102 protein-coding genes (1 of these 102 only partly in view) are annotated in these 112,502 nt (G+C 70.3%); 58 read left to right on the top strand and 44 right to left on the bottom strand.

Features of this window, described 5'->3' with window-relative positions:
• Together ACIBI9_RS12305 and ACIBI9_RS12310 are read right to left on the bottom strand one after the other, a co-directional pair.
• On the bottom strand, positions 1-856 hold the 5' portion of the coding sequence (locus ACIBI9_RS12305; RefSeq protein WP_397222040.1) for a helix-turn-helix domain-containing protein. The gene continues 335 nt to the left of window position 1, outside the view; only the first 856 of its 1,191 coding nucleotides appear in the window; its start codon is at positions 854-856; its stop codon lies beyond the left edge, outside the window.
• 71 nt (positions 857-927) lie between these two features.
• Entirely contained in the window at positions 928-1,401 is a 474-nt protein-coding gene (locus tag ACIBI9_RS12310) for a MarR family winged helix-turn-helix transcriptional regulator (RefSeq protein WP_397222041.1), read from the bottom strand.
• Positions 1,402-1,486: 85 nt separating this feature from the next.
• On the opposite strand from ACIBI9_RS12310, the gene ACIBI9_RS12315 reads away from it, so the two are divergent.
• A complete protein-coding gene (locus ACIBI9_RS12315) occupies positions 1,487-2,365 on the top strand; it encodes a haloalkane dehalogenase (RefSeq protein ID WP_397222042.1) in 879 nt (292 codons plus the stop codon).
• A 7-nt stretch (positions 2,366-2,372) separates the two neighbouring features.
• On the opposite strand, the gene ACIBI9_RS12320 is transcribed toward ACIBI9_RS12315, so the two are convergent.
• The gene (locus ACIBI9_RS12320) at positions 2,373-2,876 is read right to left on the bottom strand and encodes a MarR family winged helix-turn-helix transcriptional regulator (protein WP_397222043.1); all 504 of its coding nucleotides are present in this window, start codon (positions 2,874-2,876) and stop codon (positions 2,373-2,375) included.
• A 61-nt stretch (positions 2,877-2,937) separates the two neighbouring features.
• Between ACIBI9_RS12320 and ACIBI9_RS12325 the strand changes: the two genes are divergently transcribed.
• Together ACIBI9_RS12325 and ACIBI9_RS12330 are read left to right on the top strand one after the other, a co-directional pair.
• Positions 2,938-4,218 carry an amidohydrolase family protein gene (locus ACIBI9_RS12325; protein WP_397222044.1) on the top strand — a complete coding sequence of 427 codons (1,281 nt, stop codon included), beginning with the start codon at positions 2,938-2,940 and terminating at the stop codon, positions 4,216-4,218.
• A gap of 44 nt (positions 4,219-4,262) precedes the next feature.
• Positions 4,263-5,225: a YihY/virulence factor BrkB family protein gene (locus tag ACIBI9_RS12330; RefSeq protein WP_397222045.1), complete on the top strand. Its 963-nt coding sequence runs from the start codon at positions 4,263-4,265 to the stop codon at positions 5,223-5,225.
• On the opposite strand, the gene ACIBI9_RS12335 is transcribed toward ACIBI9_RS12330, so the two are convergent.
• On the bottom strand, positions 5,214-6,326 hold the full coding sequence (locus ACIBI9_RS12335) for a D-alanyl-D-alanine carboxypeptidase family protein (RefSeq protein WP_397222046.1): 1,113 nt from the start codon (positions 6,324-6,326) through the stop codon (positions 5,214-5,216). The genes ACIBI9_RS12330 and ACIBI9_RS12335 overlap by 12 nt on opposite strands.
• An 83-nt stretch (positions 6,327-6,409) precedes the next feature.
• Here ACIBI9_RS12335 and ACIBI9_RS12340 point away from each other — a divergent pair, with 83 nt between their 5' ends.
• The gene (locus ACIBI9_RS12340) at positions 6,410-6,643 is read left to right on the top strand and encodes an SCO4848 family membrane protein (protein WP_397222047.1); all 234 of its coding nucleotides are present in this window, start codon (positions 6,410-6,412) and stop codon (positions 6,641-6,643) included.
• On the opposite strand, the gene ACIBI9_RS12345 is transcribed toward ACIBI9_RS12340, so the two are convergent.
• Positions 6,615-8,006 (bottom strand): peptide ligase PGM1-related protein, encoded by a 1,392-nt coding sequence (locus tag ACIBI9_RS12345; RefSeq protein ID WP_397222048.1) that lies wholly within the window; start codon positions 8,004-8,006, stop codon positions 6,615-6,617. The two genes, ACIBI9_RS12340 and ACIBI9_RS12345, sit on opposite strands and share 29 nt — an antisense overlap.
• Before the next feature lie 493 nt (positions 8,007-8,499).
• Here ACIBI9_RS12345 and ACIBI9_RS12350 point away from each other — a divergent pair, with 493 nt between their 5' ends.
• Positions 8,500-9,726: a M20 family metallopeptidase gene (locus tag ACIBI9_RS12350; protein ID WP_397222049.1), complete on the top strand. Its 1,227-nt coding sequence runs from the start codon at positions 8,500-8,502 to the stop codon at positions 9,724-9,726.
• Positions 9,727-9,729: 3 nt separating this feature from the next.
• On the opposite strand, the gene ACIBI9_RS12355 is transcribed toward ACIBI9_RS12350, so the two are convergent.
• Complete coding sequence (locus tag ACIBI9_RS12355; protein ID WP_397222050.1) at positions 9,730-11,610, bottom strand: Xaa-Pro dipeptidyl-peptidase; 1,881 nt, start codon at positions 11,608-11,610, stop codon at positions 9,730-9,732.
• Positions 11,611-11,901: 291 nt separating this feature from the next.
• Here ACIBI9_RS12355 and ACIBI9_RS12360 point away from each other — a divergent pair, with 291 nt between their 5' ends.
• The 6 genes from ACIBI9_RS12360 to ACIBI9_RS12385 all read left to right on the top strand — a co-directional run bounded on the left by ACIBI9_RS12360 (position 11,902) and on the right by ACIBI9_RS12385 (position 18,738).
• The gene (locus tag ACIBI9_RS12360; protein ID WP_397222051.1) at positions 11,902-12,972 is read left to right on the top strand and encodes a BMP family protein; all 1,071 of its coding nucleotides are present in this window, start codon (positions 11,902-11,904) and stop codon (positions 12,970-12,972) included.
• Positions 12,973-13,056: 84 nt separating this feature from the next.
• Positions 13,057-14,643, top strand: coding sequence for an ABC transporter ATP-binding protein (locus ACIBI9_RS12365; protein ID WP_397222052.1), 1,587 nt, complete (start codon positions 13,057-13,059; stop codon positions 14,641-14,643).
• Positions 14,643-15,785 carry an ABC transporter permease gene (locus tag ACIBI9_RS12370; RefSeq protein WP_397222053.1) on the top strand — a complete coding sequence of 381 codons (1,143 nt, stop codon included), beginning with the start codon at positions 14,643-14,645 and terminating at the stop codon, positions 15,783-15,785. The genes ACIBI9_RS12365 and ACIBI9_RS12370 overlap by 1 nt, the downstream gene beginning before the upstream one ends.
• Positions 15,782-17,062 (top strand): ABC transporter permease, encoded by a 1,281-nt coding sequence (locus tag ACIBI9_RS12375; RefSeq protein WP_397222054.1) that lies wholly within the window; start codon positions 15,782-15,784, stop codon positions 17,060-17,062. The genes ACIBI9_RS12370 and ACIBI9_RS12375 overlap by 4 nt, the downstream gene beginning before the upstream one ends.
• A complete protein-coding gene (locus tag ACIBI9_RS12380; protein WP_397222055.1) occupies positions 17,059-17,457 on the top strand; it encodes a cytidine deaminase in 399 nt (132 codons plus the stop codon). The genes ACIBI9_RS12375 and ACIBI9_RS12380 overlap by 4 nt, the downstream gene beginning before the upstream one ends.
• Entirely contained in the window at positions 17,458-18,738 is a 1,281-nt protein-coding gene (locus tag ACIBI9_RS12385; protein WP_397222056.1) for a thymidine phosphorylase, read from the top strand.
• 260 nt (positions 18,739-18,998) lie between these two features.
• Here the strand turns inward: ACIBI9_RS12385 and ACIBI9_RS12390 are convergent, their stop codons facing one another.
• Positions 18,999-19,385, bottom strand: a complete 387-nt coding sequence (locus ACIBI9_RS12390; protein ID WP_394493117.1) for a MarR family winged helix-turn-helix transcriptional regulator — start codon at positions 19,383-19,385, stop codon at positions 18,999-19,001.
• Between the two features lie 135 nt (positions 19,386-19,520).
• Here ACIBI9_RS12390 and ACIBI9_RS12395 point away from each other — a divergent pair, with 135 nt between their 5' ends.
• Positions 19,521-20,879 carry an MFS transporter gene (locus ACIBI9_RS12395; RefSeq protein WP_397222058.1) on the top strand — a complete coding sequence of 453 codons (1,359 nt, stop codon included), beginning with the start codon at positions 19,521-19,523 and terminating at the stop codon, positions 20,877-20,879.
• 45 nt (positions 20,880-20,924) lie between these two features.
• Here ACIBI9_RS12395 and ACIBI9_RS12400 read toward each other — a convergent pair whose 3' ends face one another.
• Positions 20,925-22,568 (bottom strand): hypothetical protein, encoded by a 1,644-nt coding sequence (locus ACIBI9_RS12400; RefSeq protein ID WP_397222059.1) that lies wholly within the window; start codon positions 22,566-22,568, stop codon positions 20,925-20,927.
• A gap of 89 nt (positions 22,569-22,657) precedes the next feature.
• On the opposite strand from ACIBI9_RS12400, the gene ACIBI9_RS12405 reads away from it, so the two are divergent.
• Genes ACIBI9_RS12405 through ACIBI9_RS12420 form a run of 4 tightly spaced genes read left to right on the top strand, consistent with a single transcriptional unit; the run spans position 22,658 to position 25,290 of the window.
• Positions 22,658-23,221 (top strand): hypothetical protein, encoded by a 564-nt coding sequence (locus tag ACIBI9_RS12405; protein WP_397222060.1) that lies wholly within the window; start codon positions 22,658-22,660, stop codon positions 23,219-23,221.
• Positions 23,222-23,225: 4 nt separating this feature from the next.
• The gene (locus ACIBI9_RS12410; RefSeq protein WP_394493113.1) at positions 23,226-23,576 is read left to right on the top strand and encodes a cupin domain-containing protein; all 351 of its coding nucleotides are present in this window, start codon (positions 23,226-23,228) and stop codon (positions 23,574-23,576) included.
• 32 nt (positions 23,577-23,608) lie between these two features.
• Positions 23,609-24,682 carry an adenosine deaminase gene (locus tag ACIBI9_RS12415; protein WP_387571245.1) on the top strand — a complete coding sequence of 358 codons (1,074 nt, stop codon included), beginning with the start codon at positions 23,609-23,611 and terminating at the stop codon, positions 24,680-24,682.
• A complete protein-coding gene (locus tag ACIBI9_RS12420) occupies positions 24,679-25,290 on the top strand; it encodes a PH domain-containing protein (RefSeq protein WP_397222061.1) in 612 nt (203 codons plus the stop codon). The genes ACIBI9_RS12415 and ACIBI9_RS12420 overlap by 4 nt, the downstream gene beginning before the upstream one ends.
• Here ACIBI9_RS12420 and ACIBI9_RS12425 read toward each other — a convergent pair.
• From ACIBI9_RS12425 to ACIBI9_RS12435, 3 genes are read right to left on the bottom strand one after another with little or no spacing between them, the layout of a single operon-like run.
• Entirely contained in the window at positions 25,280-26,008 is a 729-nt protein-coding gene (locus ACIBI9_RS12425) for an enoyl-CoA hydratase/isomerase family protein (RefSeq protein WP_397222062.1), read from the bottom strand. The genes ACIBI9_RS12420 and ACIBI9_RS12425 overlap by 11 nt on opposite strands.
• A gap of 53 nt (positions 26,009-26,061) precedes the next feature.
• Positions 26,062-27,495: an AMP-binding protein gene (locus ACIBI9_RS12430; protein WP_397222063.1), complete on the bottom strand. Its 1,434-nt coding sequence runs from the start codon at positions 27,493-27,495 to the stop codon at positions 26,062-26,064.
• The gene (locus ACIBI9_RS12435) at positions 27,479-28,177 is read right to left on the bottom strand and encodes a TetR/AcrR family transcriptional regulator (protein WP_397222065.1); all 699 of its coding nucleotides are present in this window, start codon (positions 28,175-28,177) and stop codon (positions 27,479-27,481) included. Before ACIBI9_RS12435 ends, ACIBI9_RS12430 begins: the two co-directional genes overlap by 17 nt.
• 81 nt (positions 28,178-28,258) lie before the next feature.
• Here ACIBI9_RS12435 and ACIBI9_RS12440 point away from each other — a divergent pair, with 81 nt between their 5' ends.
• The 4 genes from ACIBI9_RS12440 to ACIBI9_RS12455 all read left to right on the top strand — a co-directional run bounded on the left by ACIBI9_RS12440 (position 28,259) and on the right by ACIBI9_RS12455 (position 31,171).
• The gene (locus ACIBI9_RS12440; protein WP_397222066.1) at positions 28,259-29,074 is read left to right on the top strand and encodes a MerR family transcriptional regulator; all 816 of its coding nucleotides are present in this window, start codon (positions 28,259-28,261) and stop codon (positions 29,072-29,074) included.
• Positions 29,074-29,988: a sigma-70 family RNA polymerase sigma factor gene (locus ACIBI9_RS12445; protein WP_397222067.1), complete on the top strand. Its 915-nt coding sequence runs from the start codon at positions 29,074-29,076 to the stop codon at positions 29,986-29,988. The genes ACIBI9_RS12440 and ACIBI9_RS12445 overlap by 1 nt, the downstream gene beginning before the upstream one ends.
• A gap of 17 nt (positions 29,989-30,005) precedes the next feature.
• Positions 30,006-30,491, top strand: a complete 486-nt coding sequence (locus ACIBI9_RS12450; RefSeq protein WP_397222069.1) for a GyrI-like domain-containing protein — start codon at positions 30,006-30,008, stop codon at positions 30,489-30,491.
• A gap of 155 nt (positions 30,492-30,646) precedes the next feature.
• Positions 30,647-31,171, top strand: coding sequence for a DUF234 domain-containing protein (locus ACIBI9_RS12455; RefSeq protein ID WP_397222070.1), 525 nt, complete (start codon positions 30,647-30,649; stop codon positions 31,169-31,171).
• A 2-nt stretch (positions 31,172-31,173) separates the two neighbouring features.
• Here ACIBI9_RS12455 and ACIBI9_RS12460 read toward each other — a convergent pair whose 3' ends face one another.
• From ACIBI9_RS12460 to ACIBI9_RS12475, 4 genes are read right to left on the bottom strand one after another with little or no spacing between them, the layout of a single operon-like run.
• Positions 31,174-32,808: a phospho-sugar mutase gene (locus tag ACIBI9_RS12460; RefSeq protein WP_397222071.1), complete on the bottom strand. Its 1,635-nt coding sequence runs from the start codon at positions 32,806-32,808 to the stop codon at positions 31,174-31,176.
• Complete coding sequence (locus tag ACIBI9_RS12465; protein ID WP_397222072.1) at positions 32,805-33,608, bottom strand: purine-nucleoside phosphorylase; 804 nt, start codon at positions 33,606-33,608, stop codon at positions 32,805-32,807. Before ACIBI9_RS12465 ends, ACIBI9_RS12460 begins: the two co-directional genes overlap by 4 nt.
• Positions 33,609-33,611: 3 nt before the next feature.
• A complete protein-coding gene (locus tag ACIBI9_RS12470; RefSeq protein ID WP_397222073.1) occupies positions 33,612-34,916 on the bottom strand; it encodes a M20/M25/M40 family metallo-hydrolase in 1,305 nt (434 codons plus the stop codon).
• Positions 34,913-35,905 (bottom strand): Lrp/AsnC family transcriptional regulator, encoded by a 993-nt coding sequence (locus ACIBI9_RS12475; RefSeq protein WP_397222074.1) that lies wholly within the window; start codon positions 35,903-35,905, stop codon positions 34,913-34,915. The genes ACIBI9_RS12470 and ACIBI9_RS12475 overlap by 4 nt, the downstream gene beginning before the upstream one ends.
• A 111-nt stretch (positions 35,906-36,016) precedes the next feature.
• Between ACIBI9_RS12475 and ACIBI9_RS12480 the strand changes: the two genes are divergently transcribed.
• Complete coding sequence (locus tag ACIBI9_RS12480; protein WP_397222075.1) at positions 36,017-37,318, top strand: MFS transporter; 1,302 nt, start codon at positions 36,017-36,019, stop codon at positions 37,316-37,318.
• Here ACIBI9_RS12480 and ACIBI9_RS12485 read toward each other — a convergent pair.
• On the bottom strand, positions 37,315-37,806 hold the full coding sequence (locus tag ACIBI9_RS12485; protein WP_313044612.1) for a gamma-glutamylcyclotransferase: 492 nt from the start codon (positions 37,804-37,806) through the stop codon (positions 37,315-37,317). The genes ACIBI9_RS12480 and ACIBI9_RS12485 overlap by 4 nt on opposite strands.
• A gap of 238 nt (positions 37,807-38,044) precedes the next feature.
• On the opposite strand from ACIBI9_RS12485, the gene ACIBI9_RS12490 reads away from it, so the two are divergent.
• Positions 38,045-39,433: an NAD(P)H-quinone dehydrogenase gene (locus ACIBI9_RS12490; RefSeq protein ID WP_397222076.1), complete on the top strand. Its 1,389-nt coding sequence runs from the start codon at positions 38,045-38,047 to the stop codon at positions 39,431-39,433.
• Positions 39,434-39,438: 5 nt separating this feature from the next.
• On the opposite strand, the gene ACIBI9_RS12495 is transcribed toward ACIBI9_RS12490, so the two are convergent.
• Positions 39,439-39,903: a MarR family winged helix-turn-helix transcriptional regulator gene (locus ACIBI9_RS12495; protein WP_397222077.1), complete on the bottom strand. Its 465-nt coding sequence runs from the start codon at positions 39,901-39,903 to the stop codon at positions 39,439-39,441.
• A 93-nt stretch (positions 39,904-39,996) separates the two neighbouring features.
• Here ACIBI9_RS12495 and ACIBI9_RS12500 point away from each other — a divergent pair, with 93 nt between their 5' ends.
• On the top strand, positions 39,997-40,818 hold the full coding sequence (locus ACIBI9_RS12500; protein WP_397222078.1) for an NmrA family NAD(P)-binding protein: 822 nt from the start codon (positions 39,997-39,999) through the stop codon (positions 40,816-40,818).
• A 15-nt stretch (positions 40,819-40,833) separates the two neighbouring features.
• Here ACIBI9_RS12500 and ACIBI9_RS12505 read toward each other — a convergent pair whose 3' ends face one another.
• From ACIBI9_RS12505 to ACIBI9_RS12515, 3 genes are read right to left on the bottom strand one after another with little or no spacing between them, the layout of a single operon-like run.
• Positions 40,834-42,048 (bottom strand): cytochrome P450, encoded by a 1,215-nt coding sequence (locus tag ACIBI9_RS12505; protein WP_397222079.1) that lies wholly within the window; start codon positions 42,046-42,048, stop codon positions 40,834-40,836.
• Positions 42,049-42,074: 26 nt separating this feature from the next.
• Complete coding sequence (locus tag ACIBI9_RS12510) at positions 42,075-42,971, bottom strand: RNA polymerase sigma-70 factor (RefSeq protein WP_397222080.1); 897 nt, start codon at positions 42,969-42,971, stop codon at positions 42,075-42,077.
• A 3-nt stretch (positions 42,972-42,974) separates the two neighbouring features.
• Entirely contained in the window at positions 42,975-43,850 is an 876-nt protein-coding gene (locus tag ACIBI9_RS12515) for an SDR family NAD(P)-dependent oxidoreductase (protein WP_397222081.1), read from the bottom strand.
• A gap of 192 nt (positions 43,851-44,042) precedes the next feature.
• Between ACIBI9_RS12515 and ACIBI9_RS12520 the strand changes: the two genes are divergently transcribed.
• The 6 genes from ACIBI9_RS12520 (at position 44,043) to ACIBI9_RS12545 (ending at position 52,815) form a co-directional block, all read left to right on the top strand.
• Complete coding sequence (locus tag ACIBI9_RS12520; RefSeq protein WP_397222082.1) at positions 44,043-46,331, top strand: TIM-barrel domain-containing protein; 2,289 nt, start codon at positions 44,043-44,045, stop codon at positions 46,329-46,331.
• Between the two features lie 17 nt (positions 46,332-46,348).
• A complete protein-coding gene (locus ACIBI9_RS12525) occupies positions 46,349-47,656 on the top strand; it encodes an ABC transporter substrate-binding protein (protein ID WP_397222083.1) in 1,308 nt (435 codons plus the stop codon).
• On the top strand, positions 47,657-48,520 hold the full coding sequence (locus tag ACIBI9_RS12530) for a carbohydrate ABC transporter permease (RefSeq protein ID WP_397222084.1): 864 nt from the start codon (positions 47,657-47,659) through the stop codon (positions 48,518-48,520). It begins immediately after the preceding gene.
• Positions 48,517-49,338: a carbohydrate ABC transporter permease gene (locus ACIBI9_RS12535; RefSeq protein WP_397222085.1), complete on the top strand. Its 822-nt coding sequence runs from the start codon at positions 48,517-48,519 to the stop codon at positions 49,336-49,338. Before ACIBI9_RS12530 ends, ACIBI9_RS12535 begins: the two co-directional genes overlap by 4 nt.
• A gap of 13 nt (positions 49,339-49,351) precedes the next feature.
• Positions 49,352-52,231, top strand: a complete 2,880-nt coding sequence (locus ACIBI9_RS12540) for a glycoside hydrolase family 3 C-terminal domain-containing protein (RefSeq protein ID WP_397222086.1) — start codon at positions 49,352-49,354, stop codon at positions 52,229-52,231.
• Between the two features lie 116 nt (positions 52,232-52,347).
• Positions 52,348-52,815, top strand: coding sequence for a hypothetical protein (locus ACIBI9_RS12545; protein ID WP_397222087.1), 468 nt, complete (start codon positions 52,348-52,350; stop codon positions 52,813-52,815).
• Here the strand turns inward: ACIBI9_RS12545 and ACIBI9_RS12550 are convergent.
• Both ACIBI9_RS12550 and ACIBI9_RS12555 read right to left on the bottom strand, forming a co-directional pair.
• Positions 52,784-52,948, bottom strand: coding sequence for a hypothetical protein (locus ACIBI9_RS12550; RefSeq protein WP_397222088.1), 165 nt, complete (start codon positions 52,946-52,948; stop codon positions 52,784-52,786). The two genes, ACIBI9_RS12545 and ACIBI9_RS12550, sit on opposite strands and share 32 nt — an antisense overlap.
• Positions 52,945-53,712, bottom strand: coding sequence for an SDR family NAD(P)-dependent oxidoreductase (locus tag ACIBI9_RS12555; RefSeq protein ID WP_397222089.1), 768 nt, complete (start codon positions 53,710-53,712; stop codon positions 52,945-52,947). Before ACIBI9_RS12555 ends, ACIBI9_RS12550 begins: the two co-directional genes overlap by 4 nt.
• Before the next feature lie 187 nt (positions 53,713-53,899).
• On the opposite strand from ACIBI9_RS12555, the gene ACIBI9_RS12560 reads away from it, so the two are divergent.
• From ACIBI9_RS12560 to ACIBI9_RS12585, 6 genes are all read left to right on the top strand, one after another.
• Positions 53,900-56,581 (top strand): cellulose binding domain-containing protein, encoded by a 2,682-nt coding sequence (locus ACIBI9_RS12560; RefSeq protein WP_397222090.1) that lies wholly within the window; start codon positions 53,900-53,902, stop codon positions 56,579-56,581.
• 445 nt (positions 56,582-57,026) lie between these two features.
• On the top strand, positions 57,027-57,476 hold the full coding sequence (locus tag ACIBI9_RS12565) for a VOC family protein (protein ID WP_397222092.1): 450 nt from the start codon (positions 57,027-57,029) through the stop codon (positions 57,474-57,476).
• Positions 57,477-57,715: 239 nt separating this feature from the next.
• Complete coding sequence (locus tag ACIBI9_RS12570) at positions 57,716-58,300, top strand: dihydrofolate reductase family protein (protein ID WP_397222093.1); 585 nt, start codon at positions 57,716-57,718, stop codon at positions 58,298-58,300.
• Between the two features lie 227 nt (positions 58,301-58,527).
• Positions 58,528-61,191 carry an AAA family ATPase gene (locus ACIBI9_RS12575; RefSeq protein WP_397222094.1) on the top strand — a complete coding sequence of 888 codons (2,664 nt, stop codon included), beginning with the start codon at positions 58,528-58,530 and terminating at the stop codon, positions 61,189-61,191.
• A gap of 86 nt (positions 61,192-61,277) precedes the next feature.
• Entirely contained in the window at positions 61,278-62,174 is an 897-nt protein-coding gene (locus ACIBI9_RS12580) for an ATP-binding cassette domain-containing protein (RefSeq protein ID WP_397222095.1), read from the top strand.
• Positions 62,171-63,733, top strand: a complete 1,563-nt coding sequence (locus ACIBI9_RS12585; protein WP_397222097.1) for an ABC transporter permease — start codon at positions 62,171-62,173, stop codon at positions 63,731-63,733. Before ACIBI9_RS12580 ends, ACIBI9_RS12585 begins: the two co-directional genes overlap by 4 nt.
• 132 nt (positions 63,734-63,865) lie before the next feature.
• Here ACIBI9_RS12585 and ACIBI9_RS12590 read toward each other — a convergent pair whose 3' ends face one another.
• Together ACIBI9_RS12590 and ACIBI9_RS12595 are read right to left on the bottom strand one after the other, a co-directional pair.
• Positions 63,866-66,814, bottom strand: a complete 2,949-nt coding sequence (locus ACIBI9_RS12590) for an AfsR/SARP family transcriptional regulator (protein WP_397222098.1) — start codon at positions 66,812-66,814, stop codon at positions 63,866-63,868.
• Between the two features lie 464 nt (positions 66,815-67,278).
• Positions 67,279-67,962, bottom strand: a complete 684-nt coding sequence (locus ACIBI9_RS12595) for a TetR/AcrR family transcriptional regulator C-terminal domain-containing protein (protein WP_397222099.1) — start codon at positions 67,960-67,962, stop codon at positions 67,279-67,281.
• 113 nt (positions 67,963-68,075) lie between these two features.
• On the opposite strand from ACIBI9_RS12595, the gene ACIBI9_RS12600 reads away from it, so the two are divergent.
• The 5 genes from ACIBI9_RS12600 (at position 68,076) to ACIBI9_RS12620 (ending at position 72,361) form a co-directional block, all read left to right on the top strand.
• Positions 68,076-69,254: an FAD-dependent oxidoreductase gene (locus tag ACIBI9_RS12600; protein WP_397222101.1), complete on the top strand. Its 1,179-nt coding sequence runs from the start codon at positions 68,076-68,078 to the stop codon at positions 69,252-69,254.
• Positions 69,255-69,291: 37 nt separating this feature from the next.
• A complete protein-coding gene (locus ACIBI9_RS12605) occupies positions 69,292-70,002 on the top strand; it encodes a helix-turn-helix domain-containing protein (protein WP_397222102.1) in 711 nt (236 codons plus the stop codon).
• 70 nt (positions 70,003-70,072) lie between these two features.
• Positions 70,073-70,414, top strand: a complete 342-nt coding sequence (locus ACIBI9_RS12610) for a YciI family protein (protein ID WP_397222104.1) — start codon at positions 70,073-70,075, stop codon at positions 70,412-70,414.
• Between the two features lie 109 nt (positions 70,415-70,523).
• Positions 70,524-71,354, top strand: coding sequence for a helix-turn-helix transcriptional regulator (locus tag ACIBI9_RS12615; protein ID WP_397222105.1), 831 nt, complete (start codon positions 70,524-70,526; stop codon positions 71,352-71,354).
• A gap of 44 nt (positions 71,355-71,398) precedes the next feature.
• Positions 71,399-72,361 carry a zinc-binding alcohol dehydrogenase family protein gene (locus ACIBI9_RS12620; protein WP_397222106.1) on the top strand — a complete coding sequence of 321 codons (963 nt, stop codon included), beginning with the start codon at positions 71,399-71,401 and terminating at the stop codon, positions 72,359-72,361.
• A gap of 126 nt (positions 72,362-72,487) precedes the next feature.
• Here ACIBI9_RS12620 and ACIBI9_RS12625 read toward each other — a convergent pair whose 3' ends face one another.
• Genes ACIBI9_RS12625 through ACIBI9_RS12635 form a run of 3 tightly spaced genes read right to left on the bottom strand, consistent with a single transcriptional unit; the run spans position 72,488 to position 76,050 of the window.
• Positions 72,488-73,399, bottom strand: a complete 912-nt coding sequence (locus tag ACIBI9_RS12625) for a carbohydrate ABC transporter permease (protein WP_397222107.1) — start codon at positions 73,397-73,399, stop codon at positions 72,488-72,490.
• A complete protein-coding gene (locus tag ACIBI9_RS12630; RefSeq protein WP_397222108.1) occupies positions 73,396-74,373 on the bottom strand; it encodes an ABC transporter permease in 978 nt (325 codons plus the stop codon). The genes ACIBI9_RS12625 and ACIBI9_RS12630 overlap by 4 nt, the downstream gene beginning before the upstream one ends.
• A gap of 36 nt (positions 74,374-74,409) precedes the next feature.
• Positions 74,410-76,050, bottom strand: coding sequence for an extracellular solute-binding protein (locus ACIBI9_RS12635; RefSeq protein WP_397222109.1), 1,641 nt, complete (start codon positions 76,048-76,050; stop codon positions 74,410-74,412).
• 210 nt (positions 76,051-76,260) lie between these two features.
• Here ACIBI9_RS12635 and ACIBI9_RS12640 point away from each other — a divergent pair, with 210 nt between their 5' ends.
• The 6 genes from ACIBI9_RS12640 to ACIBI9_RS12665 all read left to right on the top strand — a co-directional run bounded on the left by ACIBI9_RS12640 (position 76,261) and on the right by ACIBI9_RS12665 (position 83,831).
• On the top strand, positions 76,261-77,460 hold the full coding sequence (locus tag ACIBI9_RS12640) for an ROK family protein (protein ID WP_397222110.1): 1,200 nt from the start codon (positions 76,261-76,263) through the stop codon (positions 77,458-77,460).
• Between the two features lie 104 nt (positions 77,461-77,564).
• Positions 77,565-80,324: a glycoside hydrolase family 3 C-terminal domain-containing protein gene (locus ACIBI9_RS12645; RefSeq protein ID WP_397222590.1), complete on the top strand. Its 2,760-nt coding sequence runs from the start codon at positions 77,565-77,567 to the stop codon at positions 80,322-80,324.
• Positions 80,321-81,325 carry a LacI family DNA-binding transcriptional regulator gene (locus tag ACIBI9_RS12650; RefSeq protein ID WP_397222111.1) on the top strand — a complete coding sequence of 335 codons (1,005 nt, stop codon included), beginning with the start codon at positions 80,321-80,323 and terminating at the stop codon, positions 81,323-81,325. The genes ACIBI9_RS12645 and ACIBI9_RS12650 overlap by 4 nt, the downstream gene beginning before the upstream one ends.
• Positions 81,326-81,418: 93 nt before the next feature.
• On the top strand, positions 81,419-81,733 hold the full coding sequence (gvpO, locus tag ACIBI9_RS12655; RefSeq protein ID WP_397222112.1) for a gas vesicle protein GvpO: 315 nt from the start codon (positions 81,419-81,421) through the stop codon (positions 81,731-81,733).
• Positions 81,734-81,761: 28 nt separating this feature from the next.
• Positions 81,762-82,646: an RNA polymerase sigma factor SigJ gene (sigJ, locus tag ACIBI9_RS12660; RefSeq protein WP_397222113.1), complete on the top strand. Its 885-nt coding sequence runs from the start codon at positions 81,762-81,764 to the stop codon at positions 82,644-82,646.
• A gap of 66 nt (positions 82,647-82,712) precedes the next feature.
• The gene (locus tag ACIBI9_RS12665; protein WP_397222114.1) at positions 82,713-83,831 is read left to right on the top strand and encodes an NAD(P)/FAD-dependent oxidoreductase; all 1,119 of its coding nucleotides are present in this window, start codon (positions 82,713-82,715) and stop codon (positions 83,829-83,831) included.
• Here the strand turns inward: ACIBI9_RS12665 and ACIBI9_RS12670 are convergent.
• From ACIBI9_RS12670 to ACIBI9_RS12680, 3 genes are read right to left on the bottom strand one after another with little or no spacing between them, the layout of a single operon-like run.
• Positions 83,800-84,342, bottom strand: a complete 543-nt coding sequence (locus ACIBI9_RS12670; RefSeq protein WP_397222115.1) for a GNAT family N-acetyltransferase — start codon at positions 84,340-84,342, stop codon at positions 83,800-83,802. The two genes, ACIBI9_RS12665 and ACIBI9_RS12670, sit on opposite strands and share 32 nt — an antisense overlap.
• Positions 84,343-85,062: a histidine phosphatase family protein gene (locus ACIBI9_RS12675; protein ID WP_397222116.1), complete on the bottom strand. Its 720-nt coding sequence runs from the start codon at positions 85,060-85,062 to the stop codon at positions 84,343-84,345.
• Positions 85,063-85,072: 10 nt separating this feature from the next.
• Positions 85,073-85,591 carry an AAA family ATPase gene (locus ACIBI9_RS12680; RefSeq protein WP_397222117.1) on the bottom strand — a complete coding sequence of 173 codons (519 nt, stop codon included), beginning with the start codon at positions 85,589-85,591 and terminating at the stop codon, positions 85,073-85,075.
• Positions 85,592-85,687: 96 nt separating this feature from the next.
• On the opposite strand from ACIBI9_RS12680, the gene ACIBI9_RS12685 reads away from it, so the two are divergent.
• On the top strand, positions 85,688-86,245 hold the full coding sequence (locus ACIBI9_RS12685) for a DUF6939 family protein (protein ID WP_397222118.1): 558 nt from the start codon (positions 85,688-85,690) through the stop codon (positions 86,243-86,245).
• A gap of 351 nt (positions 86,246-86,596) precedes the next feature.
• Positions 86,597-87,004, top strand: a complete 408-nt coding sequence (locus ACIBI9_RS12690) for a RidA family protein (RefSeq protein WP_397222119.1) — start codon at positions 86,597-86,599, stop codon at positions 87,002-87,004.
• 47 nt (positions 87,005-87,051) lie between these two features.
• Here ACIBI9_RS12690 and ACIBI9_RS12695 read toward each other — a convergent pair whose 3' ends face one another.
• Positions 87,052-87,459, bottom strand: a complete 408-nt coding sequence (locus ACIBI9_RS12695) for a S1 RNA-binding domain-containing protein (RefSeq protein WP_397222120.1) — start codon at positions 87,457-87,459, stop codon at positions 87,052-87,054.
• On the opposite strand from ACIBI9_RS12695, the gene ACIBI9_RS12700 reads away from it, so the two are divergent.
• A complete protein-coding gene (locus tag ACIBI9_RS12700) occupies positions 87,382-87,948 on the top strand; it encodes a TOPRIM nucleotidyl transferase/hydrolase domain-containing protein (protein WP_397222121.1) in 567 nt (188 codons plus the stop codon). The two genes, ACIBI9_RS12695 and ACIBI9_RS12700, sit on opposite strands and share 78 nt — an antisense overlap.
• Before the next feature lie 328 nt (positions 87,949-88,276).
• On the opposite strand, the gene ACIBI9_RS12705 is transcribed toward ACIBI9_RS12700, so the two are convergent.
• The 3 genes from ACIBI9_RS12705 to ACIBI9_RS12715 form a co-directional block, all read right to left on the bottom strand.
• The gene (locus ACIBI9_RS12705; RefSeq protein ID WP_397222122.1) at positions 88,277-89,548 is read right to left on the bottom strand and encodes a hypothetical protein; all 1,272 of its coding nucleotides are present in this window, start codon (positions 89,546-89,548) and stop codon (positions 88,277-88,279) included.
• 237 nt (positions 89,549-89,785) lie between these two features.
• Positions 89,786-91,537, bottom strand: coding sequence for an acetyl/propionyl/methylcrotonyl-CoA carboxylase subunit alpha (locus ACIBI9_RS12710; RefSeq protein ID WP_397222124.1), 1,752 nt, complete (start codon positions 91,535-91,537; stop codon positions 89,786-89,788).
• A gap of 24 nt (positions 91,538-91,561) precedes the next feature.
• Positions 91,562-92,281 (bottom strand): SDR family NAD(P)-dependent oxidoreductase, encoded by a 720-nt coding sequence (locus ACIBI9_RS12715; RefSeq protein WP_397222125.1) that lies wholly within the window; start codon positions 92,279-92,281, stop codon positions 91,562-91,564.
• Between the two features lie 131 nt (positions 92,282-92,412).
• On the opposite strand from ACIBI9_RS12715, the gene ACIBI9_RS12720 reads away from it, so the two are divergent.
• From ACIBI9_RS12720 to ACIBI9_RS12730, 3 genes are all read left to right on the top strand, one after another.
• Positions 92,413-92,685: a WXG100 family type VII secretion target gene (locus tag ACIBI9_RS12720; RefSeq protein ID WP_397222126.1), complete on the top strand. Its 273-nt coding sequence runs from the start codon at positions 92,413-92,415 to the stop codon at positions 92,683-92,685.
• 110 nt (positions 92,686-92,795) lie between these two features.
• The gene (locus ACIBI9_RS12725; RefSeq protein ID WP_397222127.1) at positions 92,796-93,935 is read left to right on the top strand and encodes a S8 family serine peptidase; all 1,140 of its coding nucleotides are present in this window, start codon (positions 92,796-92,798) and stop codon (positions 93,933-93,935) included.
• A gap of 118 nt (positions 93,936-94,053) precedes the next feature.
• A complete protein-coding gene (locus ACIBI9_RS12730; protein ID WP_397222128.1) occupies positions 94,054-96,192 on the top strand; it encodes a protein kinase in 2,139 nt (712 codons plus the stop codon).
• A gap of 53 nt (positions 96,193-96,245) precedes the next feature.
• On the opposite strand, the gene ACIBI9_RS12735 is transcribed toward ACIBI9_RS12730, so the two are convergent.
• From ACIBI9_RS12735 to eccCa, 3 genes are read right to left on the bottom strand one after another with little or no spacing between them, the layout of a single operon-like run.
• Entirely contained in the window at positions 96,246-97,346 is a 1,101-nt protein-coding gene (locus ACIBI9_RS12735; protein WP_397222129.1) for a transglycosylase SLT domain-containing protein, read from the bottom strand.
• A complete protein-coding gene (locus tag ACIBI9_RS12740; RefSeq protein ID WP_397222130.1) occupies positions 97,343-97,678 on the bottom strand; it encodes a hypothetical protein in 336 nt (111 codons plus the stop codon). Before ACIBI9_RS12740 ends, ACIBI9_RS12735 begins: the two co-directional genes overlap by 4 nt.
• Positions 97,675-101,664, bottom strand: coding sequence for a type VII secretion protein EccCa (gene eccCa / locus ACIBI9_RS12745; protein ID WP_397222132.1), 3,990 nt, complete (start codon positions 101,662-101,664; stop codon positions 97,675-97,677). Before eccCa ends, ACIBI9_RS12740 begins: the two co-directional genes overlap by 4 nt.
• 101 nt (positions 101,665-101,765) lie before the next feature.
• On the opposite strand from eccCa, the gene eccD reads away from it, so the two are divergent.
• Positions 101,766-103,247: a type VII secretion integral membrane protein EccD gene (gene eccD, locus ACIBI9_RS12750; RefSeq protein ID WP_397222133.1), complete on the top strand. Its 1,482-nt coding sequence runs from the start codon at positions 101,766-101,768 to the stop codon at positions 103,245-103,247.
• A 52-nt stretch (positions 103,248-103,299) separates the two neighbouring features.
• Here eccD and ACIBI9_RS12755 read toward each other — a convergent pair whose 3' ends face one another.
• Positions 103,300-103,734: a YbaB/EbfC family nucleoid-associated protein gene (locus tag ACIBI9_RS12755; protein ID WP_397222134.1), complete on the bottom strand. Its 435-nt coding sequence runs from the start codon at positions 103,732-103,734 to the stop codon at positions 103,300-103,302.
• 210 nt (positions 103,735-103,944) lie between these two features.
• Between ACIBI9_RS12755 and ACIBI9_RS12760 the strand changes: the two genes are divergently transcribed.
• Genes ACIBI9_RS12760 through ACIBI9_RS12770 form a run of 3 tightly spaced genes read left to right on the top strand, consistent with a single transcriptional unit; the run spans position 103,945 to position 105,868 of the window.
• Entirely contained in the window at positions 103,945-104,172 is a 228-nt protein-coding gene (locus ACIBI9_RS12760) for a hypothetical protein (RefSeq protein WP_397222135.1), read from the top strand.
• Complete coding sequence (locus ACIBI9_RS12765; RefSeq protein ID WP_397222136.1) at positions 104,172-105,377, top strand: hypothetical protein; 1,206 nt, start codon at positions 104,172-104,174, stop codon at positions 105,375-105,377. Before ACIBI9_RS12760 ends, ACIBI9_RS12765 begins: the two co-directional genes overlap by 1 nt.
• 50 nt (positions 105,378-105,427) lie before the next feature.
• Positions 105,428-105,868 carry a YbaB/EbfC family nucleoid-associated protein gene (locus tag ACIBI9_RS12770; protein ID WP_397222137.1) on the top strand — a complete coding sequence of 147 codons (441 nt, stop codon included), beginning with the start codon at positions 105,428-105,430 and terminating at the stop codon, positions 105,866-105,868.
• A 45-nt stretch (positions 105,869-105,913) separates the two neighbouring features.
• Here ACIBI9_RS12770 and ACIBI9_RS12775 read toward each other — a convergent pair whose 3' ends face one another.
• The 6 genes from ACIBI9_RS12775 to ACIBI9_RS12800 are packed head-to-tail and all read right to left on the bottom strand — an operon-like array spanning position 105,914 to position 110,213.
• Complete coding sequence (locus tag ACIBI9_RS12775; RefSeq protein ID WP_397222138.1) at positions 105,914-107,248, bottom strand: WXG100 family type VII secretion target; 1,335 nt, start codon at positions 107,246-107,248, stop codon at positions 105,914-105,916.
• 22 nt (positions 107,249-107,270) lie between these two features.
• Positions 107,271-107,687: a hypothetical protein gene (locus ACIBI9_RS12780; RefSeq protein WP_397222139.1), complete on the bottom strand. Its 417-nt coding sequence runs from the start codon at positions 107,685-107,687 to the stop codon at positions 107,271-107,273.
• Positions 107,684-109,108, bottom strand: coding sequence for a hypothetical protein (locus tag ACIBI9_RS12785; protein WP_397222140.1), 1,425 nt, complete (start codon positions 109,106-109,108; stop codon positions 107,684-107,686). Before ACIBI9_RS12785 ends, ACIBI9_RS12780 begins: the two co-directional genes overlap by 4 nt.
• Positions 109,108-109,485: a hypothetical protein gene (locus ACIBI9_RS12790; RefSeq protein WP_397222141.1), complete on the bottom strand. Its 378-nt coding sequence runs from the start codon at positions 109,483-109,485 to the stop codon at positions 109,108-109,110. Before ACIBI9_RS12790 ends, ACIBI9_RS12785 begins: the two co-directional genes overlap by 1 nt.
• A gap of 34 nt (positions 109,486-109,519) precedes the next feature.
• Positions 109,520-109,831 carry a WXG100 family type VII secretion target gene (locus ACIBI9_RS12795; protein ID WP_394493042.1) on the bottom strand — a complete coding sequence of 104 codons (312 nt, stop codon included), beginning with the start codon at positions 109,829-109,831 and terminating at the stop codon, positions 109,520-109,522.
• Between the two features lie 46 nt (positions 109,832-109,877).
• Positions 109,878-110,213: a WXG100 family type VII secretion target gene (locus tag ACIBI9_RS12800; RefSeq protein ID WP_397222142.1), complete on the bottom strand. Its 336-nt coding sequence runs from the start codon at positions 110,211-110,213 to the stop codon at positions 109,878-109,880.
• Between the two features lie 256 nt (positions 110,214-110,469).
• Here ACIBI9_RS12800 and ACIBI9_RS12805 point away from each other — a divergent pair, with 256 nt between their 5' ends.
• Together ACIBI9_RS12805 and ACIBI9_RS12810 are read left to right on the top strand one after the other, a co-directional pair.
• A complete protein-coding gene (locus ACIBI9_RS12805) occupies positions 110,470-111,534 on the top strand; it encodes a hypothetical protein (protein ID WP_397222143.1) in 1,065 nt (354 codons plus the stop codon).
• A 32-nt stretch (positions 111,535-111,566) separates the two neighbouring features.
• Positions 111,567-112,391: a hypothetical protein gene (locus ACIBI9_RS12810; RefSeq protein ID WP_397222144.1), complete on the top strand. Its 825-nt coding sequence runs from the start codon at positions 111,567-111,569 to the stop codon at positions 112,389-112,391.
• Positions 112,392-112,502: the final 111 nt, after the last annotated feature.

Here is a 112,502-nt window from a genome sequence, read left to right on the forward strand (position 1 = left end):
CGAAGAAGGCCAGGTCGTAGACGTCGGCCCCGTCCTCGACGCGCTGCGCGAGCTGCGCCGCGGGCCCCCGTACGATCTCCCTGGCCTCGTCGTCGTCGCCCCCGCGCGCCGCGCCGATCGCGGTCAGCAGGTGCAGCGCGCCGAGCGCCTTGACGTGGCGGTCGTCGCCGTCCGCGACGTGGGGCTCCAGCATCTCGATGCCGCGCCGGCCGACGTCGTACGCGATCTGGTGCATGTCGTCCGACAGCATCGACTGCCCCAGACTCCAGTACGCCCACGCCCGGATCAGCGGATCTCCCGACTCCTCCGCGAACCGCATGGCCCGGTCCGCGGCCAGATGCGCGAGGTCCACCCGCCGCAGGTGCTTGAGCACGCCCCTGGCCAGCATGTACGCGTCGGACGCGACGCGGTGGGCCTGCGGCGTGTCCGCGAGCGCGAGGTTCTCGGCGTCGGAGATCAGGGACGGCAGGGACGCCATCAGGATCGAGTAGCGGTGCGCCGAGGTGAACCAGGCGTTGCGGGCCGAAGCCACCCGTTCGGAGAGCTGGTCGGCGTCGGGCGGCTCGATGTCGGGCTCCAGCGAGCGCCACGTGAACAACGCCCGCTCGATGTCACTGATCTGCGGCCGGCTGGGCTCGTGCGAGTCGCGCGGGGTCTCCCCTAAGAGCACGGCGGTGCGTACGCCCAGCACTTTGGCGATCTCCCGCAGCAGGGGGAGCGAGGGGGTTCGCTTGCCGTGCTCGATCAGCTCGATGTGCCTCGGGGTGCAGCCGGACTGGGTCGCCAGCGCGGTGGTGCTCATGCCCCTTCGTTCGCGCTGGAGCCTGATCATCTGCCCGGTGGCTATTTCGGACATGGACGTGAGGCCTCCTGGGTGGGTCCCGACATCCCACAGGCTAGGGCTCCAGGAGATCGCCTGTCCTGGATTCAGCCCTGCTCAGAGGAGCCGCCGGGGCGCGAGTGATGCTCCAGGAGACGGGCCAGCAGACCTGACAACTGCTCGCGTTCCGGTTGGCTCAAAGGGGCGAACAGCTCGTCCTGAAGGCTCGCGATGAGCGTGTGCAGCCGTCGTACCTGCTGGAGCCCCTCGGGAGTGAGGGTGATGACGTTGCGGCGGCGGTCGGCGGGGTCGGGGGCGCGCTCGACGAAGCCGCGCTCCGCGAGCTCGTTGATGACGGCGACCATGTCGCTGCGGTAGATGCCGGTGCGCCTGCTCAGCTCGGCCTGGCTCACCGGGCCCGACTCGCGCAGCGCGACGAGCGCCGCGTAGTGCCACTTGCGGGCGTCGACGGCGGCCAGGCCCTCGTTGACCAGCCGGTCGGCCTGCATCGCGACCAGCGACAGCGTCCGGCTGGGCAGGGCCCGCAGCGGTGCGGGGGTGGCCCTGAGGTCGTCCGTCATGCTCCCATCCTATCTCCTTGCGTTAGTGACACTAACGATGTAAGTTCGTTAGTGTCATAAACGTTAGTCGCACTTACGAAGTGAAATGAGAACCGTCATGCCGACGATCGACGTGCTCGACTCGACCATGTACTTCGAGGACTCCGGCGGCTCCGGCCTGCCCTTCGTGTTCCTGCACGGGAACCCCGCCTCGTCCCATCTGTGGCGGAAGGTGCTGCCTGGGCTGGACGGCCGGCTGCTCGCCCCCGACCTCATCGGCATGGGGCGCTCGGGGAAGCCGGACATCCCGTACCGGTTCGGCGACCACGCCCGCTACCTCGACGCGTGGTTCGACGCGCTCGGGCTGGACGAGGTGGTGCTCGTGGGGCACGACTGGGGTGGCGCGCTCGCGTTCGACTGGGCCGCCCGCCATCCGGAGCGGGTCCGGGGGGTGGCGTTCATGGAGACCATCGTCCGCACGATGAGCTGGGGCGACCTGGGAGAGGCCCCGCGTGCCCGCGCCGAGACCCTGCGGAGCGCCCAGGGGGAGGCGCTGGCGCTCGACCAGAACTTCCTCGTGGAGACGGCGTTCTCGGGCGGGGTGCTGACGACTCTGAGCGAGGAGGAGAAGGAGCCGTACCGGGCGCCGTACCCCACCAGGGAGAGCAGGCGGCCGCTGCTGGAGTGGGCGCGGTCCCTGCCGCTGGACGGCGAGCCCGCGGACGTGGCCGAGCGGGTCGAGGGTTACGGGAAGTGGCTCGCGGCCAGCTCTGACGTGCCCAAGCTGCTGCTGACCTTCGACTCCTCACCGACGCTGCTGATCGGGGAGGAGGTGGCCGCCTGGTGCGCCGCGAACATGGCCGCCCTGGAGGCCGAGCACTGCGGCCCGGCCGGCCACCACGCCCCCGAGGACCGCCCCGAGGCCATCGCCGCCGCGATCGCCGGCTGGGCGGCCCGCCACGGGCTGCGGGAGAGCGCCTCGTAGCCGGGGGTCAGCGGTAGCGGCGGCGGCCGACGCGGGAGAGGACCTCGCGGAGCGCGTCGGCCGCCTCGCGCACGACCTCGTCCGGGATCCCGCCCGCCAGCTCCTCGTACGCCCGCCCCGAGGCCACCAGCGCGGCCGTCGCCACGCGCTGTCCCTCTTCCGTGAGCTGGACCCAGCGGCTGCGCGCGTCGCCCGCGTCGGCCTCGCGCTCGACGTATCCCGCCGCCGTCAGCCGCTGTAGCACGTTGCTGATCCCGCCCGACGTGAGGAACAGCGACTTCGACAGCTCGCTCGGTTTCATCCGGTACGCCGGCGCCCGGCTCAGCGCGGCCAGCACGTCGAACTCGGCGTACGTCAGCCCCAGCTCGGCCAGCTCGGCCTTGACCACCTGGTCGAACATCAGATGGAGCCGCGCCATCCGCTTGCTGAGCTCCAGGGTGGCGATGAGCGACGGCGACAGGCCCGCTTCCTTCCAGCGGGGGACCATCGCGTCGACCTCATCAGGTTTCACGCCATCGAGGATACCTGTCACAATATTGCTTTCTAAAAAGCTTCTCGTTAAGCTTTCGACCATGACATCTACGATCTTGATCAGGAACGGCGTCGTCGTGGACACCGAGCCCGAGCCCGTAGTGCTGGGCGAGGTGGACGTGCGGATCGAGGACGGCCTCATCGCCGAAGTGGGCCCCGGCCTGCCGGACGTCCCGGGCGCGGAGGTGATCGACGCGACCGGGCGGATCGTGCTTCCCGGATTCGTCGACACCCACCGCCACACCTGGCAGGCGGGCATCAGGGCCGTCGCGCCCGACATCACGTTCGACACCTACCTGCGGCGGGTCCTCGGCGAGCTCGCCCCCCGCCACCGCCCCCAGGACATCTACGCGGGCAACCTCGCGGGCGCGCTGGAGTGCCTGGACGCGGGCATCACCACGCTGCTCGACTGGTCGCACGTCCAGTTCAGCCCGGACCACACCGACGCGGCCGTACGGGCGCTGGGCGAGTCGGGCATCAGGGCCGTGTTCGGCTACTGCTACGGCGGCGACTCCGGCGAGCTGACCAAGGAGACCCGGCGGGTCCACGATTCACTCTTCCGCACGTCCGGGCTGGTCACGATGGTGGTCGCGGCGCTCGGCCCGGAGATCGTGGGGGAGGAGCGCTCGCTGGAGGAGTGGCGGGTGGCGGCCGAGCTCGGCCTTCCCGTCACCGCGCACCTGGGCGGTCACGGCCCGGAGAGCGCCGAGCGCGGGCTCGCCTTCCTGGAGGCGAACGGCCTCCTGTCCACCCCCACGACGTTCGTGCACGCGCTGCACTACACCGACGAGGCGCTTCAGCGCATCGCCGCCGGCGGCGGCACCGCCTCGCTCGCTCCCGTGGACGAGATGAACCTGGGCCTCGGCTACCCCGCCACCGGCCGGCTGAGGGCGGCGGGGGTCCCGACGGGTCTCGGCGCGGACACCGTCGTCTGCGCGCCGGGAGACATGTTCAGCCTGATGCGTACGGTCCACCTGCTCGAACGCGGTCGCCCCGACGGCGCCGGGACAGGTTTCACCACCCGCGACGCGCTGCGCATGGCCACCTTCGAGGGCGCCCAGGTGCTGGGCCTCGCGGACGTCATCGGCTCGCTGCGGCCGGGCAAGCAGGCCGACCTGGTGCTGCTGCGTACGGACACGCTCGGCATGGCGGCGGCGCACGACCCGATCGGCGCCGTCGTGCTCAACGCCGACACCAGCGCCGTGGACACGGTGCTCGTCGGGGGCCGGGTGGTCAAGCGCGACGGGCGGTTGCTCCACCACGATCTGGCGGCGGTCCTCTCCACACTGATCGAATCGGCGGATATGGTGGCGAACCCCTGATCGTCGCCTTGGCGCCGGGGTAGTGGGTCCCCAGGAGGCGCGTGATGGCGAGCGTGATGAAGCGGATCGAGGCGATCAAGCCCTGGGGCCGCCGCAAGGTGAACCGCTGGCGGGAACGGCGGCCGGCGTTAGACCATGTGATCAGGGCGGTGCGGCGTTACCAGCACCAGTCCGGCGACACGCTGGCGGGCGCCGTCACCTACTACGCGTTCCTGTCGTTCTTCCCGCTCGTGGCGCTCTCGTACGCGGTGCTCGGGTTCGTGGTGGCGACCAGCGAGACCACCAGGGACGCGCTGGAGCAGGCGATCGTCGAGCGGCTGCCCGGCATCGCCACCCAGCTCAACCTCGACGCCATCGCCACGGCCAGGCAGACCGCCGGGATCATCGGTCTGCTCGGTCTGCTCTACGCCGGGCTCGGCGCGCTCGACGCGCTGCGCGGGGCCCTGCGCGAGATGTCGATGACCACCGCGCCGCCGCTCAACTTCCTCGTCGGCAAGCTGCGCGACCTGGCCTCGATCGTCCTGATCGGGACCACGATGATCGCGTCCGTGCTGGTCGCCGGGTTCGCCACCACGGCCACGGACAAGGTCATGGAGTTCGTCTTCGGGAGCGAGGCGGCACTGGCGACCTGGGGGCTGCGGTTCGCGGGCGTGGCGGCGAGCGTGGGGGCCGACTGGCTGCTGTTCCTGATCCTGCTCGGGTGGGTGGACCGGCCGACCCGGCCGTTCCGGCTGATCGCCAGGGGGGCGCTGCTGGGCGCGATCGGGTTCGGGGTGCTCAAGCAGGCGGCGACGCTGCTGCTCGGGCAGACGCTGAGCAACCCGATCTACGGGACGTTCGCCGTCATCGTCGGGCTGCTCGTCTGGATCAACTTCTCGGCCAGGCTCGTGCTCTACGTGGCCGCCTGGACGGCCACCGCCGGCCGCTGCCCGCCGCCTTCTCCGACCCCGATCCCGTCCTCGAACCCGGACTCCTGGGCCCTCCGCGAGGGCACGTCAGGTGCGTGAGCGGCCGCGCCGGCGGCGGATGCCGAACCCGAGCCAGATCAACCCGAACAGCAGCCCCCCGCCGATCACCACGGACCCGATCGTCTTCGTGGAGTCGGTCTGCTTGGAGGCGGCCGTGTCCAGCAGCGGCGGCTGGGCCGCGGGCGTGACCTTGGAGGCCGGAGCAGCCGAGGAGCGCGGGGCGGCCTGCACCTCGGGGAGCGGGTCGACGAGCCGGCCGACCGGCTGGGCCTTGCCCCTGACCGAGAAGCCCCAGTCGAGCAGCTTGGCCACTTCCTCCCAGAAGTAGCCCTCGTGCCGCATGATGCTCACGACGATCGTGTGCCCGCCGCGGGTGGCCGCGCCGACGAAGCTGCCCTGGGCCTTCGAGGTCCAGCCGTTCTTGACGCCGATCATGCCCTTGTAGCGCCAGAGCAGCTTGTTGTGGTTGCTGATCTCGTAGTAGCCCTTGGGCGCGGGGAACTTAGAAGTCTTCGTACTGATATATCCCCGGAAAGCGGGATTGGCGAGGCCGGCGCGGGCGATCAGCGCCAGGTCGTACGCCGAGCTGCTCTGCCCCGGCTTGTCCAGCCCGCTGGGCGTCTTGGCCACGGTGTCGTACGCCTGCAGCCGCTTGGCCATGGCGTTCATGTCGCTCATGGTCTTGGCGACGCCGCCGTTGGTCTCGGCCAGGGCCATGGCCGCGTCGTTCCCCGACGACATCATCAGCGCCCTGAACAGGTCGTCGATCTTGTACGTCGCCTTGACCGACAGGCCGACCGCCGTGCCCTCCTGGTTGCAGGCGTTCGCGCTGGGCCGGATCTTGCGGTCCTTGTCGAGCTTGGGAATGAGCGTGAGCGCGGTCAGCGTCTTGAGCGTGCTGGCCGGCAGGTAGCGCCCGTGAGCGTCCTTGGCCGCGAGCACCTCACCCGTTTCCACGTCCGCGATGACGTACGACGTAGCCTGAGTCTTGGGCGGTTCCTTGACGCCCTCGGGCGTCACCAGGCCGCGGCTGCCCAGCGCCTCACCCCCGACCGGTGTCGTCGGAGCGGCATATGCGGTCCCGCCGGTGAGCGAGACCGAGGCGATGAGTGCCGTGACCGGCACGAGTTTCGTCCACATGGCGATCTCAGCGTAGCTTCGAGTGAATGCCCATGTGGCGACACATCCCCCGTTGATCCACCTTCGATACTAGAGAGGCGCTGATGTCACGAAAGATCGCCGGATTCCTCATCATCCTGGGCGCATTCATGATCTTCGAGTGGGTGAACCTCGGGTTTAACTTGGCCGACGGGCATCCGACCAGCTTCTACGTGGTGCACGGAATCCTGATCGCGGTGAACATCATCCTCGCCATCGTGCTGGGGATCATCGGCTGGCGGGGATTGCGCGGGAGCCGCGGGAAGGGGGTCACGGGCCGCACAGGAGACGCCGGGTGAGGGCGTGCAGCTCGTCCGCCTCCTCCCGGGAGTCGCCGATCGAGGTGAAGCCCAGCTTCCCGTGCTCGGGGACGGCCCCGAGCAGGTGGAAGACGTTCCCGGTACGCCGTTCCGCGTCGAACCCGATCCCGAGCCGATCGGCCATGCGCACGACCTCGCCGGGACTGCGCCCGCGCAGGCAGGTCGAGGAGCAATTGTCGGTCGCGGTGTAGAACTTCGGCTGATTTCCGGACATGAGGAGGCCGGTGGCCGGATCGTACGTGGCCCCGGTCGTCAGCACGGCGGCGCCGAACGGATGCGTGGTGCCGCCGATCCGCAGATTGATCTCGCACAGCAGCGCCGCGTACCCGGCGTCGGCCTTCAGCGCGAAGAAGTCCATGCCGAATATCCCCACCACGCCCCGATCGGCCAGGACGCCGGCGATCCGCTCGGCGGACGAGCCCACCTCGGCCCGGTACTCCGGCGCCGCGGGGAACGTGCAGCCCTGGTAGACGTGGCCGTTGGGCCCGCCGAGCACCTGGTCGTGCGTGGCCAGCACCCGCGCGGTGCCGCCCGGCGTGACGCAGGCCAGGGCGCTCGGGTAGTACAGCGGCCGGTGCTCGATGAACTCCTCGACCACCGCCCCCCTGTCCCGGATCTTCGCGGTGAAGCTGGCCCAGGTCTCCCCGGAGGCCGAGAAGCTGGTCAGCGACCTGTCGGCCTTGGTGACGATCGCGTTGCCGAGCCCGGAGTAGCTGTCGTTCAGCTTGACGATCACCCGCTCGCCCGGCAGGGCCTCGATCGCCTCCTCGATCTCCAGCACGTGCCGGACGTCGCCGAAGCCCCGCGCCATCGGCACGCCCGCCTCGTGGCCGACCTCGCGCGCCCCGCTCTTGGAGCCGTAATAGGCCAGGGCGGTGGCCGGTCCGTAGAGGGGGACGTTGAGTAACGAGGCGAGCTCCTCCTCGAGCTCGCTCAGGACGAACGGCACCAGCCAGGCGTCGCCCTCGACGGCCGCGCGCACCTGCTCCAGCGCGTCCGGACGGGCGAGCAGGGCCTTGGTCAGCGGCTGAGACCAAGGGTCGTCGAGGCTGATCAGCGTGAGCCGTTTGGCCGCGTCATCCGGATCCGGCAGGAAGGCGAAGTAGTAGTCGATGATGTCGGGATCGATGGGGGCGGAGGAGAGGTAGACCACCTTGACCCCGGGTTCGCGGAGCGTGAGCAGCAGGAACAGCAGCCGCTCCTCGTAGGACCTGGCCCCCGTGATCCGGCGGAGCTCATCCTGTGGAAGGGAGAGCGAGGGCACGACCACCAGGGTCCCCTCGCTCGGCTCGAAGATGCTCAACCCAGCACTCTTCTCCCCGAACGGGATATTAGTGATCATATTGCGAGTGAAACACGCATTCTTCTCAAATGCAGCCAGCGCCGAAGTGTGATGACCATGACAGAAGGTGACAGGATTCGGAATCGCTGACCACGTTTGAACTGACAGCATTGGGTCATGATCTACTGATCCGTTGTGACCATTTCCGGATCACCTGAACGTTCACAGGCCGTGACCACCTGGGGTTACGGACATGCTCACGGGAACTTTTGGAGTATCTGTCACCGCGAACTTGCGCCGGGGCGATAAAGTCGAAGCATCGCCATCGGGCTCACGGCCGACCGCTGTGCTCCCGGGCTGCAGCGGCGCTCGCGACAGACGAACGCAAAGCCCATGCTGACGATCTCGCGCACCCCGACCAGTGGGTGTGTTTTTTGATCCGCCGAGTGTGCCGCTCGACCGGGAGGCCACGGCGGGATGACGAGCTTTCACAGCGGATGAGCCGCGGTGGTCAGACATATTGGTGCGCGCGGCATGGACGGGACGGTGACATATGCGGGGACGTGAGCTTCGGGGGGAACTCGACGCGTTCCTGGCGGAGACCGAGCAGGATCTCGTGGCGTTCCGCCGCGACCTGCACATGCACCCTGAGTTGGCTTTCGCGGAATATCGCACGACGCAGCGGATCGCCGAGCGGCTCACCGCCGCCGGGTTGACCCCCTCGGTGCTCCCGCGCGGCACCGGGCTGATCTGCGAGGTGGGCAGCGGCGACGGACCGACCGTCGCCCTGCGCGCCGACATCGACGCGCTGCCCCTGCAGGACGAGAAGGACGTGCCCTACCGCTCCACCGTGGCCGGTGTCTGCCACGCGTGCGGCCACGACGTGCACACCGCGGTCCTGCTCGGCACCTCGCTCTTCCTCGCCCAGCAGGCCGCCGCCGGCCTGCTGCCCGGCCGGGTGCGCCTGATCTTCCAGCCCGCCGAGGAGCTGCCCGGCGGCGCGCTCGAGGTCATGGCCCAGGGCGGCATCAGCGGCGTCGACCGCATCTTCGGCCTCCACTGCGACCCGCGCGTCGACGTCGGCCAGGTCGGGCTCAAGGCCGGCCCGATCACCTCGGCCTGCGACAAGCTGGTCGTCAGGGTGTCGGGCCCCGGCGGGCACACCGCCCGCCCCCACCTGACCGCCGACCTGGTCTTCGCGCTGGCCAAGATCCTCACCGAGCTGCCCGCCGCCCTGTCGCGCCGGGTCGACCCGCGCTCCTCGCTGAGCCTGGTCTGGGGCAAGGTCGAGGCCGGCACGGCGGCCAACGCGATCCCCGACGACGGCCTGGCCGCCGGGACGGTCCGCTGCCTCGACGAGGGTGCCTGGCACGCCGCGCCCGACCTGATCAAGTCGCTGCTGGAGTCGGTGGCCGGCGCCTACGGCGTGGAGGCCGAGATGGACTACACGCGCGGCGTGCCGCCGGTCGTCAACGACGAGGTCAGCGTCGAGATGCTGGCCGAGGCCGCCGAGCGCGTGCTGGGCGCGGGCGCGGTGGTCCCGACCCAGCAGTCGCTCGGCGGCGAGGACTTCGCGTGGTACCTCGAGTCGATCCCCGGCGCGTTCGCCCGCCTGGGCACGCGCTCGCCCGACGGCGTGACGTACGACATCCACCAGGGCACCTTCGACGTCGACGAGAAGGCGATCGCGATGGGCGTGCGCATCATGGCCGCCACGGCGCTGACCGCGCTGTGGGAGGTCGGCCCGCTCGACACGGTCACCACCACCGCGATGGCCTAGTCCCTACAGCAGCTTGCCGAGCACCACGGGCAGTCGCAGCGACGACTGTCCGGGCGAGACCGTGATCTTCGTGCCCGGCGGGTAGCGCAGGGTGTAGTCGAAGTCGGTCGAGATGATCACGAGGCCCAGCCGGTGGCCCTTCTTGAACAGGTAGTCCGTCGGCTGGAAGTCCCACGTGAACGTGTACTCCTTGCCCGGGCGCAGGGCCTCGGTCCGGTCCGGGCGGTGCCGGTTGCGGACGTCCAGCCAGCCCCTGGTGACGATCTTGTACGGGGTCGTCGAGGTGCCGAGCGTCCTGAGCGTCGTGCAGCCCGTGTCACCCGGGACGCCCTCGCCGTAGCAGTAGGACTGGCCGGTCGAGACCAGCGAGCCGTTCGCGCGGACATCCGTGCCGTAGTCCACCAGCAGCGCCGTCAGGTACGGCGACGCGCCGTCCTTGAACGAGGCCCGTACCGACACCGTCGGGGTGCCGGAGATCCGCACGTCGGCGGGCAGGTCGCCGGTCAGGTACGCCAGCCGGTTCGGATCGGACCCCGTGGCCTCCACCAGCTGCTCGGCCGTCCTGGCCTTCTGGTCCACGAACGACTCCCTGGCCGCGTGCGGGCTGGGCAGCAGGCCCAGCTTCGAGCCCGAGCCCAGCCGGAGCGGCACCGTGGCCGCGCCGGGCAGCGGCCATGAGGCGTGCTGGGCCCACCGGCCGGGCGCGATCTCCACGTCGGCCTGCGGCTCGCGCATGATGCCCGAGTCGATCCCGTACAGCCAGTAGTCGAACCAGCCGTGCAGCTGGCGCAGCCACTCGACCGTGCGCAGGCTGAAGGGGTTCATGTGGGTGCCCTGGTGCAGCCAGATCTTGCGCGGCACGTGCCGCTTGGCCAGGGCGTACCACCACTGGGCGAACTGCTTGGTCTTGACGTTCCAGTCGTTGAGCCCGTGCACGAGGAAGACGCTGGCCTTGACCTTGCCGACGTCGTTCAGGTAGTTGCGGGCGTCCCACATCGCGCTGTAGTCGCCGGTGATCCGGTCCTGGGCCGTGGTGATCCCGTCGATCAGCGCGCCGCAGGCCGCCTGGCCGTCCTGCCTGGTCAGCACGTACTTGGCCAGCACGTCCAGGTCCTCGCCCTGGAAGCCGCCGGGCGCCAGGACGCCGCCGTTGGCGCGGTAGTAGTCGTACCAGCTGGAGATCGAGGCGATCGGCACGATCGTCTTCAGGCCCTCGACGCCGGTCGTGGCGACCGCGTTGGGCAGCGTGCCGTTGTACGAGACGCCGATCATGCCGACCTTGCCCGTCGACCAGGTGGCCTCGACCGGGTTGCCGCCGGCGTCGAAGCCCTTGGCGCGGCCGTTCAGCCAGTCGATCGCGGCCTTCGGGCCGGCCGTCTCGTTGCGGTCGCCGGAGGTGGGGCAGCCGGTGGCGCGGCCGCTGCCGAGGTTCTCCACCAGCGCGATGGCGTACCCGCGGGGCAGGAAGTAGTTGTCGTAGTAGCCGTCGAAGGGCTCGGTGGCCAGCTTGTTCCTGGCCGCGGCGAGGGCGGGCAGCGGGTTGCCGTTCGCGTCCACGTCCACGGGGTGGTTGGCGACGTCGTTGCCGCCGGCGTAGTACGGGCTGGCCTCCATGATGACCGGGACCTTCAGGCCCTGGTCGGTCTCCTTTGGGCGCAGGATGTCGACGGCGACCCGGTCGGGCTTGCCGTCGTTGTCGCTGTCGGTGCCCTCGACCTCGACGAACACTGTCTGCTTGACGGCGTCCGCGCGGGAGAAGACGGGCTGGGTGGCGTTGTTCTCGATCTTGATGGCCGGGGTGCCGGCCGTGGCGGGCGTGGTTCCACTCAGGGCCACGACGAGCAGCGTGGCCAGCGGCACGGTCAATGCCTTCCAAGGATGCATACGGGGCTCCGAGATCAGGTTTCCACCGTCTGTCGGAATCTCCGTCATGATCCGCGCCGGCACAAGGGGTCAAAGTTGGGCAAATCTTTCCAAGTCTCTGGGATTGCGCCCGATTCGTCCTTCAGGTCACGGACGCGAGTGATGTCGATAACGGAGCGGTTGCGACCCTGTGTGCTGGTTTGGTTCGCCCTGGTCAAGCAACTATCTTCCGTGCAGGTGCCGTACGTGCTTCGCGCGTGCGATGAAGTATCGACAGCGGCGAAGACGACGGGGAAAGGGAAGGGAGTCGCCTTGCTCGGCAAGCGATTCAACAGGATGGCGATCGGCTCGGTAGCCGGGGTCATGCTCATGGCAGTTGCCGCCTGTGGCGGCGGTGGCGGGGGCACCACGGCCAGCGAGGCGCCGAGCAGCGCCGGCGCGAGCAGTGAGGCGGCGAAGGGCGCGCTCAAGGTGGGTCTGGCGTTCGACGTCGGCGGCCGGGGTGACAAGTCCTTCAACGACGCGGCCTACGCCGGTCTGGAGAAGGCCAAGACGGACCTCCAGGCGGACATCAAGGAGCTGAGCCCGGCGGCCGACGGCTCCAACCGCGGTGACCTGCTGCGCCAGCTCGCCGACGCGGGTTACAACCCGATCATCGGCGTCGGCTTCGCGTACGGCGACGACATCAAGAAGACGGCGGCCGAGTACCCCGACATCCAGTTCGCGGTGGTCGACTCCGCCTCCAACGGGCCCAACGTGACCGGCCTGCTGTTCGCCGAGGAGCAGGGCTCCTACCTGGCGGGCGTCGCGGCGGCCACCAAGTCCAAGTCCAACCACGTGGGCTTCGTCGGCGGCGTCGAGAACGACCTGATCAAGAAGTTCGAGGCGGGCTTCGTGGCCGGCGTGAAGTCGGTCAAGCCGGACGCCAAGATCGATATCAAGTACCTCACCCCCGACGGTGACTTCACCGGCTTCAAGGCCCCCGACAAGGGCAAGGTCGCGGCCGAGAAGATGTACCAGGACGGCGCCGACATCGTCTACCACGCCTCCGGCGACTCGGGCCTGGGCGTGTTCCAGGCGGCGGCCGCGGCCAAGAAGAAGGCCATCGGCGTCGACTCCGACCAGCGCCAGACGGTCAAGGAGACCGACCTGCAGAGCGTCATCATGACCTCGATGCTCAAGCGCGTCGACGTCGGCGTGTTCGAGTTCATCAAGGCCTTCCAGGGCGGTGCCAAGGGCGGCACCAACGTCACGTACGACCTCAAGGTCGACGGCGTGGGCCTGTCCACCACCGGCGGCGAGATCGACGACATCAAGGACAAGCTCGACGCGGCCAAGAAGGACATCGTCGACGGCAAAATCACGGTTCCGTCGAAGCCGTAATCGGGGTAGGAGTGACAGCTGAGGGCCCGGAGTCCCCACTTCGGGCCTTCTGTCTATCCCCCGCCCCCCGCTAGGAGAGGCGAAATGAGTGCTGACACCCTGGCCACGGCGAAACCCGCTGTAGAGCTGGAGGGCATCACCAAGCGTTTCCCCGGTGTCGTCGCGAACCATGACATCCGCATCACCGTCGAACCAGGGACGGTGCACGCCATCGTCGGGGAGAACGGCGCGGGCAAGTCAACGCTGATGAAGATCCTGTACGGCATGCAGAAGCCGGACGAGGGCACCATCAGGATCAACGGCGCCGAGGTCAGTTTCCGTACACCGAGCGACGCCATCGACGTCGGCATCGGCATGGTCCACCAGCACTTCATGCTGGCCGACAATCTCACCGTGCTGGAGAACGTCATCCTCGGCGCCGAGCCGAAGAAGACCGGCATGCTCGACACGGCCTCCGCGCGCAGGCGCATCACCGAGCTGGCCGAGAGCCACGGCCTGCGGGTCGACCCCGACAAGCTCGTGGAGGACCTCGGCGTCGGCGACCGCCAGCGCGTCGAGATCCTCAAGGTCCTCTACCGGGGCGCGCGCATCCTCATCCTCGACGAGCCGACGGCCGTGCTCGTGCCGCAGGAGGTCGAGGAGCTCTTCCAGAACCTGCGCGAGCTCAAGGCCGACGGCCTGACCGTCATCTTCATCTCCCACAAGCTCGACGAGGTGCTCGGCATCGCCGACGCGATCACCGTGATCCGGCGCGGCACCACGGTCGCGAGCGTGAACCCGGGTGACGTCACCGCACGCCAGCTCGCCGAGCTGATGGTCGGCAGCGAGCTGCCCACGCCCGAGACCCGCGAGTCCACGGTGACCGACGTCGTGACGCTGCGGGTCGCCCAGGTCACCATGGAGGCCGACGGCTACCACGCCTCCGCCGACCTCGCCAAGCTGCGCGAAGAAGGCAAGCGGCTGCTCCTTGACGATGTGTCGTTCGACATCCACCGGGGCGAGATTCTCGGCATCGCCGGCGTCGAGGGCAACGGCCAGTCCGAGCTGATCGAGGCGATCATGGGCATCCGGCCCGCGCACGGCAGCATCGAGCTGGGCGGCCAGGACATCAGCCAATGGTCGACGCTCAAGCGCAGAGAGTCCGGCATCGGCTACATCCCGGAGGACCGGCACCGGCAGGGCCTGCTGCTGGAGGCCTCGCTGTGGGAGAACCGCGTGCTCGGCCACCAGACCAGGCGGCCCGCGCGCAGTGGCATCTGGATCAACCGGCGGGCCTCGAAGGCCGACACCCAGCGCATCGTCAAGGACTACGACGTACGCACGCCCAGCGTCGACACGCTGGCCCTGGCCCTGTCGGGCGGCAACCAGCAGAAGCTGATCGTGGGCCGCGAGATGAGCGGCGAGCCGAGGTTCCTCATCGCCGCCCACCCCACCAGAGGGGTTGACGTCGGCGCGCAGGCCGCCATCTGGGACCACCTGCGCAACGCCAGGGCCGCCGGGCTGGCCGTGCTGCTCATCTCCGCCGACCTCGACGAGCTGATCGGCCTGTCCGACACGCTCCGGGTGATCTACCGCGGACGGCTCGTGGCCGCTCTCGACCCTTCCGACATCACGCCCGAGCGGCTGGGCGGCTACATGACCGGCGCCATCGCCGGCACTGAGGAGACGTGATGCCCGCCGGGCTCAACCGGGCGCTGCTCACCGTGGCGGGCGCCGTCGTCGCCATCGTCCTCGCGATCGCGATCTCCAGCGTGGCGATCATCGCGGCGGGTGCCAGCCCGCTCGACGCGTTCGCCGCCTTCTTCGACTTCGGCGCGACCCCGCGGGCCGTCTCCAACGGCATCGCGGCCTTCCTCAACCGGGCCGTGCCCCTGTTCATCGCCGGTCTCGCGGTGGCCGTCGGCTTCCGCATGAACCTCTTCAACATCGGCGTGGAGGGCCAGTACCGGCTCGCGGCCATCGTCGCCGCGTTCGTGGGCTCGACGTTCGAGGCGCCCGCCCCGATCCAGATCGCGGTGATCATCGTGGTCGCCGCGGCCGTCGGCGGCCTCTACGCGCTGATCCCCGCGGTCATGAAGGTGACCAGGGGCGTGAACGAGGTCATCGCCACGATCATGCTGAACTACGTCGCGATCAACCTGGCCGCCTACCTCGTACGCGGACCCTTCGCGGGCCAGCGCGCCGCGGGCCAGCTCACCACGACCACCCCGCAACTGCCCGAGTCGGCCATGTTCCCCAACCTGAACTTCCTGTTCGAAGGGTTCGGCCTGCTCCCGCCCACGCGCGGTGGCGGCCTGTGGGGCTTCCTGATCGTGGCGATCGTGCTCGGCGTGGTGATCTGGGTGGTGCTGGAGCGGACCAGGTTCGGCTTCAACGTCAAGGCCAGCGGCCTCAACGGCCCGGCCGCGCTCGCCTCCGGCGTGAACCCCAAGACGATGGTCATCGCGGCGATGGTGCTGTCCGGCGCGATCGCCGGGCTCATCGGCCTCCCGGAGATCCTCGGCGACAAGGGCGCGTTCAACTCCAACTTCACCCCCGGCCTGGGCTTCCTAGGCATCGCGGTGGCGCTGCTCGGCAGGAACAAGCCCGTCGGCATCGCGGTCGCCGCGCTGCTGTTCGCCTTCCTCGACCGGGCGCAGGGCCCGCTGCAGATCGCGAACGTCCCGCCGTCCGTCATCACGATCATCCAGGGCGTCACCGTCCTGCTGGTCGTCGTGGCCAACGAGGTGACGAACCGGCTCGCGCTCAGACTCGAGGAGCGCCGGGCCGCCCAGCAGCTCAGCAGCAAGACCCCGGTTGAGGTGGCAGCATGACCAGGCTAAGCAAGTACCACCTGGCGCTCGTCGGAGTCGCCGCGCTCATCCTGCTGATGTCCCTGGTACGCGTCGCGTCCGGCCAGAACGACATCACCTCGTCCGGCACGTTCGCCGCCGCCCTGCTGCTCGCGGTGCCGATCGGCCTGGCCGGTCTCGGCGGCCTGTGGGCCGAGCGGGCCGGCGTGGTCAACATCGGCCTCGAAGGCATGATGGTGCTCGGCACCTGGTTCGCCGGCTGGGCCGGATACCAGTGGGGCGCCTGGGCCGCGCTGCTGGCCGGGCTGCTCGGCGGCGCGCTCGGCGGTCTCCTCCACGCCGTCGCGACCGTGACGTTCGGCGTCGACCACATCGTCAGCGGCGTCGCGATCAACCTGCTCGGCCCCGGCGTCACCCGCTTCCTGTCCGAGGTGTTCTACAAGGACGGCACCGCCGCGGCGGACGCGGGCGCGGGCTTCACCGGCTCGCCCGCGATCACCTCGCCGGCGCCGTCGGTCAGCCTGCCACTGCTCTCCGACGGGCCGGACCTCCTGGGCAAGCTGGAAGCGACTCACTGGTTCCTCCTCTCGGACCTGGCGGGCATCCTGCGCGGGCTCACGCACGACGTGAACGTGCTGGTCGTCCTGGCGGTCCTGCTGCTGCCCGCGACGTTCTTCGTGCTCTGGCACACCGCGTTCGGGCTGCGCCTGCGCTCGGCGGGCGAGAACCCGTGGGCGGCCGAGTCGCTGGGCGTGAACGTCTACCGGATCAAGTACCTCGCGGTCGTCATGTCCGGCGCGTTCGCCGGGCTCGGCGGCGTGTTCCTGGTCTTCGTCTCCAACAAGTACGTCGAGGGCCAGACGCAAGGGCGGGGCTTCATCGGCCTGGCCGCCATGATCTTCGGTAACTGGCGTCCGGGCGGGCTCGCCATCGGCTCCTCGCTGTTCGGTTACGCCAGCGGGCTCCAGCTGCGCAGCACCGGGGCCATCACGTCCTTCTTCCTGTTCGCCGCCGTGCTGCTGCTCATCTACCTGATCATGAGGGTCCGCCGGATGTTGTCGCCCGGCCGGCCCGCCGAGCTCGCGGCCACGGGCGTCAGGGAATATACGCTGATGGCGGTCGCCGCCGCGGGCATGGTCGTGCTCTTCTGGCTCTGGCTGACCGTCGACCAGCTGCCGAACGAGTTCGTCTACATGACACCACACGTGCTCACGCTGCTCGTGCTCCTGGTGGCTTCGCAGCGGCTGCGAATGCCCAAGGCCGACGGCGTGCGCTACCGCCGGGGGGAACAACATTGAGCACCATCGACTGGGACGGCCTGCGTTTCGAGGCCGCGGAGGCCATGCGGAACGCGTACGCGCCGTACTCGAAGTTCCCCGTGGGGGCGGCGGCGCTGGTCGACGACGGGCGGGTCGTCACGGGCTGCAACGTCGAGAACGCCTCCTACGGCCTGGGCCTGTGCGCCGAGTGCGGCCTGGTGTCGGCGCTGCAGGCGTCGGGCGGCGGCCGGCTGGTGGCCTTCACCTGCGTGGACGGGCACGGTGAGCTGCTGATGCCGTGCGGGCGCTGCCGTCAGCTGCTGTACGAGTTCGGCGGCGAGGACCTGCTGGTCGAGACCGTGGACGGGCCGAAGCGGATGGCGGAGATCCTGCCGTACGCGTTCGGTCCCCAGGACCTCAGCCGGAGCGCCTGAATGGACGCGATCGAGGTCATCCGCGCCAAGCGTGACGGCGGCGAGCTGACCACGGCCCAGATCGACTGGGTGATCGACTCCTACACGCGCGGCGGCGTGGCCGACGAGCAGATGTCCGCGCTGGCCATGGCCATCCTCCTGAACGGCATGGACCGCCGCGAGATCGCCGACTGGACCCAGGCCATGATCCGCTCGGGCGAGCGCATGGACTGGTCCGCGCTCGACCGGCCCACCGCCGACAAGCACTCGACCGGCGGCGTCGGCGACAAGATCACGCTGCCGCTGGCTCCCCTGGTGGCGGCGTGCGGGGCGTACGTGCCGCAGCTGTCGGGCCGCGGGCTCGGGCACACCGGCGGCACGCTCGACAAGCTCGAGTCGATCCCCGGCTGGCGGGCCTCGCTCTCCAACGACGAGATGCTGCAGGTCCTGCGCTCGGCGGGCGCGGTCGTGTGCGCGGCCGGGTCGGGGCTGGCACCTGCCGACAAGAAGCTGTACGCGCTGCGCGACGTCACCGGCACCGTCGAGTCGATCCCGCTGATCGCCTCGTCGATCATGTCCAAGAAGATCGCCGAGGGCACCGGCTCGCTCGTCCTCGACGTGAAGGTGGGCTCCGGGGCGTTCATGAAGACCCCTTCGGCGGCTCGCGAACTGGCCGAGACCATGGTCGCCCTGGGGACGGACGCCGGAGTGCGCACGGTGGCGCTGCTGACCGCGATGGACCGGCCGCTGGGCCTGGCGGTGGGGAACGCGCTGGAGGTCGCGGAGTCGGTCGAGGTGCTCGCCGGCGGCGGGCCCGCGGACGTGGTCGAGCTGACGGTACGGCTGGCGCGCGAGATGCTGGAGGCGGCCGGGGTGTCGTCCGGCAAGGACCCCGCGAAGGCCCTCGCCGACGGGTCGGCCATGGACGCGTGGCGGCGGATGATCGTGGCGCAGGGCGGCGATCCGGACGCCCTCCTTCCCCGGGCGGCGGAGACCCTGACCGTGGAGGCGCCCTCGTCCGGGGTGCTGAACCGGCTGGACGCGTACGCGGTCGGCCTGGCCGCCTGGCGCCTGGGCGCCGGACGGGCACGCAAGGAGGACCCGGTGTCGTTCGGGGCGGGGATCACCCTGCACGCCAAGCCTGGGGACCTGGTGCGGGCGGGGCAGCCGCTGATGACGCTGCACGCGGACGAGACGGCTCGGTTCGAGCGCGCGCTGGAGGCGCTGGAGGGCGGCTACGCGGTGGGCTCGGCGAGCGAGGAACACCTGCCCCTGGTCATCGACCGCATCACCGCCTCCTGACACCTCCGCCGACGGGGCCGCCTCGCACCCTCTCACCCAAAAGGACACCTGCCACGGTCGGTGGGCTCGTCCCGCCGCAACGGGCCGCGCCGCCGCCGCGGGCTGGGGTCCTTCGGGAAGGGACGCTGCGGGGGCGCGCCGCGCCACAGCGGGGCCATGCCGACGTCGGGGCCTGGGTTCTTCGGGGAAAGGGCATAGGGGTGCTGCGATAGGCGCTTACGGCGTGCCGTACCTGCCCTCCGAAAGGACGCCGGCCACGGTCAGCGGGCGAGAGCGGGGGCGTCGGCGAAGATCTCCGAGAGGACGGCGCGCTGCGTCGGGAGGGCCTCGGCGTGGCGGGCGCGGCCCTCGTCCGTGATGCACACGAACACGCCCCGCCGGTCCGCGTCGCAGACCCCGCGCGACACGAGCGCGGCCTTCTCCAGGCGGGCCACCACCCGGGACAGGGCGCTCTGGCTCAGGTGGACCTCGTCGCAGAGCTCCTGGATGCGCAGCTTCCGATCATGATGGACGATCCGGTCGAGCACCTCGAACTCGCTGGGCCCCAGCCCATGCCGATCCCCCAGCTCGCGCTCCAGGGCGCACATGGCCTTGGCGTGCTTGGCCAGGACGTAATGCCAGGTGTCGACCACGAACTCCTCGTCCATGTCGCGGAGGTTACCACTTCGCTAAAACTTATGCAACGGCATTAAATGCGTTTGCATTAGATGCATCCGCATGTATCGTTCTGTCCCATGTCCTCTTCCTCATCCCGTTGGGGCGCGCTTGCCGTGCTCTGCGCAGTGATCTTCCTTGACGCCCTTGACGTCTCGATGGTCGGTGTCGCCCTGCCTGCCATTCAGCATGATCTGGGCCTGAGTACCTCATCTCTGCAGTGGGTGGTCAGCGGCTACGTGCTCGGCTACGGCGGTCTTCTGTTGCTCGGGGGCAGGACCGCCGACCTGCTCGGGCGGCGCAGGGTGTTCCTGGTCGCTTTGGGTGTCTTCGCCGTTGCGTCGTTGCTCGGTGGCATTGTGGACGACGGCGGGCTGCTGATCGCGGCCCGGTTCGTCAAGGGTGTGGCCGCCGCGTTCACCGCCCCCGCGGCCTTGTCGATCATCACGACGACTTTTCCGGAGGGGCCCGAGCGCAACAAGGCGTTGAGCATCTTCACCGCCTGCGGCGCCAGCGGCTACTCGCTCGGCCTCGTGCTGTCCGGCCTGCTCACCGAGATCGGCTGGCGCTGGACGCTGCTGATGCCGGTCCCCGTGGCGATCCTCGCCCTGCTGGTGGCGCCGAAGGTGCTGCGCGGCCGTGACGAGCGGGCCGAAGGCGGCCACGACCTGATCGGCGCCGTGCTGATCACCGCGTCCATGCTGCTGCTGGTGTTCACGGTCGTGCAGGCGCCCGAGGCCGGCTGGACCTCGCTGCAGACCATCGGCTCGCTGGTGGCGGTGGCCGTGCTGCTCGGCCTGTTCGTCTTCGCCGAGCTGCGGATGCGGCACCCGCTGGTGCGCCTCGGCATCCTGCGCTCCGGCCACATCGTCCGCGCCAACCTGGGGCTGCTCATCCTCATGGGCTCGTACGTGGCCTTCCAGTTCGTGGCGATGCAGTACTTCCAGAACCTCCTCGGCTGGTCGGCCCTGGGCACCGCCCTGGCGTTCCTGCCCGCCGGCCTGCTGGTCGCGCTCACCTCGACCAAGATGGGCGACTTCGCCGACAGGTTCGGCACCGGCAAGCTGATCGTCATCGGCTCCGCCGCGCTGGCCGGCGGGTACGCGATGTTCCTCGGCATCGACCGCACCCCCAGCCTGGGCGGCATGGTGATCCCGGGCATGCTCCTGATGGGCATCGCGTTCGCGCTGTCGTTCCCCTCGCTGAACATCCAGGCCACCACCGGCGTGGACGACGACGAGCAGGGGCTGGCCTCCGGGCTGCTCAACACCTCCGGCCAGGTGGGCGGCGCGATCGTGCTGGCCGTGGTCACCGCCGTGCTCACCTCGGGCGGCGGTGAGACGCTCTCGATCGGCTCGCTGCGCTCGGCGATCGTGGTCTCGCTGGTGCTGGCCCTGGTCGGGCTGGCGATCTCGGCGACCGGGCTGCGCGCCCGCAAGGCCGAGGCCGTCGAGAGCGAGAGCGCCAAGGTCTACGAGACCGTCTGACCAGCGTTGTCACAGAAGGGCCCCGTCCAGGCGGGGCCCTTCTCGTCATTCCAGCGCGCCGAGCGGGAAGTCGTAGCCGACCTCCTCCTCGTCCCCGTAGTCCGCGCTCTTTCCCGACCGGACGTCGACCCTGGTCAGGTAGGCGTCCTCGTCGTCCTCGTCCGGCTGGCGTACGAGGACCTCGTCGGCGCTGAGCCAGCGCTCGACCGCGATCACCCCGTAGTCGTCGAGCGCCGCGCGGGAGCGGGAGACGCGGCCGGTGCGGGCGTTCATGGTGACGAGCCGCTCGTCCGCCGACACCAGGGCCAGCGTGCGGCCGTCCGGGGAGAGCGCGGCGCCGTACCCGAGGAGGCCGGGGTCGACGCGGTAGCCGCGTGTGCGGCCCTTCGCGCCCTGGACCGTGAGGGTGGCGACCGACGCGTGGCCCGGTACGTCGTTCACGTCCACCTCGTCGCTGACCACCCGCGTGCCGTCGTTCCCCACGGCCAGAATCTTGATCTTGGTGCCGCTGACGTGCCGGGTCACGCCGGTGTCGAAGTCGAGCACCGCGCCGTCGGCGGCGCCGAAGTCAAGGGCGAAGTACCGGCCGTCGGGCGAGGACGTGAGGTGCGGGAGCGTCTCCTCGTGCTCGATGTCGATCTTCTTGACGACGCCCGTCGGCAGGTCGTGCACGACGTACGAGCCGTCGAGGTGCCGGTAGGCCAGGCGATGGCCGTCCTGGCTGATGGCGAGGGGCAGGGAGAGGAGCGTCTCCTCGTCGTAGCCGGCCCGCGCGGTGTGCAGCCGCCATTCCTTGCCCGTCAGGGTCGTCAGCCGCCACTGGCCGCAGGGTTGCGGGTTACCGGGGTCGGAGGAGACGCCCTCGCAGTAGTCCGTGTACGCGTACCGGATGGGGTCGCTCAGCTTGTCCGGCATCGCCATGGGGACCTCGTCCGATGGCGTGAGGGCGGTGCTGCTGTCACCGGCCGCCCTCTCCAGGTTGCCCGCCAGGGTGCTCGCCGCGATCACGACCAGGGCCGCGAACGCGCCGACGGCCCCCGCCGACGCGGCCGCCCACAGGGTGACGCGGAGCCTGCGCCGCCTGCCGATGCGGGCCAGGACGGGCTCGGAGAGGTCGGCGTGCGGCATGCCGGCCGCGATCTGGACCAGGGCGGCACGCAGGCCGGGCTCGTCGATGTCCGATCCCTGGGCCGGAGCCGCCTCGGCTTCGTCATCCGGCTCGGGGGCGGCCCACGGCGTCTCCTGCGCGTCATCACCCGGCTCCGGGGTTGTTTCGTCGCGGGTGAAGAGCTCGGGATGCGCGTCCCGGAGGCGGGCGAGGGCCTGGTGCGCCTCCTCGTCCAGGGCGGCGGTCCACAGGCCCGTCACCATGGCCACCTGCTCCGGCGGCAGCGCGTCGTGATAGCGCGCCACGAGCACGGCTCGTGACGTGGGCGTCAGCGTGGCCAGCGCGTGCTCTTCGGGTGAGGGCGGCGGCGTGGCGGCCAGGAAGTGCGCGTACAGCTCCCGCAGGACCGCCACGGCCGGCTGGCCCGAGCGGATGGTGGACCAGCGGAGGCACGCCGTGACCAGCGCCTCGACCGCCAGCTCGCGGGCCCGGTCCGCGTCACCCGTCAGCAGGTACGCGGTCCGCGCGAACGACGGCGAGTAGTTGGCCAGAAAGATCGATAAATCGCCAGACTTTTTCACGTATATAACTCCTCGTGGGGTGATCAGGGTACTCGGCAGGGCGGGAAGCCCGGCCGCATGCCCGACCGCAGGCCGGGCATCTTGGAGATATGCGCCCGTCTGGCTCCCGCGTTCTCGCTCCGCTCGCCTGCCTGGCCCTGCTCACCGCCTGCGGCCAGGTCACCCAGACCGCCCTGCCGGAGCAGCCGTCCGCCACCCGGACGGACCGGCCGGCGCCCGACACGCCGACGAGCACGGCCGAGGTGGACGTCCAGCGCGACGGGATCGAGCCCGCCATCGTCACGGCCGTCCGGTTCGCCGGCCATGACACGTACGACCGCCTCGTCATCGACCTCAAGGGCAAGGTCCCCGGCTACAGCGTCCAGTGGGTGGACGAATTCGTCGAGGACGGCTCGGGCAAGCCGATGGATGTGAGCGGCGGCGCGTACCTGCAGGTCACGCTCTTCCCGGCGAACGCCCACGACGCGAACGGCAAGCCCACCTGGAACGGCGGCCCCGTCTTCGCCACCGGCCTGCTCAACCTCACCGACGTCGTCAGGACCGGCGACTTCGAGGGCCGCGTCGGCATCGGCCTGGTGCTGGCCAGGAAGGCCGCGTTCCAGGTCAAGGAGCAGGGCGGTCCCAGCCGCCTGATCATCGACGTGGCACACTGACGTCGTGGTGAGAAAGATCGAGGGCCCGGCCCGCATACCCGTACCCGGCGGCAAGCTCATCGACGAGCACATCGGCCGCGTCAGCAGCGGCGACGACGGGATCTCCATAGCGCACATGACCGCCCCGCCCGGCTGGGAGGAGCCGCCTCAGCGGCCGCAGTTCACCGAGTACACGGTGGTGCTGCGCGGCCTGGTGATGGTGGAGCACGCCGAGGGAACGACGGAGGTCGCGGCCGGGCAGTCGGTGGTGACGTCGCCGGGGGAGAAGGTCCGTTACAGCGCAGGTCCCGAGGGCGCCGAGTACATCGCGGTGTGCCTGCCGGCCTTCTCCGCGGAGAGCGCAGGGCGCGACTGAACCGAACGCGAAGGACGCCCTATCATGGCCAGATGAGTCCCACGCTTGACGAGATCCGGCGGGCTCCCAAGGTGCTGCTGCACGATCACCTCGACGGCGGGCTCCGCGCCGAGACGATCGTCGAGCTGGCCAGGGAGACCGGCTACGATCGGCTGCCCACTGACGATCCCGACCGCCTGCGCCACTGGTTCGAGGAGGCGGCCGACTCCGGCTCGCTCGAGCGCTACCTGGAGACGTTCGCCCACACCGTGGGGGTCATGCAGACGCGCGAGTCGCTCGTCCGCGTGGCCGCCGAGTGCGCTCAGGACCTCGCGGACGACGGCGTGGTCTACGCCGAGGTGCGCTACGCGCCCGAGCAGCACACCACGCGCGGGCTGAGCCTCGACCAGGTGGTCGAGGCGGTGCTCGAAGGGTTCAGGCAGGGCTCGGAGGGGCGCGGCATCCGGGTCGGCACGCTTCTGACGGCCATGCGGCACCAGGCGCGGTCCATGGAGATCGCCGAGCTGGCCGTGCGCTACCGCGACGTGGGCGTGGTGGGGTTCGACATCGCGGGGGCCGAGGCGGGCTACCCGCCCACGCGGCATCTCGACGCGTTCGAATACCTCCAGCGGGAGAACGCCCACTTCACCATCCACGCGGGCGAGGCGTTCGGGCTGCCGTCGATCTGGCAGGCGATCCAGTGGTGCGGCGCCGACCGGCTCGGCCACGGCGTACGGATCATCGACGACATCTCCGTGGCCGAGGACGGCTCCGCCAAGCTGGGACGGCTGGCCGCGTACGTGCGTGACAAGCGCATCCCGCTGGAGATGTGCCCCACCTCCAACCTGCAGACCGGCGCCGCCCCGTCGATCGCCCAGCACCCCATCGGGCTGCTGCGGCGGCTGCACTTCAGGGTCACCGTCAACACCGACAACCGGCTGATGAGCTCGACGAGCGTGTCGCAGGAGTTCGCCAAGCTGGTGGAGGCGTTCGGCTACGGCTGGGACGACCTGCAGTGGTTCACGGTCAACGCGATGAAGTCGGCGTTCCTGCCGTTCGACGAGCGGCTGGCGCTGATCAACGGTGTGATCAAGCCGGGGTTCGCGCAGCTCAAGTGGCAGCCGTGAAACAGACCTACCGGTCCAAGACCGCGTTCGTGCTCGCCTGGGTGTGGCTGGCCTTCGTCGCGTTCAACGTCTGGGACCTGATCGCCCACTACACCGGCAAGTCGTCGTTGGTGGCGCTGGCCGTGCTCGGCGCGCTGACCGCGCTGGTCTACGTGATCGCGATGCGCCCCGCCACCGTGTTCACGGAGGCGGGGCTGATCGGGCGCAACCCGCTGCGCACGACGTTCCTGCCGTGGGCCTCGGTCGAAAGCGTGACGGTGTCCCACTCGATCAACGTCGAGTACGGTGACGAGCAGGTGCTGCGGCTGTGGACGCCGATGAGCAGCGCCCGGGAGCGGGCCAGGGCGCAGCGGCGCGGAGCGCCCAGGCAGCAGCGGGGGCGCTTCAGCACCGAGCCCACGCTGTCGAAGGCCGAGCAGGCGGCCGCGGAGGCGTTCGCGGGCAAGACGCACGCCGACTGGGTGGGCGACCAGATCCGCGACCGCGCCGAGTCGGCCAGGCGCCGCCAGGAAGAGGCGGCGCCGGCCCGGGTCACGTGGTCCTACGACTCCATCGCGGTGCTGGTGGCGGCCGTGGTCCTGCTGGTGGTGGCGATCGTCATCGCCTAGCCCGGTTGACGAAGCGGGACATGCCCTCCTGGGCGATGCCCGACTCCTCCACCTGCCTGGCGGCCTCCGTCTCCCTCGCGAAGGCGCGCTCGACCTCGTCCGGGGATGGCCGCAGGAGCGCCAGGTGGACCGCCGTGGCCGTGCCCGGCCGCGTCCAGTGGCGTACGCGTTCGATCGCCGCCTCCAGCAGCCGCTCCGCCGGGACGATCTCGTCCAGCAGGCCCGTGGCCAGGGCCTGCTCGGCGGTCATCCGGGTCGAGTCGAGCACCAGCTTCAGCGCCCTGGCGCCCACCAGGCGGGGGAGCAGGTAGCTGGAGGCGTTCGAGATGGACAGGCCGATGTGGTTCTCCGGCAGGAAGTACTCGGTCGCCGGGGTGCCGAGGCGGGTGTCGAAGCACAGCGTCCATTCGGCGGCCCCGCCCACGGCCAGGCCGTTGACCGCCGCCACGACCGGGACCCGCGTCTCCAGCACCGCCCTGGTCATGTCGTGGAAGAGCTCCACCTCCTCGACCAGCGACTTTCCGGCGGCCTCGTTGATGTCCTCACCGGCCGAGAACGCCCGTCCGGTGCCGGTGACCACGACGCCCCTGCCGTCCTTGCCGCACGCGCGGATCGCGGCCGCCAGGTCGCGGCGCATGCCCGCGGTGAGGGCGTTGAGCTTCTCCGGGCGCGCGAGCGTGATGACGGCCACCTCGTCGCGTTCGGTCACTTCGATCATGCTTTCTCCTTGATGCGAGGGAAGGCGGCGGCTCCCGGGCGACCGAGCCGGCCTCACGGAGTGAGGCCCGTGAACACGGCGGGGGCTGCGCGCTGGTCTCGTTCGGGGGAGAGGAGGTGGCGCTTCTCGATGCGGGACGACGGGGTGAGCGTGAACTCCGCCACGAACTCCACGTACTCCGGGATCTTGAAGCGGGCCAGCCGCTCCCTGGCGTGGCCGATGATGCTCCCGGCCGTCTCGGCGTCGGGGGCGTGCCCCGGCCGGAGCTGGATGAACGCCTTCGGCAGCTCGCCGAACAGGTCGTCGGGGATGGGCACCAGGGCGGCCTGGAGGACCGCGGGGTGCTGGGTGAGCACGCCCTCCACCTCGGCGCACGAGATGTTCTCGCCGCCCCTGCGCACCATGTCCTTCAATCGCCCGGAATGGTGGATGTATCCGTGCTCGTCGCGGAAGCCGAGGTCGCCCGTGTGGTACCAGCCGCCCCTGAACGCGTGGGCGGTGGCCTCCGGGTGGTTCCAGTAGCCGTTCATCATGGGCGTGCCTCTGACCAGGATCTCGCCGGTCTCCTCGTCCAGCGTGACCTCCTTGCCCGGGTAGGCGAGCCCCATGGCGCCGGTGCCGACCGTCTCCACGGCGTCGATGGGCACGCCCAGGTCGGGCCCGCTCTCCGTGGAGCCGTACAGCTCGCGCCACGGCGCGCCCCAGCGCTCCTCGAACGCCCGGTGCAGGTCCGGCCGGATGCCCGAGCAGAGCACGAGGCGCATCCGGTTGTCGCGGTCGTGGGGGTGGGGCGGTTGCTTGTGCAGGAGAAGGGGCATCGAGCCCAGTACGTACGTGAGCGTCGCCCCGTGTTCCCTGACCGAGGCCCAGAAGCCGGAGGCGGAGAAGCGGGGGAGCACGACGAGGGGGATGCCTCCGACGAGGCAGAAGAGGGTGGCCCACTGGGGGTCCATGTACGAGTACGGCTGGGCGATCAGCATGACGTCGTCGTCGCGCAGGCGGGCCTGGTCGGCGATCAGCCGGGCGGTCCTGAGCCAGTAGTCGTGGGTGAGCATGCAGGCCTTGGGGAAGCCGGTGGTCCCCGACGTGTACTGAAAATTCGCGATTTCGTGGGTCAAGGCCGGGCGCCTGCCATGGGGCTCCGCGTCGAGGACGTAGACCGTACCCGGGATGTGCGGGGCGTGTTGCTCGGTGGTCAGGGTGGCCACGGCGCCCGAGTCGCGCAGGACGTGCTCCAGGTCGGCGGCGCGGTAGCGGACGTTCACCGGCACGGTGACCGCGCCCGCCTTGAGCACGGCCAGCCAGCTCAGCGGCCAGTCGGGGAGGTTGTCCATCATGATCGCCACCCGGTCGCCCGGGCGGACGCCCTTGTCGATCAGTGCGGCGGCCAGGCCGTCCGACCGGGCGTCGGCGTCGGCGAAGGTGAGCGAGGTGTCGGGGAAGCGGAGGAACTCGCGCGTCCCGTACGTGCTAGCGGCGTGCCTCATCAGGTCGGGGATCGTTGCGTGCATCCGGCGGCTCCCACGGGAAGTCGGGCAGCAGGGAGAGGTCGAGGGTGGCCTCGGCCGGGGCGGGCGCGCGGACGGCGGCCAGGCCGATCGTGACGAACTCGGCGCACACCTGCTCCAGCGTGGAGTCCCCGTCGGGGCGGTACCACTCGCTGGTGCCGGTGCACATGGACATCAGGGCGAGACGGGTCAGCTTCTGGTCGGCGACGCGGAACACGCCCTGGGCGACGCCGTCCGCGAGGGCGTCCTTCCAGTGGGCCTCGTACGCGTCGCGCAGGGCGATGATCTCTTCGTGGGCGGCGGAGCCGGGGGTGAGGGAGCGCAGCTCGCCGTCCATGACGCGGCTGGTCATGGGGCTGAGCGCGTGGACGGAGGTGAGGGAGCTGATCAGCAGGGCGAGGCGGTCGGTGGGGCTCCGGACGTTCTCCAGCATGCGTTCCGCGGCGTCGATCAGCCCTTGCTGGGCGACGCGCATGAGGTCGGCGAGCAGGGACTCCTTGCTCGTCACGTGGTGATATATCCCGGCATTGGTCATGCTGACCGCTTTGGCCAGGTCGCGAATGCTCGTGGCCGCGTAGCCCTGCCGGGCGAACAGCAGCACCGCCGCCGTCCTGATCCGCTGGTTGGCATCCTCTGTCCTACCGAACGTTCGGTCGCCCATGGCAGGAAAAATACCCCATGCCTCCCGAAATCGCCATAGGTTGACCCTGACACCGTGTCAGGCCCTACACCTGGAGCCGTCATGTTCAGCATCGGAGATTTCGCCAGGCTCGGGCTCGTCTCGGTACGCATGCTGCGTCACTACGACGCCATCGGCCTGCTGCGCCCCGCGCACGTGGACCCCGCCACCGGCTACCGGTCCTACCAGGCCGCGCAGCTGTCCCGGCTCAACCGCATCGTCGCGATCAAGGACCTCGGCTTCACGCTGGAGCAGGTCAGCGCCATCCTCGACGAGAAGGTGAGCACAGAGGAACTGCACGGCATGGTACGGCTGCGCCGCGCCCAGCTCGAAGCCCAGATCAGCGCCGATCTGGCCAGGCTCCGAGGTGTCGAGGCGCGATTGCACACCATCGAGACGGAGGGGTACATGAGGACAGCCGAGGTCGTGCTCAAGAGGGTGGACCCGGTCCGGGTCGCCGAGCTCAGCGCCAGGGCGGCCAGCTACGAGGGGGAGGACATCGGTCCGGTCATCAAGCCGCTGTTCCAGGAGATCTGCCGCCGGGTGGAGGCCGCCGGGGTGAGTGTCGTGGCCCCCGGCCTGGCCTATTACGTGCCGGACGACGACGGCTCCGTCATGGTGCACACGTGCCTGCCGGTTTCCGCCCCGCCCGGCTCCTACGACTTCGAGATCGTCGACCTGCCTCCCATCGAGACCGCGGCCACGATCATCCACGAGGGGCCGATGGAGGCGGTGGGGCCGACGTTCCAGACGCTGGCCCACTGGATCGAGGAGCACGGCTATCGCTCCCTGGGCCTGGCCAGGGAGATCTCTCTGCACTGCCCGGAGAACCTCGACGAATGGGTCACCGAGCTCCAGATCGAGGTGACGCCGGCATAGTGGACACGACGGAGTTCGAACGGCATCGGGCCGAGCTGACGGGCTACTGCTACCGCATGCTCGGCTCGGGGTTCGAGGCTGAGGACGCGGTGCAGGAGACGTTCGTCAGAGCGTGGCGTACGTACGACTCCGCGCGTGGGCCGCTGCGCGCGTGGCTCTTCCACCTGGCCACGAACATCTGCCTCGACATGCTGCGAGGCCCGCAGCGCCGCGCCCGCGCCATGGACCTGACCCCGGCCGCGGCTCCGGGCGCCGACCTCGGCGCGCCGCTCCCTCCCGAGCGCTGGATCCACCCCATCCCGGACAGCCGGCTCAGCCCCGAGGAACTGGCGGTCGCGAGGGAGACCGTCCGGCTGGCCTTCGTGGCGGTCCTGCAGCAGCTCCCGCCCCGGCAGCGGGCAGTGCTCATCCTCCGCGACGTCCTGAAGTGGACCGCCGCCGAGACCGCCACCCTCCTGTCCACCACGGTCACGTCCGTCAACAGCACCTTGCAGCGGGCGCGCGCCAACCTCCCCGCCGTGGAGCCCGCCGACCCTCAGGTGGAGGACGAGAAACTGCTCGCCCGCTACGTCGAGGCCTTCGAGCGGTACGACGTGGACGCCCTGGTGTCGCTCCTGGCCGAGGACGCGACGATGTCGATGCCGCCGTTCACGTGGTGGTTGCGCGGGCGCGAGCACATCCGGGCGGTCCTGCTCGCCTCCGGAGCACCGTGCGCCGGCGCCCGCCTCCTGCCCACGCGCGCCAACGGCTCCCCGGCCTTCGGGCAGTACGTGGACGGCCGGGCCTTCGCCCTGGTCATCCTGGACGTCGCGGGCGGTCGCATAGCGGGCACGACCACGTACCTGGACCCCGGCCTGTTCCCTTTCTTCGACCTGCCGATGAGTTTCGACCCCGCGCTCCGTACTGAAGGGTGAAGAAGGAGGAACACGACATGCCACAGATCGTCGAATTTCCCGAGCGCCCCTACATCGGGATCCGCAAGACCATCACCATGACCAGCTTCGGCCTGGTCGGGGACCGCATCGGTGAGCTCATCGGCTGGCTCGCCGAGCGCGGGGTGTCCCCGGCCGACGCCCCGTTCTTCAGGTACGACAGCATCAACATGCCGGAGGACCGGCTGGTGGTGCAGGCGGGAGTGCCCGTTCCGGCGCCGGTGGCGGGCGAGGGCGAGATCTTCGCCGACGTCCTGCCCGCGGGCCGCTACGTCACCACCTCCCACCACGGCCACCCGGACCAGCTGATGGGCGTCGTCTCCGGGCTGCTGAAATGGGCCGAGGAACAGGGTCTGACCTGGGACATGACCGAAAAGGACGGGACGGAGCACTGGGGCTGCCGCCTGGAGTTCTACAAGACCAACCCGTTGGTCGAGCCCGACCTGAACAACTGGGACACCGACCTCCAGTTCCGCCTGGCCTGACCTTCGGGGCGCAAAGCATCGCCTTCGCCTGGGCGCGCCTCGCGCATCGGAGGCTTCAGACAGCGCCCGGTGGGGGCAAGCCCCCACACCCGACGAAGCGCAACGGGTGCGTGGCGGCGATGCAGCGTGGCCTGCAGATTCTCATGGAAAAGCGCATGGTCACGGCCGAAGTGCCGTTGTCCGTGCGTCCCTCCAAGGACCGCCGTTACCACGTCGCGGACACCCACCTGCGATTCTGGCTCTCCTTCATCGAACCGGGCATGCCGGAGATCGACCGTGGCCGCGGCGACCTCGTGCTGCGCCGTGTCGAGCGTTCCTGGACGGCCTGGCGTGGCGCCGCGATGGAGCCCGTCATTCGCGAGTCCCTCCGGCGGATGGACGGCTTGCCCGAGGAGACCGGAGCCGTCGGCGGCTATTGGACCAGGACCAACAACCCTGAGATCGACTTGGTCGGCGCCGACCAGGAGCCGGTCGCCAAAAAGATCACGATGGTCGGCTCCGTGAAGTGGCTCGAGACGCGGCCCTTCGATCGCCACGATCTCGGGGAGCTCATCGTCCACCGCTCCCAGATGCCGGGAGCCGACACCTCCACGCCGCTCTACGTGGTCTCACGCAGCGGGTGCGACGTGGAGGGGGTCAGGCACATCACCCCCGAGGAGCTCCTCGCGGTCTGGCGGTAGGGTCAGAGGGCCAGGCAGTCGGCCAGGTCGGCCTTCAGGGCGGCGAGGTCGCGGGCGGCCTGCGCACGGGCCTGCGCGACCTCCCCCGTCACCGGCACCACGACCTCCAGGTAGCACTTCAGCTTGGGCTCCGTGCCCGACGGGCGGACGATCACGCGGCCGTCCCCCGACAGCAGGTATCGCAGCCCGTCCGTGGGCGGCAGGCCGCCGTCGCCCTTCGACAGGTCGTCCGTACGCGTCACCGCCCGGCCGCCCAGCGCGGCCGGAGGGTGGGCGCGCAGGCGGGTCATGGCGTCGGCGATCAGCGACAGGTCGGACACCCGGAAGGAGAGCTGCGACGTCGCGTGCAGGCCGTAGCGGCGGGCCTGGTCGTCCAGGAGGTCCAGCAGCGTACGGCCGGAGCGCTTGGCCGCCGCGGCGACGGCCGCGACCGTGAGGGCCGCGCCGATCCCGTCCTTGTCCCGGACCGGCAGGCCCGCGTCTGAGCCGACGCTGTAGCCGATGGCCTCCTCGTAGCCGAAGACCAGCCCCGGACCCGCCTTGATGATCCACTTGAAGCCCGTCAGGGTCTCGCCGTAGCGGACCCCGTGTGCCCGGGCGATCTTGCTCAGCAAGGTCGAGGAGACGATGGTGGTGGCCACCATGCGGTCGCCGGTGGTCTGGGTGATCACGTGCTCGGCCAGCAGGCCGCCGACCTCGTCGCCGGTCAGCATGCGGCACGTCCCGTCCGGCAGCGGGACCCCCACCGCGCACCTGTCGGCGTCGGGGTCGTTGGCCAGGACCAGGTCGGCGTCCAGCTTGGCGGCCAGGGCGACGGCCAGGTCCATCGCCCCGGGCTCCTCCGGGTTGGGGAAGGAGACCGTGGGGAAGTCGGGGTCGGGGTCGCGCTGCTCCTCGACGGCCACCGGGGTCTCGAAGCCGGCGGCCAGGAAGGCGCCGGTGAGCGTGGCGGAGCCCACGCCGTGCAGGGGCGTGTACGCCACGCGCAGGTCGCGGGCCTCGCCCAGGGGCAGGGAGGTCACGGCGGCGAGGTAGTCGTCGACGATGCCCTCGCCGAGCTCCGTGAGAGTGCCGGGACCGTTCAGCGGGAGCCGGTCCACCCGGCCGACGGCGTCGATGGCCGCCGAGATCTCGCTGTCGACCGGGGGCACGATCTGGGAGCCGTCGCCCCAGTAGACCTTGTAGCCGTTGTCGCGCGGCGGGTTGTGGCTGGCGGTGACCGTGACCCCGGCGTCCGCGTCGAGGTGGCGTACGGCGAAGGCCAGCACGGGCGTCGGCAGCGGACCCGGCAGGAGGGACGCGTGCAGCCCGGCGCCCGTCAGGACGGCGGCCGTGTCACGGGCGAACACGTCGGACTTGTGGCGGGCGTCGTAGCCGATGACCACGTGCTTGCCCGGCCCGAGGACCTGGGCCAGGCCCGCGGCGGCGCGCATGACGGTGACGCGGTTCATCCGGTTGGGGCCCGCGCCCAGCTCGCCCCGCAGGCCCGCCGTGCCGAACTCCAGCTTGACCCCGAACCGGTCGCGCAGGGCCTCCAGGTCGCCGCTGTCCAGGAGCCGGGAGAGCTCGTCGCGGGTCTCCGGGTCGGGGTCCTGGGCCAGCCACTCCCGGGCCGCACCCACCAGGTCGGCGCTCACAGCCGGTCCACCAGCTTGGCCAGCAGGACGCCCATGCGGGCCGCCGTGGCCCGGCCGACCTCCAGGACCTCCTCGTGGTTGAGCGGCTCGCCCGCCAGCCCCGCGCCGGGGTTGGTGACCAGGGAGACGCCGAGCACCTCCAGGCCCGCCTCCCGGGCGGCGATGGCCTCCAGGACGGTGGACATGCCCACCATGTCGCCGCCCAGCGTGCGCAGCATGCGGATCTCGGCCGGCGTCTCGTACGTGGGCCCGCGGAAGGCCACGTACACCCCCTCGGAGAGGCTCGGGTCGACCTCGCGCACCAGCTCGCGCAGGCGGCGCGAGTAGACCTCGGTGAGGTCGATGAACGTGGTGCCGGTGATCGGGTTGGCCCCGGTCAGGTTGATGTGGTCGCTGATCAGGACCGGGTCGCCGACGTCCTGCGTCTCGGGGCGCAGGCCGCCGGCGGCGTTGGTGAGCACGAGCGTGCGTACGCCGGCCGCGGCCGCCGTACGCACTCCGTGGACGACCGCGTCCACCCCGAGCCCTTCGTAGAGGTGCGTGCGCCCGAGGAACACCAGCGCGTGCCGCCCCGCAGGGGTGCGCACGACACGGATCTTGCCGCCGTGCCCCGCCACGGCGGGCGCGCGGAAACCGGGCAAACCGGTGAACGGGACCTCGCTCACCGTCTCGCCGATGGCATCGGCGGCGGGCACCCACCCCGACCCCATGACGAGCGCCACGTCGAAGGTGCCGAGGCCGGTCGCGCTCTTGAGAGCCGCGGCGGCCTCATCTGCCAGGGTGTATGCGTCGTTGGTCACAACTCAGTAGTTTAGGAGGAGCCTGTCCAGGACCCGCACCCCGAACTGCAGGGCGTCCACCGGCACCCGCTCGTCCACGCCGTGGAACATCGAGGCGAAGTCCATGTCGGCGGGCAGCCGCAGCGGCACGAAGCCGAACCCGCGAACCCCCAGGTCCGCGAAGAACGTCTTGTTGTCGGTGCCGCCCGACATGCAGTACGGGATCGCCCGCGCCGCCGGGTCCTCGGCCTTGAGCGCCGCGATCATCGACTCGACCAGAGCCCCGTCGAACGTGGTCTCCAGCGCGATGTCGTGGTGCACGAACTCGCGCCGGATCCTCGGCCCGAGCAGCGAGTCGATGGTCTTGAAGAAGTCCTCCTCGAACCCGGGCAGGAACCGCCCGTCGACCACCGCCGTGGCCTGGCCGGGGATGACGTTCGACTTGTAACCGGCGTCGAGCTGGGTCGGGTTGGCGGTGTTGCGCAGCGTCGCGCCGACGAAGCGGACGAGCGGCCCGATCTTGTCCAGGATCGGCTGCGGGTCGTCCTCGTCGAACGGGATCCCGAACGCGTCCGCGACCTCGGTGAGGAACTGCCGCACGGTCGGCGTGTACGTGAGCGGCCAGTCGTGGTCGCCGATCCTGGCCACGGCCCTGGCGACCTCGGTGACGGCGTTGTCGGAGTTGAGCATCGAGCCGTGCCCGGCCGTGCCGTCGGCGATGAGCTTCATCCAGGCCAGGCCCTTCTGGGCCGTCTCGATCAGGTAGAGCCGCAGGGACGGGTCCACCTCCAGCGAGTAGCCGCCGACCTCGCTGATCGACTCGGTGACGCCCTCGAACAGCTCCGGATGGTTGGCGGTGAGGTACTTGGCGCCGTACACGCCGCCGGCCTCCTCGTCGGCCACCCACGCGAACACGAGGTCGCGGCGCGGCCGGCGCCCGTCGCGCTTGAGCTGGCGCAGGACGGCCAGCATCATCGCGTCCATGTCCTTCATGTCCACGGCGCCGCGGCCCCAGATGTAGCCGTCGCGCACCTCGCCGCCGAAGGGGTCGACGGACCAGTCGGCCGCGTTGGCGGGCACGACGTCGAGGTGCCCGTGCACGAGCAGGGCGGGCAGCGACGGGTCGGTGCCCTCGACACGGGTGATCACGTTGCCGCGGCCGGGCTCGCTCTCGATGTACGTCGAGTCGATCCCGACCTCGGCCAGCCTGGCCATGACGACCTCGGCCGCGGCCCGCTCGCCGGGGCCGGTGCCGTCCCCGTAGTTGCTGCTGTCCACGCGGATCAGCTCTGCGCAAAGGTCGGCGACTTCGTTCTCGGCGGGTGTCATGGCGTCTTCTCCCAACGGTGATCCAACGTGAGCAATCCGGACTTGTGGAGGTGGCCGCGCTTGTAGGCGCGGGTGATCAGGGTGAGGTCGCTGTCGGTGATCTCGTCGTACTGCCCGACGACGCCGGTCATGAAGCGGTAGAGGTCGGCCTCGTGCGCGGCCACGACCTGCACGATGAGGGAATGGGTGCCCGAGGTGGCGGCGCAGTAACGCACGCTCGGGTGTCCGGCCAGCCGCTGCCCGACCAGGTCCAGCCCGTACGGCCGGACCTTCAACCACAGCATGGCCTCGACCTCGAGCCCGAGCAGGGCGGGCTCCACCTCGGCCCGCGGCAGCAGCAGCCGCCGCTCGATCAGCGAGGTCACCCGCCTGCGAGCGGTCGGCACGGAGACGTCGAGGCGCTCGGCGACGGTGGTGAAGGCGATCCTGCCGTCGGCGGCGAGCAGCCGGGCGATCTCCTCTTCCAGGGGCGACAGGCCCTCCTCGTCGGGCAGGCACTCGGGTGGGGGTGCGGGCCGCAGTTCGAGCACCTCCTCCTCGCTGAGATACGGCGCGTGCCACTCGGCCACGGTCCTGAACGTGTGGAGCACGACCTGGGCCTGCGTCTGCCGCACGCCGTAGATTTCGGACATCTGCGTGGACAGTACGTGGTGCAGATCCTCGCGGGACGGGGAGACCAGCTCACAGCCGATGTCGGCGGCGCCGGTCAGCGCGTAGACCGAGCGCGTGTCGGGCCGGTCGGCCAGCGCCTCGGCCACCTTGCCCGCCGTGCCGGGGCGCACCTGGACGTGCAGGTGGACGGGCCGCCCGTGGCCGGTGCGCAGGTCATCGTAAATGGCCGTGACCCGGACGATCCCCTCGGAGATCAGGCGCTGGAGCCTCCTTGCGACCGTACGTTCGTGCTCGCCGACGACCCGGCCGATCTCGCCCCACGAGGCGCGCGGGCTGACCTGGAGCGCGGCGACGAGGCGCCGGTCGAGAACGTCCACCTGCAACCTGTTCTGTGTCGGGTTTGTAAATATCTGGCCAGAGATTTGACTGTTTCGGTCGTCCAACTGCACAGTAAGCCATCTCCGCACTTTGCAGCAAAGGAGCCCCCCGTGGCGACCTCCCCCGTGGCACAATCACCGGTCGGCATTCCGAAGAGTCGCGTCCGCCAGCTCATGGCGGCCAGCATCGGCAACGTCGTGGAATGGTACGACTGGTACGCATACACGTTCCTCGCGACATACTTCTCCGCCCAGGTCTTCCCCAAGAGCGAGGGCGGCCTCGTGGCACTGCTGAGCGCCTACGGGGTGTTCGCGGTGGGCTTCTTCATGCGCCCGCTGGGCGGCCTGCTGGTCGGCGCGTTCGCCGACCGGTTCGGACGCAAGGCCGCGATGACGTTCACCATCGTGCTGATGGGCGCGGGCTCGCTGCTGCTCGGCGTGACGCCGACGTACGAGGCCGTCGGCCTCCTGTCGCCGGTCATCCTGACCCTCGCCAGGCTCATCCAGGGCCTGTCCGTGGGCGGCGAGTTCGCCGCCGCCACGACGTTCCTGGTGGAGTCGGCCCCGCCCGGGCGGCGCGGCCTCTACTCGAGCTTCCAGTACGTCAGCACCACCATCGGCCAGCTGCTGGCCTCCGGCCTGGCCGCGCTGCTCGCCTCCAGCCTCGTCAAGGAGGACATGGCCTCCTACGGCTGGCGCATCCCGTTCATCGTGGGCGCCGTGATCAGCCTCGTGGGCCTGTGGATCCGCAAGGGCGCCGACGAGACCTCGGCCGTGGCCGAGGAGATCCAGCGTGGTGAGGCCAAGCGGCCGAAGCTGTTCGAGTTCCTGGTGGGCTACCCGAAGGCGGCCGCCACGATCGTCGGCATCACGATCGCGGGCACGGTGGCGTACTACACCTGGACCAGCTTCCTGCCGATCTACGCGCAGATCACGGTCAAGTTCGACGCGGCGCAGTCGCTCACGGTCGGCACGATCTCGCTGCTGTTCTTCATGGTGCTGCAGCCGCTGCTCGGCATGCTGTCGGACCGCATCGGGCGCAAGCCGATGCTGATCACCTTCGGCGTCGCCTTCGTGGTGTTGCCGGTGCCGCTGCTCAGCACGCTGGGCAACTCGTTCGGGAGCCTGCTGGCCGTGCAGCTGATCGGCATGCTGTTCCTGGGCTGCTTCACCTCGATCTCGGCCGCGGTGAACTCCGAGCTCTTCCCGACGAGGGTGCGCGCGGCCGGCGCGGGTTTCCCGTACTCGCTGACTGTGGCGATCTTCGGTGGCACCGCGCCGCTCATCGGCACCGCGCTCAAGGACGCCGGCAACGTCGGGGTGTTCCCCTACTACATGTCGGCGCTGGCGCTGATCTCGACGCTGGTCTACATCTTCGTGCTGAAGGAGACCAAGGACCAGCCGCTGCGTTAACCGCCGTAAGAGGTGCAGGGGCGCTCCCGCAACTCCTTGACGTAGTCGTCGGGGGCGCCCGCCCGCTCCGCCGCCTCGGCCAGGCTGCCGAGGTAGCGGGCCGACGGCAGGCCGCCCTCGTAGCCGTCGAGCACGTAGAACCAGGCCACGACCTCCCCGTCGAGGGTCTGCACCCGCAGCCGCACCTTGTGGTACGCCCCGCGCAGCGCGCCCTCCCACTGGTCGAGCGAGGTCTCCTCCCAGTCGGGCACGTCATAGAGCACCACGAACACGTGCTCGTCGGGATCCTCGACGATCGTGGCGATCGCGCCCTCCCAGGTGGGGTCGCTGCCGCCGAAGGTCAGCCGCCAGCCCGTCAGCCAGCCGACACCCCAGATGGGGGAGTGCGGAGCGCGCATGGCCATCTGCTCCGGGTCCATGTTCGAGCCGTACGCGGCATAAAGCCTGGGCTCATTCGGCTTTCCTGCAGGACCTGAAAGCCACGCCACGGTCCACCCCTCTCGGCGGGTGCTGCACGTCATCCAGCTACCGCGCCATCCTGCCACGCTGGGCGGCCGACTCGGTCCATCGCTTCGGATGTGGGGACGACGTGTCATCCCTCCGTCACCGAGCGGCATGATACCAGCCATCATGATCTTGAACCCGTTGTCCGCCCTGTATCGGGCGTGTGCGGGTGGCAACAGCCCAGTTGCAGCCTTACTGAGACCATGCGGGACAATGGGTTACGTGACGAGGATCGTGATCATCGGTGGCGGACCCGGCGGCTACGAAGCGGCGCTGGTGGCCGCGCAGCTAGGCGCGCAAGTCACGATGATCGAGCAGGACGGCCCGGGTGGCGCGTGCGTGCTGACCGACTGCGTGCCCTCCAAGACGTTGATCGCGACCTCGGTCCGCAAGCAGGCGCTGCTCGACGCGCCGTCGCTGGGCGTGGCGTTCTCCGGCGGGCCCGACGGCGACGCGGGCGTGGTCGGGGTCGACCTGCCGCTGGTCAACAAACGGGTGAAGGAGCTGGCCCAGGCCCAGTCCGCCGACATCGCCACCCGGGTCGAGGCCGAGGGTGTCGAGATCATCAGGGCCCGCGGGCGGCTGGTCGACCCTCAGGTGGTCCGGGCGGGCGACCGTACGATCAAGGCCGAGGTCGTGATCGTGGCCACCGGCGCGACGCCGCGCGTGCTGCCCGGCGCCGAGCCCGACGGCGAGCGCATCCTCACCTGGCGCCAGCTCTACGACCTGGAGGAGCTGCCCGAGCACCTGATCGTGGTCGGCTCGGGCGTGACGGGCGCGGAGTTCGCGGGCGCGTACCGCTCGCTCGGCTCGGAGGTCACGCTGGTCTCCAGCCGCGACAGGATGATGCCCAACGAGGACGCCGACGGCGCCGAGGTCCTCGAAGAGGTTTACCGCCGCCGCGGCATGAACGTCATGGGCCGCTCGCGCGCCGCCTCCGTCAAGCGCACGGACGACGGCGTGGTCGTGACCCTGGAGGACGGCCGCACGGCCGAGGGGTCCCACGCGCTGATGACGGTCGGCATGATCCCCAACACCGCCGGCATCGGTTTGGAGGAGGCCGGGGTCCAGCTCGACAAGAGCGGCTTCATCAAGGTCGACAAGGTCTCGCGCACGTCCGCGCCCGGCGTCTACGCGGCCGGCGACTGCACGGGCGTGCTCATGCTGGCCTCGGTGGCGGCCATGCAGGGGCGCATCGCGGTCTGGCACGCGCTCGGGGAGGCCGTCCAGCCGCTGCGGCTGGCCACGGTGGCCTCCAACATCTTCACCGACCCGGAGATCGCGGCCGTCGGGGTCGCCCAGCAGTCCATCGAGGCGGGCGAGATCGAGGCGAACGTGGTCAAGCTGCCCCTGGCCACCAATGCGCGGGCGAAGATGCAGGGGTTCAACGACGGCTTCGTCAAGCTGTTCTGCCGGCCGCACACCGGGATCGTGCTGGGCGGCGTGGTGGTGGCGCCGCGCGCTTCCGAGCTGATCCTGGCGGTGTCGGTGGCGGTGCAGCAGCGGCTGACCGTCGACCAGCTCGCGCACACGTTCGCCGTTTACCCGTCGCTCTCGGGCTCCATCACCGAGGCCGCCCGCCGCCTCATGCAGCCGGGCGTCGCCATCTGACCCCTTCAGCTCTCCCTGGCGAGGCGATCGGCCTGGGCGCGGCCCACTTCGGCGGCCCGGTGCAGGTAGTCGGCGATGACGGTCAGCTCCGTGTCGCTGTACTGCTCCAGCACCTCGCTGAACGCCTTGCCCGGTAGCTCCCAGGCCGCGCCGATCCTCTCCTGCGCCGAGGGTGCCAGAGCGACCAGGGTCCGCCTGCGATCGGCCGGGTCCGGGTGTCGCACCACCAGCCCCGCCTTCTCCAGCCGATCCACCAGGCGGGTGGCGGAGCCGGGCGTCAGGCCCGTCAGCCGCGCGATCTCGCCGGTGCTGACCGGCCCCGACTCCAGATCCAGCAGCGCCACGCACTGCAGGTCGGTGGAGTGAATCTGCAGATGGTCGGCCAGTGCCTGGTTGAACAGCACGTACGCCGCGTAGTGCCGCTGGCTCTCGTCCATGATCTGCTTCAGCGTTTCGGCTCGGTTTGACACCGGACAGTCCCATGCCTCACATTTATGTGCGTCACACAACATTTGTGTGGCGCAGTTTTTGCGTCACGCTCCCATATTAAGGCATGTTCCGATATGACCATCCTTGTCACCGGCGCTCGCGGCGCTGTCGCCACCGAGCTCATCGCCCTCCTGCGTCGGCGCGGCCTCCCCGTCCGCCCCGCCTCAAGCCGTCCGGGTGACCCGTCGATCGCCGCCTGCGACCTCACCGACCCGGCCACCTTCCCCGCCGCCCTCTCAGGTGTCAGCTCGATCTTCCTGTACGCCGAGCCCTCGCACATCGACGCCTTCGTGAAGGAGGCCGTCACCGCCGGAGTGGAGCACATCGTGCTGCTCTCGTCGTCCGCCGTGCTCGCCCGGGACGCCGAGACCCACCCGCTGGCCAAGCCCCACCTCGACGTCGAGCGGGCCCTGACCGCCGCCCCCGTCCGGAGCACGCTGCTGCGTCCTGGCGCTTTCGCCGGCAACGCCCTGGCCTGGGCCTGGCCCATCAAGGCCGGTGCCCCGGTGAGCCTGCCCTACCCGGGGTCCTACAACGATCCCATCCACGAGGCCGACCTCGCCGAAGCGGCCGCCGCCGTCCTGACCGATCCCACCCTGAGTGGAAGGACCTACCTGCTGACCGGCCCCGAGTCGATCACCTGCGCCGAGCAGATCGACATCCTCGGCCGCGTGACCGGCCAGGACATCGCCATCCGGAACGTCACCCGCGAGGAGTGGAAGGCGGAGGTGGCCGACCACGTGTCCGGCCCTCTCGCCGACGCGCTGCTGGACTGGCAGCGCACGAACGACGGCGTTCCGACCGAGATCACCGCGGACCTCGAGCGGCTGATCGGGCGGCCCGGCCGCACGTTCGCCACCTGGGCGCAGGAGCACGCGGCCGCCTTCACACCCTGACGACAGCAGGGCCGGTCACCAGGTGACCGGGAGTTCGTAGGCGCCGTAGATGACAGCGTCCGTCTTGAACGGCAGGTCCTCGACCGGTGCGGCGAGCCGCAGGGTGGGGATGCGGCGGAACAGCGTGTCGAAGACGATCTGCAGTTCCATCCGGGCCAGGTTCTGGCCGAGGCACTGGTGCGGGCCGAAGCCGAAGGCGAGGTGGTGACGGGCTCCGCGCTCGACATCCAGTTCGGCCGGATTCTTGAACACCGCCGGGTCCCAGTTGGCCGACAGGCCGGAGACGATGACGCCCTCGCCGGCCTTGATGCTCACCCCGCCGATCCGCACGTCCTCGGTGGCCACCCGGCCGGCGACCGTGTCGGCGATGGCGAAGTAGCGCAGCAGTTCCTCCACGGCCATGGGCGTTCTGCCGGGGTCGGCCGTGATCAGGGCCAGCTGCTCGGGGTGGGTGAGCAGCCCGATCACGCCGAGCGAGATCATGTTCGCCGTGGTCTCGTGCCCGGCGGTCAGCAGCAGGAAGGCCAGGCTCACCAGGCCCGCGTGGTCGAGGGTGCCCTCCTGGCGGTGCCGGGTGATCTGCCGGCCGAACAGGTCGTCGCCGGGCTCGGCCTCCTTGCGGGTGATCAGGTCGTCGATGTAGGCGCGCAGTTCGGCGAGGGCTCGCCGGCGGTCCTGCGGCGAGGAGGTCCGGCGCACCGCCACGGCGGTGCAGCTCTGGAAGAAGTCGTGGTCGGTGTAGGGCACGCCGAGCAGTTCGCTGATGACCAGTGAGGGCACCGGCAGGGACAGCGCCTGTACCAGGTCGACCGGCCGCTGGTCGGTGGCGAGCAGGTCGTCGATGAAGTGGTCGACGATGGCCTGGATCCGCGGGCGCAGCGCGGCCAGCCGCTTCACGGTGAACTCGCCGATCACCGGACGCCGGGCCGCGGCGTGTTCCGCGCCGTCCATGCCGACCATCAACGGCGGCTGGCTGCGGAGCTGGTGCAGGGTCTCCGCATCGACGTTGAAGAGCGGAAAGCCGTCCTTGCGCCGGTCGGAGGAGAAGCGGTTGTCGGCGAGGACGGCACGGCCCTCCTCGTGCCCGGACACCCACCACACCTCCGTGCCGCTCACCAGGCGGACCTTGCTGATCGGCGCCTGCTCGCGCAGCCGCTCGTACTCGGCCGGCGGGGCGAACGGGCAGCCGCGTTCGACCGGCAACCGCAGGCCGGTATCGCTCTTCGTCATCAACGACCTCCCAGTAATAGGTCTCTTCAGTGCAGGGTGAGCGGGGTCTCGGATGCGATGCGGGTCAGCTTGTGCGGGTTGCGGACGTAGTAGAGGCCGGTGATGCGGGCGTCCTCGACACGGGCCGCAATGACGCCGTCGATCTCGCCGTCCACGCACAGGAGGAGCGCCGGGTTGCCGTTGACCACGGTGGGCTCACCGGTGAGCACGACGCCGGCCTTGCCGATGCCACCGACGATGAAGCGGGCCACCTTGCCGGCGCTGACGACGGGCCGTGGCGCGGCCTGCTTGATGCCGCCGCCGTCGCTCACCAGGACGACCTCAGGGGCGAGCACGTCCAGCAGGCCCTGCAGATCCCCGCCTTCGAGCGCGCGCCGGAACGACTCCAGAGCCGCCCGGGTCTCGCTCGGGGACACCGCCTCGCGCGGGCGGCGGGCTTCGACGTGCTGGCGGGCGCGGTAGGCGATCTGGCGGACGGCTGCGGGGCTCTTGCCGACGGCGGCCGAGATCTCGTCGTAGCTCACATCGAAGACCTCGCGCAGCACGAAGACGGCACGCTCGGTCGGCGACAGCGTCTCCAGGACGAGCATGAGCGCCATCGACACGCTCTCGGCGAGCTCGACGTCCTCGGCCACGTCCGGTGCGGTGAGCAGCGGCTCGGGCAGCCAGGAACCGACGTACGCCTCCTTGCGGAGCTTCATGCTGCGCAGGCGGTTGAGCGCCTGCCGGGTGGTGATCCGGATCAGGTAGGCGCGCTGGTCGTGCACCTGCGCCAGGTCGGCCTTGACCCAGCGCAGCCAGGTTTCCTGCAGGACGTCCTCGGCGTCGGCCGCCGAGCCGAGCATCTCGTAGGCGACGGTGAAGAGCAGGTTGCGGTAGGAGAGGAAGGCCTCGGTCGCCTGGTTGGTGGCGTGCTCGCTCATCTGTCAGTCCTTCTCCTTCGCGGCCGGGCGCTGGGCGCCGACGGCCGGCGTGCCGTGTGCCTGTGCCGAAAGATCCTGCCAGTCGTCCCAGGTCTTGAGCCGGTCGGCGTAGGCCTGCTGGATCATCGGGTAGAAGCCCTGGCCGAAGAGCACCCGCAGGGGCGGGTTGTCGGAGTCGACGAGCGTGAGGAGTGCCTGGGCCGCGGCGGCGGGGTCGCCGGCGGGCTGCCTTCCGGCGATCGCGCCGAGGCGTCGGCGGAGACCGTCGTAGGCCGGGTCGGTCTCGGCCATGTGGCCGTTGGCGAGCGGGTCGGGGTTCTTGCCGGACCTGGTGGCGAAGCCGCCGGGCTCGATGATGGTCACCTTGACGCCGAAGTCGGCGACCTCGCCGGCGAGGGCTTCGTTCAAGCCCTCGAGGGCCCACTTGGAGGCGTGGTACGCGCCGCCGAGCGGCATGGCGATGAGCCCGGCCGCCGAGGACAGCTGGATGATGTGCCCTGCGCCCTGCTCGCGCAGATAGGGCAGCGCGGCCTGGATCACCCACACCGCGCCGAACAGGTTGGTCTCCATCTGGTCGCGCAGCTCCTGCTCGGTCAGCTCCTCGACCGCGCCGACCTGGGCGTAACCGGCGTTGTTCACGATGACATCCAGACGGCCGAATTGCTCCTTGGCCCGCTTCACGCTCTCGAAGACGGCGGCCTTGTCGGTCACGTCCATCTCGAGCGGGAGCACCGCGTCGCCGTAGGCGGCGACCAGCTCGTCAAAGCTTCCGGTGGTCCGCGCGGTCGCGGCCACCTTGTCGCCCCGGGACAGGGCGGCCTCGACGAAGTTGCGGCCGAGGCCGCGCGACGAACCGGTGACGAACCAGACCTTGCTCATGATGTCTTTCCGTTCTTCCTGTCTGCTGTTCCACTCCCCAAGACACGCGGCCCGGCAGAGATGTAACACCCATCGGATGTGACCTGCGTCTCTCCTGCACTTACGGACGCGGTGGGCCGGTACCGTTGACGTTTGTTGGTATGGACAGCAAACTAACTCACGAGTTGGCGCAGCCGTTCATAAGGAGCTTCCATGCCCTATCGACCCCCATTGGTCGCGCACGAGTACTTCGTCGCGGACCCGCCCGAGCTGCCGGTTCGCGGACGAGGCGAGGGTGGTCTGTCGGCGGTGACCGCCGCGGAGCTGGTCGCGGCCGACGGTGCCGAGGTGATGGTGAAAGCGGTCACCACGGCGGAGGAGACGCTGGTCGTCCAGGTGGGAGTGGCCGGTGAGGGAGTCATCCGGGTGCGGCTGTCGGAGGACGCGACCGCCAGGCCGCGCTCGGAAGGAGCCATCTCCCTGGTGACCCCCGGCACGTATCCAGGGGCACGTGCCAGGGTCGCGCCAGGCGAGCCGATCGTGATCGACGCGGGTTCGTTGCGCGCCGAGATCAGCTTGGCTCCGTGGCACCTGAGGTTCACGGACGCGACCGGCAGGACGCTGGTCGAGCAGGATCGGGGGCACACCGACATCAGCGGACGGCTGCGTACGCTGCCCTTCGGCCGCTCCAGCGTCAACGGCGCCCCCGTCGCCTACCACGAGAGCTTCGCCGCCGCGCCCGACGAGGCCTTCAGCGGGTTCGGGGAGTCGTTCACACGGTTGGACAAGCGCGGCCAGCGCCCGCTCATGTGGAACTTCGACGCGTTCGGCGCCGAGTCGCAGCGCGCGTACAAGAACATCCCCCTGTACGTCTCCAGCAAGGGCTACGGGGTCCTGGTCGACAGCGGGGCCCCGACGGAGTTCGACGTGTGCCAGTCCACGCACAGCGTCGTGCAGATCCTCGTGCCGGACGACGTGATGGACTACTACGTGATCGCCGGGCCGACGCCGTCGGAGGTCCTGGACCGTTACGACCTGCTGACCAGCCGCCCGTCGCTGCCGCCGAAGTGGGCGTTCGGGACCTGGATCTCGTCGGGGTTCTGCGTGGACAGCCAGGAGCGGGTGCTGGCCAGGGCGCGGACGATCAGGGAGCGCGGCATCCCGTGCGACGTGCTGCACCTGGACACGTACTGGCAGAGCGACGGGCACTGGTCGGACCTGCAGTGGGACCCCGTGAACTTCCCCGATCCGGACGCGATGCTGGCCGAGCTCAAGGGGATGGGATTTCGGGTCTGTCTGTGGATGAATCCGTATATTTCCCACCTGAGCCCCGCCTTCGCGCAAGCGTCTGATGCCGGATATTTCTTGAAGAATCGGGCGGGGGAGACCTACGTCGCCGACTGCTGGCACGGGTCCTTCCCGGCGTGCGGGATCGTGGACCTCACCAACCCGCAGGCCGTCGAATGGTTCCAGGGCCTGCTGCGCGACCTCCTGCGCCAGGGCGTGGACACGTTCAAGACCGACTTCGCCGAGGGCGTGCCCGCCGACTCCGTGGCCTTCAACGGCATGAGCGGCACCGACCTGCACAACGTCTACACCCTGCTGTTCAACGACGCCGTCGCCGCCGTGACCCGTGAGGTGCACGGCCACGACCTGGTCTGGGCCCGCTCCTCGTACCTCGGTGGCCAGCGCCACAGCGCCCAGTGGGGCGGCGACACCTACACCAGCTACGCCGCCATGGGCAGCACGATCAGGGGCGGCCTCGCGCACGGCCTGTCCGGCGTGCCGTTCTGGAGCCACGACGCCGGCGGCTTCACCGGCCGGCCCACCGACGACCTGTACGTGCGCTGGACCCAGTTCGGCGCGCTCTCCCCGCTGCTGCGCCTGCACGGCACGACCACCCGCGAGCCGTGGGAGTTCCCGGCCGTCGAGGAGCAGGCAGTCAGCGCGCTGAAGCTGCGCTACCGGCTGATGCCCTACATCTACACTGCGGCCGTCGAGGCGGCCCGCACCGGCGCGCCCATGATGCGGGCCCTGTGCGTGGACCACCCCGACGACCCGGTGGCCTGGCAGGCCGACCTGCAGTACCTGCTCGGCCGGGACCTGCTCGTCGCCCCCATGACCGCGCCCGAGGGCATCCGCCAGGTGTACCTGCCGCGCGGCACGTGGGTCGACTACTGGACGGGCGAGGTGCTGGAAGGCTCCCGCTACGTCACGGTCGGCAAGCCGCTCGACCAGATCCCCCTCTTCGTCCGGCACGGCGCGCTCATCCCGGTGGTCACCGACCCCGGGGACACGGTGGACGTGCCGGCCGAAATCACCCTCGTCGCCTTCGGGGGCGGCGACGCGACTGCGGAAATCCACGACGCGGACGGCGTGACGGTCGCCGTCGCCACCAGGGACGGCGATGTGCTGCGTGTCGCCGTCACCGGCCCGAAGCGCGTCACCGGGGTCGAGATCGCCCCGGTGGCCGGTGCTCCCGCGCGGGCCGAAATCTCGTAACACCCCCTGGAGGGATCATGGTGAAGTCAAGAGCCGCGGCGGCGCTGGCCGTCGCGGTCCTGGTTCTGTCGGCGTGCGGCTCGGGAGGCACGGAGACCCCGTCCGCCCAGAGCAGCAGCCAGCCGCGCACTCTCAAACTCTGGCACTACGAGTCGGCCGACAGCGCCATGGGCAAGGCGTGGACCGAGGCGATCAAGAAGTTCGAGGCGTCGCACCCGAACGTCAAGATCAAGTTCGAGGCCAAGGGCTTCGAGCAGATCCAGAAGACGGCGAGCATGGTGCTCAACTCCGATGAGGCGCCCGACATCATGGAGTACAACAAGGGCAACGCCACCGCCGGCCTGCTGTCCAAGCAGGGGCTGCTCACCGACCTGAGCGAGGAGGCCACCAAGCGCGGCTGGGACAAGTTGCTGCCCGGCGGCCTGCAGACCACCGCCAAGTACGACGACCGCGGCGTCATGGGCTCCGGCAAGTGGTACGGCGTGCCGAACTACGGCGAGTTCGTGATGGTCTATTACAACAAGGACCTGTTCGACAAGCACAAGGTCCAGGTGCCGACGACGTTCGAGCAGTTCACGGCCGCGATGGACACGTTCGTCAAGGCAGGGGTGACCCCCATCGGCACCGCCGGCGCCGAGTACCCGGCCCAGCAGATCTTCTACCAGCTCGCGCTGACCAAGGCGCAGAAGCCGTGGCTGGAGGCCTTCCAGTCCTACAAGGGCAAGGTCGACTTCCACGGCCCCGAGTTCACCTACGGCGCCGACACGTTCGCCGACTGGGTGAAGAAGGGCTACATCGCCAAGAACTCGTCCGGGCTGAAGGCCGAGGACATGGGCGTGGCGTTCATGAACGGCAAGTTCCCCATGATGATCAGCGGTAGCTGGTGGTACGGCCGCTTCGCCTCGGAGATCAAGAAGTTCGAGTGGGGCCACTTCCTCTTCCCCGGCGCCACGATGGCCCCGGGCTCGAGCGGCAACATCTGGGTCGTGCCCGAGAAGTCGGAGAACAAGGACCTGGCCTACGACTTCATCGACATCACGATGAGCAAGGACATCCAGAACCTCCTGGGCAACTCGGGCGGTGTCCCCGTGGCCGCCGACCCGGCCGCGATCACCGACGCGAAGAGCAAGGAGCTCATCGAGACGTTCAACAAGCTCACCAGTCAGGACGGCCTGGCCTTCTACCCCGACTGGCCCGCACCCGGGTACTACGACGTGCTGGTCGCCGGGATCCAGAACCTCATCAACGGCAGCAAGGCCCCGGCCGCGGTGCTGGACGAGATCGCCAAGCCGTACGAGGACAACCTCGCCGACATTGGCAACTAGATGAGGGTGCGCACGAGGGGGTACTGGCTCTACCTGGCCCCCAGCCTGCTGCTGTTCCTGGTCGTCATCGTCGTGCCGTTCCTCATGAACGTGGGCGCGAGCTTCACCCGCTGGTCGGGGATCGGCACGCCCAGGTGGATCGGGTTCGACAACTACACCAGGCTGCTGGAGGACGAGCGGTTCTGGCAGTCGTTCCAGCACAACGTGGGCCTGATCGTGGCCATGGCCATCGTGCCGACCGCGATCGGCCTCGTGCTGGCGGCCGCCCTGTTCGACTACATCGGCAAGAGGTTCGGGCCGCGCACGGCCTCGGCGCTGCGGGCCATGTACTACCTGCCGCAGGTGCTGCCGGTGGCGGTGGCCGGCGTGGTGTGGGGCTGGATGCTGCACCCGTCGTACGGCGCGATCAACCAGATCTTCGGCCTCGACCTCGACTGGCTCGGAGATCCCGACCTGGCGCTGGCCACGGTCATGGCGGTCATGGTCTGGTTCCAGCTCGGCTACCCGGTGGTGATCTTCATGGCGGGCCTGCAGCGCGTGGACCCGGCCTACTACGAGGCGGCCGAGATCGACGGGGCCTCGTGGTGGCGCAGGTTCTGGCACATCACGATCCCGCAGATCCGGCCGGAGATCTTCGTGGTGCTGCTGACGTGCACGATCGCCGCCCTCAAGGTGTTCGGGCCGATCTTCGTGCTGACCCGCGGAGGGCCCGGCAACGCGACGATGGTGCCGTCGTACTTCTCGTACCTGAACTTCTTCCAGAAGAGCAACGTCGGGTACGGCTCCGCGATCGCCACGGTGCTGGCACTGATCATCATCGTGGTGACGTTCCTGTTCCTGCGGGTCCAGGAGCGTGAGCAATGAGGGGCCCGGGGCGCTGGGCGGTGCTGTTCTCGCTGGTCGTGCTGGCGGTCGTGATGGTGTTCCCGTTCGCGATCGTGGCGATCAACGCGGTCAAGTCGCCGGCCGAGTACAGCTCCGACGGCCCGCTGAGCCTGCCCGACGGGCTCTACCTCCAGGGGCTCATCGACTTCTGGAACCGGGTGGAGTTCGGCACGAAACTCTGGAACAGCCTCCTGATCAGCGCGTCCGTGGCCGTGCTCGCCGTCGTGCTGTCGGTGCTCAACGCGTACGCGCTGGGCATCGGCAGGGTGAAGGGCCGGCTGTCGATCCTCGCGCTGTTCCTGGTGGCCAACACGCTGCCGCAGGAGGCGCTGGCCTACCCGCTGTACTACATGGCCAAGGCGGTCGGGCTGTACGACACCCGACTGTCGGTGATCATCGTCATGACGGTGATCCAGGCGGCGTTCGGCACATACTTGCTGAGCGCGGTCCTCGGCCAGTTCCCGAAGGAGATCCTGGAGGCGGCGGCGATCGACGGCGCGGGGCGGCTGCGGTCCCTGTGGCGGATCGTGGTGCCGATCAGCAGACCCACCCTCAACGTGCTGCTGATCTTCTTCTTCATCTGGACCTGGAACGAGTTCTTCCTTCCGTTGATCTTCCTGATCTCGAACGACACCCAGACGGTGCCCGTCGCGCTCGCCGTGCTGCAGGGCGAGAAGTACATGGACGCCACGATGTCCAGCGCCTCGGCGCTGCTCGGCCTCCTGCCGGCGGTCGCCTTCTTCCTGATCTTCCAGCGCACGCTGACCCGAGGTGTGACGGTCGGCGCCATCAAGTGATGGAGAACCATTGATGCGAAAGATCCCGCTATTAGCCACCCTCACGCTGGCGGCCTCGCTGCTGGCCGTACCTCCCGCGCAGGCCGCCGACTTCCCGTTCCAGAACCCGGCCCTGCCGGTGGAACAGCGGGTCGACGACCTGCTCGGCCGGCTCACGCTCCAGGAGAAGCTGGGCCTGCTGCACCAGTCGCAGGCGGCCATCCCGCGGCTGGGCATCGCGTACCACAAGAACGGCACCGAGGCGCTGCACGGCGTCGGCTGGTCCAACCACCTCAACGACAACTGGAGCCAGAAGTTCGCCAGCGGGACCGTGTTCCCGCAGGCCGTCGGGCTGGCCAGCACGTGGGACCCCGAGCTGATCAAGCGGGTCGGGTCGGCCGTCGGCGACGAGGTCCGCGGCTACAACGACGCGGACCCCGTCCTGTGGGGCCTGCAGGTGTGGGCGCCCGTCGTGGACCTGCTGCGGGACCCGCGGGCGGGCCGCAACGAGGAGGGCTACTCGGAGGACCCCCTGCTGACCGGGGCGGTCTCCACCGCCTACGGCAAGGGCCTGCAGGGTGACGACCCCGTCTACCTGAAGACGGCACCCGTGCTGAAGCACTACCTGGCCTACAACAACGAAACCAACCGCGGCACCAGCTCCTCCAACCTGACGCCGAAGCTCAAGCACGAGTACTACGAGCAGGCGTTCAAGGCGGCCATCTCGGCCAACGCCGCCACCGGGGTCATGGCGTCGTACAACCTGGTCAACGGGCGGCCCAACCACGTCAACCCCGACCTCGCCACCACGGTCAGGTCGTGGACGGACAAGACGCTCTACAACGTCAGCGACGCCTGGGGGCCGTACGCGCTCACCGAGCTGGAGAAGTACTACGACAACAAGCCCGAGGCGTTCGCCGCGGTGCTCAAGGCGGGGCTCGACAGCTACACCATCGACGACAGCAACGCCGCGCCGCTGGCCGAGCACCTGACGGCCGCGCTCGACCAGGGGCTCATCACCGTGGCCGACGTGGACAGGGCCGTGCGCAACGTCCTGACCATCCGGACGCGGCTGGGGCACTTCGACCCGGACGGCGGGCCGTACAAGAAGATCACCAAGGACGTGATCAACAGCCCGGCCAACCAGAAGCTCAACCGGGAGGCCGCTGGTAGAGCATCGGTGCTGCTGCGCAACTCCGGCGCCCTGCCGTTCAAGGAGCCGAAGTCGGCGGCCGTGGTCGGCCCGCTGGCCGGGACGCTCTACCGCGACTGGTACGGGGGCAAGGCGCCGTACCAGGTCACGCCCGTGGACGGGATCAAGGAACGCGTCGGCGACGTCAGCACCGGCGCGGGCCTGGAGCGGATCGCGCTCAAGCACCTCGACTCCGGCAAGTACCTCACCGCCACCGGCACCGGGGCCAATGACAATGCCGCCCTGATCGACACGGCGCCCACCGCGGCCTCCCAGTGGGACCTGACCGACTGGACCGGCGGCGTGTCCACGCTGCGCAACGCGGGCAACGGCAAGCTGCTCGGCGGCGACTGGCGCTCGCTCGACACCGACGACGCCGACCCCGACGGCTGGTACGTCCAGCAGCAGTTCGCCCTCGAAGCTCAGTCCGACGGCAGCTACCTGATCAGGTACGCCGGCTACGAGACCGTCGAGGGCTGGTACGGCCTGCCCGACCCGTACGTGACCGTCGCCGCCGACGGAACGCTCGGCCTGGCGCCCAAGGCGCAGGCGGCCAAGTTCGGCAAGGAGATCGTCTCGGACGGCGTCGCCGCGGCCGCCGCGCAGGCCGCCAAGGCCGAGGTCGCGGTCGTGGTGGTGGGCAGCCACCCGTTCGTGGCCGGGCGCGAGTTCCACGACCGTGCGAACCTGCAGCTCGGCGCCGGGCAGCGGCGGCTGATCGAGGCCGTGCGCAAGGCGAACCCGCGCACCGTCGTCGTCCTGGAGACCAGCTACCCGGTCGTCGTGGACGCCCCGAACCTGCTGTGGACCACCCACGCGGGCGCGGAGACCGGCCACGCCGTCGCCGACGTGCTCTTCGGCGCCGTCAACCCGGCCGGCCGGCTCACCCAGACCTGGCCCGCCGGCGACAGCCTGCCGGACATCTACAACTACGACCTGGCCAAGACCGGGATGACGTACCTGTACGGAAAGGGCAAGCCGCTCTACGCGTTCGGGCACGGCCTGAGCTACACCACGTTCGGCTACCAGGGCCTGACCGTCCAGGGTGGCAAGGTGAGCGTCAAGGTCACCAACACCGGCAAGGTCAAGGGCGACGAGGTGGTCCAGCTCTACACCCACCAGCGCGAGTCCCGCTTCAAGCAGCCGGTCAAGCAGCTGCGCGGCTTCCAGCGGATCACGCTGAACCCGGGCGAGACCCGTACGGTGACCTTCACCCTGAAGAAGTCCGACCTGGCGGTCTGGGACTACACCCGGGGCAAGTGGGCCGTGGAGAGCGCCACCCACGACGTCCTCGTCGGCTCGGCGTCCGACAAAATCCGCCAGTCCACCACGCTGCGGGTCTCCGGCGAGACCATCCCCGTACGTGACCTGGCGAAGACCACGCGGGCGATGGACTTCGACGACTACGCGGGCGTGACGTTCGCGGACGAGACCAAGGCCGGCGGAGACGCCGTGGAAGGGTCGGCGGGGGACTGGATCTCCTTCACCGGCGCCTCCTTCGGCTCCCGCTTCACGGCCGGCGTGTCCTCGGTGAGCGGCGGCTCGCTGGAGCTGCGCTCCGGCTCGCCGACCGGCGCCCTGCTGGGCACCGTCCAGGTGCCCGCCACCGGCGGCATCTACCAGTGGGGTACGGCGACCGCCACGGTCAAGGCGGGTAGCGGGAGCCTGTACCTCGTGTTCAAGGGTGACCTGCGGATCAAGGACTTCGCGCTCGCCCGATGACGTTTCGTGGCGGCCATGAGCATGGTCATGGCCGCCACGAAACCCCTCTTGCCCCAATTGGATAGTTATGCTATCTATCTCTTCTAGATACCTGAGCTATCCAAATAGGGGCTGTGATGATAGTGATCGTTCTGCTGGTCGCCACTCTGGCGTTCCGGCTGCTGGGCGCGCTGGGCGTGGCCAGGTTCGCCACCTGGCGCGTCAGCGCCGCTCATGGGCTGGCGGTCATGCTGGTGATGACGGCCAGCGCCCACTTCGTCCCGGCGGGCGTGACCTTCATGCCCAACCATGCCGACCTGGTGGCCATGGTGCCGCCGTTCGTGCCGTTCCCGGCCCTGGTGATCTATCTGACCGGCGTGCTGGAGCTGGCCGGCGCGGCCGGGCTCGTGCTCGAAGGGACCCGCAGGGCCGCCGGGATCTGCCTGGCGCTGCTCTTCGTGGCCCTGCTGCCGGCGAACGTGTACGCCGCCCTCGCCGGCCAGGACGTGACCCCCCTCTGGGAGCGGATCCCCGAGCAGGTCCTCTACATCGCGATCGCGCTGTGGGCCGCTGCTACGAGGACCCGCGAACGTAGTCGACTGTGAACTCCTTGGGGTACGTGCCGGCCGGCCCCGAGAAGGCGCCCGTCTGCAGCGAGGACACCCGCAGGCCGCCCTCCCGTTCGGGTGCCCACTTCGTCCCGTCGAGCCGGTCGCCCTCGAAGGTGTCCTCGCTCATCTGGCCGTCCACCCTCCGTCGACCACCAGCGTGTGCCCCGTGACCATGGAGGCCGCGGGCGAGACCAGGAACAGCACCGCGCCGGCCACGTCCATGGGCTCGCCGATGCGGTGCAGCGCGGCGATCCGCTCGATCACGTCCGCCTCGAACGCCGGGTCCGACAGGGCCTCGGCCGTGCCCGGGGTGCGGATGAACGTCGGGGCCACGTTGTTGACCGTGATGCCGTGCGGGCCCCACTCGACCGCCAGGCATCGGGTCAGGTGGGCGATGGCCGCCTTCGTCATGCAATAGACGGACTCGCCGGGCAGGGCGACCTCGCCGGCCTGGGATCCGATGTTCACGATCCTGCCGTGCCCCTGCCGGATCATGGCCCGGCCCACGGCCTGGCCGGCCAGGAAGGTGCCCTTCAGGTTGACCGCGAGCGTCCGGTCGAAGTCCTCCTCCGTGACGTCCTCGGCGGGGTTGCCCGGGGCGATGCCGGCGTTGTTGACCAGGATGTCGATCCGCCCGAACCGGCTGAGCGTCTCCTCCACCGCCCGGGAGATCTGGCCGGGGGCCGTCATGTCCATCTGGAGGGGGAGCGCGGCGCGCCCCAGCCCGGTGATCTCGCCGGCCAGCCCGCCGTCCTCGCCGATGTCCCGCAGGCCGATGGCGACGTCGGCCCCGGCGTTGGCCAGGGCCAGCGAGATGGCCCGCCCGAGGCCCCTGGCCGCCCCTGTGACCAGGGCGACCTTCCCGTCGACCCGGAATTCAGGAAAGTCCATGCTTGCCTCCTTAATTCGTTGTGCGTCCAAACTATTGACCGTCGGCGCGCCCGTATGTGAGCCTTCTTGAGTAGCTCATGCGCGAAGGCGCGGTGACGGTCAGGGTCCCTGCACTCTGCTCGTGCATGGCGGTCATCTGAAGCCTTTGGGGCGCCGGTTCGGCGTGCCTGGAAAGGGAGAGCCGCGCATGCGAAGAAGATTATTGGTCATGTTCACGGTCGCCGCCGTCCTGCTCGTGGCGGCGATCGTGCGGATGTCACCGGTCTCGGCCGTCGCCTCGGATCCGTACGCGTACAAGAACGTCAGGATCGACGGCGGCGGCTTCGTCCCCGGCATCATCTTCAACCCCACGGAGAAGAACCTCATCTACGCCCGCACCGACATCGGCGGGGCGTACCGGTGGAACCAGCCGACCAAGTCCTGGACCCCGTTGCTGGACTGGGTCGGCTGGGACAAGTGGGGCTACAACGGCGTGATCAGCCTCGCCACCGACCCCGTGCAGACCAATCGGGTGTACGCCGCCGTCGGCATGTACACCAACAGCTGGGACCCCAACAACGGCGCGATCCTGCGTTCGACGGACAAGGGCGACAACTGGCAGGTCACGCCGCTGCCGTTCAAGCTGGGCGGGAACATGCCCGGCCGCGGCATGGGCGAGGCGCTGTCGGTGGACCCGAACAACAACAGCGTCCTCTACTTCGGCACCCCCAACGGCAACGGGCTCTGGCGCAGCACCGACTACGGCGCCACCTGGGCGAAAGTGGCCAGCTTCCCGAACCCGGGCAACTACGCCCAGGACCCGAACGACCCCAACGGCTACCTGAGCCACAAGCCGGGCGTGGTGTGGGTGGCCTACGACCCGCGCTCGTCCACCAAGGGCACCGCCACCAAGACCATCTACGTGGGCGTCGCCGACAAGGAGAACAGCGTCTACCGCACCACCGACGCGGGCGCCACCTGGTCGCGCGTGGCCGGGCAGCCGACCGGCTACCTCGCCCACAAGGGCGTGCTGGACACCACCAACGGCTACCTCTACATCGCGACGAGCGACACCGGCGGCCCGTACGACGGCGCCAAGGGCGACGTGTGGCGCTACGCCACCGCGACCGGCACCTGGACCCAGATCAGCCCCATCCCGTCGTCCAGCTCCGACGACTACTTCGGCTACAGCGGCCTGACCATCGACCGGCAGAAACCCGGCACGATCATGGTGGCGACGCAGATCTCCTGGTGGCCGGACGTGATCTTCTTCCGGTCCACGGACTCGGGCGCGACCTGGACCCGCGTGTGGGACTGGACCTCGTACCCGAACCGCAGCTTCCGCTACAAGCAGGACATCTCGGAGAACCCGTGGCTGACCTTCGGCACCAACCCGCAGCCCCCTGAGGTCACGCCCAAGCTCGGCTGGATGACGGAGTCCCTGGAGATCGACCCGCTCGACTCCGACAGGATGATGTACGGCACCGGCGCCACGATCTACGGCACCGAGGACCTGACCAAGTGGGACTCGGGCACCCAGTTCACCATCAAGCCCATGGCCAAGGGCCTGGAGGAGACGGCCGTCCTGGACCTGATCAGCCCGCCGAGCGGCGCGTCCCTGGTCAGCGCCCTGGGCGACATCGGCGGCTTCCGCCACACGAACCTGGACGCCGTGCCGTCGATGATGTTCACGGCCCCGATCTTCACCTCGACCACCAGCCTGGACTACGCGGAGAAGTCCCCTTCGATCATGGTCCGGGCGGGTAACTTCAAGGACTCCGACCGCCCGAACGACAGCCACGTGGCCTTCTCCACGGACGGCGGCGCCAACTGGTTCCAGGGCACGGAGCCGGGCGGCATCGACGAGGGCGGCACGGTGGCGGCCGCCGCCGACGGCTCCCGCTTCGTCTGGGCGCCCAAGGGCGTCACGCCGGTCTACTCGGTGGGGTACGGCAACTCCTGGCAGCAGGCGTCCGGCCTGCCCACGGGGGCGATCGTGGAGTCGGACCGCGTCAACGCGGCGAAGTTCTACGGCTTCAACGGCGGGCGCCTCTACGTCAGCACCAACGGCGGCGCGACCTTCACCGCCACCGCCGCCTCGGGCCTGCCCACCAGCGGCAAGATCAAGGCGGTGCCGGGCAAGGAGGGTGACCTGTGGCTGGCCGGCGACGGCGGCCTGTGGCACTCCACCGACAGCGGCGCGTCCTTCACGAAGCTGTCGGGCATCACCAGTTCGGTGAACGTCGGCTTCGGCAAGGCGGCGCCCGGCGGCACGTACATGGCGGTCTTCGCGGTGGCCACGATCGGCGGCGTCACGGGCCTGTACCGCTCGGACGACGCCGGGGCGAACTGGGCGCGCATCAACGACGACAAGCACCAGTGGGGCAACATGGGCGAGGCCCTGACGGGCGACCCCAGGGTGTACGGGCGCGTCTACGTCGGCACCAACGGCCGCGGCATCCTGTACGGCGACCGCACGGGCCCGCCGGTAACCGTCACACCCACCGTGACCCCGACGGTCACCCCCACCGTCACGCCCACGGTCACGCCCACCGTGACCCCGACCGTCACACCCACCACGGGGTCGGGCTGCGCGGCGACGTACAAGGGAGTGAACGAGTGGTCGGGCGGCTTCCAGGCTGAGGTCACCGTCAAGAACACGGGGGCGGCGCAGATCACGGGCTGGAAGGTGACCTGGACCTGGTCGGGAGACCAGAAGATCAGCCAGCTCTGGAGCGGCACCCCGACCCAGACGGGCGCCAACGTGAGCGTCGTCAACGCCGGCTACAACGGCACCCTGGCCCCGAACGGGACGACGTCGTTCGGCTTCACCGGCACCTACACCGGCACCAACACCCCACCCACCACCCTCACCTGCACCCCGGCGTAAACCGAAACCCCCGCTCGGGGCGCTCGCCGGCACCCACCCGTTACCTGGTTACCTGGTGGGCCTGCTGGAGCCCGCCCCGAGCGGCCCTCGCTGACGCTCGGACGTGCCCGTCGGGGGTCGCGGCCTCGCCACGAGCCCCGGGCGAGAGGGCTTCCCAGCCCTCTCGCGCTCTCCCGGCCCTGGGCCGGTCCAGCCAAACGGTCGGTCACGTGTCTTCTCGTAGGAAGGTGCGCAGACGTGAGGGCGTGGCACGCCCCGCATGCGATCAGTCCATTGCGGCCTGGCGACCGATGGCGTCTACGCGCCGCAGTCCCAGCCCGTCTGCCGCACGTTCCAACGCCACGAGGGCCTGGTGAGCTGACCACTAACGAGACCGGGCACAAACCAATCGGGGGCCTGACCGAGCGGCATGGCCTGCGGGTGGACAGCACAGGCGGAGGTGTTGATGAGCATCGGGGAGCCCGAGGCCATCTTCGGTTGCCGGCCGAACCTACTGGTGAGCGATCTGTCCGCCAGCCTGCGGTTCTACTCAGACACGCTGGGCTTCCGAGTCGGCTGGCATTGGTCTGACCGTCAGGCCCGGTTCCTGCGAGGCGACGAGTTCGGCGAACCGGGTGAGCCTGGGACGGCGCTCGTCGGGCGAGACCGCGCTCAGATCATCCTGACCCAGGCCGCAGGCGTCCACAGCACCTGGCTGCACCTGGACGTGCACACATCCACGCAGGTGGACGGGCTGTTCCAGGAGTGGCGTGACCAGGGCGTGGACATCGCGGACCCGCCGGCCGTACGTCCGTGGGGAATGTATGAGATGCGCCTTCACGATCCGGACGGACACGTGCTTCGAGTCAGCTCACCGCCTGAAAGTACGGCAGACCGACCCGGTGAACGTCAGTAGTCACGGCACCAGTACTCCGGTCGCACATCGCTGTAGACGGTCTGGGCGTGGGTGAGCTGCACCGCTTCAAAGCGGGTCCTTGAAGCTGGAGATCGCTGATCCTCGCCGCGGTGCCGGAGCGGGTCAGACAGAAAGCAGGAATTTGTCGTTCGACGATGTCGATTTGGGCGGTTGGCGCTCGTGTAGGGGGTGATCGGGCCGCCACTGGGGCGGTCCGCAGGAGTGGAGGAGACATTCCGGTGCGTTCGATCACCGTCACCATGAACATCAGCCTGGATGGCGTCGTGCAGGGCCCGGGCCGTCCCGATGAGGACACCCGCGGAGGCTTCACGCACGGCGGCTGGGGGGCCTGGCACCAGGACGAGGTCTTGGCCCAGGAGATGGCCAAGGGCATGAGCGTCGCCGGCGACATGCTGCTCGGCCGCCGCACCTGGCAGGACTTCATCACCGCGTGGGCGCACCGCGAGGACGGCAACCCGTACACCGCCCGTATGAACGCCGTCACCAAGTACGTCGCCTCGGCCACGCTTGACGACGCGAGTGCTTGGCAGAACTCGGTGCTGCTGCGCGGCGACGCGACTCAGACGGTTGCGGAGTTGAAGGCGCAGGACGGCAACGACCTGGGCATCATCGGCAGCTCCGCACTGGTGCGCAGCCTGCATGCGGCCGGTCTGATCGACCATTACACGTTGGTGGTTCACCCGCTCACCCTGGGCTCGGGTACACGGATGTTCGAGGGGCCGGCGCCGTTGACCCAGTACCGCCTCACCAGCAGTGTCACGACCACGAAGGGTGTCATCGTCGCCCACTACGACCGCCGCTGACAGTCCCTGAGTACCTGTCCCGGGGTTCCAACCTCTCAGCGCCACTCCTCTGCAAGCGGAGCGACGCGGGCGCCTGTTTGAACGGCTCAACCCGGCTCTTCGTCCCCCGAGCGGCCCTCGCTGACGCTCGGACGTGTCCATCGGGGGCTCGCGCCGCGCCGACCGCTGGGACGCGTATGCTGCCCGGCGTTGAGATCACCAGGCGTGTGGGTCGCAAGGAGTGCCTGATGTTGTACGGGCGGGAGCGGGAGCAGCGGGAGCTCGGCCGGCTCCTGGCGGAGGCCGCCTCTGGCCGGGGCGGCGCCGTCGTGGTCCTGGGTGAGCCGGGCGGCGGCAAGTCGGCGTTGCTGCGGTGGGCGGGCTCAAACCAGGAGTTCCAGGTGTCGAGCTGCACGGGCGTGGAGAGCGAGGCGGAGCTGCCGTTCGCGGCGCTGCAGTCCCTGCTGTCCGGCGCGATGCGGCACCTGCCCGGCATCCCCGGCCCGCAGGCGGAGGCGTTGCGGGCGGCGCTGGGACTGGCCGCCCCGGGCGGCGACAACCGCTTCCTGGTCGGCCTGGCCACGGTGTCGCTGCTGGCGGAGCTGGCCGCGGACAGGCCCGTGCTGTGCCTGGTGGACGACGCCCAGTGGCTGGACCGGCCCTCGGCCGAGGCGCTGGGGTTCGCCGCCCGCCGGCTGGCGGCCGAGAGGGTGTTCCTGCTGTTCGCGGCGCGAGAGGGGGCCGCCCTGCCGGGTGTGTCCGAACTGACGCTCAAGCGGCTGGATCCGATGGCCGCGCGGGCGCTGCTGGCCGATCACGCTCCGGACCTGCCCTCGCACGTACGCGACCGGGTGCTGACCGAGGCCGACGGCAACCCCCTGGCCCTGCTCGAACTGCCCCGGACCGACGCCACCGACCCGGGGCCGCTGCCGCTGCCGCACCGTCTGCAGGACGCCTATCAGCGGCGCATCGCCAAGCTGCCCTCGCCGACTCGTACGGCACTGCTGGTCGCGGCGGCGGAGGAGAGCGGCGCGCTGGCGGCCACGCTGCGTGCCATGGCCGGTCTCGGGCTGGAAGCAGGAGCGCTGGCGGCGGCCGAGGGCGAGGGACTGATCAGCGTGGAGGAGCAGACCGTCGTCTTCCGGCATCCGCTGATCCGTACGGCCGCCTACCGGGGCGCGCCGTTCACCGATCGGCTGGCCGCGCACGCCACGCTCGCGGACGCGCTGGCCGGCGACCCAGACCGGGCGGCCTGGCACCGGGCGGCGGCCGCCACCGGACCTGACGAGGAGGTGGCGGCGGACCTGGAGGCGGCGGCTCTGCGGGCCCGCCGGCGATCCGGGCACGCCACAGCCGTCACGGCGCTGGAACGGGCCGCCCGGCTCACCGCCGAAGAGCCGGAACGGGCGCGGCGGCTGGCGCTGGCCGCCGAGATCGCCGTGGACGCGGGGCTGCCCGATCGCGCCCGGCACCTGGCCGGGCAGGCACTGCGGCTCACCGAGGACCCCCGCGCGCTGGCGCGCATCGCGACCGTGCGGGCCCGGGTGGAATTCGAGCACGGCTCGTTGCGCACGGTTCACGAGGTGCTGGTCACGGCAGCGCGCCAGGTCGCGCCGCTCGACGCGGACTCCGCCGCGGCGATGCTGGCGGACGCGTCGCGGGCGTCCTGGTCGGCCGGTGACCCCGCGCGGGTGGCGCAGGCCCATCGGATGCTCAGGGAACTGCCGCCGGATCCGGTCAGGGACAAGCTCGTCGACTCCATCGGCGGGGCGCTGAAGCTGTACTCCGACGACGCGACCGAGGCGGCCGATGGAGTGGCGCTGCTGCGCGAGCACGTCGCACAGGGCAGGAACGGGCCGCCGGGGCTGCGGCTCAACGTGGCGCTGCAGGCACTGCTGACCGGCGACTACGACGACACCCGCGACATCATGGCGGACCTGGCGGAGGAGCGCCGCGCGAGCGGAGCCATCGGCTGGCTGCCGGCGGTGCTGTGCACACTGGCGACCGCCGAGACCAACCTCGGACGTCATCGCGACGCGATCCAGTCCGCCACCGAGGCACTGCGCATCGCCGAGGACATCGGCCAGCCCAGCCGCGTGGCCCACGCCGAGGCGCTGCTGGCGTATGTGGCCGCCGTACGCGGCGACGAACACGGCGCGCGGCTGGCCGAACGGAACCTTCAGCGCCTCCCGGCGCACGCCAACGCGCTCGTGGCCGCATGGTGCGAGTGGGCGCTGGCGCTGCTCGACCTCGGCCGAGGCCGCTACGAGGCGGCACTGGACCGGCTGGAGACGGCCACCCGCGGCCCGATCCAGCACGTGGGACCCGGCGTGCACTTCGCCGCCGACCAGGTGGAGGCCGCCGTGCGGCTCGGCCGCCCGGAACGCGCCGCCGAACCGCTGGCCCGGCTGGAACAGTGGGCCGCCGCCGCACGTCTCCCCTGGGAGGACGGGCTCGTGCTGCGTTGCCGGGCGTTGGCGACCGCGGACGGCACGCTGTACGCGCGGGCCCTGGAGCTGCAGGGCGAGGCCCGGCCGTTCGAGAGGGCCCGCACCGAGCTGCTGTACGGGGAGTGGCTGCGCCGCGAGCGGCACAAGGTCGAGGCCCGTACGCACCTGCGCGAGGCGCTGGAGCGGTTCGAGCGGCTCGGCGCGGCTCCCTGGGCCGAGCACGCCCGCGCCGAACTGCGCGCGGCCGGAGAGAGCTCCGCCCCCGCCGCCGCGGACGCGGTGGCCCAGCTCACCCCCCAGGAGCTGCAGGTGGTACGGCTCGCGGCGACCGGCGCGACGAACAAGGAGATCGCCGCGCGGCTGTTCCTCAGCCCCAAGACGGTCGGCCACCATCTCTACCGCGCCTTCCCCAAGCTGGGCGTCTCCACCCGGACGGAGCTGGCCCGCCTGAGCCTCGAATAGGGGAACATGCCCGATACCTTCGGATGATCGCCGCTTCTAACGTCTTGACCAGCACCAAAGGGAACAAGACGAGGAGTGTGGCGGCCATGGAACTGGCCATCGAAGTGGAGGGACTGGTCAAGTCCTTCGGCCGGGCCCGGGCCCTGGACGGTCTGGACCTGACCGTACGAGCCGGGGAGGTGCACGGCTTCCTCGGCCCGAACGGGGCCGGGAAGTCGACCACCATCAGGACCCTGCTGGGCCTGCTGCGGCCCGACGCCGGCCGGGCCGTGCTGCTGGACGGCGACCCGTGGCGCGAGGCGGCCGAACTGCACCGGCGGCTGGCGTACGTACCGGGCGACGTGAGCCTGTGGCCCGGCCTGACCGGCGGCGAGGTCATCGACCTGCTCGGCCGGCTGCGCGGCGGCCTGGACCGGGCCCGGCGGGCGGAACTGCTGGAGCGGTTCGAGCTGGACCCGCGCAAGAAGGCCAAGACCTACTCCAAGGGCAACCGGCAGAAGGTCGCGCTGGTGGCGGCGTTCGCCTCCGACGCCGACCTGCTCATCCTGGACGAGCCCACCTCCGGCCTGGACCCGCTGATGGAGGCGGTCTTCCAGCAGTGCGTGGCCGAGGAGAAGGAGCGCGGCCGGACCGTGCTGCTGTCCAGCCACATCCTGTCGGAGGTCGAGGCGCTGTGCGACCGCGTCACGATCATCAGGCGGGGCCGGACGGTCGAGGCCGGCCCCCTGTCCCAGCTGCGCGGCCTGGCCCGCAGCCGGGTCAGCGCCGAGCTGGCCTCGCCGCCCGACGTCCTGACCCGGATGCCGGACCTGCACGAGGTGAAGGTCGACGGCAACCGGATCGAGTTCGAGGTGGACCGCACCCGGCTGGACGCGGCGCTGGCCGAGCTGATCCGGGTGGGCGTACGCGACCTGACCTGCACCCCGCCCTCGCTGGAAGACCTGTTCCTGCGCCACTACGAGAGCGAGAAGGCGGAGCGATGAGCGGCACCTGGACCCTGACCAAGCTCGCACTCAAGCGTGAGCGCTTCATCGTCCCGCTCTGGCTGCTGCTGCTCGTCGCGCTCGCGGCCGGGCAGGTCCAGCGGTACGCCACCGGCATTCCCGACATCGCCGCCTTCGCCAGTGAGATGGCCGCGAACCAGGCGCTGACCGCGTTCGCCGGGGAGATCCCCTCCGCCACCCTGGCCGGCATGGCGGTGTGGAAGAACGCCGACGCCATCTACACCATCCTCGGACTGATCATGATCCTCACCGTCGTCCGGCACAGCCGGGGCGAGGAGGAGTCCGGCCGCGCCGAACTGGTCGGCGCCGGGGTGGTCGGCCGCCTGGCGCCGCTGACCGCCGCCCTCGCCGTCACCTGCGGCTCGGCCGTCCTGGCCGGGCTGCTCACCGCCGCCGCCATGACCGCGACCGGCGCCGACGCGGCCGGGTCGCTGGCCTTCGGCGCCGCGATCACCGCCGCCGGCCTGGTCTTCACCGGCATGGGCGCCGTGGCCGCCCAGCTCACCCAGACCGCCCGCACCGCGATCGGCGTGGCCGCACTCGGCCTCGGCGTCAGCTACGTGCTGCGCTTCGTCGCCGACGGCAGCGGCCTGGCCGCGCTGAAGTGGCTCTCACCGCAAGGCTGGTCGCACCTGGTACGGCCGTACGGGGACAACAACATGGCCGTGCTGCTGCTCAGCCTCGCCTTCACCGCCGCGACCCTCGCGCTGGCCTACCGGCTGCTCGCCCGGCGCGACCTGGGCCACGGCCTGATCCCCGAACGTCCCGGCCCGGCCGCCTCCGACCGGCTGCGCAGCCCCCTGAGCCTGGCCTGGCGGCTGCAGAAGGGCCTGCTCGGCGGCTGGATCGCCGGATACGCGATCGCCGGGCTGGTCCTGGGCGCCCTGGCCACCTCCATCGAGGAGGTCGCCCGGCAGGGCGCCGCGGTCGAGGAGTTCTTCCGCCGCTACACCGCCTCGCCCGAGGCCACCATGACCGACGCCTACCTGTGGCTGATCGCGCTCAGCCTCGGCTACGTCTCGGCCCTCTACCCACTCCTGGCCCTGCTGCGGCTGCGCAACGAGGAGATCTCCGGCCGCGCCGAACTGCTCCTGTCCACCCCGGTCTCCCGCGTGCGCTGGGTCGCCGGCCACCTGCTCTTCGCCCTGGCCGGAAGCGCCCTGATCCTCGCCGCCGCGGGGCTGACCATGGGCCTGGTGGCGGGGGCGCCCGGCAAGGTGCTCGCCGGCGCCCTGGTACAGGTGCCCGCCACCTGGATCCTGGCCGGGATCGGCGTCCTGGCCTTCGGCCTGCTTCCCCGCGCCGCGGCCGCGATCTCCTGGGCGGCCTTCCTGTTCGTCAACCTCTTCGGCGAGGTGCTCGGCCCGATCCTCGGCATCGACTACTGGATCGCCAAGTACGCCGTGCCCTACCCCAACCTGCCCATGGTCATCTCCGGCGAGCCCTTCACGGCCACAGCCATCGCGATCATGACAGGCATCACCGCCGTCCTCGTCGCGGCCGGCCTCGCCGCCGTCAGGCGCAGGGCGCTCACCTGAGCCTCAAGAACCGTCACGGAGAGATCCGCCCGGTGGCCCGGGCGGATCTCTCCGCATCCAGGTGGGCTCACCGCCCCTCGTATGGTGCTGCTCCTTCTCACCGACGTCCACTGGGCGTGATCGCCGAGGTGGTCAGGGGCCGCCGCGGCAGGAGCGTCTGACGCGTCGCTCGGCGCCGACCAGGTCGGGCAGGTCGAGGTGGAGGAGCTTGTCGCGGATCTCGTCGGCCGTCGCCGGATCGACGACCTCGTCGACCAGGTCCAGGGCGTGTTGCCAGGAGGCCCGGGCCGCGTCGTGGTCGCCGGCCGCGCGGTGGCTGTCGCCGAGGTGGCGCAGGGTGCCGATCTCGTTGTAGCGGTCGCCGACGTCCCGGTAGAGGGTCAGGGCGTGCTGGTAGTACACGATGGCCCGGTCGTACTCGCCCATCCGGTGCAGGGCGTAGCCGAGGCCGTCCAGGACGCCCGCGTCGCCGTAGCGGTTGCTCAGGCCGTTCAGCTTGATCAGTGCATCCTGGAGGTACGTGGCGGCCCGGCAGTCCTGGTCCAGCCTGATGTGGGTCCAGGCGAGCGCGTGCAGCATGCTGGCCTCGCCGGCGGGGTTGCCGGTGGCCGCGTACAGGTCGAGCGCCCGTTCGGCCTGCGCGATCGACTCCTCGTACCGTCCGACCTGGTCGAGCAGCCACGCGTGGCTGCGGTGGGCGGTGGCCAGCCCGCTCAGGTCGTTCAGCTCCTCGTACAGCTCCAGCGAACGCCGGATGCCGGGCCAGGCCACGTGATAGTCACCCAGCCGCGCGGAGGCGCGGGCCAGGGCCCGATGCAGGTGCGCCTGCGCGGTCCGGTGGCCCAGCCGCTCGGCGGCGGCGAGTCCGTGACGCTGTACGGTCGCGCAGTCGCGCCAGTGGCCCTGCTGGTCGAGGAAGCGCTCCAGCGCCCAGGCCAGTTGCCAGCTGTGCGTGTCGAACCCGCCCTGGGCAGCCAGGTCCACCACGGACATCAGTACGGAGTGCTCCGCCGTGAACCAGGCCAGCGCCTGCCGGTCGTCATCGAACTCCGGCACGGGCAGGCCCAGCTCCGGCCGTACCCAGAACGGGGCGAACTTCCTGCAGGCCCCGTGCGCCTGCTGCGTGTAGTGGTCGAGCAGCCGCCGTACGGCCGCGTCCCGATCGTCCTCGGAGCCTTCCACGAGCTCGGTGGCGTACGCGCGCAGCAGATCGTGCGCGGCGTACCGGCCGGGAGCGTGCTCGGTGAGCAGGCTGGCTCTGGTGAGCTCGTTGAGCGCACGCCGTACGGGCTCACCCGCGAGAGCGGCGGCCGCCCCGGCGCTGACATCGGGCCCCGGATGCAGCGCCAGCAGCCGGAAGAGGCGGGCCGCCGCCGCGCTGAGCGACCGGTACGACCACGAGAACACCGCCCGCACGTCGACGGCCGGATCGCCGTCCGCGAAGGCGTCCAGCGTTCCGGGCGTCTCGCGCAGTTCGGCGGCGATCGCGGAGAGCGGGAAGGCCGGGTTGGCGGCGGCGCGGGCGGCCACAACGGCCAGGGCCAGGGGCAGGCCGCCGCAGCGCTCGACGATCTCGTCCACCGCCTCCGGCTCCCGCGCGACCCGCTCCTCGCCGAGCCGCCGGGCCAGCGACTCCCGGGCGTCCTCGGCCGGGAACAGGTCCAGCGTCATCGGAAGCGCCCCCTCCGTCGCCAGCAGGCCCGGCAGCCGGTCCCTGCTGGTGATCAGCACCAGGCAGCCGGGGCTGCTGGGCAGCAGGGGGCGTACCTGGTCGGCGTCGCGGGCGTTGTCCAGCAGGATCAGCACCCGGCGCTTGGCCAGCAGGCTCCGGTACAGCCCGACCTGCACGTCCACCGCGACCGGGATCCGGTGCGGCGGCACGCCGAGCGCTTCCAGGAAGCTCCGCAGGGCCTCGGCGGGGTCCATGGCGGAGCCGAGGCGGTCGAAGCCGCGCAGGTTCACGTACAGCTGGCCGTCCGGGAAACGGTCGGCCACCCGGTGCGCCCAGTGAACCGCCAGCGTCGTCTTGCCGACGCCCGCCATGCCGCCGATGGCGCTGATCACGACCGTCCTCAGCGCGTCACCGTCGAGCAGGGCGAGGGCCTTGGCCAGGTCGGCCCGCCTGCCCGCGAAGACGGCGAGATCGGCGGGCAACTGCGCGGGTCGCACCATGGCGCCCGCCTCGCCTGCCTCATCGGCCTCACCTGCTTCCTCGGCCTCGACGGATGAGGCTGGCGAGGTCATCGCGAGGTCGGTCGCCTCGCCTGTCGGTGTCACCGCGAGCCGGGCTGCCCCGCCCGTCGGTGCCACGGCGAGGGCGGTCGGCTCCCGCGAGGGCCCGGCGGCCTCGGTCAGTACGCGCTGTTGAGCGGCGCGTAACTCCGGCCCCGGTGAGATGCCCAGCTCCTCGGCGAGCTCGTCGCGGACCGCCTGCCAGGTGTCCAGCGCCTCGGCCTGGCGGCCGGTGGTGGCCAGGGCGAGCACCAACCTCGCCTGCAGCCGCTCGTCCAGCGGATGCCGGGTGGCCGCCGCCCGCAGCGCGGGCAGCAATCCGACCATCCCGCCGTGCTCCAGCGCCACGTCGGCCGCCGCCAGCGCGACCGTGATCCGTTCCTGCTCCAGAGCGGCGAACACCGGCCGGGACCGTACCTCGGCCTGGATGCCCGCCGCCGCCTCCCCCTGCCATACGGCCAGCGCCTCCGCGTACAGCTCCACCGCCTGCGCCGGGGCGGCCGAGCGGGCCTGTTCGGCCAGGTGGCGGAAGCGCAGCAGGTCGAGCGTGCCGGCGTCGGCCTTCAGGCGGTACCCGCCCGCGCCCCGGATCAGCCAGCCGCCCTCCGCTCTGGGCGGCAGCCCCGGCTCCAGCAGCCGGCGCAGGTTGCCCACGTACCTGTGGACGACGTTGACCGAGCTGGACGGCGGGTCCTGTCCCCAGAGGACGTCGACCATCTCGTCCAGGCTCACGGGCCGTCCCGCGTACGCCAGCAGGAGGGCGAGCAGGGCGCGTTGCTGCGGAGGGCCGGAGTTCAGCTCGACGTCTCCTCGCCAGAGGCGCACAGGCCCCAGCACCGCGAACCGCATCCGTCGCATCCTCCTCCGCCGGCGTTGACGTTTGGGAGTATTTTTAACCGGCCATGCAATCGGATTGCAGTGGACTGAACGCCCCAAGGCCCCCCGAGGTCGGCGTATCGGACGCGCCCGAGCCAAGGAATGATTTGCGGGGTAACGTGGCTATATGAGGGGTATGTCCGAATAGTTGGTTGGGGATGTGCGCTCCAGTCCCTTGACCGCTCCATCACATTCTCGAGAGGAGCGAATCATGATCTTCCCGCGTTACATGTCCGCTGCGAGGATCTTGCCCGTGGTCATGGATCCTCCAGGGCCGAGGCGGCGGCTGGGGCCGAAGAAGAGGATCAACAGCGACAGCAGCAGCCGTTCCAACCGCCGTCGCCGTTGAGCGAGGCATTGAGCAGCAGGGGTTCCGCTCCTGCTGTTTCATGAAGACGACCTGGCCGCCCGAGGTGGCCAGGTCTTCGTGTTTGTGGTCATGCGCGACGTTCGCGGTCCAGCTCGTTGAGGATCCCGGCCAGGCCCAGCTCGAAGCGGCGGGTGAGGCCGGGGGCGCCGGTGAGCTCGTCCGCCACGGCCGTCACGTGGGGATAGCGGTCGGCGGGCAGCTCGCGTAGGAAACGGGTGATCTGGGCGAGACGGGTGGGGTTGTCGGGGCCCTTGCCGAAGGCGATCTCCTGGCCGGCGAAACCCGTGACGTAGAACAGCAGCAGCAGGTAGCCGTAGCCGGCCAGCCGGTTGTCGAACCCGGCCTGGCGCAGGATGCCGATGATGTGGTCGGCCAGCCGCAGCCCGTTAGGCCCGAAAGGGACCCTGCCCGGCAGGAGCCGGGTGGCGGCGGGGTGGGCGAGGAGGACCTGCCGGAGTTCGAGCCCGATGCCGGCGAGCCGCTCGCTCCAGGGGCGTTCGTCGTCGGCCGGCAGTCGGCACTTGCCCAGGACCACGTCGATCAGCAGGTCGAACAGCTCGTCCTTGCTGCGTACATGCCAGTAGAGCGACGGCGACTTGATGTCGAGCGCCACGGCGAGCTTGCGCATGCTGAACGCGTCGAAGCCGTGTTCGTCCAGCAGATCGAGCGCCGCCTGGGCGATCTGGGCGCGGTCCAGCCTCGGCTCGGCCTCCTCGATGCCACCGGGAAAGCCGGGATCTTGACGTGCCATGCGTGAACTCCTCCGTCTGCCGCCCCCCCAATCTAGCAGTGCAAGGCAGTCCCTAGCGATGTTAGAGTCTCCCTCGCACTGCTAGGGAAGGTTTGACGAGAGGACGGCGGGAAATGCATGTGATCGTCATCGGCGCGGGGCTGGGCGGGCTGTGCCTCGCGCAAGGGCTGCGGCGGAGGGGCATCAGCGTCGCCGTGTACGAGAGCGACGACGCCTTGACCTCCCGGCAGCAGGGCTACCGCATCCACATCGACGAGCACGGCGACCGGGCCCTGGCCGCGAGCCTGCCCGAGCGGCTGCACCGGTTGTTCCGCGCCACGGCCGGGCTGCCGCGTACCAGCACGCCTGTCTTCGACCACCGGCTCGAGCGGCTCACGGTCCTGGAGCCGTCCGACGGCGGCGTGCACCTGGCGGTCGACCGGCTGACGCTGCGGCGGATCCTGATCTCGGGCCTGACGGACGCGGTCCGGTTCGGCAAGCGGTTCACGCACTACCGGGCCGGCGCGGACGGCCGGGTCACCGCGTGCTTCGCCGACGGCACCACCGCGACCGGCGACGTGCTCGTGGCGGCGGACGGCGTCAACTCCCCGGTGCGCAGGCAGTATCTGCCGCACGCGCGCGTGGTGGACACGGGCCTGCGGCAGCTGTACGGCAAGGTGCCGCTCACGGCGGGGACCCGCGAGCTGTTCCTGGACGACATGTTCGCCGTGTTCACCCCGATCGTCGGCCCGGACGGCAGCTTCGTCGGCGTGGCCCCGGTGGAGTTCCCCGAGCCCGTGCCGCAGGCCACCGCCAGACTCGCCCCCGAGGCCGGATTGGTCGCCCCCCAGGACTACATGACCTGCTCCTTCGGCGCCCGCCACGAACTCCTGCCGCCCGACGACGAACTGCGCGCCATGCCGGGGACCGAACTGCGCGCCCTGACCCTGCGGGCGATCGAGGACTGGCACCCCCGGGTCCGGGCGATCATCGACCACTGGGACACGTCCACGGTCTTCGCCCTGGTTCTCCGTACCAGCGTGCCGATCGAGCCCTGGCCGGCCACCAACGTCACGCTGCTCGGGGACGCCATCCACGCGATGAGCCCCGCGGGCGGGATCGGCGCGAACACCGCCCTGCGCGACGCGAGCGCGCTCGCCGCCGCCCTCGGCGAGGCCGCCGCCGGCCGGCCGCTCCTCCAGACGCTGGCGGAGTACGAGTCGGCGATGACCGCCTACGGCTTCGCCGCCGTACGCACCTCCGCCGAGAACGGCCACCGCCTGCTCGGCCAGGACCCCCTCCCAGCGGCCTGAGTAGCGAGTTTTGCGGTGATCTGGCGAGAATGCAGTGGTGCTGGAGAACGAGGATCGGTCGTCGGACTCGCCCTACGTCGAGCGGGTCTACCGCAGCGAGGGCGTCACCACGGTCAAGCGGATGCACTCGGTCGCGAACTCCAACTGGGAGCTGGTGGTCTGGGAGTACTGCGGGCGCGCGCACGTCGCGATCCGCGGGCCGGAGACCAAGCCGACCACGGTGGACATGTCTCCGGAGGGATCCGCGTTCGGGATCATCTTCGCCCATGGCACGGCCATGCCGCACCTGCCGGTCCAGCGCCTGGTCGACTCGGCCGTGCTGTCCCCGCACGTGACTTCGGACGCGTTCGTGCTGCAGGGGGAGGAGTGGGAGCTGCCGGGCTTCGACAACGCCGAGATTTTCGTGAACCGGCTCGCACGGGCCGGCATCCTGGTCCGCGACCCCCTGGTGACCGACGTCGTCGCGGGCGACGACGCCCCGCGGCTGAGCGCCCGCTCGGTGCAGCGCCGGGTGGTCGCCGCCACCGGGCTGACGCAGGGGGCGATCCGGCAGATCGAGCGCGCCCGGGAGGCGGCCATGCTCCTCGCCGAGGGCGTCGCGCCGCTGGACGTGGTGCACCGGCTCGGCTACTACGACCAGCCGCACCTTTCCCGCTCGCTCACCCGTTTCATGGGTCGTACGGCGACCGAACTGCAGCATCCGGACCCGGACGAGCCCTTGTCGCTTCTGTACAAGTCCGGCCAGTGAATCTCTCATAGCGTGAGGGCAACGCCGCAGGCGGCAGACCTATCCACTCAGTGAGCACAGGAGCTGGACCATGCCGAAATTTGCCCTCATCTACCAGTACGACCCCGCCGCGACCGGTCCGGCCGAGGGAGAGGTGTCGGACTGGTTCGCCTACGACAAGGAAGTGCGAGACGCCGGCGTCTTCGTGTACGAGGCCGGCTTCCACGAGGCCAGCGCCGGCCGGACGGTGAGCGTGCGCGACGCCGCCACGGTTGTCGACGACGGTGTCACGCCCACGTCCGGCGACATCGTCGCCGGCCTGTACGTCGTCGACGTCGCGGACATCAACGCCGCCACCTCGTGGGCAGAGAAGATCCCCACCGCCGGCTACGGCAGCGTCGACGTGCGCCCCGTCGTCGAGTACGGGGGCTGAGCGCGCGAGCGCGGGGGGCCGGCCATGTTCCGGTCGCGCTGGGCCCGGCCTGTGAGTGCAGGCCGCATCGGCGGCCTGTCTGTGGCCTATGGTCGCTTATGGTGTGTTTGTGACTGCCAGTCAAGGCCGCCGTGACCAGCTCAAAGAGTTCCTGCGTGCCAAGCGGGAGGCCCTCACCCCCGCCGACGCCGGCATGCCCGCCGGCGGGCGCCGCCGTACTCCGGGACTGCGCCGGGAAGAGGTGGCAGTGCTCGCCGGGGTGGGAGTGTCCTGGTACACGTGGCTGGAGCAGGGGCGCGACATCAAGGTCTCCGATGCCGTGCTGGATGCGGTCGCCCGCGTGCTGAAGCTCGACGAGGCTGAGCGGGCGCACCTGTATGTGCTCGCCGGGCTGAACCCGCCGGACCCGGCAGGCCGGCCGGGGGCGCCGGTGAGCGAGCAGCTGCGCGCGGTGCTGGACGCCTGGATGCCCAACCCGGCGCACGTGCTGGACCGGCACTACAACCTGGTGGCGATGAACGACGCAGCCAGGTGGGTGTTCGGATTCGACGGCGATGTCCGGAACTGCATGGTGGCGTTCTTCACCCACTCGATCTATCGCGGCAGGTTCACCGAATGGCACGAGTTCGCCCCGGACATGGTGGCCGACTTCCGCGCCGGCGCGGCCCGCTATCCCGACGATCCGCTCTTCGGGCAGATCGCCGAAGAGCTGTGCGGCGCCAGTGCGGAGTTCGCCGAGTTGTGGGCCCGGCCGGAGGTCCGTTCCCGCTCCCAGGGGATCAAGGCGATCACTCACCCCGAAGCCGGGGACCTCGTCTTCGAGTACTCGCTGTTCCGGCTGCCGGATCGTGCGGACCTCAACGTGGTGCTGCACACGCCGCATCCCGACACCGACACCAAGGCAAAGGTGGAAAGGCTGGTGGTGGTACACCCGGGATGAGCTGACACTGCCTTGTCGGAGGCCGTCCCAGCACGATGGACGGCATGAAGGCAATCACCATTCCCGAATTCGGCAGCGCTGATGTCCTCCGCCTCGACGAGGTCGAACTCCCCGAGCCCGGACCGGGGCAGGTCTCCATCGACGTGGCCTACGCAGGCGCCAACTTCGCCGAGATCCTCTACCGGCAGGGCGTGGTGGACGTACCGCTGCCCTTCGTACCCGGCATCGAGGTGTCCGGCCGCATACGGGCGCTCGGCCCTGGCGTCGAGGGGCTGCGCGTGGGCCAGTCAGTCGCCGCGCTGACGATCGTCGACAGCGGCGGCTACGCGGAGGTGGTGGTCACCTCCGCCGACCTGGTGACCCCGTTGGACGGCTACGACCTGGGGCTGGACATCGCGGCGGCGCTGCCCTCCAACAGCACCACCGCGTTCCTCCTGCTCGACCGGGTGGCCCGCATCGAACCAGGCGAAAGCGTGCTCGTGCACGCCGCCGCCGGAGGCGTCGGCAGCCAGCTCGGCCAGGCCGCCCGGCTGCTGGGCGCGGGCCGCGTGGTGGGCACCGTGGGCAGCCCCGCCAAGATCGAGACAGCCAAGGCGTTCGGCTACGACGAGGTCGTCCTGCGCGAGCAGGTGGCCGAGGCCGGTCGGTTCGACGTCGTGGTGGACATGGTCGGCGGTACGGCCCGACGCAGCAGCCTGGACCTGCTCGCGCCGATGGGCCGGATGGTGGCCATGGGCAACGCCTCCGGCGCCGAGGACTTCCGGATCTCGGCCAACGAACTGTGGTTCACCAACAAGACGGTCTCCGGGTTCAACCTGGCCGCCTTCTCGGCCGCTTTCCCCGCACAGGCGGGTCGGGCACTGCGCCGGGCGGTAGCCGCGGCCGCGAGTGGGGAGCTTCGGGTGCAGGTCGAGTCGCTACGGCTGGAACAGGCCGCACAGGCACACCACCGCATCGAGTCCGGCCACACCACCGGCAAGCTCGTGCTCGAAGTCGAACGAATCTAAGTGGGGAAACGCATTCGTGCGGGCCACGGCCGAGGCCCGGGAGAGCGCGAGAGGGCTGGAAAGCCCTCTCGCCCCCGATGGGCACGTCCGAGCGTCAGCGAGGGCCATCTCGTGGAAGGCCTTGCTTCAGCCCTTGATGGCCCCGACGATCACGCCCTTGGTGAAGTGGCGTTGGACGAAGGGGTAGATGATCAAGGCGGGGATCACGGCGATGACCACGATGGCCATTTTGATGGCGAGGGTCGGCGGGGCGTCGCCGGTCACGCCTGCCGTGGCGCTGGGCAGCGGGTTGGAGTCCACCACGTACTGGCGCAGGATCAGCGCCAGCGGCCACTTCCTGGTGTCGTCGATGTAGAGCATCGCGTTGAACCAGGAGTTCCAGTAGCCGACCGCGTAGAACATCGCCACCACGGCCGTGACCGCCTTCGACATGGGCAGGACGATGCGCCACAGGATGCGGAACTCGCCCGCCCCGTCGATGCGGGCGCTGTCCAGGACCTCTCCCGGGATGCTCATGAAGAACGAGCGCAGCACCACCACGTTGAACGCCGAGACGGCCGTCGGGAGGATCAGCGACCAGTAGCTGTCCTTCAGGCCCAGGCCGCTGACCATCAGGTAGACCGGGATGATGCCCGGGAAGAAGACGAACATCAGCAGCACGCTGAACAGCAGCGGCCGGTGGAGGAACGAGCCCGGGCGCGAGAGCGAGTACGCGCCCAGGATGCTCACGCCGGCGCTGATGAGCGTCCCGACCACCGTGACGCCCGTGCTGACCAGGACGGCCCTGCTGACGACCGTGTCGGAGAAGATCTGCTCGTACGCCTCGAACGTGATCCCTTCCGGCAGCAGCACCAGCCCGCCCGCGCGGTTGACCGTGGCGGCCGAGCTGAGGCTGGTCAAGAGGATGGTGTAGAGGGGGCCGAGGACCCCCACGACGATCAGCGTGATCAGCGTGCCCTTGCCGAGCTGCCCCACCGGCGAGGGGCGTTCCTCCCACGGCGCGAGCCGGGAGGGCTTACGGGAGGCGAGTACGGTCATGATCGCGAATACACCCCTCGCTCGCCGAACGCGTGGGCGACCCGGTTGGCCGCCACGATGAGCAGCAGCCCGACCAGGCCCTTGAACAGCCCGGCTGCCGCCCCGTACCCCAGGTCCCCGGTACGCAGGCCCGACCAGTACACGAACGTGTCGAAGACCTCGGACGCCTCGCTGCCGACGGCGCTGCGTTGCAGCATGAACTGCTCGAACCCGACGTTCAGCGCGTCCCCGAGCCGCAGGATCAGCAGGAGCACGATCACCGGACGCAGCCCGGGCAGCGTGATGTGCCACATGCGACGCCACCGGCGGGCCCCGTCCACGGCGGCGGCCTCGTACAGGTTGGGGTCGATGGTGCTGAGCGCGGCCAGGAAGATGATCGCGCCCCAGCCCGCGTCCTTCCAGACGGTCTGGGACGTGATCAGCAGGATGAACGTGTCCGAGTTCGTCATCCAGTCGACACCCTCGTGGCCGCGCTCCCGCAGGATCTGGGCCAGCAGCCCCGCCCCGCCGAACATCTGCTGGAAGATGGCGATGACCAGCACCCAGGAGAAGAAGAACGGCATGTAGACCACGCCCTGCACGAACGCCCTCAGCCTGGCCGAGACGATGCTGTTGAGCAGCAGCGCCAGCATGATCGGCACGGGGAAGTAGAAGACGAGCTGGAAGGCCGTGATCGACAGGGTGTTCGCGATGGCGCGCAGGAACTGCGGGTCCTGGAAGAGCAGCGCGAAGTTGGTGAAGCCGATGATCGGGGAGCCGATGATCCCGTCGGTGTACGGGTTGTAGTCCTGGAACGCGATGACGTTGCCCAGGGCGGGGATCCACCAGAAGGCGAGGACGAGCAGCAGCATCGGGAGGTTCATCACGAGCAGCGGCCAGTCCCGCCGGAGCTTGGCCCGCCAGGTCAGTTCCTGGGGCTTGGCCGCGACGCTCAGGGGCTGCCGGGCCGTTCGCCTGGCCGTCGTCACGCCCATGAGAGGCCCCCTGCGAGGGTCGAGCGACTCACGGTGTCACAGCCTGCCGTTCTCCCGCGCGACCTTCATGTAGAACTCGCGCGCCTCGTTGCCGCCCTGCTCCTGCCACTCCTTGACGAGCTTCGGCCACTCGGACACCGGCCGCTTGCCCCGGAAGATCTCCTGCATCTTGTCCTCGGTGGGCGTGGCCAGCCCGGCCATCTTGGAGGGCGTCTCCACCCGGATCCCCACGAACGGGTCGTTGTCCAGGATCTTCGAAGCCTGCGTCTGCCAGTCGTACTGCGCCTGGACCAGGCCCTTGTACTGGCTCTTCTCGTTGGCGTTCGGCCGACCCGACAGGAACAGGTACGTGGGCGCGACCTCCTTGCGCCCGAGCGCCGTCTGCTCGACCTTGCCGTCCTTGACGTTGTAGTGCTTGCCCTCGACGCCGTTGAAGACCAGCTCGTACTCCTGGGTGCCGAACGGCGCCGAGCACCAGTTGGACAGGGCGAGCAGCTCGCGGGTGCGGGCGTCGCCGAGGCCCTTCTTGATGAAGACGAACATGCCGGCGGGCTCGTTGCGCCACATGATGGTCCTGCCGCCGGGCTTGGCCGGGTAGGGGGCGACGATCTGCATGTCGAACTTGGGGTTGTCGGCCTGGAACCGGCCCAGGGCCTCGTGCCAGGCGCCGGGCCCGTCCCGGTAGATGATCATCTGGCCGCTGCCGAAGATGGCTTTGTTGTCGGCGTCCTTGTTGGCGACGATGTCGGGGTGCACCCACCCGGCCTCGAAGAGCTTGGTCATGAACTCGATCGAGGCGGCCCACTCGGCGGTCTCGTACTTGTACTCGAGCGTGCCGTCGCTCTTCTTGCGCCACTCGCGCGGCGCCCCGAAGGCCCGCTGCATCTCCTGCTCCATGCCGCCGCCGAACGCCCAGCGCTTCTTCTTGGTGTCGGTGATGGCCTTGCCGAGCACGAGCAGGTCGTCGCCGCTCTTGGGCTGCTGCAGGCCCAGCTCGTTCAGGATGTCCTGGCGGACGAAGGTGGCGAACGAGTACGGGTCGTTCTGCCAGGGGATGCCCTGCAGGACGCCGCCGAAGACGCCGTACTGCCAGGCCGCGGTGTCGAAGTTGGCCAGCAGCGGGAACTCCTTGGCCTTGTCCCCGGCCAGGTAGGGTCCCAGGTCGGCGAAGAGCTTGTTGACCGCCTCGGTGAAGTGGGCGATCTTGATGAGCTCCCAGCCCGGGACCATGAGCATCTCGGGCACGTCGCCGCTGGCCAGCAGGGTGCTGAGCTTCTGCCCGTACGTGTTGCCGTCGGAGATGTTGAAGCGCACGACGCCGCCGAGGCGCTCGTTGACGTAGTCGTAGTAGGAGTTGCTGCCCAGGCCGGGCGGCACCGTGCCCCACAGCGGAGTCATCGCGGTCACTTCCTTGCCGCTGGTCAGCGGCTTGGTGGTGACGGCCTGCACCATGGTGGCCGGGCGGGTCAGGAAGCCGGGCGAGACGAACTCGGCGCCGGGCAGATCGGGTTTGAGCCCGGGGATCTCGAACGGGATCCGCGTGGGCACCAGGCTCTTGAGCTTGTCGGCCGCCACGGCCGTACCCTTGGACAGCTGCTTCTTCTCGGCGCAGCCGGCCACCAGGACGCTCGCACCGACCAGGCCGAGGAATCCGCGGCGGGACGTGTTGGTTGCCATGGCCCGCTCCCTTCTCCAAGTGGGGATGGCCTCATGAAAATTAGTTGGTATTGCGACCAAACAAATTAGTAGACTGTGACCGTGGCCACAAGGGATCGCGACGTCACAGGTTGGTGCCGATGAGTAGGTCTGCGGCATCGACTCTTGTTGGTGAAGGGAGCCCGCGATGCGGCATGCTGGGGTCATCTCTTGGCGGAAACGGGGCTGATTTTGATCACTTCTACGACCGGCCCTCAGCCGGCCGACTTCGCCGACGTACGGGCCACCAACCTCGCGGTCGTGCTGCGGTTCGTCCGGGAGCACGCGCCCTGCTCGCGGGCCGACATCGCGGCCTCCACCGGGCTCAACAAGGCGACGGTCTCCAGCCTCGTCGCGGACCTCATCGACCGGCGGCTGGTCCGTGAGACGGGGCTGACCGAGAACCGGGTCGGGCGGCCGGCCACGATGCTGGTGCTGGACGGCTCGCCGTACGCCGCCATCGGGGTCGAGATCAACGTCGACTACGTGTCCGCCGTGGCCACCGATCTGGCGGGGGAGCGGCTGCTGACGTGGCGGCGCTCGTTCGGCGGCGGCGAGTCGGTCAACCAGGGGATCGCGGGCGTCGGCGCGATCATCCGGCGGGTGGTCAACCGCATGGCCAGGGAGGAGCGCCAGGTCCTGGGCCTGGCCGTGGCCGTGCCGGGGCTGGTCGACGTGCAGGGCACCGTACGCATCGCGCCCAACCTCGGCTGGCGCGACGCCGACATCGGCGGAGACCTGACCAAGGCGCTGCGCGATCCCGGCTTCCCGATCCAGGTCGACAACGACGCCAACCTCGCCGCCCTGGCCGAGCAGCGCTTCGGCGCGCACGCGGGGGCCTCCGACCTCGTCTACCTCACCGGCGAGATCGGCGTGGGCGCGGGGATCATCCTCGACGGGCGGCTGCGCCGCGGCCGCCTCGGCTACAGCGGCGAGATCGGCCACGTCCAGCTCGATCCCGACGGTCCCGAGTGCCACTGCGGGCGGCGCGGCTGCCTGGAGGTCATGGCCGGGATCGGCGCCGTGCTGGGCAAGGACCCCTCTCCCGCCGAGATCCAGGTCGAGATCGAGGAGTCCGTACGGCTCGCCCGCGCCGGCGACCCGGCCACCCTGGCCACGCTGGAGTCGGTGGGCGGGAGCCTGGGCAAGGGCGTGTCGATCCTGGCGAACCTGCTCAATCCCGAGGTGGTCATCCTCGGCGGCTACTACGTCCCGCTGGCGCCGTGGCTGCTGCCCGCCGTCCAGGACGAGATGGACGACCGCGTGATCGCCTTCGAGTCGGGCGGTTGCCAGGTCGTGGCCTCGACGCTGGGCCATGACGCGGCCGCGCTGGGCGGCGCCGCGAGGGTGCTCGACTCCATTGATTCGGGGAGATTGCCCCGAGTCCCTTGACCTTGGTCACCGGGGAGTGCACTCTTCAGTCAACCCACCGAAATGTCCGTGTAACTTCCCCAGGCCGGTCGTCGAAGCGCTTCGACACTTTCATAGGGATGACCATGCAAGAACCCTTCCGCGACCCAGCGATCCCGATTTCCGACCGGATCGACGACCTGGTGCGCCGGCTCACCCTTGAGGAGAAGGTGGGGCTGCTGCACCAGTACCAGGCGCCGGTCGAGCGGCTGGGCCTCGGCGCGTTCCGCACCGGCACCGAGGCGCTGCACGGGCTGGCCTGGCTGGGACCGGCCACCGTGTTCCCCCAGGCCGTGGGGCTGGCCTCGACGTGGGATCCCGACCTCGTGCGCAGGGTGGGCGAGGCCACCAGCGACGAGGTGCTGGCCTTCCACCACAAGGACCCGGCGGGCGCGGGGCGCAACGTGTGGGCCCCGGTGGTGAACCCGCTGCGCGACCCCCGCTGGGGGCGCAACGAGGAGGGTTACTCCGAGGATCCGTGGCTGACCGGCGTCATGGCCACGGCTTATGCGCGCGGACTTCGTGGGAGCGCTCCCGAAGTTCTCAAGACCGCCCCGACGCTCAAGCACTTCCTCGCCTACAACAACGAGACCGACCGCTGCACGACCTCCAGCAACCTGCCGCCGCGGGTGCTGCGCGAGTACGAGCTGCCCGCCTTCCGGCCCCCCATCGAGGAGGGCGTGGCGGTGGCGGTCATGCCGTCGTACAACCTGGTCAACGGCCGCCCCGCGCACCTCAGCCCGCTGATCGGCGAGGCGCTGCGCGCGTGGGCGCCCGACGACCTGCTGGTGGTCAGCGACGCGTACGCGCCGGGCAACCTCACCGCGCTCCAGGGCTACCACGACACGCTGCCCGAGGCGTACGCGCACGCGATCAAGGCGGGGCTCGACAGCTTCACCCAGGACGACGACCGCTCCGAGGCCACGCTCGGCCACCTGCGCGCCGCGCTCTCCCAGGGCCTGCTGGCCGAGGAGGATGTCGATCAGGCGGTGCGGCACGCGCTGTCGATCAGGTTCAGGCTGGGGGAGTTCGACCCGGCGACGCCGTACGACGACATCAGCGACAACGTGGTCAACTGCCCCGAACACCAGGCGCTGGCCAGGGAGGCGGCGCGGCGCTCGTTCGTGCTGCTGAAGAACGACGGGCTGCTGCCGCTCGACGGCGTGACCAAGGTCGCGGTGATCGGGCAGCTCGGCGACGCGCTCCTGGAGGACTGGTACAGCGGCACCCTCCCGTACGCGGTCACCGCCCGCCAGGGGCTGGGCGAGCGGTGCGAGACGGTGTTCTGCGAGGCCGTGGACCGGGTGACGCTGACCGCCGAGGCCGGACCGGTGGCCGCCGATCCCGCGGGCGGGCCGCTCAGCCTGGGATCTGAGGCGGGCACGTTCGACCTGTTCGACTGGGGCGGCGGGGCCTACGCGCTGCGGGCCGTGGCGACCGGCCGGTTCGTGTCGGTGGACGGCGTCACGCTGGTGAACGACCAGCCCGGGCCCAACGGGTGGGAGGTGCGCCAGACGTTCCGGATGGAGGAGCGGCCGCGCAGCACGCTCGCCCTGCGCCACATCTCGACCGGCTGCTACGTCGGCGCCGGCGACGACGGCGTGCTGCGCCTGGTCGACGACGCCGACCAGGCGGCCTGGCTGGCCATGGACGTGGTCAGGAGCGGCACCGACCAGGCCGCCCGCCTGGCCGCCGCGGCCGACGTGGCGGTCGTGGTGGTCGGCGACCACCCCCTCGTCAACGGCCGCGAGACCGAGGACCGCATGACGCTGGCCCTCGCCCCCGGGCAGGACGCCGTGGTCCGGGCCGTCCGCAAGGCGAACCCCCGTACCGTCATGGTCATCACCAGCGGCTACCCGCTCACCTGGACCGACGACGAGATCCCGGCCGTGCTGTGGTCGGCCCACGGCGGCCAGGAGTACGGCCACGCCCTGGCCGAGGTGCTCTTCGGCGACGCCGACCCGGAGGGCCGCCTCACCCAGACGTGGTACCGCTCCGAGCAGGAGCTGCCCGACCTGCTCGACTACGACATCATCGCCTCCGACGCCACGTACCTGTACTTCCGCGGCGTCCCGCTCCACCCGTTCGGCCACGGCCTGAGCTACACGACGTTCGAGTACGCCGACCTGCGCGTACAACTGGACGGCGACCTGGTGCGGGCCCGCGTCACCGTGACGAACACCGGCCCGCGGCCCGGCGTGGAGGTCGTCCAGTTCTACACCCACCAGCAGCGCTCCCGCGTCAAGCAGCCGCTGCGGTGCCTGCGCGGCTTCGAGAAGGTCCGCCTGGCGCCCGGCGAGAGCCGGGCCGTCAGCCTGGCCCTGCCGGTGTCGGAGCTGGCGTTCTGGGACGTGACCAGGAGCAGGTTCGTCGTGGAGAGCGCGCCGCACCAGCTCATGGTCGGCCGCAGCGCCACCGACCTGCGCCTGAGTGCCCGCTTCGAGGTGGACGGCGAGACCGTGCCGCCCCAGTCGGGACTGCTGCGCGCGGCGGCGCACGACGAGTACGACGCGATCACGTTCGTGGACGAGACCAAAGTGGACGGCGACGCCGTCAGGTCCGACGCGGAGGGCGCCTGGATCCTCTTCCGGCAGGTCGATCTCAGTGGGGCCACGACGTGCGTGGCGACGGCGGGCAGCACGGAAGGCGGCATGATCACCATCCGCCGCGGCGACCCCCTCTACGGGGAGGCCCTGGCCACCTTCCCCGTCCCCAGGACCGACCGCTACGCCTACCACGCCGTCACGGCCTCGCTTGCGGCCGCGGACGGCGTGCACGATCTTTATGCCGTGTTCGAGAACGACGGCGTGACGCTGGCCCGGCTCGACTTCGGAGCCGGGGCTTGAGCGGGCGCACGGTCACGATCGCCCAGGTCGCCAAGCACGCGGGCGTGGCCGTCAGCACGGTCTCCTACGTGCTCAGCGGCAAGCGGACGATCTCGGCCGACACCAGGCGCCGGGTGCTCGACAGCATCAGCACGCTCGGCTACCACCCCAACGCCGGCGCCCGCGCCCTGGCCAGCAAGCGCTCCAACGTGATCGCGCTGGTGCTGCCGCTGCGGGCGGGCATGCACGTGCCCGTCCTGATGCGCTTCGCCAGCGCCGTGGTGACGGCCGCGCGCCGGTTCGACCACGACGTGCTGCTGCTGACCGCCGACGAGGGCACCGAGGGCATCCGGCGGGTGGCCGCGAGCGCGCTGGTGGACGCGCTGGTGCTCATGGACGTCGAGCTGGACGACCGCAGGGTGCCGCTGCTGCGCGAGCTGGCCGAGCCGAGCGTCCTGATCGGCTTTCCCGCCGAACCCGCCGGGCTGACCTGCGTCGACCTCGACTTCGCCGCCGCGGGCGCCCGGTGCGTGGACCACCTGGCCGAACGCGGCCACGAGGAGATCGCGCTGCTCGGGGCGCCCTCGGTGGTGTACGAGCGGGGGACGGGGTTCGCCCGGCGGACGCGCGAGGGGTTCGTGGAGGCGGTGGCCGCCCACGGTCTGCAGGGCGTCGCGCTGCCGTGCGAGGAGACGTTCGACGAGGTGTACGAGACCGTACGCGGCCTGTTCCTCGACCGCCCCGGCCTGTCCGGGCTGGTCGTGCACAACGAGGCCGCGGTCGGCCACGTGCTGGCGGCGCTGCGGCAGCTCGACCGGCGGGTGCCGCACGACGTGGCGGTGGTGGCGATCTGCCCCGACGACGTGGCCGAGCGGGCCAGCCCGCCGCTCTCCTCCGTGCTGATCCCGGCGGAGGAGGTGGGCAGGGAGGCGGTCCGCCTGGTCATGGACAAGCTCGAAGGCCGCGCGGTCCCCGAATCCACCCTCCTCACGCCGCTCCTGGCCGTCCGCGCCAGCACCTGACCCAAAGCGGCGTCAAGCCTGTCCGCTTTTTCGCCTCGTGGAGTTCCGCGTCCCCTTCTGGGGGCAGGCTGGCCGAGGCGAGGGGAGAGACGCATGACTGAGCCGCGCATGCCCTCAAGGGCCGCCGACTCGGGTTCGGAGGGGCTGACGGCCGTGACGGCCGGCGGGGTCGGGCTCCGCCACATCACCGATCTGACCGCGAAGGAGGCCGAGGGGGTCACAGCGGTCGAACCGGTCGAGGGCGGCTGGAAGATTAGCGTCGAGGTGATCGAAGACCGTCGCATCCCCTCCTCGGACGACATCCTCGCCCTCTACGAGGCCCGGATCGACGCGGAGGGCGGCCTCCTGTCGTACCGGAGGCTGCGGCGCTACCGGCGCTGCGACGCCGACTCCACGTCGGCGGGCTGATCCCCCGGGGTGACCTAGCATCGGGTGCGTGGACGACCTTGGCGCGGAGGTGTTCGAGGGGCAGCGGGCGCGGCTGTTCGGGCTGGCGTACCGGCTGCTCGGCTCCGCCGCGGAGGCCGAGGACATGGTGCAGGAGACCTACCTGCGCTGGAGCCGGGTCACCGGGCCGGTCGAGGTCCCGGCCGCCTGGCTGACCAGGGTGACCACCAACCTCTGCCTTACTCAGCTCACGTCCGCGCGGCGGCAGCGGGAGAGCTACGCGGGCCCGTGGCTGCCCGAGCCGGTGCTCACCGCTGACGGGGCGCTCGGGCCGCTGGAGACCGTCGAGCAGCGCGAGTCCGTGTCGATGGGCGTGCTCCTCCTGCTGGAGCGGCTGACGCCGGTGGAGCGGGCGGTGTTCGTGCTGCGGGAGGCGTTCGGGCACAGCCATGCGGAGATCGCCGACGTGCTGGGCATCGAGGAGGCGTACTCGCGCCAGCTCCACCGGCGGGCGCGGGCGCACGTGGGGGAGCCGCGCAAGCGCTTCGAGAGCGACCGGGAGCAGCACCGGCGCATCCTGCGGCGATTCATGGAGGCCGCCGTGCACGGGGACGTCGCCGCCCTGGAACGGCTGCTCGCCGACGACGTCGTCGCCTGGACCGACGGGGGCGGCGCCGCGGCGACGGCCCGGCGGCCGGTCCGCGGTCTGGCGAGGGTGCTGCGCTACCTGGGAGGGCTTGTCACGCGGCCGGAGGCGGCCGGGGTGGCGGCCGAGTTCCTGGAGGTCAACGGGGAGCCCGCGGCGCTCATTCGCGGGCCCGGCGGCGACCTGCTGGCGATCATGACCATGGAGCTGGACGGCGAGCACGTCGCCGTCGTCCGGACCACCGTCAACCCGGCCAAACTCGCCTTCGCCGGGGCACAGCTCGCCTGAACCGGATGTGAGCGCGATCACACGCCGATCCTGTCACGGACGGGCGGGCTCGCCAGTTCAGGAACTATGACAGATCGCATCGTGGTGCTGGGAGCCGGATACGCCGGACTCGGGGCGGCCAAGCGCGCCGCCCGTCGGTTGCGGGGCGCCGCCGCGCGGGTGACGCTGGTCAACGCGGCCGACCGGTTCGTGGAGCGCATCCGGCTCCACCAACTGGCCGCGGGCCAGCGGCTGCCAGACCTGCCGCTGACCGGCCTGCTCGACGGCACCGGCATCGAGCTGGTGGTCGCCCGGGTGACCGGGATCGATCCGGGTTCGAGGACGGTACGCCTGGACGCGCCGCCGTACGAGCTCTCCTACGACGTGCTCGTCTACGCCCTCGGGAGCGCGGCGGAGCTGGACGCCGTGCCCGGGGTGCGCGAGCATGCGTACACGCTGGCCACCGCCGACGAGGCCGTCCGGCTGGGCACCCGCCTCGCCGAGACCGGCGAGGTGACCGTGATCGGCGGCGGGCTGACCGGGATCGAGGCCGCGACCGAGTTCGCCTTCACCCGCCCTGAGCTGCGCGTCTCGCTGCTGTCGGCCGGCTTGATCGGGGAGGGCCTGTCCGCGCGTGCCCGCCGCCACCTCCACCGGGCCTTCCGGCGTATGGGCATCGCCGTACGTGAGCGCACGCCGGTCGCCAAGCTCCGCCCGAACGGCCTGCTGCTGGCGGACGGGGACGAACTGCCTGCCGAGACCGTGGTGTGGGCCGCCGGTTTCCGCGTCCCCGGCCTGGCCGCGGAGGCGGGACTGGCCGCGGACCCGCACGGACGCATGCTCGTGGACCGGTCGCTGCGGTCGGTGTCGCATCCGGAGGTGTTCGGCATCGGCGACGCCGCCCGCCCCCTGGACCAGAGCGGGCGGGCCACCCGGATGGCCTGCCAGACCGGCCTCCCCATGGGGATCTGCGCGGGCGACGCGGTGGCCGACCTGCTGAGCGGACGGGCGCCACGGCGGGCCAGATTCCGGTACGTCTGGCAGAACATCAGCCTGGGCCGGGACGACGGCGTCACCCAGTTCACCCGTTCCGACGACAGCCCGCTCGACGCCGTCCTCACCGGCCGGACCTCCGCGGCCTTCAAGGAGACCATCGCCCGCGGTACCGTCTGGGCTATGCGCCACCCGGGCCCGTACCGGCCGTGACGGCCCATCGCTCGTGGTCCCGCCAGGCCCCGTCGATGAACTGGAACGCCGGCGAATACCCCTCTCTTCGGAAACCGACCCGCTTGATCAGGTTCAGGGAGGGGGTGTTCGACGGCTGGATGTTGGCTTCGACGCGGTGCAGCCCCAGCTCGCCGAACGCGTACCGGACGAGCAGCCGCAGGCCCTCGGTCATGTAGCCCCGGCCGGTCGTGGCCGAGTAGGCGCAGTAGCCCAGGGTGCCGTCCTGGCGGGTGCCCCGGATGATGTTGTTCAGGTTGGCCCGGCCGACGATCGCGCCGGTCTCGAGCCGGCAGATCACGAACCCCTCGTTCGCCGGGTCGTCGAAGCGCGCCATGTACGCCTCGAAGGCCTCGTCGGTGGTGATGGGCAGGCCGGGCATCCAGGGGGCGAGGAGGTCGGCGCTCTCCCGGTTCAGGGTCACGAATTCCGTACGGTCGCGGTGGCTGATGCGGCGGATGCCGACACGGGTGTCCTGGGCGAGGTAGGTCACTTATCGATCTTGTCGCAAGGACGGCCACGACGCGCACCGCCAGGACCGGCCGTCCCACTCGACCGGGAACGGCACCGCGTGCGGGAGCGGCGCCCCCCACACCTGCTCACCCAGCCCGCACAGCACGCTGAGCCCGGCGGTGAGGCTCCCCACATGCCCGACCAGCACGACCGTCTCACCTTCGCAGGCGCCCACCTGATCCGAGTGGGTGGTCGTCATGCTCGGGTGGGCGGCCGGCTCCCCCATGTGAATGGCTGCCGTGCTCGGGTGAGTGGCCGGCTCGCCCGCGTGGGCGGCTGCGATGGAGGTGAAGGCGGCCACCACCCGGGCCACGACCGCGTTCCCGTCCTCGCCGTCCGCCACCGCCTCGCCCAATCTCCCCTCCACCACCCACGAACGCAGCACCTCGGCGGTACGCGCCCGGACCGCCGGATCGGTGGTGCCCTCCAACCGCCCCACCCCGAACTCCACGAGCCCTCGCAGCGCCACCACCTCCTCCCGCAGACCCAGCGCCCGCGCGATGATCTCGGCCGTCTGCCGGGCGCGCACCGCCGTACTGGTGTAGATCCGGGTGGCCCCTTCCCCGAGCAGGTGAACGGCCGCCTCCGCCGCCTGCACCCGTCCCTTCGAGGTCAGCTCCGCCAGCGGCAGCGCCCCGGCCATCCGGGAGACGACGTTCTCCGACTCGGCATGGCGCAGGCACAACACGCGGACCCCCATGCGCCCGACCCTACGAGCCGGAGCCCCCGATGCGCTCAAGATCCCGGAGAAGGGCGTCGAGCGACTCCTCGGGGGCCTGTCCGGCGGTGTCGACGAGGACGCGTTCGCGCTCCCACGGCTCGTACTCACGCTCCACGACCTCCCGCCAGTCAGGCGGTCGCAGGTCGGGGATGTCGATCGAGCGCGAGATCACGCGGTGCCGATGCTCGTCGCGATCGGAGCAGACCACCTCCACCTCGGCCACCCGAACGCCCGCCTTGATCCCGACCTCCCGCCAGGCGTCGCGGGTGACGGCCAGCGGGTTCACCGACTCCGCGATCACCGTCAGCCCCTGCCGCAGGTGCTCCCCGGCCAGCGCGTAGCCGACGACGTATCCGGCGGGGCCGATGGGGTGGCGGGCCAGGCCTGAGCGGACGATCGCCTGCTCGATGGTGTCGATCCGCACGTGCACCGCGCCGATGCGGGCGGCGAGGAGCCGGGCGAGCGTCGTCTTGCCTGTCGCGGGCAGGCCGCCGATGACGATGAGCACGCACTCCATGCTAGGCAGCCCACCCCGGTGAACGCGGAAAATGTCACACCCGTCGGCCAAGCTGAACCCGTCCGCTCTCGCGAAGGGTTGCCGTTCGTGCCGATCCAGGTCGCCAGCCGCCGCCGTTCGGCTGCCTCACTCGCCAAGGCCTTCCCCGGCGCCGAGGTCATCGACGTGACCTCCAAAGCGGACGAGCCATGGGTGCGGCTGAGCCCGTTCTACCCGCACGGCGGCATCCCCGTCCCACAGACCCCGGGCGTCACCGGCCAGACCGTCGAGGGGATCTGGCAGGCGCTCAAAGTCTTCGAGACCGCCGACGTCGACCCGGCCAAGCTCGCGATCACCACCATGACCGGCCTCAAACGCACCGTACGCAAACACGGACCGGTGCGCGGCCACCGCGACGGCCTCCACGGTGACCGGTTGCTGACGTACCGGACCGCGCGGCGCCGCATCTACCTCCCGGTCTACCGCTGGGTCCTGGAGCACAAGACCGGCGATCTCGTGGAGCGTCTGCGCCTGCTCGCCGCCGACCGCGAGGTCGTCCTCCTCGACTACACCACCAACGGCGACATCGACGACCCTGCCACCCCGCTCTCTCACGCCGCGCTGATCTGCCTGCACATCCAGGCGAAATGGCCTGAGGAAGCCTGATCCCGCTGTAACGGCTGAGCATCGCAGTCGGCCTCCCCGACGAACCGCCCGAGCGAGGTCCGGCCCACGGCGGCGCGTGTGCGTGCCTTCAGGTGCCGAAACGGCGGCGGGCGACTTCGATGTGACCGAGGTGCTGGTGAGTCCAGTCGCCCATGCCATCGACCGTTGCTGGCAAGGATTGGCCCCGGCGCGACTGTGTGGTCACCATCAGGTTCCCCAGTCACTGAAAAGTGCGTTCTTCCATGTCAGCGACCACTCTCCTATGGTTCCTGAGTAACCACAAGAAACCGCGAGCGTCGTGAATCCGGCGGACGCGGCCCACAGGAGCCCGGAAACAAGGAGGCAGGCAGCATGGCCATCACTCTGGTGAACCCCAGCGGATTGCCCAAGATCGATGTCTACCGGCAGGTGTCGATCGCATCAGGGACGAAGCTCGTCTTCATCGCCGGACAGGTCGCCTGGGACGCCGACGGGATCACAGTCGGCGAAGGCGACCTCGCCGCGCAGGTCGAGCAGTGCTACCTCAACATCGCCACCGCCCTGACCGAGGTGGGCGGCTCCTTCGACGACGTGGCGAAACTGACCTTCTACGTCGTCGACTGGACCCCCGACAGGATGCCCTCACTCCTGGAGGGGATCTCCCGGGCGACCGCGAAGCTGGGGATCACTCCGGTCCCACCGGCCACCCTGCTGGGCGTCGCGGCACTGGACGTCCCCGACCATCTGGTCGAGATCGAAGCCACCGCGGTCCTCAGCTGAACAGCTGCTCTGCGACCGCAGGCTACGGATGGCGGTCGGGAGAGAGTTCAGCCTGCGGGGTCGCACGGATCCCCAAGCCTTGCTCGGTGGCTCGGTGGCTCGGTGGCTCGGTGGCTCGGTGGCTCGGCGGCTCGGCGGCGAGACAGAGCGACCCGACGCTGCAGCGAGTCGACCTCGATGACGATCACGGTCACCTCGTCGCCGACTCGAACCGCGTTGCCTGATCCATCGACAGTCGGGGCGGCGAGTTCGCTGAGATGGACCAAGCCCTCGATGCCGTCTGCCACGCGAACGAAGTCATCGTGATCTGCGGCTGGTGACCTTCCAGCGCATAAAAGGGGATGAACCTGTCCAGCGTTGAGTGCAAGGCTGGGCTCGTGAGTGACACGCACACCGTGGTCCTGGTCGAGGGAGTCAGTGACAAGTCGGCCGTCGAAGCGTTGGCCGAACGTCATGGCCGGAACCTGGCGGCCGAAGGCATCTCCCTTATGGCGATGGGCGGTGCCACGAACATTGGGACGTATATCGGCAAGTTCGGCCCTCCCGGTCGTAATCTCCGGCTGGCCGGTCTGTGCGATGTCGGGGAGGAAGGCGACTTCCAGAGGAGCCTCGAACGCGCCGGCCTGGGATCCAATCTCAGCCGGAGCGATCTGGAGGCGCTCGGATTCTTCGTGTGCGTCGCCGACCTGGAAGACGAGCTGATCCGCGCCCTCGGCACCGCCACGGTTGAGCGCGTTCTCGACGCAGAGGGCGAGCTCAGATCATTTCGTTCGCTCCAGAAGCAACCCGCATGGCGCGGGAGGGCCCCTCACGACCAGTTGCGCCGGTTCATGGGATCGGGCAGCGGCCGCAAGATCCGTTACTCCGCCCTGCTCGTCGCGGCCCTTGATCTCGATCGCGTGCCGCGACCGCTGGACAGGCTGCTGGCCCACGTCGCCGGGTGAGGCGGATTCGCCGATGGAACCGGCGGGTGCGGGCTACCCGTCAAGATCAGGATCTCCGCGTGCCTTGGTAGGCGCCCGATTCAAGGGCGCGTCCCCGGTCAACGCCGGGGGCCTGGGGGTCGGAAGACCCCCAGGCGGGGGTGTGGGGGCTTGCCCCCACAAGGCGCAGCCCGAGCGTTTCAGCGCGAAGCGCGTCCAGTGCGAGGACCTTGCTTGTGGGGGGTCGAAGGGGGGGCGTGAGCCCCCCTGGGAAACACAGCCCGGAGCCGATTTCGCGCGTAGCGCCTCCTGGGCGGAGGCCCATGCCGGTGGGCTTGGGCCTCCGGGGTTACCAGTCGCCGCCGCCGAAGTCGCCGCCGCCGAAGTCGCCTCCGCCACCGAAGTCGCCCCAGCCGCCGCCGTCGCCGCCGCCGAAGTCGCCACCGCCGACGTCGCCTCCGCCGCCGTCAGCGTAGCCCTCGGCGTAGCCGGCGCCGTAGCCGCCGTAGCCCCAGCCGCCGCTGAGCAGGCTGCCCATCATGGTGCCGATGAACATGCCGGTCATGATGTCGCCGAAGCCGCCGTAGTAGCCGTACGCGTACGGCTGGTACGCGGGCCCCGCGTCGTAGTAGGGACGGCGTTGGCCGTCGACCATGACCTCGCGCATCTGCGGGTCGAAGCCGCGCTCCACGGCCTCGGCGTCCATCTTGCAGGCGGGCACGTCGCGGACGGCGCCACCGGGCGGGGCCCAGCGGACGTCGCGGACGGACGGGCCGTGCTGCGGGTTGAAGAAGCAGGGGGCACGTCGCTCGGGGACCGGGTCGTTGTGGACCTTGGCCTTCACCACGGCCAGCGCGTAGCGGCCGTCCTCGAGGGTCTGGGTGACCTCGCGGACCTGCTCGGCGCGCTGGACGTTGGCCAGCTGGGTCTTGGCCTTCTCGTAGGAGTCGAGCGCCTGCTGCCACTCCTCGATGTGCTTGCCGCCCTCGCCGGAGAGCGTCACGTCGGTGTCGAGGGCGGTGATCTCCTCGCCCAGCTTGGTGACGTCCTCGTCCACGGTCTGCTTGACGGCCGCCAGGTCCTTGGCGTCCTGGAGGGCCTTCTTCTTCTTGCGGTTGCTGGAGTAGAGGAAGTAGCCGCCACCGCCGACCAGGACCAGCCCGCCCAGGGCGATCAGCGCGGCGGTGCCGCCGGCGCCGGGGTTGGCCTGGCTGCCGCTGTCGAGGGCGGAGCGCTTGCCGTCGACGGCGAGGTCAACGCGGTTGACGAAGTCCTTCATGCCGTCAACGATGTTGCCGGAGTTGTTGCTCACGGCGAGGTTGGCCAGCTCGCCCGCGACGCCTTGCCCGCGGATGGCGCTCGAGGCCGCGAACAGCGTCTGGCCGTCGAGCACGGCGAAGGTGGCGCGGTTGCGGCCGGCCTTCGTGAGCTCGGAGTTGAGCGAGCTCATGTAGGAAGCAATCGTGGAGTTGTCCAGCGTGCCGTCGGGGAGCGCCACGGCGTAGATCTTGCTGTCGGCTCCCTTCAGCGCGTCACGGATCTCATCCTGCTGGTCTGACGACAGCGGTGAACCCGACTCCACGAAGAGCGGGTCCTTCTTGTCCTTCCAGTAGGACACCACCGACTGAGCATCAGGGGGTGCCGCCGCGTTGGCGGCAGGGGACAGCGCAAGCACGACGATTAGACCGGCGATCAGAGCCGCAAGCGCGGCCCCTGCTCGGCGCAGCGAGTGGGTCATTGGCAGCAAGCCTCCTTCGCCCATGAGGACGAACGAGCGGTCGGCAAAGTTCCTCACTGCGCACGTTACCTGTCCGCGAGCGCGCGGGCGCACACCGTGGCGAAGATGCCGGAATCTCCGTCAGGTGTCCTTGATCTCACAGATGGTGGCGCCGGACGTAACGGTCTGCCCGACCGTGGCCGTGAGCCCCGTGATCGTGCCCGACTTGTGGGCGGCCAGCGGCTGCTCCATCTTCATGGCCTCCAGCACCACGACCGTGTCGCCCTCGTTCACGACGTCCCCGTCCGTGGCCACGACCTTGACGATCGTCCCCTGCATCGGGCTGACCAGCGTGTCGCCGCCGGCCGCCGACGCCTTCCTGGAGCTGCCGCCACCGCGTCGCGGCGCCTTCGCGGGCGCCGGGGCGGAGGCCCCGAGCCCGGCGGGCAGCACCACTTCGAGGCGCTTGCCCCCGACCTCGACCGTCACCGTCTCGCGAGCGGCGGCGACGGCGTCCGGGCCCGAGGCGATCTCCTCCTCGTACGGCGCGACCGTGTTCTCCCATTCCGTCTCGATCCACCGCGTGTGCACCGAGAACGGCGAGGAGGCGAACGCCGGATCCGACACGACGGCCCGGTGGAAGGGCAGCACGGTGGGCATCCCCGAGATCTCGAACTCGGCCAGCGCCCGCCGCGACCGCTCCAGCGCCTCCTGCCGCGTCCGGCCCGTGACGACCAGCTTCGCCACCAGCGAGTCGAACGTCTGCGGCACCGTCATCCCCGCCTCGTAACCGGCGTCGAGGCGCACCCCGGGCCCCGCGGGCGGGCGCATGACGGTCAGTGTCCCGGGGGCGGGCAGGAAGTTGCGCCCGGCGTCCTCCGCGTTGATCCGGAACTCGATCGAGTGCCCGCGCAGCTCCGGGTCGCCGTACTCCAGCGCCTCCCCGTCGGCGATCCTGAACATCTCCCGCACCAGGTCGATCCCCGACACCTCCTCGGTGACCGGGTGCTCGACCTGCAGCCGGGTGTTCACCTCGAGGAACGAGATCGTCCCGTCCTGTCCCACGAGGAACTCGCACGTGCCGGCCCCGACGTAGCCCGCCTCCTTCAGGATGGCCTTGGAGCTGGAGTAGAGGATCTCGACCTGCTCCCGTGACAGGAACGGCGCCGGCGCCTCCTCCACCAGCTTCTGGTGGCGGCGCTGGAGCGAGCAGTCGCGCGTGCTGACCACGACCACGTTGCCGTGCGCGTCGGCCAGGCACTGCGTCTCGACGTGGCGCGGCCGGTCGAGGTAGCGCTCCACGAAGCACTCGCCCCGTCCGAACGACGCGACGGCCTCGCGCACGGCCGACTCGTACAGCTCGGCGACCTCCGACAGGTCGCGCGCCACCTTGATGCCGCGCCCGCCGCCGCCGTACGCCGCCTTGATCGCGATCGGCAGCCCGTGCTCCTCCGCGAACGCCACGACCTCGGCAGCCCCGGAGACGGGGTCCTTGGTGCCCGCGACCAGCGGCGCGCCGACCTTCTGCGCGATGTGCCTGGCCCGCACCTTGTCGCCGAGCGCGGCGATGGCGTCCGGCGGCGGGCCGATCCAGATCAGGCCCGCGTCGATGACGGCCTGCGCGAAGGCGGCGTTCTCGGCCAGGAAGCCGTATCCGGGATGTACGGCGTCGGCGCCGGAGCGCCGCGCGACGTCAAGCAGCTTGGCGATGTCGAGGTAGGTCTCCGCGGGGGACCGGCCGCCCAGCGCGTACGCCTCGTCGGCGACCTTGGCGTGCAGGGCGTCGAGGTCCTGGTCGGCGTAGACGGCCACACTTCCGATCCCGGCGTCCTGGCACGCGCGGGCCACCCGTACCGCGATCTCGCCCCGATTGGCGATCAGAACCTTCCGCACCGACCTAAGTCCTTCCTGAGAGGTTCAGCGGCCCAGGTACGCGCCGCCGTTCACATGGAGCACCTGCCCGGTCACGTGCCTGGCTCCCGCGGAGGCCAGGAACAGAACGGTATCGGCGACGTCAGAGGGGGTGCCAGGGCGCCCGTTGCGCGTGTTCTCCACCCGTGCCCTGATGCCGTCCTCGGTCAGCCGGCCGCGGAAGAACTCGGTGTCCAGGACGAGGCCGGGGGCGACCACGTTCGCGGTGATGCGCCGGGGGCCGAGCTCGGCGGCCAGGTCGGCGGTCCAGGACTCCAGGGCGGCCTTGGCGGCGCCGTACGAGCCGGAGCCCGTGCCACGCGCGGCGATGGAGCCGATCGAGACGATCCGGCCGCCCTCCCTCAGCCGCGGCGTCAGCGCGGTCGTGACGAGGACGGCGGACATGAGGTTGGCGTTGATGTTGGCCCACCAGGCCTCGGCCACGTCCATCAGCTCGCCGGACTGCCTGCGGTCGAGGTTGGTGTTGCCGCCGGCGTTGTTGACCAGCACGTCCACGTGCGGCGGCAGGCTGTCGAGCGCCTCTTTGACGGCGACGGGGCTGGAGGCGTTGAATGCCACGTGCGCGGCCCCGAGCCGGGTCGCGGCCTCCTTCAGCACGTGTTCGCGGCGGCCGGTGATGGTGACGCGGTCGCCGAGCGAGACGAACGCGGCCGCGACGGCGTATCCGATGCCGGTGCCTCCGCCGGTCACCACAACCTCGCGCATGACCCGAGTGCTCCCCGAGACGAATCCGAACAATCCTCGGGTAGACCATAGCCGCTCGGTATATCTCAGGCGACGGTAGGTGGTCACACCTTAAGTTGAGGGCGCTTTCCCCCATGTTCCAGGAGGTATGCATGAGCCAGAGCATGTTCGGCGGCGACCTCGCCGAAATGCAGCAGATGGCCAGCCAGTTCACGCAGCAGGCGGAGGCGGTCCGTACCACGATGACCGCGCTCGACCGCGAGGCCGCCAAGGTCGGCACCGCGTGGACGGGGCCGGGCGCCCAACGTTTCCAACAGTCGTGGCAGAACTACCGCACGGCCTTCCAGCGCATGGCCGAGGAGCTCCAGGAGGCCTCGCGGGTCATCGGCACCTACCGCCAGAACATCGAGTCGGCGACGAACTGAGCGATGGATCGGGGCCCTGGCAAGGGAGCTGGGGCTTCTTTCCTGTGAATAAGGGCTGATTCCAGCAGCCCCCGCCGCCGCCCGAATCCGGCAAGCTACGCTTTTTCCCCATGATTGGTCGCGCCTTGGTGGCGAGCGTGCTCGCCCTGCAGGTCCCGCTGGCGCCCGCGGCCGTGCGGGACCAGTGCCAGCCGCCCAGGGGCACCATGCAGGTGGGCGAGTCCTGGGCGCAGAAACGGCTCGACCCCAAACGCGTCTGGTCGCTGTCCACCGGCGCGGGCGTGAAAGTGGCCATCATCGACAGCGGCGTCGACCTGCAGCATCCGCAGATCCGCCTGGCGGGCCGGGCCGACCTCACCGGCACCGGCTACCGCGACTGCGTCGGCCACGGGACGGCCGTGGCGGGCATCATCGGCGCCCAGTACATGCAGGGCGTGCTCTTCTACGGCATGGCGCCGGGCGCGCGGCTGCTGTCGTACAAGCAGACCGCCTCCGAGCGGGACGGCGACCCCGAGCTGCTGGTCAAGGCCATCAAGGCGGCCGCGGACGAGGGCGCCAAGGTCATCAACGTGTCGGTGTCGACGAGCGACCTGCCCTCGCTGCGCGAGGTCGTGCAGTACGCGCTCGCCAAGGACGCGGTGATCGTGGCCGCGGCCGGCAACGTCACGAAGGAGGACGGGACTCCCGTACCCGCCTACCCGGCCGCCTACGACGGGGTGCTCGCGGTGGGCGCGGCCGGCCCGAGCGGCATCCTGTCCAACTTCTCCAACGTCAAGACCCCCGTCGCGGTGCTCGGCCCCGGCCAGGGCGTCACCTCCACCTGGCCCGGCCGCTCCTATTTCAAGGACCTCAACGGCACCAGCTACGCCGCCCCCTACGTCGCCGGGGTGGCCGCGCTCGTCCGGGCCCGCTTCCCGAAGCTGGACCAGGCCCAGGTACGCCAGCGCATCATCGCCACCGCCGACGGCGCCACGGGTGGCGGCAAGGGCGCGGGCATGGTCAACCCGATGCTCGCGCTCAGCGCGATCCTCCCGTACGAGCCCGCCGACGCTCCGGTGGTCGCGCCCCCTCCGCCCAGCCCGCTCTCCGCGGACGCCGTGACCAAGGTTCCGCCCGTGGACCACGACGCGATCAACCTGGCCCTGATCGTCGCCGGATCGGCGCTCGGGCTGGCGCTGTTGGTGGCGGTCACCCGCGTCATGATCCCGATGGGCCGCCGCAGGGGCTGGCGGCCCGGCCGCCCGGAGTGACTGGGGCTGCAAGGAAACAAAACGGTGAATTGTCGGGTACAGGCCGAAACTTCTGATGCTGAAGTGAAAGATCTGGTTCAATGTGACTAGATCATGCTTTGCCGTGAAAGGTTTAGTCATGCACGCTTTGCGCCCTGGTGATCCAGAGCGGATCGGCGATCTCAGCATTGTTGGCCGGCTGGGAGAGGGGCCGCGGGGCGAGGTGTTCCTTGGCCGCGAGTCCGAGGACGCCCCCATCGTCGCGGTGAAGCTGCTCCCGGCTGATCCGGACGCCGGCGCCGACGCGCCGGCCAAGCACCTGGCAGCCAAACAGGTTTCCAGCTCGTACGTGGCCAGGGTGCTGGACGCCGGAATGCACGAGGACCGCCCGTACGTCGTCAGAGAGCACGTCGAAGGCAAGAGCCTGGCCGAGGCGGTGGCCGATGACGGGCCGCTGACCGGGGACGCGCTCGAACGGGTCGCGGTCGGGGTGCTGACCGCGCTGTCGGCCATCCACCTCGCCGGCCGTTCGCACAAGTCGCTCACGCCCCACAACGTGATCCTCGGCCCCGAGGGCCCGCGGGTCACCGACGCCGGGATCGGCGAGCCGGTGGGCGAGATCGCCTACCAGGCTCCCGAGCAACTGCTCGGCCTGCAGTACGGCCCCTACGCGGACGTGTTCGCCTGGGCGGCGACCATCGCGTTCGCGGCCACGGGCCGGGCGCCGTTCGCCGACCGTGACGCGGTGCTGGGCGGCGAGCCCGAGGTGGACATCGAGGCTGAGCCGGTGCGCAGGGTCGTGCTGGCGGCGCTGTCCAAGGAGGTCGGCAAGCGGCCGACCACGTACAGCGCGCTCATGCAGCTGCTCGGCGGCAACGCCAAGCCGCCCGCGGCCCCGCAGACCGCCATCGAGGGCGTGCCGATCCAGGGGATCCCGATCCCCGGCGTGCCCGGCCAGGGCGGCCCCGTGCCGCCGCAGGACACGCTGGTCGCCGGCCCGCCGACGATGCAGGGCCCGCCGCCCGTCCAGGGCCCGCCGTTCGTGCCGGGTCAGCCCATGCAGGGCCCCCCGATGCAGGGTCCGCCCATGCAGGGCCTGCCGGTGCCGCATCAGCACCAGTCCGAGGCGCCGATGTGGGGCCCGCCGGAACCGGACCAGCAGCCGCAGCACATCAGGCTCGAGGCCGTGCCCTCCGGCCCCGCCGCCCGGCCGCGCCGTGGCTTCCCGCTGGGGCTGGTCGCCGGGGTCGCCGTGGTCGCGCTCATCTCGGCCCTGGGCCTGTGGGGCGCGAACAGGTACGTGAAGCTGCAGCAGGTCAACCCGGCCTCCATGGCGCAGGCCAACGCGGACGAGATCCCGGTGCCCGCCAGCGCCCCGGTGACCCCCGGCACGCAGGGCACGGATCCGCTCGGCGGCGGCACCGATCCGCAGCAGACGGCGCCCGAGGCCACGGTGCCCTGGGGCGCCACGGCCGCCCCGGACGACTCGGGTGTCGGGCCGCTGACGCTGCCCACCGAGTGGTCCTCGACCGCGCCCCAGGTGCCGGAGCTGACCACCGTGCCCACCACCCCGGCCGCGATCCCGACCCAGCCGGTTCCGCAGCAGCCGGTCCCCACCGCCACGCAGCCGGCCCCGACCAACACGGCCGAGCCGACGCCCGCGCCCAGCAAGACGCGGCACGCGAAGCCGACGGCGACCGTCACGAAGACGGTGGACAGGACGCCCACCCCGACGCCCACGCCGACCGAGGAGCCCACGAAGGAGCCGGAGCCGACGAAGGAGCCGACGAAGGAGCCGGAGCCGACCCCGACTCCGACGAAGACGACGGCCAAGCCGACTCCGACCAAGACCACGGCCAAGCCGACGCCGACGCCCACCAAGACGACGGCCAAGCCCACGCCCACCCCCACGAAGACGACGTCCAAGCCGACGCCGACCCCGACGAAGACCACGAACCCGTACTCACCCACCCAGGTGTGCGGCTCCGGTTTCTCGGTCCAGCGGACCAGCCCGTTCGGCGGCGGCGTGACGTACCAGCTCTGGAACAACAGCACCGGCCAGAACTGCGTGGTCACCCTCAAGACCACTGACATCGGCAAGAAGACGCCGGTCAGCGCGACCCTGGAGGTCCAGGGCGGCGGCAGCCAGACGGACTCCGGCAGCTTCGAGTACTACGCCGGCCCGGTCAAGCTGCCCGCCAGGGGCAAGTGCGTGCGTTTCTCCGGCAGCGCCGGTGGCACGAGCACCAGCCAGGGCTGGGGCAGCTGCGGAAGCTGAGCGCTTTCACATAGAGATGGGCCCGGATCGCGAGATCCGGGCCCATCTGCCGTTCAGTAGCCGACGTAGTCCAGGCCGCGCTTGGTGTTGACCACGCCGGGCACGTTCGACACCGAGCCGTAGCGCGAGATCGCGTACCGCACGCCCGCGATGATGTTGTCCACCGGGTCGTAGATGTTCTTGTGCCCGGCCAGCGAGTACGAGTTGAACGTCGGGTCGATGGTCTGCATGAGGCCCTTGGACGGCGTGCCCTTGGCCGCGTTGGAGTCCCAGTTGTTGATCGCGTTGGGATTCCCGCCGGACTCGTGCTGGATGATCATCCAGATGTCGCTGGCGTTCATCTTCGAGGCCGGCACGCCGTTCTTCTGCAGGATCGTGATGGCCTGCTCGATCCAGTCCTTGACCTGGCCCGTCGGCGCGGGACCGCCTCCGGCGGGCGGGGGGCCGCTGGGGCCGTAGCCTCCGAAACCGGACGTGCCACCGCCGGCGCCGGGCCCGTTCCCGCCGCTGGCCCCTTGCAGGGTGGTACGCGGCTGGTACTCGGGATCCGGCTCCCAGTCGATCTTCCGCCCGGCCGCCGGTGTGAACTCCTGCGTGGTGACATCCGGGATCGCGTGGAACGTGAGCGTGCGATCGTCCAGGAACCCGTTGATGTCCTTCTTGGCCTTGCTGACCGCCTTGTCCGCCGAGTCCACCCATGGCTGGGCCTCGGTCTTCGCCTGGTTGACCAGCTTCCTCAACCCGGGCTCCACGTCCGCCTCCTTGGCGTCGGGGTGCTCGCGGTAGTAGGTGGTCCTGTAGTTGGCGGCGTTGGTGGTCAGGTCCCGGCAGATGGAGCTGACCTCGGTGTGCGAGGTACGCAGCGCGGAGGCGGCGGCCTCGAGCGAGGACGCGGAGTTGGACAGCGCCAGCTTCAGGTCCTCGGCCGCGGTGCCGTACTTGCGCATGTAAGTGGCGAACTGGTTGGAGGAGTGGCCCTTCCAGGCGTCGTCCACCGTCTGGACCGCGGCCCCCAGCGCCCCGTCGAACTCGTTGATGTCGCCCGACACGCTGCGCCAGGCGGCGGCGATCTTGTCGATGGCGCCGGGGTCACCGGTCACCTTTTTCAGCATCGCGTCGAGTGCGTCGCCTCCGGGCAGGTGGGCGACGCTCATGAGGTCGCCCTGTGGGTCTTGCGGATGTTCTCCTCGACGTTGCTCAGCCCTCGCTCGACCCCGCCGAGCTTCCTGCGGGCCTGGTCCATCTCGCCGATCACCGCGGTCCAGACGTCGTTCGCGGCCGTGGCCAGCGTGCCGGAGTCCTCCAGGTGGCCGAAGGTGTCGGCGGCGACGGCGGTGCGGTTGTTGCGCGGCTCGCCGCGGTCGTCGTAGGTGAGCTTGCCGGGGTTGCGTTCGTTCAGCGTCTCCTCGTACTGGCCGGCGGCCTTGTGGATGGCTGTGCGGCACCTGTCCAGCGCCGAGAGGTGAATCTCCAGATCCGCCATCATTCTCCCCGTGTCTTGTCCGCGTCCAGGTATGCCGTCTGCGTCAGGCGTGCGCCGTATCGCCGGTCGACCAGGAAGCCGCGGCCCGGCGGCAGCGTCTGAGGCCGTACGTTGCCGAACAGGTATCCCTCGTCCTTGTTGCCGGACATGAGCAGCGCCGGTGTGGCCATGTCCTTCATGCGCTGGATGACCGGGTCGAACATGGCACGGCCCGCGCCGCCCATCTGGCGGGCCAGCACGACGTGCAGGCCGATGTCGCGGGCCTGCGGCAGCAGGTCCACCAGGGGGTGCAGCGGGTTGGACGAGGTCGCGACCAGGTCGTAGTCGTCGACGATGATGTACAGGTCGGAGCCCTGCCACCAGCTGCGGTCGCGCAGCTGCTCGGGCGTCAGGTTGGCCGGGGGCAGGCGGCTCAGCAGGGCGCCCTTGGCGTCGTTGATCAGGTCGGCGGCGGCCGCGCTGGAGGCGGCGTAGCCGATGCGGTGCGGGGTCGCCGCCGAGTCGAGCAGCGCCCTGCGGTAGTCGATCACGATCATCATGGCTTCGCTCGGCTGCTTGCGCGCCACCAGCCCCTCGGCGATGAGCCGCAGCAGGTTCGACTTGCCGCTCTCGTTCTCGCCGAAGACCACGAAGTGCGGGTCGGCGTCGAAGTCGAGGGAGACGGGCGCCAGCGCCGCCTCGTCGATGCCGATCGGGATCCGCTCCCGGTCGTCCGGCAGCGCGGACACCGGCAGGACGGCGGGCAGCAGCCTGACCCGCGGCGCGGGCGTCCCCTGCCAGGAGTCCCGTACGGCCTGCACCAGCGAGCGCGCCCCGGCCGCCAGGTCCGCCGAGTTCTGCACCCCGTCGATCCTGGGCAGCGCGGACAGGAAGTGGAACCCGTCCTTCGTCAGCCCCCGGCCCGGCGCCGACTCCGGCACGGCCAGCGCCTTCTTCCTGCTGACCTCCGACTCGTAGGCGTCGCCGAGCTTGAGCTCGATCTTGGTGCCGAGCAGGTCGCGGATGCTCGGCCGGAACTCCGACCACTTGTTGGTCGCGGCGACGAGGTGGATGCCGTAGCCGAGCCCGCGCGCCGCGATGTCGGTGATGGTCGGCTCCAGCGAGTCGAACTCCTGCCTGAGCGTCAGCCAGCCGTCCACGACCAGGAACACGTCACCCCAGCCGTCGCCCTCGATCGCGCCCTCCTCGCACAGCTGCCGGTAGGAGGCCATCGACTCGATGCCGTGCTCGCCGAAGTCGCGCTCGCGCTGCTCCAGGATGGCGCCGATCTCGGCCACCGTACGGCGTACCCGGTCGCCGTCGAGGCGGGTGGCCACGCCGCCGACGTGCGGGAGCCCTTCGAGCGAGGCGAGCGCGCCGCCGCCGAAGTCGAGGCAGTAGAACTGGACCTCGCGCGGCGTGTGCATGAGCGCCATGCTGGCCACGAGCGTTCGTACGACGGTGCTCTTGCCGCTCTGGGTGCCGCCCGCCACCCCGACGTGTCCGGCGGCGCCCGAGACGTCCAGCCAGAACGGGTCGCGGCGCTGCTCGAACGGCTTGTCGATGATGCCGATGACGGCGTGCAGCTTGCCCCGGCCCTGCCAGCCCGCGGTCGTCAGGCCGTGCTCGGTGGTGACGGAGAGCGGGGGCAGCAGGTGCGCCAGCGTAGGCGGCTCGGCCAGCGGCGGCAGCCAGATGCGGTGCGCCCCGGGGCCGTGCCCGGCCAGCCGGCCGACCACGACGTCGAGCAGGCTGCGCTGGTTGCCGCCGGCGGGTTCTTCCTCCTCCGGCTTCGGCGCCACCTGGACGGGCTTGGTGATCTCGGGCAGCGGCATGAAGGTGGGGCCGTACTCGACGACCTCGCGGATCGCCGTCGTGCCGTCGGGGGCGACCGCCTGCGCGGGGTCGTCGTGGTGGGCGCCGGAGACGTAGGCGGCCTTGAACCTGGTCATCCCGGTCGTGTCGAACTTCAGGTAGCCGTTGCCCGGCGCGGACGGCAGCTCGTACGCGTCCGCCACGCCCAGCACGACCCGGCTCTCCATGGCGGAGAACGTCCGCAGGCCGATCCGGTAGGACAGGTGGGTGTCCAGGCCGCGCAGCCGCCCCTCCTCCAGCCGCTGGGAGGCCAGCAGCAGGTGCACGCCGAGCGAGCGGCCCAGCCGGCCGATCATCACGAACAGGTCGATGAACTCGGGCTTGGCCGACAGCAGCTCGCTGAACTCGTCCAGCACGATGAACAGAGTGGGCATCGGCCGCAGGTCGGCGCCCTGCTCGCGGGCCCGCTCGTAGTCGCGCAGCGAGGCGTAGTTGCCCGCCGAGCGCAGCAGCTCCTGCCGGCGCACCATCTCGCCGTGCAGCGCGTCGTGCATGCGGTCGACCAGGGGGAGCTCGTCCTCCAGGTTGGTGATGACGGCGGAGACGTGCGAGAGCCCCTCCAGGCCGAGGAACGTCGCGCCACCCTTGAAGTCCACCAGCACGAAGTTGAGGATCTCGGAGGAGTGGGTGATCGCCAGGCCCAGCACGAGCGTGCGCAGCAGCTCCGACTTGCCGGAGCCGGTCGCGCCGATGACCAGGCCGTGCGGGCCCATCCCGCCCTGCGCGGACTCCTTGATGTCCAGCTCGACCACCCGGCCGTCGGCGCCCATGCCGATGGGCACGCGCAGCCGGTTGCGGCCCGCCCTGGGCTGCCAGGTGACGGCGGGCGAGAGCCGGCCCGGGTCGCCCACGCCGAGCAGCTCGGTCAGCGTGGTGTTGGTGCCGAGCAGGTCCTGCGACTCGCCGCCGGAGCCCGCCGAGGCCCGCAGCGGCGCGAGCTGCCTGGCCAGGCCCTCCGCGCGCGCGTAGTCCAGCTTGTCGGGGTCGCCCAGCCGGGTCGTGGACCGCTTGCCCGCATGGTCGATCTTCACCATGTGGAACCCGTCGGGTTGGATCTCCAGCCGCAGCGTGCTGGCCTCCTCGACCGGCCCCGTCGCCTCCGACAGGTCGATCACTGTGACGCCCTGGATGGCGTCGGTGCCGAGCTGGGAGTCGTGCGGCACGTGCCCGCCGTCCACGATCACCACGTGGTACGGCAGCGCGTCCGACGCCGTGCCCGGACGGAACCTGGCCCGCTCCTTCAGCTCGTCGCCCACGAGCTGGTCGAGCTGGGACAGGTTCTCACCCATCAGCCGCACCTGACCGGCCGCGTCCATCTCCTCTGGGTGCAGCGCGTGCGGCAGCCACTTGACCCAGTCCCAGTGGGGCATCCACTCCTTGCTGGCGCACACCAGGACCCGCATGTCGTCGGGGGAGTGGAAGGTGACGAGCTGGGCGATGATCGCCCGCACCAGGCCGCGTACGGCCCGCGGGTCCCCGCTGAGGTGGATCCGCGCGAAAGAGTTGAGCGCCACCGCCACGGGCAGCCCCGAGACCGTGGCGTGCGCCCGTACGAACCTGCGCAGCGCGCCGGCCGTCAGCGCGTCGAGGTCCTCGACCGGCTTGGAGTCGGGCGGGATGAGCTGCACGGCCAGCTTCTGCACGCCCGTGCCGAGCCGTACCGTGCCGAAGTCGTCGTCGCGGGGCCTGCGCTCCCACAGGCGCGGCCCCATGGCCACCCACCAGAGCGCGTCGGGGGCGGGGCCGCTCCACTCCAGAGCCTCGCGCTGCTGGACGGCGGCCTTGCGGACCCGCTTGCGGATCTGGGAGAGGTAGCGGAAGTAGTCGCGGCGCAGGCCGTTGAGCCGGTTCTTGCGCTCGCCCGCGTTGCGGCCGAACTGGCCGACCGTCATGCCCAGCATCGAGACCGCGAACAGGCCGCTGGCCACGTACATGATGGGGTTGGCGTTGCCGCCCGCGGTGAACATCAGCCCCATGGCCGCCGCGCCTGCCAGCATGGGGACGTACATGAGGACGCCGGTCATCCCGGCGGGCTGCAGCTCGGGGATCTCCGGCGGAGACTCCAGCAGGATTTCCCCACGCGGTGGCTGGGGGCTGGGACGGCGTTCAGGTCGCCGAACAACAACAATGCTCACTGACGGGACAACCCTCCTGTCACCTGGAACACTTTCTTACCAGACGTGCCATCCCTATATGTTCGGCATGTCGGATTTAGTCAGTCAGACCTGGAGTGGCCGTGACCTCGCTCGCCCACCAGCCGATGCAGCCCATGCGGCCGATGCCGCCCGGGCCGCCCGGGCTGCCGCCGACGCATCCAGGCGCTCAGCCGCAGATGCGCGCGCCGGTGGCGCCGTTGTGCCACGTCACGATCGTGGCCCCGCGCCGCCGGGTCGATCTGGCGCTGCCTGCCGACATCCCGCTCCCGCACGTGCTGCCCGGCCTGCTGCGCGCGGTCGGCGAGGCCGGCGGCGACGCGGCCGGACCGCCCGGCTGGGTGCTCCAGCGGCTCGGAGGCGCGCCGTTCGACCTCGGGCAGACGCTCGCGTCCCTGGGCGTCCTGGACGGCGAACTGCTCTACCTGCGGCCGCGCGAGCTCACGCTGCCGCCCGCGCTCTTCGACGACGTGGCCGACGTGGTCGCCACGGGCGTCAAGGACAGCTCGGGCAAATGGGAGGCCCGCCACACCCGGGCCATGGGCGCGGGCGCCGCCGCCATCATGCTCGCGCTCGGCGCTCCCGCGCTGGTGCTGTCCGGGAGCGCGCCGCTGGGCGTGACCGTGGTCGCGGGCATGCTCGCGCTGCTGCTGATCGGCGTCAGCGCGGCCCTGTCCAGGGCCGTCGGCGACTCCTCGGCGGGCGCGCTGATCGGCTACGCGGCGCTGCCGTACGCGTTCCTGGCCGGGCTGTACGGCCTGGTCAGCGGCTCCTCCCTGGGCGGGCTCGGCGCCCCGCACCTGCTGGCCGCGCTGACCTGTACCGCGCTGGTGGCCACCATCGGGGGCACGGTGGTGGCCGACGGCGTGGCGGGTTTCCTCGGCACGGCCATCGCGACCGTGGCGGGGGCGCTCGCGTCCGCCACGGTCATGGTGTTCGCCCTGCCCCCGGCGGGCGTGGCGTCGATGACGGTCACGATCCTGATCGCGTTCAGCCCGCTGATCCCCACGCTGTCGTTCAGGATCGCCAGGGTGCCGCTGCCGGCCCTGCCCACCAACGCCGAGGAGCTGCGAGCCGACAACCAGCGGCTGGACAGCGAGGGCGTGCTGGCCCGTACCGTGCAGGCCCGCCGGTACGCCACCGGCATGGTCGTCGGCATCGTGCTCACCGCCATCGGCGCGATGGCCTTCCTGGTCACCACGCCGACCTGGATGGCGGTCTCGATGGCCGTCGTGCTCGCGCTGGTGCTGCTGCTGCGCGCCCGCGTCTTCCACGGCCTCGGCCAGCGGCTCTGGCTGCTGGGCACCGGCCTGGCTGGGCTGATCGCGGTGGGGATCGAGCTGAGCGCGGGCGCGGGCACGGTGGCCGCCGCGGCCGTCGTGATGGGCGTGCTCTGGCTCGCGATGCTGGTCGTCGGGCTCGGCCTGTGGCTGCCGTCCGGGCGGCTCTCGCCGTTCTGGGGACGCGCGGGCGAGGTGGTGGACGTCATCCTGCTGATCGCGCTCTTCCCGCTGGCGCTCGGCGTCCTCGACGTCTACACCTGGATCCGCGGCCTGTCGGGCTGACCGCCTTGGACCGCCGCCGAAGCGGCCCGGCCCGGCGGGCCGCTTCGACGGGTCAGAAGTCGCGGGGATCCCGCTCGCCGAGCCGCCGGAGCCGGTCGTTCCGTTCGGCCGTCTCCGCGCCGAACATGTCCTGGAACTCGGCGAACTGCCGCTGGATCTCCTCCAGCCCGACGATCTGCGACGGCGGCACGGCCAGCAGCTCCTGGGCCTGGCGCCCCTGGTCCTCCTGGGCCTGGCGCACCGCCTGGACGACCTCTTCGGCCAGGGTCCTGACATCCAGGCGCAGCACGCGCGGCGAGAAGACCACGCTCTGGAGCCGGCCGTCGGCGTCCACGACCGCGGTGGTCATGCCGCTGCGGCTCTCCCCCTTGCCGGTGATCAGCCGCAGCTCGGCGGCGGCCGCGGCCAGGCGTGTGAGCTCCCGCTCGTTGTCCCGCAGGAGTTTGTCCACGTCGTCCTCGGTGTAGTCCATGACACGCCACGCCATCGGCGCAGGGTTAACTGGAGGCGATCGGAGGCTGGCGAGCCGCTGAATCGATCATGAAGATCGGCGCAAGTGTGCCACTTAGTAACGGTATGTGGACAAGAATGCCGATTTGTGGGGCAACAACAGGGTAAATCCGGGCAAGAGATCTACGTCACCTCCTCCACCATCGCGCACACGCGAAAGCGCGTCGACGAGGAGTTGCATCCGAATGTGGCCTTCATTCACGGGCTCATGTCGTACACGGCCGTGGACGGGCTCGGCTTCGGGGCGATCGGCGGCGTGATGATCGGTGGCGCGTACGAGGAGTTCCGCCGCTGGGCGGACACCACGTTCACCGAAATGGAGGACGCCGTGGAGAGCTGGTCGGGGGCTCTGGAGCGGGCCAGGCGCAACTGGCGCGCGGCCGAAGAGGCCAGCATCGTGAGGTACCGCAGCTGATGGGCACCCCAGACCCGTGGGGCGGTGCCCCGGACCCCTGGGCGCACACCCAAACCCCACCGGCCACCCAGGCGCCACCTGGCAATCCCTACGGCACGCCGGCGCAGCCGGGCGCTCCGGACCCCTGGGCGCAGGCCCGGGCGGCCACGCCGCCGCAGCCGGCGGCCCCGGATCCCTGGGCGCACACCCGGGCTCCGGCGCCCGCCCAGCCGGTGCCGGCCAATCCCTACTCCAACCCGTACGCCACCCCGAATCCCTACTCCACGACGCCCACCAGCCCGACGGGCCCGTACCAGCCCTATGCGCAGCCCAGGCCCGTTCCCGGCAACCCCTACGCCTACCCCCCGGCCAACCAGCCCGTAACCGGCCCTCCCACCCCCCAGGGCTACGCCGCCAATGGCGCCCCGCGCGCGAACATGGGCGCAGGCAGGTTCGGTCCGGCTCCGGAGTTCAACGCGGCCCGCCCGGCCCTGCCGTCGCTGGGCGAGAAGGCGCTCAACATGCTGAAAAGGGCGGGCAGGCTCGCCCTGGGGCTGTCTCCCGCCATCGCCATCTGCGGTGGGATGCTCGCCAACGAGCCGGGCATGGCCCAGGCGGTCAGCGTCTGGCAGAGCGGCATGGCCCAGCGGCTCGACGGCGGGATGAAGAACCTGCTCCCGCAGCTGCGCGACACGGCCAAGGACGGCTGGATCGCGATGGACCGCGACGAGTTCGACCGGGTGCTCTGGACCTTCCAGCGCGAGTCGGAGGTGCTGCGCAATGTCCTGAACACGGGCGGCAGCTCGCTCGACGAGGTCGCGGCGGCCTACCGGAGCTTCTGGACCTGGGTCCTGCGCACGTCGGCCGCCGCGCTCGGCCTGCTTCTCGCCGCCAAGGCGCTGCAGCGGGTGCCACAGAGCTCGGTGTGGGGGCTGCTGCTGGAGAAGTACATCACCGCCGAGGTCAACATCGCCACGCTCTTCCTGGCCACCTCGCTGGCCAGCACCCTGAAGGAGGGCGGCGAGGTGCTGTCGACCATGGTGAAGAGGAACCACCAGTGGAACTACATCACGCCGGCCGGCGAGGCCGCGGTCGACTTCAAGTCGATCGAGATCGACGCCAAGAAGTACCCCTCCTTCGCGGAGCCCGCCAAGAACAACGGCCTGCCCCCGCGCTATCAGGACTTCGACTGGATCGAGCCGAAACGGGAGATCTCCGGGCCCTGATGGATAGGGTGGTGAGAAAAGCGGCTTCTGCGTCTTGTGGGGTATGAGAGATGATCGAGCGGGATTTCGGGGCGCTGGACATCAACCGGATCCTCAGGAACGCCGACCAGCAGATGGCGCGGGCCGGCGAGTTCCAGCGGGTCCTGCAGGAACTGACGGGCCAGGCCCAGGACGAGGACGGGCTCGTCATGGCCGAGTGCGGCAGCACGGGGCTCAAGGAGCTCGTCCTGCACCCCAAGGCCATGCGCCTCAACTCGGCCGAGCTGGCCGAGCGCATCAAGGCCGTCATCGCGGAGGCCAACGCCGACCTGCAGCGGCGGATCTCGGAGGAGATGGGGAACGTCTTCGGCGAGGAGAACAACCCCATGCGCTTCGCCCAGGACCCCGAGGGCAGCCTGGAGCTGGTACGGCAGGCCGAGGCGGCCTACAACCGCACGTACGAGGACCTCATGGGAGAGCTGGACCGGATCCGGCAGCGCATGGAGGGCTGAAAAAGCCCGGCTCACGGTGGTGCGAGCCGGGCTTTTCGTTTTCTGTCAGCCGATGCGGTCGGGGCTGGTCTGGTGCGTGGAGGACCAGATGTCCCCTTCGGGGTCGTAGATCTCCCGGTCACGCTCGCTGCGCTGGTCGCCGCCCGCGCCCATGCCGCCCGGCGGGTACGCCATGATCCCAGGTCCCGAGGCTCCCGCCCCGCCGCGGAGCACCGCCGGAGCGGCCCCCGATCCCGAGCCGCCCATGCCGTACCAGGTGCCCGGGCCGCCGGCGCCCTGCCCCGGAACGGGGGAGAACGGGGTGCTCGTCGGCACCTGCGTGGTGGGCGGGTTCGTGAGCAGGTTGGGCGTGGACTGCTGCGGGTAACCCGTGGTCGGCGTGGTGGTGGTCGGGAAAGTCGGGTTGCCGGCGTCGGCGAGCTGGGTCTTCGGCGGGTCGGCGCCGATCACCGGAGGCACGCTCTGGTCCTGGTCCCCGGGCTTCTGCGGCGAGCCGCCGGTGCCCGTGCCGTTGCCGGGCTGCTGGGGGTCGGACGGGTCTCCCGTGGACGGGTCGTCCTGGCCCTTGCCCGGGTCCTGGCCCGGATCGTCCCGCCCCGGGTCCTGGTCCTTGCCGGGGTTCTGGTCGCCCTTGCCGTCGGAGCCGTTGGAACCGTCGGAGCCGTCACGGCCGGTGCCGGTGGTGCCGTCGGTGCCGGTCGAGCCCTTCGAGCCGTCGCCCGTGCCGTCGCCGGTCCAGTACCTCGTCTCGCCCGACGGCGTGTTGGTGCCGCTGCCGGGGTCGAGGTGGTCCTGCTTCTGGGTCTCCACCACCATGGGCTGGATCTCGGGCAGCTTGAACGCCAGGCCCTCGGCCATCTGGGCGTTCAGATCGTTGATCTTGTTGTTCAGCTGCTCCAGATGGTTCCTGGCCGCCACGTCCACCAGATACCCCGCGCTCCCCAACTGCGGGTTGAGGTTCGTCGAGGGCTCGTTGTCGACGTTGGTCGTGATGCTGAGGGCGGTGGGCCCGGGCATGGTCGTCTTGGACGTCCTGAGCTGCTGGGCGTACTGGACCATCGGCTTGCCGGTCTTCTCCATGGCGTCGCCCAGCGCGGCGGCGCTCGCGTGTAGCAGCCGCAGCGCCTCCAGCGCCGTGGTGGCGCCGTCGCCGCGCCAGACCTCCGCGAGCTCCTCGGCGGCCTTCATGAGCGTGCCCTCGAGCCCGCTCTTGCCGTGGACCAGCTCGGCCGCCTTGATGTAGCTGTTCCCGGCGCTCTCGATGCGGTCCGGGTCGGTGGCCTTCAAATAGGAGACGACCTGGGCCCTGGTGACGAAGATGCCCGGCTTGCTGTCGCCGAGGTAGTCATAGAGCCTGATCGGCTTCCACTCGTCACCCATCTACGCCATCCCTGCCGGTATCTCACGCACTGCTGTCCTGGTGCCCTTTTTCGTAGTTGGAGACGGCCCGTTCGACCGCCTCGGCCCACTTCTCGATGTAGTCGATGAGCTGGCTGTAGCTCTCGCCGAACACCTTGTACGCCGACTCGAAGTTGGCGCCGAAGTTGCTGGCCACCTCCCACTTGCCGGTGGCCTCCGGTCCGACGTTGCCCAGCCCCTGCACCTCGCCGATCGTGCCGGGGCCGCTCCAGGTGGCGCTCATCGACGGCTGCGGGTTGCCGTGCACGCCGCCCAGGTTCTTGAGCAGCCGCGAGACGACGTCCCTGATCGCCTCGTGATCCGCGTACGGCCCGCGGCCGTCGTTCCCGCTGAGCCCGGGGAAGTCCTTGGCGAGCTCCAGTCCCGGGGGCGGCGAGTCGTTGTCCTTCGGAACGCTCACGCCTTGCCTTTCGAGTCACCGTTGATGAGGTGGTTGGTCGTTGTCACGTCGCTTCTGAAGAGATCCTCGTCCTCCAGGAGGAACGTGGTGCGCTCCCTCTCCTGCCGCTCCTGGCCGCTGCCCTGGCCGCCGGTCAGCGGGACCGCGGGGACCATGGAGGAGCCGCCGCCCAGGCCGCGCAGGCCGGCGGCGTTCACGCCGTTGCCCATGCCCGCGCCTCCGCCGAAGCCGCTTCCGCCCGTGCCGGAGCCGCCGTACGGGCTGCCGATGCCCGTGGTGGGCAGGCTGGTGGACGGGCCGGACAGGGACGGATCGGGCATCCCGGCCAGGGACGTCGTCGGGCCCCCGGCGTTCGGGCCCTGGGAGCCGTTCAGGTTCGGGTTCGCGTTCGCGTTCAGGGCGCTGGACGGGTCGGTCAGGCCGGGGATGTTGCCGGCGCCGTTCTGGCCGTTGCCGGCTCCGATCCCGTTCTGGCCGTTCCCGATTCCCGTGCCCACGTTCCCGATCCCCGTGCCGTTGGGGAACGTGCTCGTCGGGTCGGTCGTGGTGCCGATGCCGGGGATCTGGTGCCGGCTCGGGTCCTGCAGGCCGTCCTGGTTCAGGCCGTCGAGGCCGGCGGTCGGGTCGTACGGCTGGCTGAGGCCGGCCGGGATGGTGCCGCCGACCCCGGTCTTGCCGCCGAACGGGTCGGTGGGGACGTTCGGCGAGAGCGCCATGAACTGCGGGATGTCGGTCCTGAGCTCGGTGGGGAACACGTCGTTGTTGAGCTTGGTGTCCTGGCTCAGCAGCTTGATGGCCTCGGCGGCCTTCTTCCTGTCCTTCTCCTCCTTGGAGTCTCCCCAGAGGTTCACGAACGGGATGTCGCTGATGAAGCGGGTGATGCCGCCGACGAGGAGGCCCACGCCGGCGCCGATCACCACACCCGGCACGGCTCCCACCCCGCCGAAGAAGGAGCCGATGGCGGCCCCGGCCACGCCGCCGGTGACGGCGGCCTCCCCGAAGTCGATGTCGCTGCCGGGGTTGTCGGGCACGTCTCCCTTGGCCACCTGCAACGTCCGGGCGTGGACGATGAGCGCGGGGGCGACACCGTGCGGGTTCTTCGGGGGGTTCTTCGGATCGACGGGCTGGTCGCTGATCGTGGTCGAGATGTCGGCCGCCGCCTTCCGCAGCTTGCGCAGCTGCGCCTTGACGGTCTTGGCGTCCTCGCCCGCGGTCCAGTACTTGTCCAGCTCCCGCAGGTGCTTGTCGATCACATCGACGAGATTGTCGAGCCGTACCTTGGCTTCGAGGAACTCAGCCGCGGCCTGGCCGACGAGCTGGGGCTTGTTCTTGGCCAGCGTGTCGCGGAGCAGATCGAGCGTCGCGCCCTCGAACTCGATGCTGCCGATTTCGCCCCTGATGGGCGCCTGGTACTCGGCCATCAGACCCGCATCACCTTCGACCTGCCCTCGCCGTCCACCTCGACGCCGTCGTAGTTCTGCAGCGCCTGATCGAGCAGGCCGATGACGTTCGCCACCTGGCCGGTGATGTTCGAGTAGGTGCTGGTGACGGTGGTGATGGCGTTGGTGGTGCTCTGCCGGAAACCCATGGCCGCCGGCCAGAAGCCGCCCAGGGCGTCATAGTCGCCACTCAGCGTCTCGACGGGACTGGAGCCGGTGAAGACGGCCTGCACGGCGCCGCCGCCCGACTTGCCGGCCTGGTGGCCAGGGTCCAGCATGGCGAGGGCCTCTTCCAGGTCCGCCTTGGCCGCCTTGATCGCCCTCCGGCTGAGCTCTACTCCGCCGTTGTCGCTGCCCATGTTCCCCCTCTGGTGTCGGCCCCCGCGCTACGCCTTACCTGCCGTCGAAGATCTGGGAGTTGATCTTCTCGACCTGCTGCATGTTCATGTTCGTGATGTTGATGTTCTTCTTCATCAGGTCGATGAACTGCGACATGTCGTTGGCCTCGCGCTCCCAGAGCTGCCGGACCTCGTCGAAGACGGTCTTGGTCTGGCCCTGCCAGATCGCGCTCTTGGCCAGCAGGTCCCGCTCCAGGGTGTCCAGGGTGGTGACCATGTCGTTGAACGCCCTGGCGAAGGCGTCCTCACCCTCGCCGAGGCCGGCGTAGTTGACCTTTGTGATATCGAAGATGTCGTCCGCGGGCATTGCGGCCTCCTCTGCTAGCTGGTCCTCGTAACCGGTGCGGCGCTGGTCAACGCGACAGCGGCGCGGCGTTGATCAGGTTGGCGATCTGGTTGATCGCCTCGGTCCGCTCCTGGTTGAACGAGGCGTAGTTCGTGTTGCTCGTCCCGATGTTCTCCGCCAGGCGGCGCAGGCTGCCCAGGATGACGTCCATCCGCTCGTGCCACTTCTTGTGGACGGCGTCGAACGCGGCCTCCGACTGGCCCACCCAGGAGTGCTTGAGGCTGATGCCGGCCTGGTCCAGGTTCAGCTGGATGCCGCGCAGGCGCTCGGCGGCGTCCTCGATGAGGGTGATCGCGGCCTTGAGATCGGCTTCACTTACTTGAGTCTGCGGTTGTGCCCCCACAGTCCCTCCCTTGCTGGGTCGGCTGACTCCAACCGACTACTGAAGTCGGCCCGTTTGGTCACATTAGTGAACATCCACCACTAGCGTCGCATGTGATCACGTTAATTTTCCATATCATCGGGGCGGATGGTGGGTGTATTGACAGAATGTACTCATTTGGGGCTTTGCTCCTGCTGAGTAGTGACAGGCCGTATCTGTCTGTACGGCACATGTGTGACTGGCGTAACGTATGGGCCGATCGTGACAAGGGGGGCACGTGGCCGACGAGAGCAATCCCTACTCCAGCGCCCTGAGCGGGCTCAACGGGCTCGGCGGCGCGACCGTCGACCCGCGTTCCAAGGACCCGGACTTCGCGATGAAGTACTCCAGCGTCACGACGCTGGGCAAGAACGTGGGCAGCTACGGCGATGACCTGACCTCGATGAGTCAGAAGACCAGCGCCATCGACATGCACTGGTTCACCTTCGGCGTGATCGGCGGCGGGCTCAACGAGGCACACCGCTCGACCCGTGACAACGCCGCCAAGGCGCTGGAGCAGGCCAAGGATGTGCTGGACTCGTGGAAGCAGGCGCTCGCCGACGCGGCCGCCAACGCCAAAGAGGCCGAGGATGCCAGCAAAGCCGGCAAGGACGGCCCCGGCGGGGTGGGACCGATGGGCGGCACAGGCATGGACCTGCCCAAGGGCACTGGCATGGACCTGCCCAAGGGCGGCGGCGGCGTCAACCCCGACGACCTGAAGTTCGACAAGCCTTCGGCGGATGACATCAAGCAGCCGGACATCCCCAAGCCGGACATCCCGGGGTCCGACATCGATCAGCCCAACATCGACCAGCCGAACATCGATCAGCCCAACGTTGATCAGCCCAACATCGACCAGCCGAACATCGATCAGCCCAACATCGACCAACCCAAGATCGATCAGCCGAACGTCAAGACCCCCGACCTGAGCGACCTCAACCAGACGCCCAAGACCAACCTGGAAGGCCTCAACCCCAGCCTGCCGACCTCGACCACGCCGCAGATCCCCGGCACCACGGGGTACGACCCGCGGGCCTCCATACCGCGCACGTCGGTCGGCGTGCCGGAGGGCGGGTTCGGATCCGCCGGCGGTGCATCAGGCGTGGGTGGCGCGGGCGCGCCGGGCAGCATCGCCCGCGCGCTCAACAGCGGGATGCCGATGTACCCCATGGCGCCCGGCATGGGCGCCGGAGCCGGCCAGGAGCAGAAGGACCGCGAGCGCGGTCCCCACCTCGGCGAGGACGAGGCGGTCTGGGACACCGACGAGGACATCACGCCGGCAGTGCTCGGCAGAGAGGAATAGGCGAGCAGGTGGCTTACGACGCGGATGTCTGGATGTTCCGCAGTGCCTGGGCGGCCACTGCGGCGGCATGCGTCGTCATGCCGTACGCGCTGCCCATCCTCACGCTCATGTCCCTGGTGATCGCGGATCCTGCCGAGCAGGCCCGGGCGGCGGACCAGTGGAACAACAGGACGCCGGTCGGCATGCAGCAGGCCGACAACAAGGGGTGGCACCCGCCGATGGCGGCGGGCGCGAAGCCCAACATGTCGCTCGTTCCCATGGCGACCTCGACGAGCTCCAGCGACCTCGACTATCTGCGCAGCGAGCTGAAGCGGATGGCCAAGGAGATCGGCGACAGCAGCGAGTGGGCCGGCCGGGGCTACTCGTCGTTCGTGCAGAAGGTCAACGAGCTCGACGTACAGCTGGAAAAGCTCGACAACAACCGCATCGGCTGTGCGGAATCGCTCAAGTGCTCGGCCACCGCGTTCCACGTCGTCGCAGTGCTGTGCGACGTCGTCGCCGGCCTCCTCACGGTGATGATGGGGATCGTGTTGGCTGTGCGTTTCATTCCGGCCGCCCAGGGGTGGGAGCTGGCGATCATCCGCTGGGTGATGAGCCTCCACAAGTGCCTCATGGAGGTCTTCAAGAAGCACTGGAAGCTCATCATGAAGATCACCGTCATGCTGGGCCTCGCGGGAACGGCGTTCAACCAGTTCATGCAGGACCTTCCGTTCCTGAAGGCCATGCCGTCGGTGAAGCCGAACCTGGCGCAGGCCAGCGTCATGTGGGACGCCAGCAAGGCGGACCTGGTCAAGGATCCGAACCCGAACCTCGACGTTGGCCAGGTCGATACGCGGGGACTCATGCCGAAATTCTGACCACCGCGCTGGTCGTCCGGCGGCTGGGACGATCAGCGGCCGCTGGGAGAGCCGCGGCGGCATGAAGGCCGTCGACAGCTCGCCTCGCGGCTGCCGGCTTGCGACGGCCGG

This window comes from Nonomuraea sp. NPDC050451 (assembly GCF_044458585.1).

What these genes read in the sequence shown, in the direction of transcription:
- ACIBI9_RS12310 (WP_397222041.1), bottom strand. Translation starts at nt 1,401, where the DNA reads ATGACGGACGACCTCAGGGCCACCCCCGCACCGCTGCGGGCCCTGCCC.
- ACIBI9_RS12315 (WP_397222042.1), top strand. Translation starts at nt 1,487, where the DNA reads ATGAGAACCGTCATGCCGACGATCGACGTGCTCGACTCGACCATGTAC.
- ACIBI9_RS12325 (WP_397222044.1), top strand. Translation starts at nt 2,938, where the DNA reads ATGACATCTACGATCTTGATCAGGAACGGCGTCGTCGTGGACACCGAG.
- ACIBI9_RS12330 (WP_397222045.1), top strand. Translation starts at nt 4,263, where the DNA reads ATGGCGAGCGTGATGAAGCGGATCGAGGCGATCAAGCCCTGGGGCCGC.
- ACIBI9_RS12335 (WP_397222046.1), bottom strand. Translation starts at nt 6,326, where the DNA reads ATGTGGACGAAACTCGTGCCGGTCACGGCACTCATCGCCTCGGTCTCG.
- ACIBI9_RS12340 (WP_397222047.1), top strand. Translation starts at nt 6,410, where the DNA reads ATGTCACGAAAGATCGCCGGATTCCTCATCATCCTGGGCGCATTCATG.
- ACIBI9_RS12345 (WP_397222048.1), bottom strand. Translation starts at nt 8,006, where the DNA reads ATGATCACTAATATCCCGTTCGGGGAGAAGAGTGCTGGGTTGAGCATC.
- ACIBI9_RS12350 (WP_397222049.1), top strand. Translation starts at nt 8,500, where the DNA reads ATGCGGGGACGTGAGCTTCGGGGGGAACTCGACGCGTTCCTGGCGGAG.
- ACIBI9_RS12355 (WP_397222050.1), bottom strand. Translation starts at nt 11,610, where the DNA reads ATGCATCCTTGGAAGGCATTGACCGTGCCGCTGGCCACGCTGCTCGTC.
- ACIBI9_RS12365 (WP_397222052.1), top strand. Translation starts at nt 13,057, where the DNA reads ATGAGTGCTGACACCCTGGCCACGGCGAAACCCGCTGTAGAGCTGGAG.
- ACIBI9_RS12370 (WP_397222053.1), top strand. Translation starts at nt 14,643, where the DNA reads ATGCCCGCCGGGCTCAACCGGGCGCTGCTCACCGTGGCGGGCGCCGTC.
- ACIBI9_RS12375 (WP_397222054.1), top strand. Translation starts at nt 15,782, where the DNA reads ATGACCAGGCTAAGCAAGTACCACCTGGCGCTCGTCGGAGTCGCCGCG.
- ACIBI9_RS12385 (WP_397222056.1), top strand. Translation starts at nt 17,458, where the DNA reads ATGGACGCGATCGAGGTCATCCGCGCCAAGCGTGACGGCGGCGAGCTG.
- ACIBI9_RS12390 (WP_394493117.1), bottom strand. Translation starts at nt 19,385, where the DNA reads ATGGACGAGGAGTTCGTGGTCGACACCTGGCATTACGTCCTGGCCAAG.
- ACIBI9_RS12405 (WP_397222060.1), top strand. Translation starts at nt 22,658, where the DNA reads ATGCGCCCGTCTGGCTCCCGCGTTCTCGCTCCGCTCGCCTGCCTGGCC.
- ACIBI9_RS12415 (WP_387571245.1), top strand. Translation starts at nt 23,609, where the DNA reads ATGAGTCCCACGCTTGACGAGATCCGGCGGGCTCCCAAGGTGCTGCTG.
- ACIBI9_RS12425 (WP_397222062.1), bottom strand. Translation starts at nt 26,008, where the DNA reads ATGATCGAAGTGACCGAACGCGACGAGGTGGCCGTCATCACGCTCGCG.
- ACIBI9_RS12430 (WP_397222063.1), bottom strand. Translation starts at nt 27,495, where the DNA reads ATGAGGCACGCCGCTAGCACGTACGGGACGCGCGAGTTCCTCCGCTTC.
- ACIBI9_RS12435 (WP_397222065.1), bottom strand. Translation starts at nt 28,177, where the DNA reads ATGGGCGACCGAACGTTCGGTAGGACAGAGGATGCCAACCAGCGGATC.
- ACIBI9_RS12440 (WP_397222066.1), top strand. Translation starts at nt 28,259, where the DNA reads ATGTTCAGCATCGGAGATTTCGCCAGGCTCGGGCTCGTCTCGGTACGC.
- ACIBI9_RS12450 (WP_397222069.1), top strand. Translation starts at nt 30,006, where the DNA reads ATGCCACAGATCGTCGAATTTCCCGAGCGCCCCTACATCGGGATCCGC.
- ACIBI9_RS12455 (WP_397222070.1), top strand. Translation starts at nt 30,647, where the DNA reads ATGGTCACGGCCGAAGTGCCGTTGTCCGTGCGTCCCTCCAAGGACCGC.
- ACIBI9_RS12470 (WP_397222073.1), bottom strand. Translation starts at nt 34,916, where the DNA reads ATGACACCCGCCGAGAACGAAGTCGCCGACCTTTGCGCAGAGCTGATC.
- ACIBI9_RS12500 (WP_397222078.1), top strand. Translation starts at nt 39,997, where the DNA reads ATGACCATCCTTGTCACCGGCGCTCGCGGCGCTGTCGCCACCGAGCTC.
- ACIBI9_RS12505 (WP_397222079.1), bottom strand. Translation starts at nt 42,048, where the DNA reads ATGACGAAGAGCGATACCGGCCTGCGGTTGCCGGTCGAACGCGGCTGC.
- ACIBI9_RS12510 (WP_397222080.1), bottom strand. Translation starts at nt 42,971, where the DNA reads ATGAGCGAGCACGCCACCAACCAGGCGACCGAGGCCTTCCTCTCCTAC.
- ACIBI9_RS12515 (WP_397222081.1), bottom strand. Translation starts at nt 43,850, where the DNA reads ATGAGCAAGGTCTGGTTCGTCACCGGTTCGTCGCGCGGCCTCGGCCGC.
- ACIBI9_RS12520 (WP_397222082.1), top strand. Translation starts at nt 44,043, where the DNA reads ATGCCCTATCGACCCCCATTGGTCGCGCACGAGTACTTCGTCGCGGAC.
- ACIBI9_RS12525 (WP_397222083.1), top strand. Translation starts at nt 46,349, where the DNA reads ATGGTGAAGTCAAGAGCCGCGGCGGCGCTGGCCGTCGCGGTCCTGGTT.
- ACIBI9_RS12530 (WP_397222084.1), top strand. Translation starts at nt 47,657, where the DNA reads ATGAGGGTGCGCACGAGGGGGTACTGGCTCTACCTGGCCCCCAGCCTG.
- ACIBI9_RS12535 (WP_397222085.1), top strand. Translation starts at nt 48,517, where the DNA reads ATGAGGGGCCCGGGGCGCTGGGCGGTGCTGTTCTCGCTGGTCGTGCTG.
- ACIBI9_RS12540 (WP_397222086.1), top strand. Translation starts at nt 49,352, where the DNA reads ATGCGAAAGATCCCGCTATTAGCCACCCTCACGCTGGCGGCCTCGCTG.
- ACIBI9_RS12545 (WP_397222087.1), top strand. Translation starts at nt 52,348, where the DNA reads ATGATAGTGATCGTTCTGCTGGTCGCCACTCTGGCGTTCCGGCTGCTG.
- ACIBI9_RS12550 (WP_397222088.1), bottom strand. Translation starts at nt 52,948, where the DNA reads ATGAGCGAGGACACCTTCGAGGGCGACCGGCTCGACGGGACGAAGTGG.
- ACIBI9_RS12555 (WP_397222089.1), bottom strand. Translation starts at nt 53,712, where the DNA reads ATGGACTTTCCTGAATTCCGGGTCGACGGGAAGGTCGCCCTGGTCACA.
- ACIBI9_RS12560 (WP_397222090.1), top strand. Translation starts at nt 53,900, where the DNA reads ATGCGAAGAAGATTATTGGTCATGTTCACGGTCGCCGCCGTCCTGCTC.
- ACIBI9_RS12565 (WP_397222092.1), top strand. Translation starts at nt 57,027, where the DNA reads ATGAGCATCGGGGAGCCCGAGGCCATCTTCGGTTGCCGGCCGAACCTA.
- ACIBI9_RS12575 (WP_397222094.1), top strand. Translation starts at nt 58,528, where the DNA reads ATGTTGTACGGGCGGGAGCGGGAGCAGCGGGAGCTCGGCCGGCTCCTG.
- ACIBI9_RS12580 (WP_397222095.1), top strand. Translation starts at nt 61,278, where the DNA reads ATGGAACTGGCCATCGAAGTGGAGGGACTGGTCAAGTCCTTCGGCCGG.
- ACIBI9_RS12585 (WP_397222097.1), top strand. Translation starts at nt 62,171, where the DNA reads ATGAGCGGCACCTGGACCCTGACCAAGCTCGCACTCAAGCGTGAGCGC.
- ACIBI9_RS12590 (WP_397222098.1), bottom strand. Translation starts at nt 66,814, where the DNA reads ATGCGGTTCGCGGTGCTGGGGCCTGTGCGCCTCTGGCGAGGAGACGTC.
- ACIBI9_RS12595 (WP_397222099.1), bottom strand. Translation starts at nt 67,962, where the DNA reads ATGGCACGTCAAGATCCCGGCTTTCCCGGTGGCATCGAGGAGGCCGAG.
- ACIBI9_RS12600 (WP_397222101.1), top strand. Translation starts at nt 68,076, where the DNA reads ATGCATGTGATCGTCATCGGCGCGGGGCTGGGCGGGCTGTGCCTCGCG.
- ACIBI9_RS12610 (WP_397222104.1), top strand. Translation starts at nt 70,073, where the DNA reads ATGCCGAAATTTGCCCTCATCTACCAGTACGACCCCGCCGCGACCGGT.
- ACIBI9_RS12620 (WP_397222106.1), top strand. Translation starts at nt 71,399, where the DNA reads ATGAAGGCAATCACCATTCCCGAATTCGGCAGCGCTGATGTCCTCCGC.
- ACIBI9_RS12625 (WP_397222107.1), bottom strand. Translation starts at nt 73,399, where the DNA reads ATGACCGTACTCGCCTCCCGTAAGCCCTCCCGGCTCGCGCCGTGGGAG.
- ACIBI9_RS12630 (WP_397222108.1), bottom strand. Translation starts at nt 74,373, where the DNA reads ATGGGCGTGACGACGGCCAGGCGAACGGCCCGGCAGCCCCTGAGCGTC.
- ACIBI9_RS12635 (WP_397222109.1), bottom strand. Translation starts at nt 76,050, where the DNA reads ATGGCAACCAACACGTCCCGCCGCGGATTCCTCGGCCTGGTCGGTGCG.
- ACIBI9_RS12645 (WP_397222590.1), top strand. Translation starts at nt 77,565, where the DNA reads ATGCAAGAACCCTTCCGCGACCCAGCGATCCCGATTTCCGACCGGATC.
- gvpO (WP_397222112.1), top strand. Translation starts at nt 81,419, where the DNA reads ATGACTGAGCCGCGCATGCCCTCAAGGGCCGCCGACTCGGGTTCGGAG.
- ACIBI9_RS12665 (WP_397222114.1), top strand. Translation starts at nt 82,713, where the DNA reads ATGACAGATCGCATCGTGGTGCTGGGAGCCGGATACGCCGGACTCGGG.
- ACIBI9_RS12675 (WP_397222116.1), bottom strand. Translation starts at nt 85,062, where the DNA reads ATGGGGGTCCGCGTGTTGTGCCTGCGCCATGCCGAGTCGGAGAACGTC.
- ACIBI9_RS12690 (WP_397222119.1), top strand. Translation starts at nt 86,597, where the DNA reads ATGGCCATCACTCTGGTGAACCCCAGCGGATTGCCCAAGATCGATGTC.
- ACIBI9_RS12695 (WP_397222120.1), bottom strand. Translation starts at nt 87,459, where the DNA reads ATGACGTTCGGCCAACGCTTCGACGGCCGACTTGTCACTGACTCCCTC.
- ACIBI9_RS12715 (WP_397222125.1), bottom strand. Translation starts at nt 92,281, where the DNA reads ATGCGCGAGGTTGTGGTGACCGGCGGAGGCACCGGCATCGGATACGCC.
- ACIBI9_RS12720 (WP_397222126.1), top strand. Translation starts at nt 92,413, where the DNA reads ATGAGCCAGAGCATGTTCGGCGGCGACCTCGCCGAAATGCAGCAGATG.
- ACIBI9_RS12725 (WP_397222127.1), top strand. Translation starts at nt 92,796, where the DNA reads ATGATTGGTCGCGCCTTGGTGGCGAGCGTGCTCGCCCTGCAGGTCCCG.
- ACIBI9_RS12730 (WP_397222128.1), top strand. Translation starts at nt 94,054, where the DNA reads ATGCACGCTTTGCGCCCTGGTGATCCAGAGCGGATCGGCGATCTCAGC.
- ACIBI9_RS12735 (WP_397222129.1), bottom strand. Translation starts at nt 97,346, where the DNA reads ATGAGCGTCGCCCACCTGCCCGGAGGCGACGCACTCGACGCGATGCTG.
- ACIBI9_RS12740 (WP_397222130.1), bottom strand. Translation starts at nt 97,678, where the DNA reads ATGATGGCGGATCTGGAGATTCACCTCTCGGCGCTGGACAGGTGCCGC.
- ACIBI9_RS12755 (WP_397222134.1), bottom strand. Translation starts at nt 103,734, where the DNA reads ATGGCGTGGCGTGTCATGGACTACACCGAGGACGACGTGGACAAACTC.
- ACIBI9_RS12765 (WP_397222136.1), top strand. Translation starts at nt 104,172, where the DNA reads ATGGGCACCCCAGACCCGTGGGGCGGTGCCCCGGACCCCTGGGCGCAC.
- ACIBI9_RS12770 (WP_397222137.1), top strand. Translation starts at nt 105,428, where the DNA reads ATGATCGAGCGGGATTTCGGGGCGCTGGACATCAACCGGATCCTCAGG.
- ACIBI9_RS12775 (WP_397222138.1), bottom strand. Translation starts at nt 107,248, where the DNA reads ATGGGTGACGAGTGGAAGCCGATCAGGCTCTATGACTACCTCGGCGAC.
- ACIBI9_RS12785 (WP_397222140.1), bottom strand. Translation starts at nt 109,108, where the DNA reads ATGGCCGAGTACCAGGCGCCCATCAGGGGCGAAATCGGCAGCATCGAG.
- ACIBI9_RS12790 (WP_397222141.1), bottom strand. Translation starts at nt 109,485, where the DNA reads ATGGGCAGCGACAACGGCGGAGTAGAGCTCAGCCGGAGGGCGATCAAG.
- ACIBI9_RS12795 (WP_394493042.1), bottom strand. Translation starts at nt 109,831, where the DNA reads ATGCCCGCGGACGACATCTTCGATATCACAAAGGTCAACTACGCCGGC.
- ACIBI9_RS12810 (WP_397222144.1), top strand. Translation starts at nt 111,567, where the DNA reads ATGTTCCGCAGTGCCTGGGCGGCCACTGCGGCGGCATGCGTCGTCATG.